This window comes from Rheinheimera sp. NSM (assembly GCF_052380015.1).
Classification (GTDB): Bacteria; Pseudomonadota; Gammaproteobacteria; order Enterobacterales; family Alteromonadaceae; genus Alishewanella.
In genome coordinates this window covers 1-115,343 of record NZ_JBQTCI010000001.1, presented here as the reverse complement: position 1 = coordinate 115,343, position 115,343 = coordinate 1, and the positions used below count along the sequence as shown (strand labels likewise).

General features: G+C 52.0%; 104 protein-coding genes (1 of these 104 running past the window's edge). 56 read left to right on the top strand and 48 right to left on the bottom strand.

Translation table 11 applies throughout. The features are described from left to right. A protein-coding gene (locus ACTZWV_RS00520; protein ID WP_444784650.1) for a DUF2909 domain-containing protein crosses the window boundary here: on the top strand, positions 1–150 show its 3' portion. It extends 60 nt beyond the left edge of the window; only the last 150 of its 210 coding nucleotides appear in the window; its start codon lies off the left edge, out of view; it ends in the stop codon at positions 148–150. 3 nt (positions 151–153) lie between these two features. Here the strand turns inward: ACTZWV_RS00520 and ACTZWV_RS00515 are convergent, their stop codons facing one another. The 5 genes from ACTZWV_RS00515 to lexA all read right to left on the bottom strand — a co-directional run bounded on the left by ACTZWV_RS00515 (position 154) and on the right by lexA (position 5,263). Next, complete coding sequence (locus ACTZWV_RS00515; protein WP_444784649.1) at positions 154–1,032, bottom strand: cytochrome c oxidase subunit 3; 879 nt, start codon at positions 1,030–1,032, stop codon at positions 154–156. A 1-nt stretch (position 1,033) separates the two neighbouring features. Beyond that, positions 1,034–1,594: a cytochrome c oxidase assembly protein gene (locus tag ACTZWV_RS00510; protein WP_444784648.1), complete on the bottom strand. Its 561-nt coding sequence runs from the start codon at positions 1,592–1,594 to the stop codon at positions 1,034–1,036. Positions 1,595–1,603: 9 nt separating this feature from the next. Further along, a complete protein-coding gene (gene ctaD / locus ACTZWV_RS00505) occupies positions 1,604–3,193 on the bottom strand; it encodes a cytochrome c oxidase subunit I (protein ID WP_305551814.1) in 1,590 nt (529 codons plus the stop codon). 3 nt (positions 3,194–3,196) lie between these two features. Beyond that, on the bottom strand, positions 3,197–4,339 hold the full coding sequence (gene coxB, locus ACTZWV_RS00500) for a cytochrome c oxidase subunit II (protein WP_444784647.1): 1,143 nt from the start codon (positions 4,337–4,339) through the stop codon (positions 3,197–3,199). Positions 4,340–4,645: 306 nt separating this feature from the next. After that, complete coding sequence (gene lexA, locus ACTZWV_RS00495) at positions 4,646–5,263, bottom strand: transcriptional repressor LexA (protein WP_305551812.1); 618 nt, start codon at positions 5,261–5,263, stop codon at positions 4,646–4,648. 98 nt (positions 5,264–5,361) lie between these two features. Between lexA and plsB the strand changes: the two genes are divergently transcribed. Next, positions 5,362–7,842 (top strand): glycerol-3-phosphate 1-O-acyltransferase PlsB, encoded by a 2,481-nt coding sequence (plsB, locus tag ACTZWV_RS00490; protein ID WP_444784646.1) that lies wholly within the window; start codon positions 5,362–5,364, stop codon positions 7,840–7,842. Here plsB and tesB read toward each other — a convergent pair. Beyond that, entirely contained in the window at positions 7,839–8,705 is an 867-nt protein-coding gene (gene tesB, locus ACTZWV_RS00485; protein ID WP_444784645.1) for an acyl-CoA thioesterase II, read from the bottom strand. The two genes, plsB and tesB, sit on opposite strands and share 4 nt — an antisense overlap. A gap of 70 nt (positions 8,706–8,775) precedes the next feature. On the opposite strand from tesB, the gene ACTZWV_RS00480 reads away from it, so the two are divergent. Together ACTZWV_RS00480 and ACTZWV_RS00475 are read left to right on the top strand one after the other, a co-directional pair. Then, on the top strand, positions 8,776–9,234 hold the full coding sequence (locus ACTZWV_RS00480) for an EVE domain-containing protein (protein ID WP_444784644.1): 459 nt from the start codon (positions 8,776–8,778) through the stop codon (positions 9,232–9,234). A 53-nt stretch (positions 9,235–9,287) separates the two neighbouring features. Further along, the gene (locus ACTZWV_RS00475) at positions 9,288–9,518 is read left to right on the top strand and encodes a hypothetical protein (protein WP_173501979.1); all 231 of its coding nucleotides are present in this window, start codon (positions 9,288–9,290) and stop codon (positions 9,516–9,518) included. Positions 9,519–9,525: 7 nt separating this feature from the next. Here the strand turns inward: ACTZWV_RS00475 and ACTZWV_RS00470 are convergent, their stop codons facing one another. Continuing rightward, entirely contained in the window at positions 9,526–10,020 is a 495-nt protein-coding gene (locus tag ACTZWV_RS00470; protein WP_444784643.1) for a hypothetical protein, read from the bottom strand. A gap of 54 nt (positions 10,021–10,074) precedes the next feature. Next, positions 10,075–11,835 (bottom strand): DUF885 domain-containing protein, encoded by a 1,761-nt coding sequence (locus ACTZWV_RS00465; RefSeq protein WP_444784642.1) that lies wholly within the window; start codon positions 11,833–11,835, stop codon positions 10,075–10,077. Positions 11,836–12,135: 300 nt separating this feature from the next. On the opposite strand from ACTZWV_RS00465, the gene ACTZWV_RS00460 reads away from it, so the two are divergent. The 11 genes from ACTZWV_RS00460 (at position 12,136) to hemB (ending at position 20,713) form a co-directional block, all read left to right on the top strand. Further along, positions 12,136–13,164 (top strand): GGDEF domain-containing protein, encoded by a 1,029-nt coding sequence (locus tag ACTZWV_RS00460; RefSeq protein ID WP_444784641.1) that lies wholly within the window; start codon positions 12,136–12,138, stop codon positions 13,162–13,164. A gap of 84 nt (positions 13,165–13,248) precedes the next feature. Beyond that, positions 13,249–14,004, top strand: coding sequence for a bifunctional demethylmenaquinone methyltransferase/2-methoxy-6-polyprenyl-1,4-benzoquinol methylase UbiE (gene ubiE, locus ACTZWV_RS00455; RefSeq protein WP_444784640.1), 756 nt, complete (start codon positions 13,249–13,251; stop codon positions 14,002–14,004). After that, on the top strand, positions 14,004–14,612 hold the full coding sequence (locus tag ACTZWV_RS00450; RefSeq protein WP_444784639.1) for a ubiquinone biosynthesis accessory factor UbiJ: 609 nt from the start codon (positions 14,004–14,006) through the stop codon (positions 14,610–14,612). The genes ubiE and ACTZWV_RS00450 overlap by 1 nt, the downstream gene beginning before the upstream one ends. Further along, a complete protein-coding gene (gene ubiB / locus ACTZWV_RS00445) occupies positions 14,612–16,240 on the top strand; it encodes a ubiquinone biosynthesis regulatory protein kinase UbiB (protein WP_444784638.1) in 1,629 nt (542 codons plus the stop codon). Before ACTZWV_RS00450 ends, ubiB begins: the two co-directional genes overlap by 1 nt. Positions 16,241–16,314: 74 nt before the next feature. Next, positions 16,315–16,560: a twin-arginine translocase TatA/TatE family subunit gene (gene tatA, locus ACTZWV_RS00440; RefSeq protein WP_444784637.1), complete on the top strand. Its 246-nt coding sequence runs from the start codon at positions 16,315–16,317 to the stop codon at positions 16,558–16,560. Between the two features lie 3 nt (positions 16,561–16,563). Beyond that, positions 16,564–16,878 carry a Sec-independent protein translocase protein TatB gene (gene tatB / locus ACTZWV_RS00435; protein ID WP_444784636.1) on the top strand — a complete coding sequence of 105 codons (315 nt, stop codon included), beginning with the start codon at positions 16,564–16,566 and terminating at the stop codon, positions 16,876–16,878. Beyond that, positions 16,868–17,626: a twin-arginine translocase subunit TatC gene (tatC, locus tag ACTZWV_RS00430; RefSeq protein ID WP_444784635.1), complete on the top strand. Its 759-nt coding sequence runs from the start codon at positions 16,868–16,870 to the stop codon at positions 17,624–17,626. Before tatB ends, tatC begins: the two co-directional genes overlap by 11 nt. Continuing rightward, complete coding sequence (locus ACTZWV_RS00425; protein ID WP_444784634.1) at positions 17,623–18,168, top strand: hypothetical protein; 546 nt, start codon at positions 17,623–17,625, stop codon at positions 18,166–18,168. Before tatC ends, ACTZWV_RS00425 begins: the two co-directional genes overlap by 4 nt. After that, the gene (locus ACTZWV_RS00420; RefSeq protein WP_444784633.1) at positions 18,165–18,980 is read left to right on the top strand and encodes a TatD family hydrolase; all 816 of its coding nucleotides are present in this window, start codon (positions 18,165–18,167) and stop codon (positions 18,978–18,980) included. Before ACTZWV_RS00425 ends, ACTZWV_RS00420 begins: the two co-directional genes overlap by 4 nt. Then, positions 18,973–19,719: a GGDEF domain-containing protein gene (locus ACTZWV_RS00415; RefSeq protein ID WP_444784632.1), complete on the top strand. Its 747-nt coding sequence runs from the start codon at positions 18,973–18,975 to the stop codon at positions 19,717–19,719. Before ACTZWV_RS00420 ends, ACTZWV_RS00415 begins: the two co-directional genes overlap by 8 nt. Further along, complete coding sequence (gene hemB / locus ACTZWV_RS00410; RefSeq protein ID WP_444784631.1) at positions 19,709–20,713, top strand: porphobilinogen synthase; 1,005 nt, start codon at positions 19,709–19,711, stop codon at positions 20,711–20,713. The genes ACTZWV_RS00415 and hemB overlap by 11 nt, the downstream gene beginning before the upstream one ends. On the opposite strand, the gene ACTZWV_RS00405 is transcribed toward hemB, so the two are convergent. From ACTZWV_RS00405 to ACTZWV_RS00380, 6 genes are all read right to left on the bottom strand, one after another. Next, a complete protein-coding gene (locus tag ACTZWV_RS00405) occupies positions 20,710–23,118 on the bottom strand; it encodes an endonuclease/exonuclease/phosphatase family protein (RefSeq protein ID WP_444784630.1) in 2,409 nt (802 codons plus the stop codon). The two genes, hemB and ACTZWV_RS00405, sit on opposite strands and share 4 nt — an antisense overlap. A gap of 45 nt (positions 23,119–23,163) precedes the next feature. Next, positions 23,164–24,447, bottom strand: a complete 1,284-nt coding sequence (locus tag ACTZWV_RS00400) for a glycosyltransferase (RefSeq protein WP_444784629.1) — start codon at positions 24,445–24,447, stop codon at positions 23,164–23,166. A gap of 3 nt (positions 24,448–24,450) precedes the next feature. Further along, positions 24,451–26,700, bottom strand: coding sequence for a hypothetical protein (locus tag ACTZWV_RS00395; protein ID WP_444784628.1), 2,250 nt, complete (start codon positions 26,698–26,700; stop codon positions 24,451–24,453). Then, complete coding sequence (locus ACTZWV_RS00390) at positions 26,697–27,404, bottom strand: TVP38/TMEM64 family protein (protein WP_444784627.1); 708 nt, start codon at positions 27,402–27,404, stop codon at positions 26,697–26,699. The genes ACTZWV_RS00395 and ACTZWV_RS00390 overlap by 4 nt, the downstream gene beginning before the upstream one ends. 100 nt (positions 27,405–27,504) lie before the next feature. Next, positions 27,505–28,413, bottom strand: coding sequence for a prolyl aminopeptidase (pip, locus tag ACTZWV_RS00385; protein ID WP_444784626.1), 909 nt, complete (start codon positions 28,411–28,413; stop codon positions 27,505–27,507). A 21-nt stretch (positions 28,414–28,434) separates the two neighbouring features. Continuing rightward, entirely contained in the window at positions 28,435–28,662 is a 228-nt protein-coding gene (locus ACTZWV_RS00380) for a ChaB family protein (protein WP_444784625.1), read from the bottom strand. A 134-nt stretch (positions 28,663–28,796) separates the two neighbouring features. Between ACTZWV_RS00380 and ACTZWV_RS00375 the strand changes: the two genes are divergently transcribed. Next, a complete protein-coding gene (locus ACTZWV_RS00375) occupies positions 28,797–29,384 on the top strand; it encodes a superoxide dismutase family protein (protein WP_444784624.1) in 588 nt (195 codons plus the stop codon). 113 nt (positions 29,385–29,497) lie between these two features. Here ACTZWV_RS00375 and gppA read toward each other — a convergent pair whose 3' ends face one another. Both gppA and rhlB read right to left on the bottom strand, forming a co-directional pair. Continuing rightward, entirely contained in the window at positions 29,498–31,039 is a 1,542-nt protein-coding gene (gene gppA, locus ACTZWV_RS00370) for a guanosine-5'-triphosphate,3'-diphosphate diphosphatase (protein ID WP_444784623.1), read from the bottom strand. Continuing rightward, positions 31,005–32,291 carry an ATP-dependent RNA helicase RhlB gene (rhlB, locus tag ACTZWV_RS00365; RefSeq protein WP_444784622.1) on the bottom strand — a complete coding sequence of 429 codons (1,287 nt, stop codon included), beginning with the start codon at positions 32,289–32,291 and terminating at the stop codon, positions 31,005–31,007. The genes gppA and rhlB overlap by 35 nt, the downstream gene beginning before the upstream one ends. A 102-nt stretch (positions 32,292–32,393) precedes the next feature. Between rhlB and trxA the strand changes: the two genes are divergently transcribed. From trxA to ACTZWV_RS00350, 3 genes are all read left to right on the top strand, one after another. Further along, the gene (gene trxA / locus ACTZWV_RS00360) at positions 32,394–32,720 is read left to right on the top strand and encodes a thioredoxin TrxA (RefSeq protein WP_173501963.1); all 327 of its coding nucleotides are present in this window, start codon (positions 32,394–32,396) and stop codon (positions 32,718–32,720) included. A gap of 193 nt (positions 32,721–32,913) precedes the next feature. Next, complete coding sequence (gene rho, locus ACTZWV_RS00355) at positions 32,914–34,179, top strand: transcription termination factor Rho (RefSeq protein ID WP_444784621.1); 1,266 nt, start codon at positions 32,914–32,916, stop codon at positions 34,177–34,179. Positions 34,180–34,272: 93 nt separating this feature from the next. Next, positions 34,273–35,568 carry an NAD(P)/FAD-dependent oxidoreductase gene (locus tag ACTZWV_RS00350; protein WP_444784620.1) on the top strand — a complete coding sequence of 432 codons (1,296 nt, stop codon included), beginning with the start codon at positions 34,273–34,275 and terminating at the stop codon, positions 35,566–35,568. On the opposite strand, the gene ACTZWV_RS00345 is transcribed toward ACTZWV_RS00350, so the two are convergent. From ACTZWV_RS00345 to ACTZWV_RS00335, 3 genes are all read right to left on the bottom strand, one after another. Further along, positions 35,518–36,399, bottom strand: a complete 882-nt coding sequence (locus tag ACTZWV_RS00345; protein ID WP_444784619.1) for a hypothetical protein — start codon at positions 36,397–36,399, stop codon at positions 35,518–35,520. The two genes, ACTZWV_RS00350 and ACTZWV_RS00345, sit on opposite strands and share 51 nt — an antisense overlap. Positions 36,400–36,480: 81 nt before the next feature. Continuing rightward, entirely contained in the window at positions 36,481–37,791 is a 1,311-nt protein-coding gene (deoA, locus tag ACTZWV_RS00340; RefSeq protein WP_444784618.1) for a thymidine phosphorylase, read from the bottom strand. 3 nt (positions 37,792–37,794) lie between these two features. Then, entirely contained in the window at positions 37,795–38,220 is a 426-nt protein-coding gene (locus ACTZWV_RS00335) for a cytidine deaminase (RefSeq protein ID WP_444784617.1), read from the bottom strand. A gap of 127 nt (positions 38,221–38,347) precedes the next feature. Here ACTZWV_RS00335 and ACTZWV_RS00330 point away from each other — a divergent pair, with 127 nt between their 5' ends. Then, positions 38,348–38,848 carry a YgjP-like metallopeptidase domain-containing protein gene (locus tag ACTZWV_RS00330; protein ID WP_444784616.1) on the top strand — a complete coding sequence of 167 codons (501 nt, stop codon included), beginning with the start codon at positions 38,348–38,350 and terminating at the stop codon, positions 38,846–38,848. Positions 38,849–38,887: 39 nt separating this feature from the next. Here the strand turns inward: ACTZWV_RS00330 and ACTZWV_RS00325 are convergent, their stop codons facing one another. The 3 genes from ACTZWV_RS00325 to ACTZWV_RS00315 are packed head-to-tail and all read right to left on the bottom strand — an operon-like array spanning position 38,888 to position 42,021. Beyond that, positions 38,888–40,060: an MFS transporter gene (locus ACTZWV_RS00325; RefSeq protein ID WP_444784615.1), complete on the bottom strand. Its 1,173-nt coding sequence runs from the start codon at positions 40,058–40,060 to the stop codon at positions 38,888–38,890. 51 nt (positions 40,061–40,111) lie between these two features. Then, a complete protein-coding gene (locus ACTZWV_RS00320; RefSeq protein ID WP_444784614.1) occupies positions 40,112–40,888 on the bottom strand; it encodes an amidohydrolase in 777 nt (258 codons plus the stop codon). Further along, a complete protein-coding gene (locus tag ACTZWV_RS00315; RefSeq protein WP_444784613.1) occupies positions 40,876–42,021 on the bottom strand; it encodes a methionine aminotransferase in 1,146 nt (381 codons plus the stop codon). Before ACTZWV_RS00315 ends, ACTZWV_RS00320 begins: the two co-directional genes overlap by 13 nt. Positions 42,022–42,127: 106 nt before the next feature. On the opposite strand from ACTZWV_RS00315, the gene ACTZWV_RS00310 reads away from it, so the two are divergent. The 4 genes from ACTZWV_RS00310 to ACTZWV_RS00295 all read left to right on the top strand — a co-directional run bounded on the left by ACTZWV_RS00310 (position 42,128) and on the right by ACTZWV_RS00295 (position 45,095). Further along, a complete protein-coding gene (locus ACTZWV_RS00310; protein WP_444784612.1) occupies positions 42,128–42,760 on the top strand; it encodes a methylthioribulose 1-phosphate dehydratase in 633 nt (210 codons plus the stop codon). A gap of 3 nt (positions 42,761–42,763) precedes the next feature. Beyond that, the gene (mtnC, locus tag ACTZWV_RS00305; RefSeq protein WP_444784611.1) at positions 42,764–43,447 is read left to right on the top strand and encodes an acireductone synthase; all 684 of its coding nucleotides are present in this window, start codon (positions 42,764–42,766) and stop codon (positions 43,445–43,447) included. Further along, the gene (locus ACTZWV_RS00300; protein WP_444784610.1) at positions 43,444–43,986 is read left to right on the top strand and encodes a 1,2-dihydroxy-3-keto-5-methylthiopentene dioxygenase; all 543 of its coding nucleotides are present in this window, start codon (positions 43,444–43,446) and stop codon (positions 43,984–43,986) included. Before mtnC ends, ACTZWV_RS00300 begins: the two co-directional genes overlap by 4 nt. A gap of 197 nt (positions 43,987–44,183) precedes the next feature. Beyond that, positions 44,184–45,095: a LysR family transcriptional regulator gene (locus tag ACTZWV_RS00295; RefSeq protein ID WP_444784609.1), complete on the top strand. Its 912-nt coding sequence runs from the start codon at positions 44,184–44,186 to the stop codon at positions 45,093–45,095. Positions 45,096–45,161: 66 nt separating this feature from the next. Here ACTZWV_RS00295 and ACTZWV_RS00290 read toward each other — a convergent pair whose 3' ends face one another. After that, positions 45,162–47,114 (bottom strand): alpha/beta hydrolase family protein, encoded by a 1,953-nt coding sequence (locus ACTZWV_RS00290; protein ID WP_444784608.1) that lies wholly within the window; start codon positions 47,112–47,114, stop codon positions 45,162–45,164. A 233-nt stretch (positions 47,115–47,347) separates the two neighbouring features. Here ACTZWV_RS00290 and ACTZWV_RS00285 point away from each other — a divergent pair, with 233 nt between their 5' ends. Continuing rightward, on the top strand, positions 47,348–47,875 hold the full coding sequence (locus ACTZWV_RS00285; protein WP_444784607.1) for a tetratricopeptide repeat protein: 528 nt from the start codon (positions 47,348–47,350) through the stop codon (positions 47,873–47,875). A 304-nt stretch (positions 47,876–48,179) separates the two neighbouring features. Here the strand turns inward: ACTZWV_RS00285 and mtnA are convergent, their stop codons facing one another. After that, on the bottom strand, positions 48,180–49,205 hold the full coding sequence (gene mtnA / locus ACTZWV_RS00280; RefSeq protein WP_444784606.1) for an S-methyl-5-thioribose-1-phosphate isomerase: 1,026 nt from the start codon (positions 49,203–49,205) through the stop codon (positions 48,180–48,182). Between the two features lie 88 nt (positions 49,206–49,293). On the opposite strand from mtnA, the gene mtnK reads away from it, so the two are divergent. Together mtnK and ACTZWV_RS00270 are read left to right on the top strand one after the other, a co-directional pair. Continuing rightward, a complete protein-coding gene (gene mtnK, locus ACTZWV_RS00275; protein ID WP_444784605.1) occupies positions 49,294–50,493 on the top strand; it encodes an S-methyl-5-thioribose kinase in 1,200 nt (399 codons plus the stop codon). Positions 50,494–50,674: 181 nt separating this feature from the next. Then, entirely contained in the window at positions 50,675–52,246 is a 1,572-nt protein-coding gene (locus ACTZWV_RS00270) for an EAL domain-containing protein (RefSeq protein WP_444784604.1), read from the top strand. Between the two features lie 52 nt (positions 52,247–52,298). Here the strand turns inward: ACTZWV_RS00270 and ACTZWV_RS00265 are convergent, their stop codons facing one another. Both ACTZWV_RS00265 and ACTZWV_RS00260 read right to left on the bottom strand, forming a co-directional pair. Continuing rightward, positions 52,299–52,898, bottom strand: coding sequence for a redoxin domain-containing protein (locus ACTZWV_RS00265; protein ID WP_444784603.1), 600 nt, complete (start codon positions 52,896–52,898; stop codon positions 52,299–52,301). Between the two features lie 42 nt (positions 52,899–52,940). Beyond that, a complete protein-coding gene (locus tag ACTZWV_RS00260; RefSeq protein ID WP_444784602.1) occupies positions 52,941–55,010 on the bottom strand; it encodes a protein-disulfide reductase DsbD family protein in 2,070 nt (689 codons plus the stop codon). Between the two features lie 225 nt (positions 55,011–55,235). On the opposite strand from ACTZWV_RS00260, the gene ACTZWV_RS00255 reads away from it, so the two are divergent. The 3 genes from ACTZWV_RS00255 (at position 55,236) to msrA (ending at position 60,331) form a co-directional block, all read left to right on the top strand. Beyond that, a complete protein-coding gene (locus ACTZWV_RS00255) occupies positions 55,236–57,461 on the top strand; it encodes a TonB-dependent receptor (protein ID WP_444784601.1) in 2,226 nt (741 codons plus the stop codon). Between the two features lie 251 nt (positions 57,462–57,712). Next, positions 57,713–58,798, top strand: a complete 1,086-nt coding sequence (gene ltaE / locus ACTZWV_RS00250; RefSeq protein WP_444784600.1) for a low-specificity L-threonine aldolase — start codon at positions 57,713–57,715, stop codon at positions 58,796–58,798. 249 nt (positions 58,799–59,047) lie between these two features. Continuing rightward, complete coding sequence (gene msrA, locus ACTZWV_RS00245) at positions 59,048–60,331, top strand: peptide-methionine (S)-S-oxide reductase MsrA (RefSeq protein WP_444784599.1); 1,284 nt, start codon at positions 59,048–59,050, stop codon at positions 60,329–60,331. Between the two features lie 11 nt (positions 60,332–60,342). Here the strand turns inward: msrA and ACTZWV_RS00240 are convergent, their stop codons facing one another. From ACTZWV_RS00240 to ACTZWV_RS00215, 6 genes are all read right to left on the bottom strand, one after another. Next, positions 60,343–62,448, bottom strand: a complete 2,106-nt coding sequence (locus ACTZWV_RS00240; RefSeq protein ID WP_444784598.1) for a TonB-dependent siderophore receptor — start codon at positions 62,446–62,448, stop codon at positions 60,343–60,345. 218 nt (positions 62,449–62,666) lie between these two features. Continuing rightward, positions 62,667–64,007 (bottom strand): mechanosensitive ion channel domain-containing protein, encoded by a 1,341-nt coding sequence (locus ACTZWV_RS00235; RefSeq protein WP_444784597.1) that lies wholly within the window; start codon positions 64,005–64,007, stop codon positions 62,667–62,669. A gap of 54 nt (positions 64,008–64,061) precedes the next feature. Further along, the gene (locus ACTZWV_RS00230; protein WP_444784596.1) at positions 64,062–64,991 is read right to left on the bottom strand and encodes a DMT family transporter; all 930 of its coding nucleotides are present in this window, start codon (positions 64,989–64,991) and stop codon (positions 64,062–64,064) included. A 209-nt stretch (positions 64,992–65,200) separates the two neighbouring features. Next, complete coding sequence (gene ppc / locus ACTZWV_RS00225; RefSeq protein ID WP_444785636.1) at positions 65,201–67,831, bottom strand: phosphoenolpyruvate carboxylase; 2,631 nt, start codon at positions 67,829–67,831, stop codon at positions 65,201–65,203. A gap of 171 nt (positions 67,832–68,002) precedes the next feature. Then, positions 68,003–70,528 carry a TonB-dependent receptor plug domain-containing protein gene (locus ACTZWV_RS00220; protein ID WP_444784595.1) on the bottom strand — a complete coding sequence of 842 codons (2,526 nt, stop codon included), beginning with the start codon at positions 70,526–70,528 and terminating at the stop codon, positions 68,003–68,005. A gap of 239 nt (positions 70,529–70,767) precedes the next feature. Further along, complete coding sequence (locus ACTZWV_RS00215) at positions 70,768–73,623, bottom strand: TonB-dependent receptor domain-containing protein (protein WP_444784594.1); 2,856 nt, start codon at positions 73,621–73,623, stop codon at positions 70,768–70,770. Positions 73,624–73,993: 370 nt separating this feature from the next. Here ACTZWV_RS00215 and ACTZWV_RS00210 point away from each other — a divergent pair, with 370 nt between their 5' ends. Next, on the top strand, positions 73,994–74,701 hold the full coding sequence (locus ACTZWV_RS00210) for a LytR/AlgR family response regulator transcription factor (RefSeq protein WP_444784593.1): 708 nt from the start codon (positions 73,994–73,996) through the stop codon (positions 74,699–74,701). A 111-nt stretch (positions 74,702–74,812) separates the two neighbouring features. Here the strand turns inward: ACTZWV_RS00210 and ACTZWV_RS00205 are convergent, their stop codons facing one another. Next, complete coding sequence (locus ACTZWV_RS00205; RefSeq protein ID WP_444784592.1) at positions 74,813–75,496, bottom strand: outer membrane beta-barrel protein; 684 nt, start codon at positions 75,494–75,496, stop codon at positions 74,813–74,815. A 31-nt stretch (positions 75,497–75,527) separates the two neighbouring features. Continuing rightward, positions 75,528–78,275, bottom strand: a complete 2,748-nt coding sequence (locus ACTZWV_RS00200; RefSeq protein WP_444784591.1) for an ice-binding family protein — start codon at positions 78,273–78,275, stop codon at positions 75,528–75,530. A gap of 171 nt (positions 78,276–78,446) precedes the next feature. On the opposite strand from ACTZWV_RS00200, the gene ACTZWV_RS00195 reads away from it, so the two are divergent. Beyond that, positions 78,447–79,154 carry a VC0807 family protein gene (locus tag ACTZWV_RS00195; protein WP_444784590.1) on the top strand — a complete coding sequence of 236 codons (708 nt, stop codon included), beginning with the start codon at positions 78,447–78,449 and terminating at the stop codon, positions 79,152–79,154. Here ACTZWV_RS00195 and ACTZWV_RS00190 read toward each other — a convergent pair. Beyond that, the gene (locus ACTZWV_RS00190) at positions 79,141–80,007 is read right to left on the bottom strand and encodes an ion transporter (RefSeq protein WP_444784589.1); all 867 of its coding nucleotides are present in this window, start codon (positions 80,005–80,007) and stop codon (positions 79,141–79,143) included. The two genes, ACTZWV_RS00195 and ACTZWV_RS00190, sit on opposite strands and share 14 nt — an antisense overlap. 275 nt (positions 80,008–80,282) lie before the next feature. Here ACTZWV_RS00190 and ACTZWV_RS00185 point away from each other — a divergent pair, with 275 nt between their 5' ends. From ACTZWV_RS00185 to ACTZWV_RS00150, 8 genes are all read left to right on the top strand, one after another. Then, positions 80,283–81,725, top strand: coding sequence for a pectate lyase family protein (locus ACTZWV_RS00185; RefSeq protein ID WP_444784588.1), 1,443 nt, complete (start codon positions 80,283–80,285; stop codon positions 81,723–81,725). 339 nt (positions 81,726–82,064) lie between these two features. Beyond that, positions 82,065–82,535, top strand: a complete 471-nt coding sequence (locus tag ACTZWV_RS00180; protein ID WP_444784587.1) for an energy transducer TonB — start codon at positions 82,065–82,067, stop codon at positions 82,533–82,535. Between the two features lie 161 nt (positions 82,536–82,696). Continuing rightward, on the top strand, positions 82,697–82,963 hold the full coding sequence (locus ACTZWV_RS00175; protein WP_444784586.1) for a hypothetical protein: 267 nt from the start codon (positions 82,697–82,699) through the stop codon (positions 82,961–82,963). A gap of 220 nt (positions 82,964–83,183) precedes the next feature. Beyond that, complete coding sequence (locus tag ACTZWV_RS00170; protein WP_444784585.1) at positions 83,184–83,543, top strand: hypothetical protein; 360 nt, start codon at positions 83,184–83,186, stop codon at positions 83,541–83,543. Then, on the top strand, positions 83,536–83,826 hold the full coding sequence (locus ACTZWV_RS00165; RefSeq protein WP_444784584.1) for an energy transducer TonB: 291 nt from the start codon (positions 83,536–83,538) through the stop codon (positions 83,824–83,826). Before ACTZWV_RS00170 ends, ACTZWV_RS00165 begins: the two co-directional genes overlap by 8 nt. 286 nt (positions 83,827–84,112) lie before the next feature. Beyond that, the gene (locus ACTZWV_RS00160) at positions 84,113–84,307 is read left to right on the top strand and encodes a hypothetical protein (RefSeq protein ID WP_444784583.1); all 195 of its coding nucleotides are present in this window, start codon (positions 84,113–84,115) and stop codon (positions 84,305–84,307) included. 76 nt (positions 84,308–84,383) lie between these two features. Further along, complete coding sequence (locus tag ACTZWV_RS00155; RefSeq protein ID WP_444784582.1) at positions 84,384–85,283, top strand: lipid kinase; 900 nt, start codon at positions 84,384–84,386, stop codon at positions 85,281–85,283. Next, the gene (locus ACTZWV_RS00150; protein ID WP_444785646.1) at positions 85,243–85,725 is read left to right on the top strand and encodes a hypothetical protein; all 483 of its coding nucleotides are present in this window, start codon (positions 85,243–85,245) and stop codon (positions 85,723–85,725) included. The genes ACTZWV_RS00155 and ACTZWV_RS00150 overlap by 41 nt, the downstream gene beginning before the upstream one ends. Positions 85,726–85,785: 60 nt before the next feature. On the opposite strand, the gene ACTZWV_RS00145 is transcribed toward ACTZWV_RS00150, so the two are convergent. Then, complete coding sequence (locus tag ACTZWV_RS00145) at positions 85,786–86,958, bottom strand: cystathionine beta-lyase (RefSeq protein ID WP_444784581.1); 1,173 nt, start codon at positions 86,956–86,958, stop codon at positions 85,786–85,788. A gap of 213 nt (positions 86,959–87,171) precedes the next feature. Here ACTZWV_RS00145 and ACTZWV_RS00140 point away from each other — a divergent pair, with 213 nt between their 5' ends. Further along, positions 87,172–89,682: a TonB-dependent receptor plug domain-containing protein gene (locus ACTZWV_RS00140; RefSeq protein ID WP_444784580.1), complete on the top strand. Its 2,511-nt coding sequence runs from the start codon at positions 87,172–87,174 to the stop codon at positions 89,680–89,682. A gap of 25 nt (positions 89,683–89,707) precedes the next feature. Here ACTZWV_RS00140 and ACTZWV_RS00135 read toward each other — a convergent pair whose 3' ends face one another. Beyond that, positions 89,708–90,478 (bottom strand): EAL domain-containing protein, encoded by a 771-nt coding sequence (locus tag ACTZWV_RS00135; RefSeq protein WP_444784579.1) that lies wholly within the window; start codon positions 90,476–90,478, stop codon positions 89,708–89,710. Between the two features lie 84 nt (positions 90,479–90,562). Next, on the bottom strand, positions 90,563–91,204 hold the full coding sequence (locus tag ACTZWV_RS00130; protein ID WP_444784578.1) for a class II aldolase/adducin family protein: 642 nt from the start codon (positions 91,202–91,204) through the stop codon (positions 90,563–90,565). Between the two features lie 141 nt (positions 91,205–91,345). Between ACTZWV_RS00130 and ubiD the strand changes: the two genes are divergently transcribed. From ubiD to ACTZWV_RS00110, 4 genes are all read left to right on the top strand, one after another. Further along, positions 91,346–92,836, top strand: a complete 1,491-nt coding sequence (gene ubiD, locus ACTZWV_RS00125) for a 4-hydroxy-3-polyprenylbenzoate decarboxylase (protein ID WP_444784577.1) — start codon at positions 91,346–91,348, stop codon at positions 92,834–92,836. After that, positions 92,833–93,111 (top strand): 2Fe-2S iron-sulfur cluster-binding protein, encoded by a 279-nt coding sequence (locus ACTZWV_RS00120; protein ID WP_444784576.1) that lies wholly within the window; start codon positions 92,833–92,835, stop codon positions 93,109–93,111. Before ubiD ends, ACTZWV_RS00120 begins: the two co-directional genes overlap by 4 nt. Before the next feature lie 26 nt (positions 93,112–93,137). Next, complete coding sequence (gene fre / locus ACTZWV_RS00115; RefSeq protein WP_444784575.1) at positions 93,138–93,845, top strand: NAD(P)H-flavin reductase; 708 nt, start codon at positions 93,138–93,140, stop codon at positions 93,843–93,845. 63 nt (positions 93,846–93,908) lie between these two features. After that, positions 93,909–94,319, top strand: a complete 411-nt coding sequence (locus ACTZWV_RS00110; RefSeq protein ID WP_444784574.1) for an acyl-CoA thioesterase — start codon at positions 93,909–93,911, stop codon at positions 94,317–94,319. Here ACTZWV_RS00110 and ACTZWV_RS00105 read toward each other — a convergent pair whose 3' ends face one another. From ACTZWV_RS00105 to cyaY, 9 genes are all read right to left on the bottom strand, one after another. Continuing rightward, on the bottom strand, positions 94,320–95,036 hold the full coding sequence (locus ACTZWV_RS00105; RefSeq protein ID WP_444784573.1) for a hypothetical protein: 717 nt from the start codon (positions 95,034–95,036) through the stop codon (positions 94,320–94,322). Positions 95,037–95,139: 103 nt separating this feature from the next. Next, complete coding sequence (locus tag ACTZWV_RS00100) at positions 95,140–96,528, bottom strand: Type 1 glutamine amidotransferase-like domain-containing protein (RefSeq protein ID WP_444784572.1); 1,389 nt, start codon at positions 96,526–96,528, stop codon at positions 95,140–95,142. Between the two features lie 343 nt (positions 96,529–96,871). Next, complete coding sequence (locus ACTZWV_RS00095; RefSeq protein WP_444784571.1) at positions 96,872–97,393, bottom strand: DNA-deoxyinosine glycosylase; 522 nt, start codon at positions 97,391–97,393, stop codon at positions 96,872–96,874. Beyond that, complete coding sequence (locus ACTZWV_RS00090; RefSeq protein ID WP_444784570.1) at positions 97,374–98,453, bottom strand: heme biosynthesis HemY N-terminal domain-containing protein; 1,080 nt, start codon at positions 98,451–98,453, stop codon at positions 97,374–97,376. The genes ACTZWV_RS00095 and ACTZWV_RS00090 overlap by 20 nt, the downstream gene beginning before the upstream one ends. Then, a complete protein-coding gene (locus tag ACTZWV_RS00085; protein ID WP_444784569.1) occupies positions 98,450–99,568 on the bottom strand; it encodes a uroporphyrinogen-III C-methyltransferase in 1,119 nt (372 codons plus the stop codon). The genes ACTZWV_RS00090 and ACTZWV_RS00085 overlap by 4 nt, the downstream gene beginning before the upstream one ends. Beyond that, positions 99,565–100,329 (bottom strand): uroporphyrinogen-III synthase, encoded by a 765-nt coding sequence (locus tag ACTZWV_RS00080; protein ID WP_444784568.1) that lies wholly within the window; start codon positions 100,327–100,329, stop codon positions 99,565–99,567. Before ACTZWV_RS00080 ends, ACTZWV_RS00085 begins: the two co-directional genes overlap by 4 nt. Then, the gene (hemC, locus tag ACTZWV_RS00075) at positions 100,326–101,255 is read right to left on the bottom strand and encodes a hydroxymethylbilane synthase (RefSeq protein ID WP_444784567.1); all 930 of its coding nucleotides are present in this window, start codon (positions 101,253–101,255) and stop codon (positions 100,326–100,328) included. The genes ACTZWV_RS00080 and hemC overlap by 4 nt, the downstream gene beginning before the upstream one ends. Before the next feature lies 1 nt (position 101,256). Then, positions 101,257–101,937, bottom strand: a complete 681-nt coding sequence (locus ACTZWV_RS00070) for an alpha/beta hydrolase (protein WP_305551724.1) — start codon at positions 101,935–101,937, stop codon at positions 101,257–101,259. A gap of 26 nt (positions 101,938–101,963) precedes the next feature. After that, positions 101,964–102,281, bottom strand: coding sequence for an iron donor protein CyaY (cyaY, locus tag ACTZWV_RS00065; RefSeq protein ID WP_444784566.1), 318 nt, complete (start codon positions 102,279–102,281; stop codon positions 101,964–101,966). Positions 102,282–102,352: 71 nt separating this feature from the next. On the opposite strand from cyaY, the gene lptM reads away from it, so the two are divergent. From lptM to xerC, 5 genes are read left to right on the top strand one after another with little or no spacing between them, the layout of a single operon-like run. Next, entirely contained in the window at positions 102,353–102,541 is a 189-nt protein-coding gene (lptM, locus tag ACTZWV_RS00060) for an LPS translocon maturation chaperone LptM (protein ID WP_371133444.1), read from the top strand. Beyond that, entirely contained in the window at positions 102,528–103,784 is a 1,257-nt protein-coding gene (gene lysA, locus ACTZWV_RS00055) for a diaminopimelate decarboxylase (protein WP_444784565.1), read from the top strand. The genes lptM and lysA overlap by 14 nt, the downstream gene beginning before the upstream one ends. A gap of 12 nt (positions 103,785–103,796) precedes the next feature. Next, positions 103,797–104,627, top strand: a complete 831-nt coding sequence (dapF, locus tag ACTZWV_RS00050) for a diaminopimelate epimerase (protein ID WP_444784564.1) — start codon at positions 103,797–103,799, stop codon at positions 104,625–104,627. After that, complete coding sequence (locus tag ACTZWV_RS00045; RefSeq protein WP_444784563.1) at positions 104,624–105,280, top strand: DUF484 family protein; 657 nt, start codon at positions 104,624–104,626, stop codon at positions 105,278–105,280. Before dapF ends, ACTZWV_RS00045 begins: the two co-directional genes overlap by 4 nt. Then, entirely contained in the window at positions 105,267–106,205 is a 939-nt protein-coding gene (gene xerC / locus ACTZWV_RS00040; RefSeq protein ID WP_444784562.1) for a tyrosine recombinase XerC, read from the top strand. Before ACTZWV_RS00045 ends, xerC begins: the two co-directional genes overlap by 14 nt. 40 nt (positions 106,206–106,245) lie before the next feature. On the opposite strand, the gene ACTZWV_RS00035 is transcribed toward xerC, so the two are convergent. Continuing rightward, positions 106,246–106,692, bottom strand: a complete 447-nt coding sequence (locus ACTZWV_RS00035; protein WP_444784561.1) for a DoxX family protein — start codon at positions 106,690–106,692, stop codon at positions 106,246–106,248. Between the two features lie 159 nt (positions 106,693–106,851). Here ACTZWV_RS00035 and ACTZWV_RS00030 point away from each other — a divergent pair, with 159 nt between their 5' ends. From ACTZWV_RS00030 to ACTZWV_RS00005, 6 genes are all read left to right on the top strand, one after another. Beyond that, the gene (locus tag ACTZWV_RS00030; RefSeq protein ID WP_305551718.1) at positions 106,852–107,766 is read left to right on the top strand and encodes a LysR family transcriptional regulator; all 915 of its coding nucleotides are present in this window, start codon (positions 106,852–106,854) and stop codon (positions 107,764–107,766) included. A gap of 5 nt (positions 107,767–107,771) precedes the next feature. Next, a complete protein-coding gene (locus tag ACTZWV_RS00025) occupies positions 107,772–108,470 on the top strand; it encodes an HAD-IA family hydrolase (RefSeq protein ID WP_444784560.1) in 699 nt (232 codons plus the stop codon). Positions 108,471–108,529: 59 nt separating this feature from the next. Then, positions 108,530–109,753: a multidrug effflux MFS transporter gene (locus ACTZWV_RS00020; RefSeq protein ID WP_444784559.1), complete on the top strand. Its 1,224-nt coding sequence runs from the start codon at positions 108,530–108,532 to the stop codon at positions 109,751–109,753. Positions 109,754–109,866: 113 nt separating this feature from the next. After that, on the top strand, positions 109,867–112,038 hold the full coding sequence (gene uvrD / locus ACTZWV_RS00015) for a DNA helicase II (protein WP_444784558.1): 2,172 nt from the start codon (positions 109,867–109,869) through the stop codon (positions 112,036–112,038). Further along, positions 112,039–114,114 (top strand): tRNA(Met) cytidine acetyltransferase TmcA, encoded by a 2,076-nt coding sequence (locus tag ACTZWV_RS00010; protein WP_444784557.1) that lies wholly within the window; start codon positions 112,039–112,041, stop codon positions 114,112–114,114. It abuts the gene before it with no gap. Positions 114,115–114,213: 99 nt separating this feature from the next. Further along, a complete protein-coding gene (locus tag ACTZWV_RS00005; protein WP_444784556.1) occupies positions 114,214–115,026 on the top strand; it encodes a hypothetical protein in 813 nt (270 codons plus the stop codon). Positions 115,027–115,343: the final 317 nt, after the last annotated feature.

Genomic DNA, 115,343 nt, shown 5'->3' with positions numbered 1-115,343 from the left:
GCCGGGCTGGTGATGGTAAGACAACCGCAGCCGGAGGTAAAAATGTCACGCTACCTTGGCCGACGGGTGCTGTTTTCTGCCATCGTATTAATACTGATCTTTATCGCTCAGGCGCTGGGGCTCATTGAACCGAACCCCAGGCCGTACTGAGCGTTAAATCACATAAACAAACACGTACAAACACAGCCACACTACATCAACAAAGTGCCAGTACCAGGCTGCAGCCTGAAAGGCGAAGTGTTTTTCCGGGGTAAAGTGCCCCTTTAACACGCGGAAGAACACAAACAGCAAAATAATGGCACCCAATGTCACGTGCATACCGTGGAAACCGGTAAGCAGGAAGAAAGTATTGCCATAAAAGCCGGACGCCAGGGTTAAGCCCAGGTCGCGGTAAGCATGAATATACTCATACACCTGCAAGCTGAGGAAAATTGCGCCCAGCAATAAGGTGATCAGTAACATCAGCTTTAGCTGGCCGCGTTTTTGCTGTTCCAGCCCGGTGTGAGCAAAGTGCAGGGTAATAGAGGAAATAACCAGAATCGCCGTGTTAATCAGCGGCAAACCGGTAGCCGGCATGGCTTGGGTTTCAATACCGCCCGGCGTTTTCAGCAAAGGCCACATGGCTTCAAAGCCGGGCCAGAGAATCTCAAAGGTCATGGCGTTGTTGCTGCCGCCACTGAGCCAGTTCAGCGCAATCACCCGGCCATAAAACAGCGCGCCGAAGAACGCCATAAAAAACATCACTTCCGACAGAATAAACCAACTCATGCCCTGGCGGAAAGAGCGGTCCATCTGGGCGCTGTATAAGCCGCTCATCGATTCATCAATAACGTTTTTAAACCAACCAAACAGCATAAAAATCAGCACCACAAAACCGGCTGCCAGCATATAGCCGCCAAAACCGGGTTGTTGCTTGGTTACTTCGTTGACATAGTTGCCTGCGCCAAAGGCAATTAAAAATAACGCCACCGCACCCACAATAGGCCATGGGCTTTGGGCGGGAACATAATATTTTTCATAGGTTTTATTCATGTTATTCCCCGGGTTGGGATGGCTCTGCACTGTCGCCGGTCCATGCGCTGGTCACGTCATATAAGGTGTACGACAGCGTAATGGTACTAAACTGGCTCGGCAGCGCCGGATCCACATAAAACTGTAACGGCATCAGCATATCTTTGCCACCGGCTAACTGCTGCTGGGTGAAGCAAAAACACTCTATTTTGTGAAAGTATAATGCAGCCTGGCCAGGTGATACCGACGGCACGGCCTGACCCACTATCATACGGCTGGTCGGGTTCTGTGCCAGATAATTCATGATATGAATTTCGCCCGGATGCACTGTCATACGGCGCACCTCAGGCTCAAACAGCCATGGCATTTGCTTGTTCGGCCTGGCAATAAACTCAATCACAATTTCACGGCTGATATCAATTTGTGCAGCCTCTGCCGAAGCGGCAGTTACTGCGGTTTTACCATTTAAACCGGTCAGGTCACAAAACACGTCATACAAGGGCACCAAAGCAAAACCAAAGCCAAACATCGCCAGTGCAATGACGGCTAATTTAACGGTTAACGGTTGATGTTTCAGTGCCATTGCCTGCTCCTACTTAATCACGGGGGGGGTTTCAAAGGTATGGTAAGGCGCCGGTGAAGGCACTTCCCATTCCAGACCTTCAGCCCCCTCCCACACCTGCGCTGTAGCTTTTTCACCGCCACGGGCGCATTTCACCAGCAGCCAAACAAATATCAACTGCGAGGCACCAAACAGGAAGCCGCCAATACTGATAAAGGCATTAAAGTCAGCAAACTGCAGTGCATAATCCGGGATCCGCCGTGGCATACCGGCCAGACCGACAAAGTGCATCGGGAAAAACAGCAGGTTGACAGAAATTAACGAGCACCAGAAATGCCATTGGCCCAGCTTCTCGTCGTACATATGCCCCGTCCACTTCGGCAGCCAGTAATAAGCTGCAGCAATAATGGAGAACACCGCCCCGGTCACCAGCACATAATGGAAATGCGCTACGACAAAATAGGTGTCGTGATACTGGAAATCGGCAGGGGTAATGGCCAGCATCAAGCCGGAGAAACCACCAATGGTAAACAACACAATAAAGGCCAGCGCAAACATCATCGGCACTTCAAAGGTCATCGCACCGCGCCACATGGTGGCCACCCAGTTAAACACTTTTACCCCGGTCGGCACGGCTATCAGCATGGTGCAGTACATAAAGAACAAGGCACCTGCTACCGGCATACCGGTGGTAAACATATGGTGCGCCCAGACCAGAAACGACAGCAAGGCAATACTGGAGGTGGCATACACCATAGAGGCATAACCAAACAACGGCTTACGGGCAAAGGTGGGCACTATGCTGGAAACAATACCAAAGGCCGGTAAAATCATGATGTACACTTCAGGGTGGCCAAAGAACCAGAAAATATGCTGAAACAGCACCGGGTCACCGCCGCCGGCAGCATCAAAGAAGCTGGTGCCGAAGTATTTGTCAGTCAGTACCATGGTCACCGCACCGGCTAACACCGGCATCACCATAATCAGCAAAAATGCCGTGATAAGCCAGGTCCAGACAAACAACGGCATTTTCATCCATGTCATACCCGGCGCGCGCAGGTTAAAGATGGTAACGATAACGTTGATCGCGCCCATAATCGACGAAATACCCATGATATGCACTGAAAACACAAACAATGCCGTGCTGTCGCCACTGTAGGTGGTGGATAGCGGTGCATAAAAGGTCCAGCCAAAACTTGGCCCGCCACCTGGCATAAACAGTGAAATCAGCAGAATCAGGAAAGCGAACGGCAGGATCCAGAAGCTCCAGTTGTTCATTCGCGGCAACGCCATATCCGGCGCACCAATCATCATCGGGATCATCCAGTTTGCCAGCCCGGTAAAGGCCGGCATTACCGCACCGAACACCATGATAAGGCCATGCACTGTGGTCATCTGGTTAAAAAAGTTCGGCTCAACAAACTGCATGCCCGGCTGAAACAGTTCAGCACGGATCACCATCGCCATGGCACCGCCGATAAAAAACATCACCAGCGCGAACACCAGGTACATGGTGCCGATATCTTTATGGTTAGTGGTATAGAACCAGCGCTTTATGCCGCTGGGCTTGTGGTCATGATGCTCGTGATCATGTTCATGATCGGTAACTACTGCGCTCATCCGTTATTCCCCTTTACCTTGCAGCACAGCATGCACATCTGCCGCCTGCACCAGTTCACCGGTACTATTGCCCCAGGCATTACGCTCATAGGTAATTACCGCAGCAATTTCTTTTAAACTCAGCTGTTTAGCATAGGCTTGCATCGAGGTTCCGGCTTTACCGTTTAGCACTATATTGATATGGCCAGGCATATCATTCAGCGCCATGCTACTGCCTTTAAGTGCCGGAAAAATGCCCGGTAAGCCTTCGCCATTAGGTTGATGGCAAGCGGCACAGTAGGCGGTGTAAGTGCGCTCACCGACGCTCATCAGCTCTTCCAGGCTCATATTCATTGCCAACAGCTCCTGCTCTTCTGCTTTAGCTTTGGCAATACGCTCAGCCTCACCGTTTACCCAGCTGTCAAAATCGGCAGGCGTTTTCGCAATAACCACTATCGGCATATAGCCATGATCTTTACCGCACAGCTCTGCGCACTGACCACGATAAGTACCCGGCTCGTCAACACGGGTCCAGGCTTCGTTAATAAAGCCCGGGTTAGCGTCTTTTTTCACCGCAAAAGCCGGCACCCACCAGGAATGGATAACATCGTCAGAGGTCATCAGAAAGCGTACTTTTTTGCCGGTGGGGATCACCAAAGGCCGGTCTACTTCAAGCAGATAGTTTTCACCTTTGGCAAACTTGTTAATGATCTGCTCTTTCGGTGTCGCCAGCAGCGAGTAAAACTCCACATCATGCTCAAGGTATTTGTAATGCCACTTCCATTGCGAACCGGTAACCAATACAGTGACGTCGGCCTCTGTGGTGTCTTCCATCGCAATCAGGGTTTTGGTAGCCGGAATGGCCATAATAATCAGAATGATTACCGGTATAGCAGTCCAGAGTATTTCTACTTTGGTACTTTCATGGAATTGGGCTGGCTGCACCCCACGCGCTTTTCGATGGCGAACGATGGACCAAAACATGATCCCGAACACCACTGCACCAATAGCACAACAGATCCAGAATATCGTCATATGCAGGTCGTATACCTGCTGACTGATCTCCGTTACCCCTTTGGTCATATTCAGGGGCATATCCGTTGCATTAGCTGTTGCAGCTAAAAGCAGGGTTGGCAGCGACCAACGAAGACTACGCGTTTTCGTCACTGGACTTCTCCTCTGTCATTTTGCGAAGCAAACTGCAGAAACCAAGTACACAGTACTACACGGTTCTTACACACCCACACCGAACCTATGTCTGAAGTTTCATCAGTTTATTATTGTTATTATTACCTGTGGTTTCGGGGCTAGCGCTGAAACCAAAACTGACCCTGTTGTTATTTTTTAATCAGTTTCAGCCTAAGAATCATCCAAATTGTGGTCAGTGTAAACCCCTAAATAGCAAAAGCGCCGGCAAACCTCAGTGGTCATACCAGCGCTCATTAACAATTAACCTATTGAGGTTAGTACAAATTATAACCAACTTCCGTTACGAATCACGCCCACAGCCAAGCCTTCAATGGCAAAATGTTGTGCCCGCAAGTCAACTTTGATCACATCAAAATCTTTATTTTCCGGTTGTAATAACACTGTATTACCATCGCGCTGGAAGCGTTTCACCGTAACATCTTCGTCTACCCGCGCCACCACCACTTGGCCCGGTTGCGCCTGGCTGGTTTTATGCACTGCCAGTAAGTCACCGTCCAAAATGCCGATGTCCTGCATACTCATGCCCTGCACCCGCAGCAGAAAGTCGGCATGCGGCTTAAACAGATTGGCATCTACCTGATAATGATCCTGCACATGCTCTGCCGCCAGTATCGGTTGGCCGGCAGCCACTTTGCCTATCAGCGGTAAACCCAGTTGCTCGGGCACATCGTTGTCCATCAGGCGAATACCGCGTGAGGTGCCGGGCATCATTTCAATGACGCCTTTTTTTGCCAGCGCTTTTAAATGCTCTTCCGCCGCATTGGCCGATTTAAACCCCAGTTGCTGCGCAATTTCAGCACGGGTCGGTGGCATGCCGGTGTCCAGCTGATAATCTTTAATCAGTTGTAAAATTTCTGCCTGTCGTGGCGTTAGTGGTCTCATAGTGCTGTTTACCTGTACAGTGAATACTGTGAGTATATACAGGCGTATTACAATTGCAAGTTTCTGTGTAATCAGGCAATTTTCCATGAGGTTTTGCCGTGTTATGCTTAGCACCTTTTTCAGTGGGGGTAGAGGCGATGTTGCGGCCGGTTAAATTGTTTGCAGCTTTATTAAAATGGCCGTTGTGGCCGTTACTGAAGTATAAAGTAGTGCCGGAACAACCGGTTGAAGAGCTGGCGCTGGATAAAAGCCGCCCGTTGTTTTATGTCTGCAGTACAGAGTCTGCCGCCGATTTAGCCGCAATACGCCGTGTCTGTGCAGCGTTGGACTTACCGGATCCGGCTGCCGACGTTAACCTGAACGGCACCGAACACCCGCGCACGCTATTTTTGGAAAAGCCGCACACCTTATTATTTAAGCGTGGCAAGACTACAGCGCTGGCACAAGGCCAGGCGTTGTTGCAGGCGCACCTGCAAGACCCTGCATTAAATGCCCAGTTGGTGCCGGTAGCGCTGCTGTGGGGCCGCGCACCGGGTAAAGAGAATAGTATTAAGTGGTTGCTGGGTGAAGCACATGCACCAAACTGGCTGGCAAAACTGCTAATTGTACTGATTTCCGGCCGTCACAGCTTAGTGCGTTTTAGCCGGGCAGTATCGCTGCAGCAAATGGCGGCCCAGTTTGGCGCCGAAGCGGCCACTGCCCGCAAGCTGCTACGCATGTCACGCTTTCATTTTTACCGCCAGCGTCTGGCGGCTACCGGGCCTAAGCTGGTCAATCGTGCGCAGTTATTTAACTCCTTGCTGGCGGCACCGGCGTTGAAAAAAGCCATTGACGATGAAGCTAAAAGTAAGCGCATTTCTGTAAAAGCGGCACGGCTGGAAGCGCGTAAATTACTGCTGGAGATAGCGGCCGATTACCGTGCCTCTACCCTGCGGGTCGGCGACCGCGTGCTGCGCTGGTTGTGGCATAAACTCTATACCGGCATCAAGGTTAACAATGCCGATATGCTGCGCGATTTAGCGCAAAAGGGCCATGAAATCGTTTATGTGCCTTGTCATCGCAGCCATATGGATTATCTGTTGTTAAGCTATGTTATTTACCAGCAAGGCTTGGCACCACCGCATATCGCTGCCGGGATAAATCTGAACTTCTGGCCGGCAGGGCCTATTTTCCGCCGTGGCGGCGCCTTTTTTATCCGCCGCAGTTTCAGTGGTAATAAGCTGTATTCTGCGGTGTTTCGCGAGTACCTGTGCCAACTGTTCAGTAAAGGCTATTCGATAAAATACTACAGCGAGGGCGGCCGCAGCCGCACCGGCCGTTTGTTGCAGCCGAAAACCGGTATGCTGGCGATGACGCTGCAATCTATGTTGCGCGGGATAGAACGTCCGGTAACCTTAGTGCCGGTATACCTTGGCTACGAACATGTAATGGAAGTGAACACTTACCTGCGCGAATTAAAGGGCTCGGGCAAACAAAAAGAATCAGTGTGGGGCGTGTTAAAAGCGATCCGTAACCTGCGGGATTATGGCTATGGCTATGTCAATTTCGGCGAGCCGGTTACGCTGAATAATTATTTAAGCCAGCAAGTGCCGGACTGGAAGCAGGACATTCATCCGCTGGAAGTGCAAAAACCGCAATGGCTTAACCCGGTGGTGGCGCAGCTGGCTGAACAGATGATGCAGCGAATTAACCAGGCGGCAGCATTAAACAGCATCAACCTGATTGCGCTGTGCTTACTGGCAACAGACAAACATACGTTAACCCGCGCCGAGCTGACAGAGCAAATCAGCTTTTATCTCGACTTACAGCGCACAGTGCCATACCACCACCAGGTAACGCTGCCGGAAGACAACGCTGAGCAGCTGATAGACCATGCGTTGAGCCTGCAAAAAGTACAGCAACATAACGACAGTTTCGGCAGTTTGATTAGCTTGAGTGATGACAACGCCATTTTACTCAGCTACTACCGCAATAATGTTCTGCATGTGTTTATGCTGCCGGCTATTGTCGCCAGTGCGATCTTGCATCAACGTAACCTTAGCCTGGCGCAATTGACCGCCATAGTGCAGCAGCTGTATCCGCTACTGCAACACGAACTGTTTCTGCAACTTAGCTCAGTGGAAACTTACTGCGCGGCGATATTACAGCAGCTTACTACCAGCGGCCTGGCTGAACAGCACGGCGACAGTTACCGCGCACCGGTACAACACAGTAAAGGCTACTTTATGCTGAGCCTGCTGGCACACAATGCCGAGCACACACTGCAGCGTTACGCCATGGTGCTGCAACTTATTACCAGCCAGGGCCCGCAAAGCCGCGGCGAGTTAGAAAAACACAGCCATGAGCTGGCACAGCGCCTGTTACATCTGCATGGTATTACGGCGCCGGAATATTACGACAAACAATTGTTTGCGACCCTGGTAAATGCGCTGAAAGACAACGGCTACACCCACACCGATCAGCAAAGCCGTGTCAGTGCCACTGCACAGTTACAGCAGTTGAATGACACGGTCAGTCAACTGCTGCGCAATGAAGTGGTGCAAAGCATTCACAGCATTTTACCTGCAGCCGCCTCTTAGCGGCTGGTGGGGTAAGCGCGAATCACGCCTTCCTGAATGGTAGACGCCACCAGCTTGCCGTCCCTGGTGTAAAACTGGCCCCGCACCAGGCCACGGCCACCGGAGGCGCTGGGGCTGTCTACCGCATACAGCAGCCAGTCGTCAAAGCGGAAGTCCTGGTGAAACCACATGGCATGGTCAATGGTTGCTACCTGCATATTCGGCGCCATAAACGACTTGCCATGCGGCTGCAACGCCGTAGGCAGGAAGTTAAAATCGGAGGCATAGGCCAGCAAATACTTGTGTACCCGCAGGTCGTCCGGCATAGCGCCGTTAGCTTTAAACCAGACATAACGTTTCGCTGCACTGACCTGGGGTTTAAACGGATTTTGAAAATCCACCGGGCGCATTTCAATCGGCTTTTCACAAATAAATTTACTGCGCAGGCTCTCGGGGATCAGCTCAGCATGTTGCTGATAAAACTCCAGATCTGACACCAACTGCTCAGGGCCCGGTACTTGTGGCATCACGTCCTGATGCTCAAAACCGGTTTCTTCAGCCTGAAACGACGCCGTTAAATAAAAAATCGGTTTACCAAACTGAATGGCGCTAACGCGGCGGGTGCTGAAGCTTTTCCCGTCACGGATATTCTCTACTTCATACACTATAGGTTTGGCGGCATCGCCGGGGCGTAAAAAGTACGAGTGAAACGAGTGCACCTTACGGTCTTCGGCAATGGTTTCTTTGGCCGCCGACAACGCCTGGCCCATAACCTGGCCACCAAATACCGCTTTAAAGCCTAAATCCTGGCTCTGACCGCGGTATAACCCCTGCTCTATGGTTTCCAGTTTTAATAACGCCAGTAAATTCTGTAGTACCTGCATTGCCGCGCCCTCTGTTTCGTTTGGCTGAATTATAATGGTATTCTGCCGCAAACTACGGAGATCAGCAAAGATGGCGTATTGGTTATTTAAAACAGAACCGTCTGAGTGCAGTATCGATGACTTTGCCCGCGCGCCGCATACGCCGGTGGTGTGGGAAGGGGTGCGCAATTATCAGGCGCGCAATATGCTGCGTGATAACGTAAAAGAACATGACTTGGTGTTTATTTATCACTCCAGCTGCAAACATATTGGCATCGCCGGTATCGCTAAAGTGGTACGCGAGGCATACCCGGATCCCAGCCAATTTGACAGCAACAGTGCTTATTTCGACGCTAAATCTACGGCGGATACACCGCGTTGGGTAGCCGTAGACCTGGTATTTGTCGAAAAACTGCCGGCGCTGTTGCCACTGGACAAACTTAAAAGCTCGACTAAGCTCAATGAGCTGCCTTTAGTACAAAAAGGCAGCAGACTTTCTGTTATGCCGGTAACCGAAACCCAGTGGCAAGTAGTATTGGCGCTGAGTTAACCGGCAAACCGATTGCGCCTGAAACCTGTTATCCCTGATGGTTGGAGCCTGTTATGACAAACGAAAGGCGCCAGATGGATAAGGATATACACTTTTTCTGGGACGATCTTAATCTGGCACAAAAATTTTCCGTCGCTGAACTGCAACGGTTCGGCTACGATTTGTTATTTGTTCGTCACATTTCCAATGGCAGCATTGCTGTGTTGGCGGCCGGCGCCAAAATGGCCGCCATAGATATGGAAGGTCAAATCGATATAGAGCCTGCCGTCGTGCTAAGGCACTGACAAATACCTACAGACTACTGACTTTGGCCGGCGGTTCGCCGGCCAAAGTCACTGCTACGCTACAAAGCTGCAGATAAGACATCAAGCTGTTGTTTTGCCACAACGGCGTTAACCGGCTGTGCTTTTTCATCATCAACTCAATCTGCGCCGGCTCTATGCCTTTTTGTCGCCGTAATTGGCTGTTCAGCACCTGTTGCGGTGTCACCGGTCGGCCGCAACACTCTTTTACCACCAGCGGTAAGTTTTGACACAGCAGGCGCACAGCTTCCAGCTCGGCCTTATTCAGTACAGACGAGGCCTCTGACTGCGGCAACTGCATCTCCAACATAGACTTTTGCTGCTCCGCCAACTGGAATGCTGCCTGCTGTAGCTTTAATAACTCCTGCTCCCGCAAGCGCAACTTCATTTGCAGCGCTTTGTTGGTTTTGCCAATTTGTTCCATCTGCCACAGGATGTACAACATGGCTACTACGATTAAGCCGATCAACAACATCCAGATCATGCTGTGTATATTCCTTTCTTGTTATCCGGAACACAACAACCGTAGCGCCATGTCCTATTTTGTTGCCTTATCTAACGTCTGCTGTTGCGCAATATAAGCCCGTACTTGTTGCTCCAGTACCGCTAACGGCAAACTGCCGTTGCCCAGCACCACATCGTGGAATTCACGAATATTAAAACGCTCACCCAGCGCCTGCTCAGCTTCGGCTCTTAAACGCTTAATGGTGATCTCGCCCAGCTTGTAAGACAACGCCTGGGCCGGCCAACTGATATAACGGTCAATTTCAGTGGTCACATTGTGCATCGACAACGCGGTATTAGCCGCAAGAAAATCTATCGCCTGCTGCCGGCTCCAGCCCATACTGTGCATGCCGGTGTCGACCACCAAACGTGCGGCGCGCCACATCTCATAAGTTAAGCGACCAAAATTACTGTACGGCTGTTGATAAAATCCCATTTCCAGACCTAAATATTCCGCATACAGGCCCCAGCCCTCGCCAAATGCCGAGGTATAGAAGCTGCGCCGGTAATCCGGCAGCTCACTGTGCTCGCGTGATAACGAAATTTGTAAATGGTGGCCAGGCACTGCCTCATGCAGGGTTAATGCTTCCATTTCATACAGCGGGCGCCGGTCCAGCGCGTAGGTGTTTACCCAATAAAACCCGGCCTGATCATCACGTGAAGCGCCGGAATAGCGGCCGGTGGTATATTTCGGCGCAATTTCTGCCGGCACCGGCACCACGCCATAGGGCGTGCGCGGCAAGGTTTTAAACAGTTTAGGCAGCTCTGCATCTGCCTTTTTCGATAAGTAAGCCGCATAGCGCATCAGCTCGTCCGGCGTTTTGGCATAAAACTGCGCATCGGTACGTAAAAACTGCACAAAGTCAGCAAAACTGCCGGTAAAACCCAGCTCGTCGATCACCTGCTGCATTTCTGCGCGGATACGCTTTACTTCGTTCAGGCCGATATCATGCACCTGCTGCGGCGTCAGCGCTAAGGTGGTGTAATGTTCCAGCCGGTTTTGGTACCAGGCTGCACCGTTGGGTAGCTCACTGGCAGCGATGCTGTCACGGGCGCCGGGTAGATACTGTTGTAGCATAAAGTCATAAAATGCCTGATACGCCGGGTTTACCGCGGTGCGAATTTGCGTTGCCGCCTGCGTACTCAGTTGCTGCCAATCTGCATCGCTGATAAAGGCCGGCTGGCGTAAAAACGGCCGGTAAAACACGCTTTGTGTCGGGTCGGCTACCACGTAAGAAATAATGCTTTGTTCAAAGCCTTTAAGCACCGCCTTGGGTTGGGTTATACCGCTGGCCAGGCCCTGCCGCATCCAATCCGTTTGCTGTTGCATATAGCGCGGAATCGCCGCCAGCTTTTGTATATAGTGGCGATAATCTTCTGCGCTGCGAAGCACACTGCGCTGCAGCAAAAAGCCCAGGTTAGTATGAAAGCCGGACTCTGCCGTTAACGGCATCAAATGCGCACCAAAGCGGTACTCATCAATAGCATCAGCCAAGCGATATTGCAAAATAGCGTAGTTAATGCGGTTTTGCTCCGACAGTGCGTTTACATCCAGTTGCTGTAACTTAGTCTGCCAACCCAGCCGCTGTTGTTGGCGCCTCTCCAATGCCGCGGCAGACATATCCTGCAACTCTCCGGGCCCTGCTTCAGCCAGCTGTTGTTCTGCTTGCCACAGCTGTTGCGCCAGTTCGGTAAAGTTCTGGTCGGCGTTGTGCCGGCTCAACGCGCAGCCGGATAACAGCAGCGCAAAAGCCAGGTTAATCAGCAATGTTTGTGTTGTGCGTGTGCTTTTCATTTTGGTTCTTTCCACGGTTAAACCTCAGTCGATTGTAACCGCTTTGCAAACAGAGTACAGCAGACTTAACCGGCCAACCTGGTCGTTGATCTTGTTTTTTTTCCAGTGCGCTTTCGCCCCCATATCAGCCGTGGTGCTGATAAAGCAAACGTTCTGCCGGCATTTTCGCCGCTTTAGCCGGCTACCGATACAGAGCTGTTGCCAGTAATAAATATTCGCGTAGTATGGCGTTGTCTATACAGCTTAACATCATGCCGACAGCAGCCTTGCTGCCCGGTAAGCGGAGTTATAAGTGGTCTTATGAAGTATCAGGATTCACTGCAACAAGCCGGCGAAAAAGCGCTGAAGGTAAAAGCGTTTTTACAACGTCTTGCACTGGCTGCTCACCCGGTCAACTATGCCGTTTGCTATGAATATGTCAGCGGCCACAACGTGGCGTTGTGTCAAACCATTGAGCAAAAACTGCAGGCAAAAGTACCGCTGGACGATTTTGTGATGGCGGATTTATACAGCCGCTTTCTAACGCCGGCCAATATGCAACAAGAGCAGCTACTGCACGATGCCGCGAGCATGGTCAGCCGCATGGCTGGTTACAGCGATGTCGCCGCTGAGCAATTAGAAGATTACCTGCAGCAATTAGATCACAGCACAGCACAGCTAAAACACTGCACCATACATGGCGAGCCCGCTTTGCCGGCCCTGGAGCAATTACAGCAGCTCACTACCGGGTTTCGCCTGAGCCAACAGCAGCTTTTACAACAGTTACAGCAAACTCACCAGCAAAGCCATCAACTACGACATGAGCTGGAACAGTTAAAACAACAACGCTTACTCGACCCGCTTACCGGTTTATATAACCGGCAGGCCATGCAAAACCAACTGGATATCTGGTTTAGTGAGCAACCACAACGGCGCATTGCCGCTATTGCGGTTGATTTAGACCATTTCAGCAACTTTAACCACGAATATGGCCATGCTATCGGCGACGTGATTCTGTCCAAAGTGGCGCGAAAAATCAGCAGTTACGTACAAAGCAGTGGTTTACCGGTACGCTCCGGTGGCGAAGAGTTTTTAATCCTGCTGCCCGACGTTGACCTGCGCAGCGCCGGCGAAATTGCCGAACAAGTGCGCCGCGGCGTAGAAAAACTGCGCTTTGTGTCGTCCCGCAGCAAAAAAACCTTACCTAAAGTGACCATTTCGCTTGGCGTATCACTGTATCAGCACAGCGAAAACTGGTATCAGTTTCTTGGCCGTACCGCCGAGGTATTGCAGCTGGCCAAGCAACTGGGGCGCAATCAGGTAACCAGTGAAGCCATGCTGACAAGCTAAACGCAGTAAAAGCCAACAGATAAGTTGGCGACTGCGCCGTTATCTTTTACACTAGCCGCATTTATTTGCCTACAGGCTAGTTGCATGACAGAGCAGAACAACAATACTACCCACTTTGGTTTTAAAACTATCGACGCAAAGCAAAAAGTGTCGATGGTGGCAGATGTATTTCACTCTGTTGCCGCCAGATATGATCTGATGAACGATCTGATGTCGCTGGGCATTCACCGCTTGTGGAAACGCTTTACTATCGACTGCAGCGGCGTACGGCCCGGCCATCAGGTGCTTGATCTGGCCGGCGGCACCGGCGATATCACGGCATTGTTTTCCAAACGGGTTGGGCCAACCGGTAAAGTAGTGCTGGCCGATATCAACGCCTCTATGCTGAACGTGGGCCGCGACAAACTGCGTGACTCAGGCTTGGTCAACAATATTGAGTACGTGCAGGCTAATGCCGAGGCGCTGCCGTTTGCTGATAACAGCTTTGACATTATCAGCATTGGCTTTGGCCTGCGTAATGTCACCGATAAAGACGCCGCCCTGCGCTCGATGTTTCGCGTGTTAAAACCGGGCGGCCGCTTATTGGTACTGGAGTTCTCCAAACCGGAACAACAGTGGCTGAGCAAAGTGTACGATCTGTATTCCTTTAAGCTGCTACCGGCCATGGGCCAGCTGGTGGCGAACGACAAAGAAAGTTATCAGTATCTGGCCGAGTCTATCCGCATGCATCCGGATCAAGAGACGTTAAAAGCCATGATGCAGGACGCCGGTTTTGCCGAAGTCAGTTATCATAACCTGACCGGAGGCATAGTAGCGCTGCACAGAGGTTATAAATTCTGATGTTGCCGCTGCTGCCTCAGCTGCTATGTGCCGTGGCAGAAAAAACGCTGGCGCGCCTGATCGCTATGGACCCCCAGGCCGCCTCCGGTTTGGCGCGGTTGCAGGGCAAGCAGCTATCTTTTCGCATCCGCGAATGGCCGCTGACATTGGTAATAAGCGCCACTGCCGACAGTATCTTGTTCAACCAGCATGACGACAGCGTCGACTGCGCCATTCAAACCGATCTGGCCAGCCTGCGATTGCTGCGCGAGCCAGCCCAGCTAACCCGGTTGATCAAAGCCGACGCATTGCAAATAGACGGCGATATTCAGGTAGCGCAGCAATACAGCCATTTTTTCCAACAGCTGGATCCGGATTGGCAACAAAGCTTGTCCGGTTATGTTGGCGATGCCGCCGCACATAAAATTGCCCTCAGCCTGCGCCAGTTGCAACAGTACCTGACCAGCAAAGGTAGCGCCTTGCAGCAGCTGGGCACCGAACTGGCCCAGGACGAGCTGAAGCTAAGCCCCACCCCTGTTGAAATGGCACAGTTTAGTACGCAAGTCAGTCAGTTAGCAGCACAAGTCGATGTGCTGCTGCAACGCTGGCAACAGCTTCAGGAGTTATAGTGCGTATCAGCCGCTTTTATCACATTCAGAAAACCTTGCTGCAGTATGGCCTGGACGAACTCATTCCGCCGCAGTGGCAGCCCTGGTATGGCAAAGTATTGCGCCACAGCCTGTTCTGGCTGCGTAACCGCCACAAGGATAAAACCGTAGGCGAGCGCCTGCGGCTGGCCTTACAAAGCCTGGGCCCGGTTTGGGTGAAGTTCGGCCAGATGCTATCTACCAGACGCGACTTATTCCCTGCCCATTTGGCCGATGAATTAGCCAAACTACAGGACAAAGTACCGCCGTTTGATGGCAAGCTGGCACAGCAGCTGATTGAACAAGCACTGGAATTGGACAGCATTGATCAGTTGTTTGTCGGTTTTGAACAAACGGCGCTGGCCTCTGCCTCTATTGCCCAGGTACATACAGCACAATTACCGCTGGCCGATGGCAGTTTGGCGGATGTGGTGATTAAGGTGATCCGGCCCGATATAGCACGGCAAATCCTCGCTGATTTAGCCTTGATGGAAACCCTGGCCGATGCAGCCGCGCGCTTTTTGCCGGACGGCAAACGGCTGCGACCACGTGAAGTGGTGCAAGAATATCGCAAAACCATTCTCGATGAGCTGGATTTACAACGCGAGGCCGCTAACGCCATTCAGCTGCGACGCAATTTTGAAGGCTCAGACTCATTGTATATTCCGTTTGTTTACAGCGATTACAGCCGCAGCAATGTGATGGTGATGGAGCGTATTTACGGCATTCCGGTGTCCGATATTGCCGCACTGCAAGCTCAGGGCACCGATATGGAGCTGCTGGCCAAACGGGGCGTCGAAGTGTTTTTTACCCAGGTATTTCGCGACAGTTTTTTTCATGCCGATATGCACCCGGGTAATATCTTCGTCTCGCGTGAAACCCCGGCCAACCCGAAGTACATCGGCATCGACTGTGGTATTGTCGGCACGCTGAACGCCGAAGATAAACGTTATCTGGCGGAGAATTTTGTCGCCTTTTTTAACCGTGATTATAAAAAAGTGGCGCAATTGCATGTCGACTCCGGCTGGGTGCCGGCGCATACCAAGGTTGAAGAGTTCGAAAGTGCTATCCGCACCGTTTGTGAGCCGATTTTCCAGAAACCACTGGCTGAGATTTCGTTTGGCAATGTATTGCTGAACCTGTTCAGCACCGCCAGACGGTTTGATATGCAGGTGCAGCCACAACTGGTGTTGCTGCAAAAAACCCTGCTGTACATTGAAGGCCTGGGCCGGCAGTTGTATCCGCAGTTGGATTTATGGAAAACGGCGAAACCCTTCCTGGAAAACTGGGTCAAACAGCAGGTAGGTTTACCGGCCGTATGGCGCCAGGTAAAAGAAAATTTACCGTTTTGGGCCGAAAAGTTGCCGCAAATGCCTAATCTGCTGCATCAGTATCTGGAACAAGGGCCGAAACAACAACGCCGGTTATTACTGCAGTTGCAGCAATTAACCCAGCAACAGCAACAGGCGAAAGCACAAATAGTTGCGGCAACTTTTGCTGCCGCCGGCCTGATCAGTGCTAGTATAGTGTTCATTCATGGCAGTCAACTTATTGCTGCCGCCTTGCTGTTGTTCAGTGTGGCCTGTGGCATTAAAGCTGCAGGAAAATAACCGGATTGTCACAATAAAGACATACAGTAGCAGCGGCGATTACGCCGTCATTTAGTATTCAATGAGGATAAACCATGTTCGGTAATATCAGTATTTGGCAGTTACTTATTGTGTTAGCCATTATCGTGCTGCTGTTCGGCACGAAAAAGCTACGCGGCATAGGCTCAGATCTTGGCTCAGCTATCAAAGGCTTTCGCAGCTCAGTCAAAGATGATACAGACAAAGACAGCGACGAACCTCCGGCGCAGTTATCTGAACAAGCCAAAACTGACGCCGATAAAGCCGCGGCCACGCACACCGCACCAAAAGATAAAGTGTAAGTTATGGGCTTCTGGGAGCTGGTCATTATTGGCGTAGTCGCCCTGTTAGTGCTGGGGCCTGAACGGCTGCCCGGTGCCATCCGTTCGGTGCATAAAACTGTACGCAGTGTGAAGCAATTCGGCCAGCAAATGCAGGCCGAGCTGAATTCTGATCTGCGCGCACATGAGCTGCACCAGAAACTGAAAGATGCAGAAGCTAAGGGTTTGCTTAATCTGACAGCGCAGGAACAAGCAGCACTGGATGAATTAAAGCAAGCCGCAGCCGATGTAAATGCACCTTTATCCACTAGCAGTAACGAAAAAAAGCATGAGTCTTAACGCCAGCCCCGACAGCCTGCTCGGGCACTTAATTGAGTTGCGTAATCGCTTACTACGCTGCGTAGTTGCGGTAATCATCGTATTTGCCGCCTTGGCCTCTTTTGCCCAGGAGCTTTACCATCTGCTGGCTCAGCCGCTGATGGCAGTATTGCCGGAAAACAGCAGCATGATAGCCACCGACGTTGCAGCACCGTTTTTCGCCCCCTTTAAACTGACCTTTATTGTCGCTATCTGTCTGGCCATTCCTTATGTGCTGTACCAGGTTTGGCAGTTTGTTGCCCCGGCGTTGTACAAACGCGAAAAACGCCTGATGGCGCCCCTGGTGATCAGCAGCACACTGCTGTTCTACAGCGGTATAGCCTTTGCTTACTTTGTGGTATTCCCGATTATTTTCGGCTTTTTTACCAGTGTGGCGCCCGAAGGCGTTACCGTTGCCACCGATATCAGCAACTATCTGGATTTTGTCCTCAAGCTGTTTTTTGCCTTTGGTTTATCGTTTGAAATTCCGGTCGCTATCCTGTTAATGGTTTGGACCGGAGTCACCACCCGCGATGCGCTGGCAGAAAAACGGCCTTATATCGTGGTCGGCGCTTTTGTTCTTGGCATGCTGTTAACACCACCGGATGTGCTGTCACAAACCTTGTTAGCAGTACCCATGTGGTTATTATTTGAACTGGGCTTAATGTTAAGCCGGTTTTACCAACCCCGTTCGACAGAAGAAACAGAAAAACAGGAAGAACAGTTATGAAGCGTTTTTTAGCCAGTTGCATTATTATTGCCATTCTGCCGCTAAGTGCCGGTGCTGCCATCCCGCTTGATCAAGCGCTGGAGCTATGTCGCGCCGAGCAAAATGCACTGCGCCGCCTTACCTGCTACGACGCCATTGCGGCCACCGAAGCTTCCCCCACAGCGGTAACCGGCACAACGGCAAGTGCTGAGCCGACCGCAGTACAGACACCGGCAGCTACACCGGCAAGGTCAGCGTCAAAGGCCGCCAAAGCTGAAGCAAGCACTACAGCGCCCGGTGAAAGCGACTTTGGTATGGAGCACCGTAAATCAGCTGAAGACGCACCGGAGCAAATTTATCTGCAGGTCAAAAGCGTACAGTATAGTCCGCGCAAAGAACTGATAGTTGAGTTTGATAACGGTCAGGTATGGCGTCAAAACGGCACTGATTACTACAAAATTGCCGTCGGGGAGCAGCACTATGTTAAACGTGGTGTATTGAATTCATTCTTCCTTGGCAACGACAACAATAACCGCACTATCCGCGTACGGCGCGAAAAATGATTTGGTGTGATATCGGTGTCAATTTGTTCAGCAACCAGTTCAAGCAGGATCGCGCTGCGGTAGTTGAACGGGCAGCGCAGGCGGGTATCGGCCAGTTGCTGTTAATTGGCAGCGATATTGACGAGAGCAGACAAAACATTATTTTTTGCCGCCAACACAGCGGCTGCTTCAGTAGCGCCGGCGTACATCCGCATCAGGCGGCTAAGGTTCAGCAAGACTGGCTGCTGCAGTTGTCCGCGTTGCTCAACGAAGATGAAGTGGTTGCCATTGGCGAGTGTGGGCTGGATTTTAACCGCGACTTTTCGCCGCGACCACAGCAACAAGCTGTGTTCGCAGAACAGTTACAGCTGGCCGGCCGCACCAATAAGCCGGTATATTTGCACGAGCGTGATGCCTTTGATACCCAGTTGGCGATGCTGCACGAACAGCCGCCGACGAAAGGTGTGGCGCATTGTTTTACCGGCAATACGACACAGTTAAAAGCCTGGCTCGACTTAGGCCTGTATATCGGCATTACCGGCTGGCTGTGCGACGAGCGTCGTGGCACGGCGCTGCGTGAGGCGGTGACGTATATTCCGCCCGATCGCCTGCTGCTGGAAACAGATGCACCCTATTTACTACCGCGTAATTTACACCCCAAGCCTGCCAGCCGGCGCAACGAGCCGGCCTTTTTGCCTGCCATCGCCGCCATGGTGGCGCAATTGCAACAAACCGATATTGCCTTACTGGCAGAGCAACAGTGGCAAAACTGCCAGCGTTTGTTTAGCACCCGGCCTGATAACCTGCTGCAAAGGAGCCTGAGCCATGGCTGATATATTGCCCTACTTTTTAGCGGGAATAGTGGCTGGCGCGGCGTTAACCGGTATAGCTGCTGCTATTAAACTGCTGCGCTGGCAAAAAACCGCTGCTGAATTGGAAAGCCAGCTGCGCTCACACAGTTTTGAGCTGCAAATTACGCTGGATGAGCTGGCAGAAAAGAATCTGCAGTTGGAACAGCAAAGCCTGACCGACGCCTTATCCGGCGTGTATAACCGTGCTTATTTCGACCGCCAGATGCGCGCAGAATTAAAACGCAGCCGGCGTGAATTACGCACTTTGGCTTTGGTACTGCTGGATATTGACCATTTTAAGCGGCTGAATGACAACTTCGGCCATCTGGTCGGCGATCAGGCCATTACCGCCGTGGCGCAGCTGATAAAACAACAGTTAAAACGCCCGGCAGATAAGTTATGCCGCTACGGTGGTGAAGAATTTGCTTTAATTTTACCCAATACCGGCGCGGAAGGCGCGTTACAGTTGGCAGAGCAGATCCGCCGGCAACTGGCTGCATCACCGCTGCTATGTAATCAGCAAGCCGTGACTATTACCCTCAGCGCCGGCTGTTACGCCGCCGTACCGGGTCCGGACAGCGACAACGACGAATATATTGGCTTTGCCGACAAAGCCCTTTACCGCGCCAAAGCAGCTGGTCGCAACCAGGTGCAAAGCTATCCACCGATCACTGTACCGCAGCGGCCGGAAGCAGTTACAGGAGATGTAAATGAACACTAACCGTTTTTTTCCCGCCAGCCGGTTACGCCGTATGCGCGAACACGATTTCAGCCGCCGCTTAATGGCAGAACATCAGCTGACGGTGAATGACTTAATTTACCCGATGTTTATTATCGAAGGTGATAGCAAGCGCGAAGCCATCGCCTCTATGCCGGGCATTGAACGCCTTAGTCTGGATTTATTATTAGCCGAAGCCAAAGAGCTGGTCGCCCTGGGTATTCCCGCCATTGCGCTGTTTCCGGTCACCGCCAGTGACAAAAAATCACTGCAGGCAGAAGAGGCTTGGAATCCGGATGCCTTAGCCCAACGCGCTGTTCGGCTGCTAAAACAACATCTGCCTGAACTTGGCATTATAACGGATGTAGCACTGGACCCGTTTACCACTCATGGCCAAGACGGCATTATTGACGATAACGGCTATGTATTAAATGACATCACTACTGCTGCACTGGTAAAGCAAGCATTGTCGCATGCGGCTGCCGGCGCCGATGTCGTCGCCCCTTCCGATATGATGGACGGTCGTATTGGCGCTATCCGCGAAGCGTTGGAAGAGGCCGGCTTTGTTAACACCCGTATTATGGCGTATTCGGCCAAGTATGCATCAAGCTACTATGGTCCGTTTCGCGATGCGGTAGGTTCGGCCGGCAATTTAAAAGGCGGCAATAAAAAAACCTACCAGATGGACCCGGCCAACAGCAATGAGGCGCTGCATGAAGTGGCACAAGATCTGGAAGAAGGCGCTGACATGGTAATGGTTAAACCCGGCATGCCATATTTAGATATAGTGCGGCGGGTAAAAGATGAATTCGGTGTGCCGACTTTTGCTTACCAGGTCAGCGGCGAATACGCGATGCATATGGCGGCGATTCAAAATGGTTGGCTGGCTGAGCAGCCGGTAATTATGGAATCCTTACTGGCTTTTAAACGCGCCGGTGCCGATGGCATTTTGACTTACTTTGCGAAAAAAGCGGCAATCTGGTTGCAGCAGCGTTAATCTGCCGGGCGCGAAATATGCAGCTGCGCCAGCAAAGGTAAATGATCCGACGCGACTTTCACCAACTGCGAGCTGGGAATTTCAATGGCGGTAACGGTGACTGCATGGCTGACAAAAATGTGATCAATACGCGCTGCTGCAAACCGGCTGGGAAAGGTGCCTCCGGGCCGGTGTTGCGCCACTGCTGTTTGCACATCCTGTAATTGAGCGCCAAGACGGCGACATACCGCTGAGGTTGGCTGCGCATTTAAATCACCACAAAATATCACCGGCGCCTTACAATCCGGGTGCGCCAACCAGTCTTGTCCCAACAAACAATTAATTTGTGCCAGCCGCTCACGACTATTTAACCCCAAATGGGTATTAATAATATGCACCTCCTGACCATGAAATTGCACTGCCGCCCAGATCGCGCCGCGCGGTTCCAGCTTCGGTTTGTCCGCCAGCCCGGGTAAAGGGCCCGCTTTAACTAACCGCAGCGGCAAATGGGTTAAAATGGCGTCGCCGTAGCGCTCCTCTTCCATATGCATCGCCGGATGAAAATGAAACTCCATTTCCAGATAGCGGGCTATCAGTTGAGCCTGATCCAGCCCCAAACTGCGGTCACGGCCCACATCCAGCTCTTGCAGCGCAACGACATCCGGATTGGCCAGCGCAATGACTCTGGCAATACGCTCTGCATCCACTTTACCATCCAAGCCTATGCAGCTATGCACGTTGTAGGTCATTACCCGTAAACTATCTGTTTTTGCTGCAGAGCGCCCGGCATACCTTGCTGCCGCCTGCCGCGGCGAACGTCCCAGATGCTGCAATGCCGCCTGATATAAATCGTACGGACGGATATAACTTTTGTCACCGGATGGCAAGGTTACGTCAGCTGGCAGCAGCGCAAAACCATTGGTTTCTTCCGGGGTGGCACCGGCATGGGCGCCGTTTTCAGCAGCAAAGGACAGTGGCGTAACGCCTTTGCGCCAGCCCATGACAACCAAATCGCCGGCATCGGCATGCTGACACAAGCGCAACAGGTCTTCACTGAGGCTATCCAGAAACGGATGCTCAGCACCAAATAACTGCGCAGCATCTTGCGGCAAATAAAAGTCGCCTTCATCGGTAGTTGCACGCAGCCGGTCTTCCGCTTCAACCTTCAGCACAATTGGCACTTTATGCTTAACTGCCAGCTCAGTGGCAACATATTGCAGCTCCGGCTCCGACAACGGCTGCACAGTATAGATATGGCCGACCGGTCCAAGAGCGGCAACCTGCAGCGAAGTAGCTGTGCCACTGTCATCACTGCGTTCCACCGCAAATAAGCGTTGTATCCGCTTACCACCAAGTAACCTGACACGCTGAGTCTGAATACCACCGGCTACCGGTTGCCGGGCGCTGACCGGCAGGGTTGTTAAGCTGTCAAAACATTGCTCTACCGCCTGCTGCAACGGGTAACCGAGTAATTGAGTATATTGGCTGACTTTTGCCTGGCCATGATCAGAATGGATCCATACTTCGTAATTACGCCACTCAGAGCGATGAGCGGCCCGCCACAGCCGGGCAATGCTGTCGTCAATGCCTTTCAGCGTCCAGTGCGCAAAACGCGATGAGGGCCCGCGACGATGTGACTGCTCGTCGTAACCGAGAAAATTAATATGCACTACCGGCATGCCACGGCTAAGGTCAATTTTACCGCCGATAACGCATAGCTCCCGCAGCACTATAGAAATAGCCACCCGGGTTGGCACGAATTTCAGTTCGCTGAGAAAATCATGCCCCTTTAATAAGCCACGGAAGAAATCGCGCAGCGCCAGCCCGACTTCAAGACAAAACAGGCCGAGAATACGTAGTACGCTGTAAAAATTGGTCACAATCAGCACCAGCAGCACCAGCGGATTGGCACTGCGCAGCGCCGGCCCCCAACCCAGAGCCGACGCACAAAAGTGCGACTCAGCAGCACCACCGGTGTACATATCGGCATAGGCACTGCCGTCTTTTAACAGCGCAGCCTTCGTTTGCCCGGCTAACCGCTGCTCTACCTGTGCCGCGATATCGGGTTCCAGCATCCGCACCACCCGGCCGCAGCGGTGATCACAAAAAGAAAACGCCGGTACCGCCCCGGAAATGCCGTAAAACAGCTCAGCCTGTACGGCTGGCGTAGTTGCCGGCAGGCCTGAGTACTGCGCTTGTAATTTGTAATGCTCGCGCTTAAGCAAACGGCGTAAAAAGGGCATTTCGCCGCGGTCCAGCGCCCGCTGTAACTCAATCTGCGACAAACCGTCTATTTGCAGCATAATCAACCCGGGCCGAACAGCAGACCCTTTCGATACCGGCAACTGCAACAACCGGGCCAGCCAGCGGCTGCGACTAACTGCACGCCGCAACCAGCGCAACCATACTGAAACACGGATAATCATACCCCTCCCGCTTCATTCCATGGCATTCACACCGGCAGCACGATATTACTCTTCGCTGCCGGCAAATAAGGTGCTGCCGACAGCGGCAGTACCTGCTACCGCAACGCTGCGCAGAATATCCCATTCCGCTTTAACCCAGGCCAGCACATCTTCCCAGTCACGCTCCGTCCCCGTGCCGGCTGGCTGGCTATCCAGCAAAATGCGAAAACACTGCAGGGCTTTAGCGGCCGAACGCGGCATGGAAAAAGCTTCAGCTGTCGCCCCGGCATGCTGTCGTAACGCCTGCAGTTGTTGCGCCGGAGCATCAATCAACTGTCGCAGCGCCGCGCTGAACGCCAGCGGGGTGTTGTCATACAGCAACAAGCCATTATCACCATGTTTTACCACTTCGCGCACGCCGGGCGCATCCAACGCCACCACCGGTAAGCCGGCAGCCATGGCTTCTGTCAGCACCATGCCCTGGGTTTCACTGCCTGAGGCAAAAGCAAATATATCCATCGCATGCAGCGCATCGGTTAACTGTTGTTGCTGCAAAATACCGGCCATATGCAATCTGTCAGTGACACCTGCCTGAGCAAATATAGCCCGTATCGCTTGCTCAGACGGGCCGGCGCCCACCACCAGAAAGTGCACGCCGGCGCGCTCAACTGCGACATTTGCCACGGCGTGTGCGAGAAACTCAAGGTTTTTCTCCGGTGCCAACCGTCCCATGTGGCCAATCACAAAGGCATCTGCCGGAATAGCCAACTGCCGGCGCACTGCACTACCCTCTCCGTGCGCAAAACGCTCCGGGTAAACCCCGGTTGGGATCACCTCAACCGGGGTGACAACGCCGCGCTGCGACAGCAGTTCAGCAATGCTTTGGCTGGGTGCAATAACCTGGTCGCATAAATTGGCATACCGGGTAGCTAGTTCAATGGCAAAGCGCTGCATGGTAGCCGAATCTCCCGGCACGTAATGCGTATACTGCTCATACAAAGTGTGGTGGGTAAACACCAACGGCAGTTGACGGTAACGCGCGGTGCGCAGTGCCGTCATCCCCAGCAGAAAGGGGTGCTGTGAATGAATAATGTCCGGCGCAAACGCATCCAGTATCTCACTAAGCTGATCATGGATCGGCAGGGCCACTGAGAAATCACTGGCATTGAAATTCTGGATCGCCGCAATACGCACCACATCGGTTTCATGCTGCGGCATGTCGGCAAACTCAGGTGCGACCACCAGCACCTTGTGGCCCAGCTTGCGATACTCAGCCACAAAGGCTTCAACCGAACGGGCAACCCCACCAACATGCGGGGTAAAGGTATTGGTGAAGATGGCAATATTCATAGCTTATGTCTCCAGTCTGTTTAAGGTGACAGAGCCCTGAGCAGCTTGTGCAGTAACCGCCTGATATCCCGGCAAGGCAATGTCCAACGCAGGGGGAGTGTCGTTATGCCAGTCTGCTTGCCAGTTCACCACAACACCATGTTCTGCATCAGTGATGATCTCGATACTGATACTGCCAAAGCTGGTTGGCGCCGGGCCAAACTGTATCGGGGTACGTTGCGCCAACCAGCGCTGCGGCACGCCGCTACCTAATACCAGGCGCTGGCCTTCCTCGCGCACAAAACAGTTTCTTAGCATCAGCAACCATTCTGCAGCTGCCCAGACGTGATGGCCATCGCCCATGCAACCGCCGCCGGTAGCCGGATGAATAGCCTCCGGCCACTGTCCGGTGGGCGACGCCAACGCGGCTACTGCGTCCATCAGCGTCAGATAGCGCGGGTCCTGCGCCCGCAGCAACACCTGTGCCACATGCAGCGTTAAATAGGCATTTAGGCCCGAATGGATCATGTCCTGATAAAAAGCGTCTTTAACAAAGCAGCGCTGCAGTAGAAACTCCACCGTATCCAGCAGCCGTGGATCGTCCTGCGCCCACAACTGCGTTGGATAACCGGCTGCCAGCGAGCCAATAGCGCCGGCATCCAGCCGCCGGTAGGGCGAAGCCGGCATACCGGGCCGCTTTAAGCGCGCAGCACAATGGGCCAGACTGTTATCTATCGCTGTACTAAAACTGCCGGCAGCATCGGCAAACTCCTGCTGCCGGTGCAAATCTGTGGCACCGAACAAGGCTGCAGCCGCTTCTAAACCGGCGACACCCCAAAAATCATCCCAGTAGTAATAATCATTCGGGCCAAGGTGCTCAGCGCTGAAGCCCGGCGGCAGCAAGCCGGCATGCGGCGCATCCAACTTATCTGACAGCCGTTTACGGATAATCCAACGGGCACCGCTCTGCACCGGACCTTGCCAGTCTGCCGGCAGTTGCCGGCCGGTCATGTCGAAATAGCGTTTGAGGATCCACAATACTTCACCGTTGGCATCCCACTCCCCTTCCTGTGAGCGAAAATAACCCAGTAACGTCTGCCGCGGCGGAAACTGATTCAGTGCCCGTTCGGCGCGTTCAGTCAGGCCGGCACAGAGCAAAGCATGAATAATAAAAGCCGCATCACGGAACCAAAAACGTTTATAGGTATAAGGACCAGGATAAACATCTTCCGGTGAGTGCAAAATGAGCGATGTAATGGCGGCTTCATATAAAAACTGATAGTGCTTATCAGGGCAAATCAGCTTGCAGGTTTTCTGTTGCTCCTGCGGCCAGGCGTCCGCTTGCAACTGTGCATTGCGCTCCGCCAGCAACGGCACCGAAACCTCCAGTTCCTGCCATTCATCAGCCGGCAGTGCAAACAGTGCTGCCGCAGTCACCATACCGACATCACATACACCTTCGGTCTGGTCCTGCGCATCGTTCAGATGAATATAGACATCGCCGCGGTGATAGGTAGAAACATGATGCCGCTGGGCCGCACGGCTGAACTGCACCCTTTTATTGTCATCCACCTGCCAACCAGTGTGCTGTGCATTGAGCTTTACGTGATGAATAAAGCTAACCCCTTCCGGGTTTTGCGGCCGCAGCGCCAGGATCAGATGACCTTCGCGGTCTGACTTTGCCCGTAATCGTAGCTTGCACACCGCGATGCCGTCTTCCAGCTCGACCGACGCCTGGCTTATCAGTGTCATACCCTGCAGCGAGGTTTCTGTACGGATGCTGACATTACCGGCCACGCATTGTTGCTGCTGGCACTGCAGTGCTCTGGAGGGTAGCAGACACTCACCCTGCTGCGGCATGATCCACGCATCCAGCGACCAGCCGTCCAAAAACGGCGTTAGCAAGCCTCTGGGATCGACTATCGGTAACTCCGCGCAGTCCGGTAAGCCAATCGCCGTCCAGTTGCGGTGCGTCAGATTAATATGGGTAATGGAAAATGCCCGCGGAATAAATGAGGCGTCGTAAGGGTCAAATTGCCGCTCAATCCAATACGGCCATACCCAGTCCAAATTATGCTGGATTACCCGGCTGTTAATCAGGCCGCGGGCATGAAACACCACTCCGGCGCGCAACAGCTCGATCGGTTCACCCACTTCTGACGGCTGGGCAAAGTTATGCAACCGTGCCAGTAACGCTATCGGGTCAATAAAGCCATGTTTGTGTGCGACATAACGCACCACATAGCGCCAGGGCAGCCATTTTAACCATGTCATTGCTCAGGCTCCTTATCGGTGTTTTGCCCGGTGTACCGGGCCAGCGCCCGGCTGGCCAGACGATTAAGATAGACAATGATTGCCACCGCTGCGATCAGGCCGCCGGCATATAAGCCCCATTCCCACCCTGAGCGCTGACCTGAGGTCAGATCAAAACTGGAGATATCAGCAATTAAAGAACCAAGATAGACGTTGTGCACACTGAACGGAATAAAACCCAGTAGCGAACCGGCCAGATAGCCGCGCAACGAGAACTGGGTTAAGCCAAAAAAATAGTTGGAAAGTTTGCCGGGGAAGAACGGGATCAACCGGGTTAACAGCACGATTTTCCAACCATTTGGCGTCAGCTCATCATTTACCAGGCGTAACTTCGCCCGGGCCAGCACAAACTCTCTGGCGCGCTGGCCGAAACAATAGCGGGCCAGTAAAAAGGCTACCCCTGCCCCTGCTGTTGTACCCAACACCACATAAACAGAACCTGGTATAACACCAAATACAAAACCGGCCCCCAGCGTAAACAAGGCGCCGGGCAGCAGTAACACTACAACAGCTGCCATTATCAGCATAAACAGCAATGGTGCCCAGGGCCCCATTTGTTTAAACCATTCCAGTAACTGCAACACGTATTCGTGCACATCAAAATACACCAGTACCGCCAGCAAGACGGCGACAAACAGCAGGCTGCCGGCCATGCTCAGTAGCATAGATTTGCGCCTGAACTGTGGTTTATCGTTGCTGGCGGCGCTTTTAGTGTGTTGTGCAGAAGTCACTATGCTTACCCTCTGTTGGTGGCGGCCGGTTGGCTCAGGTCACGGGCTCAAGCTTGCTCAGTACCGCGCGTAAAGCAGAAAAATTCTCTGATTCTGAAGCGGCGTGTGATGCCCGCGGCGAGATATACAGCCGGCATTGTGCCAACCGTTTCGCCAGTTGCCAGGCGGTACTGCAAGGACAAATGGTGTCAAAACGTCCTTGCACAATGTCCACCGGTATCGTCTGCAATTGCGGACAATGCCGCAGAATATAATCCGGTGATAAAAAGCCCTGATGCTTAAAATAGTAACTTTCCAGTAGCGCCATTGGCACGCCGGAATCGGCCTGAGCGAAGCGCTCAAGCGTAGCTTCATCAGCGTTTAAAAATGAGTTTACTGCCTCCCATCTGACCCAACTGGCCGCGGCCGCCCTCTGCTGCTCTTCGCTCCCCGCTGACAGCAGCTCAAAATATGCGGCAACAGGATCAGCAGCCTGATCTACCTGCCGGACAAACTTCTGATACTCCTCCGGGTACAGCTGATTAGCACCATGCTGATAGAACCAATCCAGTTCTTGCCGTCGGCACAGGAAAATGCCCCACAGCACCATTGATGCGACATTCTGCGGATAGCGCAGGGCATACAACAAACTTAAAGTGCTACCCCAACTGCCGCCGACTAAAATCAGTTGGGGCACCTCCAGAGCACAGCGCAGTGCTTCAATATCTTCAATCAACTGCTCTGTTGTGTTAGCCACTAAGCGTTGCTCAAATTGGCTGTTACCGCAACCGCGCTGGTCATAGTAAATAACTGGTCGTGTCAGGCCTGCAAACAGTGCTTTATCGGCTTCGCTGACGCCCGCCCCCGGTCCGCCATGCACAAACAACAGCGGAGCCGCGCTGCGGATATTACCTGCAAGCTGATAATGCAGCTGATGGCCTTCGCCTACGTTAAGATAAGGCATCTGAAATCTCCGGCAGGCCTGTCATTTTTTCACCCAGTTGCCAGATTCATTCTTGCTATAACTGTTTTTCACCGCCGCCCAAGCCACTTTATGCGCAACTTCTTCCCGGCTCTGTTCGCCACGCCGCTTAGCCGGCTCATCGTATTCATCCCAGGCGCTGTTAAATGCCGCCTGATAAATCTCCTGCGCATGCTTGGGCAAATTGTCTTTAACCGAATCCGGCAGTTCACTTAATTTGTCGTAGGGCATCAGCAATCTCCTGCAGCAAAGCCTGGTTAGAGACATGTAACGCAAAGCTCATGCCATCTTGGCAGCGGCAGTTCTGGCGCCGAACTTGCACTGGCTTAGCAGTTGTTTCACTGAGTTAAAACGGAGGAGGTATTATGAAACTGTATATATTGGCTATAGCCACTGCCGGCTTGCTGTCAGGCTGCGAGCCACAACCTAATCCGCCGGGCGTACCTAAGGGCGAAATCACCCCGGCCGCTGCGCCTGAACCGGCAGCTCAGCAGCGCGGTAACAGCATTACTGTGCAGATGAACAAAGTCAGCGCTGACGGTGTAGGCGACAGTGCCGGTAGCATTACCATCGCTGAAATGCCGGGCGGATTGGTGTTCAAGCCCGCGTTACAAGGGTTGGCGCAGGGTGAGCATGGCTTTCATCTGCATGAAAACCCCAGTTGTGAGCCAGCCATGAAAGAGGGTAAGCGTCAGGCTGCAGCAGGCGCCGGCAGTCATTTCGATCCGGCCAACACTGACCGGCATGCAGGTCCGGACGGGAATGGACATCTTGGTGATTTACCCAGGCTACGCATAACAGATAACGCTTTGCAGCAGGACGTTGTCGCCAAACAGCTCACCTTAGATGATATAAAAAACCGCGCGCTGGTGGTGCACGAGGGCGCCGATGATTACAGCACAGACCCGGCCGGCGACAGCGGTACACCAATTGCGTGTGGTGTGGTGCAGTAAACCGCTAGCGGCGTTATGCAGCACAGCCCGTTTTCACTACCCGGTGGCAGCGGGTTGCTGAGCAAAAATTACACAGCACGGCGGTAATATTTACCCGTTCCACAGCCGCCGCGTTACTTTATCGTCAGTTCCCAGCCGGCTTGTTGTTGGTACTGTACTTCCTGTTCCAGCTCAGCCCGCATCAACGGATGCTGCTCCAGCCAGCCGACCGGCATTTGTAACAGCAGCGCTTCGCCTTTGCTGCTGATAGTCACCTGCGGCAGCACTTCGTGCCGGCGGCGCATGGATAAAATCACTGCCAGCCGCAAAATACGCGTTAAACGCACCGTTAGCAGTACTGATGTCATAGTCTGGCGGGCAATAATCTCGCGGCTGATATCGGCACGATGGTTATGCACCAACGCCATCACAAGTTGCTGCTGAGCGCGGGTAAAACCGGGTAAATCAGAGTGGTTAATAATGTAAGCACCATGATGGTGATGATTTTTATATTCAATTAACAAGCCCAGCTCATGCAGCAAAGCACCGCTTTTCAGCATGCTGTGGCCTTCAAACCTGTGTAAATCCCAACGGCTTTGCAATTGTTCCGCCAGCTCACAGGCCATTTCTGCTACGCGCTCGGCGTGGCGCTGGTCAATAAAGTAGCGCACCATCAGGCTGTTTACTGTACGGTTGCGCACATCATTGTTTTGCAGTTGCGGCAGCATGCTGTACAGCACACCTTCGCGCAGCGCGCCACCGGACAAGGTCATACCGCTAATGTTTAAGCGCCGGAACAAGGCAATTAAAATCGCCAGCCCGGACGGGAACACCTGCTTACGCTCCTGGGCCAAGCCAACAATGTTCAGCTGCTCCATACGGCCGCACGCCAGCGCCTGCTGCATAATGTCTTCCAGCCGGCTTAGCGTAATTACTTCGTCTTTACCCTGGGCTACCAGAATTTCCTGCATCGCCTGCACAGTGCCGGACGCACCTACCGCCAGTTGCCAGCCGGTGTGCTGATATTGCTGTGCAATAGACTGAGTATGCTGCTCTGCTGCTGCTATAGCCTGGTTAAAATTGTCTTCGCTCAGCTCATCATCGCTGAAGTATTTTTCCAGATAGGTTACGCAGCCCATATTCAGGCTGGATAACAGCAAGGGGGTAAAACCGGCGCCAATCACTACTTCAGTACTGGCGCCGCCAATATCGATCACCAGCCGGTTACTGTCACTGTTTGAGGTATGGGCTACACCGAGATAAATAATACGGGCTTCATCTTCACCGCTTATCACGGTAACTTTTTGTCCCAGTATGGCTTCGGCTTCTTTGAGAAAGGTTTTAACGTTTTTCGCCAGCCGCAGCGTAGCGGTGCCGACAATACGGATATTTTGCGGTGGGATGTCCTGCAAGCGCTCAGCAAATAACGCTAAGCATTCCCAACCGCGTTTCATCGCTTTGCGGCTTAACACCAGATTTTCATTTAAACCGGCGGCCAGACGTACTTTGCGCTTTACGCGACCAATAACCTGTACCGAGCCACCCACCACTTTTACCATCAGCATATGGAAGCTGTTAGAGCCAAGATCAATCACCGCATAAATATCCTGATGCGGTGATTGACCGGCAGTAAGGGCCGGATTAACGAGGGCGGTTGCGAGGAGCTCTTGCGCCATTACTGCTACGTCCACCCGGGCCGCTACGGCTGCCGGTTCTGGCTTGACCAGCGCGACGGCGCACCCGCGGTTTGGGCGCTTTAATATCGTCCAGCAACACGCTGGCATCGTACTGGCTTACCGGTACCGGATGACGGATATAGTCTTCAATCGCCGTCAGGTTAAGCGCGTAGCGCTCGCAAGCAAAGCTAATGGCTTTACCGCTTTCGCCGGCGCGGCCGGTACGGCCAATACGGTGTACGTAGTCTTCGCAGTCGTCCGGTAAGTCATAGTTAAACACATGGCTTACTTTAGGGATGTGCAAACCACGGGCGGCAACATCAGTAGCCACCAGAATATCCAGTTTGCCGCTGGTGAAATCTTCCAGAATGCGCAGGCGCTTTTTCTGGATCACATCACCGGTTAGCAAACCAACACGGTGGCCGTCGGCTTCAAGCCAGGCATGCACTTCTTCACACCAGTGCTTGGTGTTGGCAAAAACGATGGCTTTATCCGGCCACTCTTCTTCCATCAACGTGAGCAGCAACGGTAGCTTATGCTCGTCTGACGGATAAAACAGCTCTTCACTGATGCGGCTGCCGGTCATTTCTTCCGGCGCAATATGGATATGCACCGGTTGGTTCATTTTCTCAAACGCCAGTTCCTGTACCTTATAAGACAAGGTAGCTGAGAACAACAAGCTTAAGCGCTCTGTCGCCGGCGGCATACGGTTAAACATAAAGCGGATGTCTTTAATAAAGCCCAAATCGAACATGCGATCAGCTTCGTCCAGCACCACCACCTGAATTTGTGATAAGTCGTACAAGCCTTGCTTTAAGTAATCTATTAAGCGGCCTGTGGTACCAATTAAAATATCTACGCCATTTTCCAGCAGCTGGCGTTGAGTATCGTACCCCTCGCCCCCATAAATTAAGCCAAGACGTAAACCGGCTTTATCGGCCAGTATTTTTGCGTCCTGATGGATCTGTACCGCCAGCTCACGCGTAGGTGCCATGATAATGGCACGCGGCTGACCAGAACCTTTGGGTTCATGGGTAAGCAAATGGTGGAAAGTGGCTGTTAAGAATGCCAGTGTTTTACCCGTACCCGTTTGGGCCTGGCCGGCAATATCTTTCCCGGCAAGTGCCAGTGGTAAACATTGGGCCTGAATGGGCGTACAATAGCCGTAACCTTGCGCGGTTAACGCGTCAAGAACCTGTGGCGCCAATGCGAAATCGGCGAATTTATGCGAAGTTAAGTGTGTTTTATTCATACGGCGCTAAGCATAACCGTTACGCTTGCAATAAGGAACAGCCACGTTTAAATTGATAACACTTTTTTGCAGCAAGGCTGCATAGCACTAGCGGAGACATAAATGAGCGAACAAATTTTACAGGTTTCTGACGACAGTTTTGAAACCGACGTACTGAAAGCCGACGCACCGGTACTGGTCGACTTCTGGGCGGAGTGGTGTGGTCCATGTAAAATGATCGCTCCTATTCTGGAAGACGTGGCAAAAGAATATGCCGGTAAAGTAACCGTGGCCAAGGTAAATATTGACCACAACCCGAACACGCCGCCCAAATTCGGCATTCGTGGTATTCCTACCCTGCTGTTATTTAAAAATGGCCAGGTTGCGGCAACTAAGGTTGGCGCTCTGTCTAAAACCCAGTTAAAAGAGTTTTTAGACGGTAACATCTGAATAAACAGAAAAAGGCGTATTTTTATACGCCTTTTTCTGTTTCATCGCTGGACGCACCTGTAGTCAACTGCTATTGTGTAGCCAATAAAACGTTCTAAACCACGCTTGTCTGTCGAAAAACCACTTCCAAACCTTATACTATCGAACCGATAAGCATTACCCTGTTTATATATCAACAAGAAACCCAATCAATATGCATTTAACAGAACTGAAACTGAAGCCAATTAGCGAGCTGGTTGAATTGGCTGAGTCTATGGGCCAAGAAAATATGGCCCGCCTGCGCAAACAAGACATTATTTTCGCCATTTTAAAATCCCACGCCAAGAACGGCGAAGAAATTTTCGGTGATGGTGTACTGGAAATCCTGCAGGACGGTTTCGGTTTTCTGCGCTCCAGCGACAGCTCTTATCTGGCAGGTCCGGACGACATTTACGTTTCGCCCAGCCAGATCCGCCGCTTTAACCTGCGCACCGGCGACAGCATTTCCGGTTTAATCCGCCCGCCTAAAGAAGGCGAGCGTTACTTTGCGCTGCTAAAGGTAAACGAAGTTAACTTCGGCCGGCCGGAGCAGGCACGTAACAAAATTTTGTTTGAAAACTTAACCCCGCTGCATGCCAACTCACGTTTGCGCATGGAGCGCGGTAACGGCAGCCGTGAAGATATCACCGCCCGGGTTCTGGATTTAGCCTCACCAATCGGTAAAGGCCAGCGCGGCTTAATCGTGGCGCCACCAAAAGCCGGTAAAACCATTTTGCTGCAAAATATTGCCCAGTCTATTGCCGCCAACCACCCGGATTGCGTGCTAATGGTATTGCTGATTGACGAGCGGCCGGAAGAAGTTACCGAAATGCAGCGTCTGGTTAAAGGCGAAGTGATTGCCTCTACCTTCGATGAACCGGCCAGCCGCCACGTCCAGGTGGCTGAAATGGTAATCGAAAAAGCCAAACGCCTGGTTGAGCACAAAAAAGACGTTATCATCCTGCTCGATTCTATTACCCGTTTAGCCCGTGCTTATAACACCGTGATCCCAAGCTCCGGCAAGGTATTAACCGGTGGTGTTGACGCCAACGCCCTGCATAAACCCAAGCGTTTCTTTGGTGCGGCGCGTAATGTTGAGGAAGGCGGCAGCTTAACCATTATTGCTACCGCGCTGGTGGATACCGGCTCGAAGATGGATGAAGTTATTTACGAAGAGTTTAAAGGTACAGGTAATATGGAACTGCACCTGTCGCGTAAAATTGCTGAACGTCGCGTATTCCCGGCCATTGAGTTTAACCGCTCCGGCACCCGGCGCGAAGAGTTGCTGGCCTCGGCAGAGGAACTGCAAAAAATGTGGATCCTGCGCAAAATTCTGCACCCGATGGATGAAACCGAGTGTATGGAATTCCTGATAGACCGTCTGTTGATGACCAAAACCAACGACGAGTTCTTCGATGCCATGAAACGGCAAAAAAGTTAACTGAACAAACCGGCCTTCGCGCCGGTTTTTTCTTGTCTGCGTTTTAGCAGCAAGACGTTGTACTGCTTTATTTTTTACAGAAGGAAGTAGCATATGACACGCCCGCGCATAGTGGTTATTGGCGGCGGCGCAGGAGGCCTTGAGCTGGCCACCCGCTTAGGCAATAAACTGGGCCGTAAAGGCAAAGCCCATATCACCCTGGTAGATCGCAACCATACCCATATCTGGAAACCCTTATTGCACGAAGTGGCCACCGGCACCCTCGACGTTGAAATAGACCAGCTCAGTTACCGCGCCCATGCCGCTACCCACGGCTTTGACTTTCAGCTGGGCAGCTTTTACGGCCTGAACCGGCAACAACAACAAGTTATTTTAGCCGCGATATATGCCGATGATGGTGAAGAAGTGCTGGCGGCGCGCGAGCTGACTTATGACTACCTGGTGCTGGCCATCGGCAGTGTGTCTAACCACTTTAATACGCCCGGGGTCGCCGAACATTGTATCTTTTTAGACAGCCCGGCTCAGGCGCAGCGCTTTCACCGCCATTTGCTGGATGCTTATTTAAAACTGAATTCGCCCGGCCACCCGAAAGATAAATTGAATATAGCGATAGTGGGTGCCGGTGCTACCGGGGTTGAGTTGGCAGCCGAGCTGTATCATGCTGCAGCCGAGCTTAACCTGTACGGCTTTGCTGATCTGCGCAAAGACCGGTTAAATATCAGCGTAATAGAAGCCGGTCCACGTATTCTGCCGGCACTGCCGGAACGTATCGCCAATGCGGCGTTAAAAGAGTTGCAAAAACTCGGCGTTAAGGTGCGTACCAGCACTAAAGTTACCGCTGCTGACGCCCTTGGTTTGCAACTGGGCGACGAACATCTGGATGCCGAGCTGATGGTATGGGCCGCCGGCATTAAAGCACCGGACTTTTTGCATCAGCTCGACGGCCTGGAAAATAACCGCATCAATCAGTTGCTGGTAAACAGCAAGCTGCAAACCACGCTGGATAGCCGCATTTATGCCATTGGTGATTGTGCCGGCTGCCCATTACCCGACAATAAATGGGTGCCGCCACGGGCGCAGTCGGCGCATCAGATGGCCAGCCTGGTCGCCACCAATATTATGGCGGAACTGAAGGGCAAAGCGCTGCGCGATTTTAATTATAAAGATCACGGCTCGTTAATTTCACTCAGCCGCTTTGGTACTGTCGGTAGCCTGATGGGTAACTTAATCGGCGGCGCCATGATGATAGAAGGCCGCATTGCGCGGCTGGCTTACATTTCGCTGTATCGTATGCATCAGGTGGCGCTGCACGGCTGGACAAAAATGCTGGTGATCAGTTTAGTTGCCCGTATCAACCGCATCGTCCGGCCGCGGCTTAAGCTGCATTAGTGCCTGTTGTTGCAGTTGCTGCAGATCAGTGCTCAGCCGTCGCCGGGCACTGTCATCCAGCCAACGCTGCATCGCCTGCACATACTCTGCTTGTTGCCACAACTTGGGTAACAGCTTATTCACTGCAGTTATTGCTGCCTGCCCCACCTCGTCTGTACTGCAGGTAATATAAGACACACTGGCAACATTAGCGCCTACTATCGCCCGATGTTCCAGCATTGCAGCTTGCGGCAACAGCAGATTGTAGTACTGCATCCGTTCCGGATACTCCACCACATAGTCCACCCTGTTACCGGCCAGCAAGCCGGCTGCATTAACTTCACTGGTAAAGGCATGGCTGGTGAGATTAGTGTCAGGGTGTTGCAGCAGCGGCTCGATAATATCAGGATACAAGCGGTTCGGCTGATACGCCCCTGTCAGGGCCCTGTCCAGCGCCAACTTGTGCATATCGGCGCCGTTGTCCTGCATCGCCGGATGTGCCGTCAGTTTACCGGCAATATAGCCCACCGCCAGCGCCGGTCCCACCGCCATAGGACCGGAAAACAGCCGGCTTTGGGCGCGCTGCTCTGAGTACAAGGTGCCCAGTGCACAAAGCGCCGGTTCCTGTTGTAAGAATGCCTGCTCCAGCCGCGCCAGATTAACTAACCGCGTTTGATGCTCAAACTGCGGCATAGCGGCGCTTAGTTGCTGTAACAACAAATCGAAGGTACCCTGGCCCTGAAACGGACCGCTGACAATCTGATGCGGCGGCCAGTCGGTTTGCAGCCAGGTAAGTTGTGGCTTGGCGTGCGCACTGCCGGCTAACAGCAGTAACAAACAACGTAATAGCATGGCTGTGCCCCGAAATGAATTGCTTTAACTGTAGCCAATAACGGGGCACAACGTCAATCAACCGCTTATTCAGCCACTCATTCAGCCAATTATATGATGCACCAGCGGATAAGGCTCTGCTGCGGCTGCCAGATGCAAAGCCGCCAGATACTCAGCAGCCGCTACCTGCGCGGCGTCTTTGCCGGCGGCATGCACTTTGGCAATCACATCGCCCTGCTGTATCTTGCTACCTGCGGGCAGAATATGGCTAAAGCCTACTGCAGGGTCAATTTGCTGGCTGGGGTGTGAACGGCCGCCACCTAACCGTACTACCGCCATGCCCAGACCAACAGTGTCGTGGTACTGCAGATAGCCGCTTTGCGGCGCGACAATATCCTGTACCAGCGGCGCAGCGGCCAGATACTGCTGCGGCCTTTCCATTAAATCGGCCGGGCCACCTAAAGCCGCCACCATTTTAGCGAAAATTTCCGCCGCTTTACCTGAGCTTAAACTTTGCTCCAGCGCAGCTACCGCACTGGCTTTGTCCGGATAAAGCCCGCCCAGTTGCAGCATATTGGCGCCCAGCTCCAGCGTAACCTGATGCAAGCGTGGCTCACGGTACTTGCCGGTTAAATAATCCAGCGTTTCCATCACTTCCAGCGCATTGCCGGCTGTGCTGCCTAAAATTTGGTTCATATCTGTCAGCAGTGCCCGTGTTGGCACGCCAGCGCCATTAGCTACGTTGACAATACTGCTGGCCAGCGCCGAGGCGTCATCAACAGTGCGCATAATGGCACCGTTACCAATTTTGACGTCCATTACCAGCGCATCTAAACCTTCAGATAGCTTTTTCGATAAAATAGAGGCAGTAATCAGCGGAATAGACTCCACCGTGGCAGTAACATCACGAATGGCATATAAACGCCGGTCGGCCGGTGCCAGCTGGCTGCTCTGGCCGACGATAACACAACCTAATTGCGGTAATAACTGCTGAATTTTCTCCAGGCTCTGGGTGCAGCTGTAACCGGGAATAGTTTCCAGCTTATCTACTGTGCCACCGGTATGGCCCAAACCGCGGCCGGCAATACTGGGCATAAAGGCACCGCAGGCCGCCACCATCGGCGCCAGCATTAAGGTGACTTTGTCACCGACGCCGCCGGTGCTGTGCTTATCCACCACCGGGCCATTTAACTTGCCCTGCCAGTTGAGCACCGTGCCGCTGTCGCGCATTGCCAACGTTAGCGCAACAATCTCATCAACACTCATGCCATTCAAGTAAATAGCCATCGCCAGCGCAGCCACCTGACCTTCACTGAAGCTGTCATCGGTTAAGCCGCGGACAAACTGCTGAATTTCGGCCTGGCTTAAGTTGCCACCGTTACGTTTGGTTTTAATAATTTCCTGCGGGATCATGTATTAAGCTCCAACTTTTGTGCTGTTGGCTAAATAGGTTGGCGTAAAGGCTGCCGGCAATAACTCGCCCAGCGTCCAATGTTGCTGTTGCTGCAAATGGTTACAACTGGCGATGGGAGCATCGGGCGTAAAAAACTCAGCAATGACCTGCCGGCAGATACCACATGGCGGCGTTAGCATCTCTTGCGGCGTATACACCAGCAGTGCGGTAAATTTTCGCTCTCCGGCCACTATGGCAGCGCCTATGGCATTGCGCTCGGCGCACACTGTGCCGCCGTATGAGGCGTTTTCCACATTGCAGCCGGTGTAAATGTGACCGCTGTCGGCCAGCACAGCCACACCGACGGGGAATTTGCTATAGGGCGCATAAGCCTGCGCGGCGGCTTGTTGTGCTGCCTGTTGCAGGGCAGCCCAGTTAATTTCGCTCACTGGTTAAACTCATGTTAGTAATGGGCATACAGTGTTACTGCGAAAACCGGCAGCGTCAAGCCTGTCGCGGCTGACGCCGGCTTTAATACGGCTTATAATGGCCGGGACATTAAACCGGGATAACATTTTGCACACTATTAATTATCTGGCCGGCTATCCGCAATCGATCCAGCAACAGGCAACCGAATTGCTCAACAGTGGTAAGCTGGCGCAGTATCTGGATAGCAAATACCCGCAACCGCATCAGATGCAAAGTGACAAAGCGCTGTATCACTACGTTAATGAGCTGAAAAACAGCTATATGCGCAATAGCCCGCCACTAAGCCAGGTGCGCTACGACAGCAAGCTTAATGTGTTAAAACAAGCGTTGGGCATGCATACCTTTGCCTCCCGGGTGCAGGGCAATAAGCTCAAAGCGCACAATAACATCAGCATAGCCGCACTGTTTAAAGATGCACCGGCCGAATTTCTGCGCATGATCGTAGTGCACGAGTTAGCCCACTTTAAAGAGAAAGACCACAATAAAGCCTTCTATAAACTGTGCCAACATATGGAACCGGCCTACCACCAGTTGGAACTGGACACCCGGCTTTGGCTATTATGCCGCGATCAGGCCGGTGCGGTGTAACAGCCGTTATTGCTTATGCCGTTACGCCAGCGTGTGCCGTTAAGCCAGCCGGCGCCGCTGCAGCATGCGGCTAAACAACCACAGCATGGCCAACAACCAACAGCACGCTAACGGCACCAACATAAAGGCCTGCGCTATACCGGCGTGCTGCGCCCAGACACCGGTGGCCACCCCGGCAAACTGAAACCCTATTGAAGTACCGATACTGGCCAGACCCGACAGCACCGGGCCATTATCGGCATCCAGATCCATAGCGGTAGATAACATTAGCGGAAACAAGCCACCAATACCTAAACCCAGGGCTAAATTACCCAGCGCCACCGGCAGATAACCCCGGGTCAGGATCAGCAGCACAGCGCCGCTCAGCGCGCAAGCGCCCAGTAACAGCATCAGTTGGCCCGGCTGCAGCCAGCGCAGCAACAACGCAAAGCCCAGCCGGCTTAACACCATGCCGCCGGTAAACCAGGCCAGCAACAAACGGGCACTTTCGGCCTGATAACCTATGCCATCTACGGCATAACTGACAAACCAGTTGCCCTGGCCCCACTCCGCCGCGCCATAACCTATCATCACCAATAACATAATAAAAAACAGCGGCTGGCGCAGCACTGCCAGATAAGACAAGCTCTGGCCGCTATTACTGCGGGCGGGCGCCAGCACCGGCTGTAGTTGCGCTACGCGCCAGCTGTACAAGCCCACCAGCAATAAGCACAAGGCGATAATACGCACCGGCCAGCGCCAGTCATCCAGCCACCAATACAGCATCACCACCCATAACGGCGCGGTTAAGGTACCCAGGCTAAACATAAAATCCATTAAGCCCATCATAGCGGCGCGTTTGTTGACAAACAGCCGCGCGATTAAGGTATGGCCAATAGTAAACATCACCGAGTATGTCAGGCCAACCAACAAAATCAGCGGCAGTAGCAGCTGCCAGCTGTGCACCAGCGACAGCAACAGCAGTAACAGCGTTTCACCGATGGCCAAAAATGCGAATAAGCGCAAAAAATGAAACTTCTGCACATATTTGCCGCCGATAACAGCACCGAGAATAGTGCCGACAGACATTAAGCTGAAAAACGCGCCGCTAATGGCCGGAGCCATCTGCAGGCTTTTCGCCATATCCGGCAGCAACATGCCCCAGAGAATAATCAGGTTACCTAATAAGAAAAAACCGCTGAAAATCACCGCGGTCGGGTGTAAGCGCGACATAGCCGCTCCTCGTTAATGCCGGTATGTTAACAATGCAGAAGTGAGAAAAGATTAGCCCGGTTGAAACGGATCAGCGTCCAGATGGGCCGGAAATTGTTGCCGGTACTGCACCAGCTGTGCATAGTCTAACGTAGCACACAGTACGCCGGCTTGCTGTGGGGCCAATTCTGCGACAGGCTGGCCGCAATAATCGACAATCAGGCTGTCACCGCTGTAAGCCACGCCATTGCCATCGCTGCCAACACGATTACAGCCCAGCACAAAGGCCAGGTTTTCTATCGCCCGTGCCTGCAATAAGGTGCGCCAGGCATGAGCCCGGGCAGCCGGCCAGTTAGCAACATAGAGCGCGATATCATAATCGTTACGGTTGCGGCTGAATACCGGAAAGCGCAGGTCATAACATACCTGCAATAACAAGCGCCAGCCGCGGTACTGCACGACCACCCGCTGCTCACCGGCAACATAAGCCTGATGCTCACCGGCCATACGGAACAAATGTTTTTTATCATAAACACTAACATCGCCGTCCGGCGTAACAAAATAACAGCGGTTAACACAGCCGTGCGGGGTGCGGGTAGCCACCGAGCCACACAACGCCGCCCCGCTTTGCACTGCCTGCAGTTTAAGCCAGGCAAGCGTTTCACCTTCCGGCTCGGCAATATCCCGGCTTTGCATCGAGAAACCGCTGCTAAACATTTCCGGCAGCACGATAAGATCGGCGTCAAGCTGTGCTATCTGCAGGGCTAGTTGCCGGCGGTTAGCCTGCGCATCCTGCCATACCAGCTCTGTTTGCAGCAACGCGACCTGAAGCGGCCTTACAGCTGACATAACGCCTCCGCCGCCGCTTGCAAGGTACTGTGTTGTTTGGCAAAGCAAAAACGGATAATGCGGCTTTGCGGCGCTGTCTGGTAAAACACCGATAGCGGGATCGCTGCTACTTTGTGCTCAATCGTTAACCAGCGGCAAAAAGCAACATCATCCAAATCGCTTATCGCACTGTAATCTGCCAATTGAAAATAAGTGCCCTGACAAGGCAACAGCGTAAAACGGCTGTTGGCCAGCAGCGTGGTGAAGCTATCGCGCTTTTGCTGATAAAATGCGGCTAAACCCTGCACCTGCCCGCTATGCAGCTTCAGCATATCGGCAATGGCATATTGTGCCGGGGTAAAGCTGGAAAAGGTGACATACTGATGAATTTTGCGAAACTCCACCGTCAACGTCGCCGGTGCGACGCAATAGCCCAGCTTCCAGCCGGTAACGTGAAACGTCTTACCAAAGGACGACACGATAAAGCTGCGCTGCGCCAGCTCAGCAAAGTTATTGGCGCTAAGCTGCGGCGCGCCGTCAAACACCATATGCTCGTACACTTCATCGCTGATGCAGTACAAATTATGCACCAACACCAGTTGCTGCAATGCCAGCCAGTCATGCCGGCTAAATACCATCCCGGTTGGGTTATGCGGGCTGTTCACTATAATCAGTTTGGTGCGCGCTGTGATGGCAGCGGCCACCTGTTGCCAGTCAACACGGTAATCCGGTGCAGTCAGGGCAATATGCACTGCGGTGCCTCCGTTTAATTGGATCGCCGGTGCGTAGCTGTCGTAGGCCGGGTCAAAAATAATCACTTCATCACCCGGGCTGACTATAGTGCTGATAGCAACAAACAACGCCTCAGTGGCACCACTGGTTACTGTTACTTCCTGCTGTGCGCCAACACTGCGGCCATAACAGCGCTGGATCAGCGCAGCAATTTGTTCACCCAGCGCCGCTATACCCGGCATAGGCGCATACTGATTCAGGCCCTGTGCGCTGTAATCTGCCAGTGCTGAAATCAGCACAGGGCTGGCAGCAAAATCAGGAAAACCCTGAGATAAATTAATTGCTTGCTGCTCAACTGCCAGTTGTGACATCTGGCTGAAGATAGTGGTGCCAAGCTGCGGCAGTTTGCTTTTGAGTGTCATAACGGCAAGAAAAAGTTGCTAAAACCGGCTTGAATGCTATCATTTAGCCCGTTTTATGTATAGACATCTAAACGTTCAAACGTATAGCAACCAGGTTTATCTTATTATGAATAATACTGCCCAACTGCATCAGCTTAATCCAAACGCCATCGCCTTATGCGCGCTGGGGCGCTGGATCGCCAACCGGCATTGGGTACCGGCCACCGGCGGCAATTTTTCTATCCGAAGCGGCGAGCACAGCGCCCTGGTTACTGCCTCCGGCAAAGATAAGGGCGAACTGAGCCCGCAAGATTTACTACCGGTAAGTTGGCAGGACGGCAGTTTAAGCTGCCCCGGTAAGCCTTCGGCCGAAACCGCACTGCATGCGCAGCTGTATCAGCTGGATCCGGCTATCAAGGCGGTGCTGCATACCCACTCGGTGCAGGCAACGGTGTTTTCCCGGCTGATCAGCGACGACAGCTACCTGTTCCACGGCTATGAGATGCAAAAAGCCATCAGCGGCAATAATACTCACGACGCGCCCTGTCCGCTGGCGATATTTGACAATACCCAAGATATACCGGCATTAGCGCAGCAGGTGGCACAGCGCTGGGCCCGGCAGGGCTTAAATTTTGGCTTGTTAGTCCGCGGCCATGGCCTCTATGTCTGGGGTTATAGTCCGGATGAGGCAAAAAGGCATTTAGAAGGCTGGGAGTTTCTTATAAACTGCGAGCTGGAAAGGTTAAAGCTAGCAAGGTAAGCCGTGAAGTACTCTGCCATTATTACCGACATTGAAGGCACCACCAGCCGTATCAGCTTTGTCACAGAAGTGTTATTTCCTTACGCCGCCCGCGAGTTGCCGGGCTTTATCCGTGCCAACGCCACCGAAGCGGCCGTTGCGGCAGAGCTGGATGCTTGCCGCTCCCTGATGCAGCAAGCCGACGCCACTGTTGACACCATTATCGCGCAGTTGCAGCAATGGATAGCGGAAGATCAGAAAATCACACCGTTAAAAACGCTGCAAGGTATGGTGTGGCAGTATGGCTATCAAAGTGGCGCCTTTAAAGGCCATGTGTATGCCGACGTGCATAGCGCGCTTACATGCTGGCAGCAGCAGGGTATAAAGCTGTATGTTTACAGCTCCGGCTCGGTACAGGCGCAACAGTTATTGTTTCAATACAGTGATTTTGGCGATCTGACACCGCTGTTCAGTGACTATTTTGATACCCGCATTGGCGCCAAACGCGACATATCCTCTTATGCCGCTATTTTGCAGCAATTACAGTTACCACCGAAACAAGTGCTGTTTTTATCAGATGTGGCGGCCGAACTGGATGCCGCTAAAGTACTGGGTATCGCTACAATTCAGATTGTCCGCGACGGCCAGGCGGCAGGCAACCACGCCATCGCGCATAACTTTAGCGACGTCGGGGAGCAAATCACATGAGCCAGCTAACGGTATTTACCAGCAATAACCCGGCGCAGCCGCTGCTGCACACGACAGACAGCACTGTTATCCAGCGCGAACTGGCCGGCGCCGGCGTGCGCTTTGAACAATGGCAGGCCGACGCACCGCTAACAGCGGACAGTAGTGCAGAGCAAATTTGTAGCGCCTATGCCGATGATATTGCCAAACTGCGGGCCGAAGGCGGTTATATTACCGTCGATGTAATCTCCCTTAGCACCAGCCATCCGGATAAAGCCGCGCTCAGGCAGAAATTTCTGGCTGAACATAGCCACAGCGAAGATGAAGTGCGATTTTTTGTCCGTGGTCAGGGTTTGTTTTGCCTGCATATCGCCGGCAAGGTATATCAGGTGTTGTGTCAACAGAATGATCTAATCAGCGTACCGGCCGGCACACCTCATTGGTTTGATATGGGCGCTGAACCGGAATTTACTGCCATACGTTTATTCAATAACCCCGACGGTTGGGTCGCTAACTTTAGTGGCAGTGATATTGCCACGCGTTTTCCGCTATTAACGTAAACAGCTGACGAAAACAACACGCCGGCTGCACACCGTTGGTGCAATACGCCATGGCGGCTGCAGAATTGCGTGATATAACAAGTTTATTTTCAATTAATTACCCGCAGCAGTTGCACTGGTGTAACTATTGCTTAAGCTTGTCATATTCAGCTGTAACACTACAGCTGCCACTTTTTAGCCAGTTAAGCGGATAATTTATGTTACCACTGCACACACCAATGCGCGGCCTGCGCTGTTTTTGTGTCGCTGCCGAATGTTTAAGTTTTAAAGAGACAGCAAAAAAGCTGTATTTAACACCATCTGCGGTTAGCCATCAGATTAAACAATTGGAAGACAACCTTAATTTAACCTTGTTTGAGCGCAAAACCCGCGCCATCGTGCTGACCGAAACCGGCAAACGCTTTTATCAGGCGATAGCACCGCTGATGCAACAATTGGCCACCACCATTGGCGAGTTCAGCCAGGCAGAGCGCATGCTGGAAGTCAGTATTTCAATGCCGGAGTTTTTCGCCAGTGAGCTGTTTGTGCCCAGGTTAATTGGCTGGTCAGAACAATATCCAAACATTAACCTGACACTGGAAACGGTAAAGTCGCGCCGTGACAGCCCCAAATACACCGACTTGTCGATCATACTGTCCGGTAAAAAGCCGGAAGAAGCTGTAGCTTACGATTTATTCCCTATCAGCTATGTGCCGGCCTGTAACACCGCGCAGTACAACAAATGGCACAGCAAAGGCTATCGCATTTTAGAACAGGTACCGCTGATACTGCACCAGGCCAGGCCGCATGCCTGGCATCAATGGGCAGAGCACGTTGGTTACCATAATTTTCAGCCGAAACAAATTATGCAGCTCGACAGCATGTTCAGTGTAGCCCGCGCAGCGCAGCAGGGTTTAGGTGTCGCACTAATTCCGCTGCCAATCAGCAGCAGTTGGTTCAGCAACGGCAGCCTGCAGCGTTTATTTGAGCAGGAATTACTCAGCCGCGACCGTTATTACCTGGTGCGGCACGACGATGATGCTAACCGCGAAGAAATTCAGCTGTTGATAGACTGGATACTGCAAAGCTTTCTGTTAAAGACCAACAGCCCCGTAGAGACTATTGCATGACACCTTGTAGTGCTTTTAAACGGCCAGAACCTAACCAAATGTTCGTTCTGGCCTGAAAGGCGGTCTTCAAATCGCCATATGTTTTTCCAGAAAAGCCAGCATACGCTGCCAACGCTCAATGTTGTTTTCCGGTTTATAAAAACCATGGCCTTCTTTCTCTTTTATCAGCCACTCATACGGATGACCGCGCTCGTCAAAGGCTTTTTTCAACACCTCTGCCTGCACCAACGGTACACGTTGATCTTCCTCACCGTGAATAATCAATACCGGAGCTTTCAATTTATCCAGATTGTGAATAGCAGACTGACCCTTTAACACCTCATCACTTCGACCAATATAGGTTTCCAAGGTGTCAATGCCCAAATTGTGCTCTGTTGTATCTCCCTCTTCGTACATCAGTGACAAATCTGACATGCCAACAAAGTTAATAGCACAACGATAAAGCTCAGGCTCACGGATAGCACTCATAAGCGACGCATAACCTCCATAGGAACCGCCGTAAACTGCTACTCTGCGCTCATCGGCAATTCCTTGCGCAATGACATGACGCACACCATCGGTCATATCATCGATCATTAATGTGCCCCACTTTTTATAGCCTGCTGTTAAAAATGCCTTACCAAAACCGTCTGAGCCACGAAAGTTAGGCTGTAGTACCGCATAACCATTTGCTGCCAGCACTTTGGCATCTTCGTCCATAGTAGCCATTGAGTCACGGACACCATGCGGCCCACCGTGCGGCATCAATATCAGCGGCAGGTTTTTGGCTTCACGACCCTGAGGCAACGTCAGCAGAGCAACAATTTCCTGCCCGTCACGTGTTTTGTAAGTAATACTCCGGGTTTGCGGTAATGCAGCGTTGTTCGCCAGCCACGGCGCTGCATTCAATAAAAAGCCAACCTGTCTTTTCTCTGTATCAAACAGGTAAAAGGTGCGGGGATCATTCACAGATGCAACTTCTAAAACCATCAGTCTGCCGTCCGCCGTCGCAGATGTCAGGCTCACCTTTTTGTTCGGGAACGCGGCTACCAGTCCCTGTATAGTGGAGCTTGCAGCCTTATCCTGCACATCGGCAATAAAATGGCTGTCTATCCTGTCGTACTCGAAAGCAGCCCCTATAAGTTCGGTAACACGGCCACCTTTAAAGCTGAAAATCGGGTTGATATCTACAGTTTCATTGACCATTAATAAGGTTTCTTTAGCTGTCGCTATATCGAGCTTTGCCAGTGCCATTGTATTTGTTGTCGTATCAGACAGGCCGTACACAGCAGTATCATCTTGCGAAAATACCAGTGGCGAAAAGCTACCAATCTTACGCTGATATGAAGCGATAGTGCGCCATTCACCGCTGCGCTCGGCGCGATACATAATCAATAATTTATCATTGTCTTGCGGATCCAACCCCGCCACCAGCTTAGGATAACCTTCAGAGTCAGTCAGTGCTGTCATCTGCCCGGCTACGGCACGGATAGGTGCATTACCAAGACCCTTTTTGCGGCCACTGCGGATATTCAGTTTATGAAAAGAGATATAAGGGTCTGTGCTACGCCAGTTAAATGCCGCAATAACAACGCTATCTTCTTCCTGCGGTAGCCAGTCGATCACTGTCGACACCGTAGTACTTTTGTCTTTAGAGCGCATTCCGGTAAGAAACACAGGTAGTTTACCATTCGCATCTACAGCAAAAAGCTCACCGGTCGGTACCGGTTTATCCAGTGTCCCCCCTTCACGCACCATAGTAATTAGCAGACGCTCATTGTTGGCCCAATCAAAACGGCCAATAGAATCTTTACCGGAAAAATGTCGTTGTGATACTACCTGCATTTTTTGACGGTCAATAACCACTAACTCAACCTGACCATCAGCACTGCGACGTGTTGCTGCCAAGTATTGACCGGATGGCGAAATCTTAACTTCGATAAACTGTTCATGCCGGGCAAAATCTTCCAGGCTAATCCCCTGCGCTTGCACCGACATACAGAATATGTACAGTACAGCTGCAATCCATCGTTTTAACATTGCTGGTCCTCTTTATTTCTTTTTGTATTTAACACCTTGAAACATCCTATCAAAAAGAACATGCCGGAAATAACACTTATTTACCCTGACGCTAATTTTCAGATATCTCACAGGTGAATATTTTTCACTTGTCGCATTTTTTTTTATCGTTTGTCAGATTTAGTGCTTTTGCTCAAACTTACACCTGCAGACCGATAGCGGCTGCCTGGATGGGAAATTGGGAGCAACACATTATGAAAGCGAGCGCAATTAAATTAGGCAGTTCTTTGGCGTTGATGCTGATGGCCTCAGGTTCATTCCTCGCATCAGCCACCACCAACGGCTATAAAATGGTACTGATTGAAGATACACCTGGCGTGGCCGCCTTACAGGCCGGTCAATTTGACCAGGGTATCAGTGAAACACTGGCCAGCAACAGCGCAGAAGTAGATAACTTCTCCCGCCAAATGAGCCTGTGCGTTGGTTTTACCAAAAGCGGCAAGCTGGAGCAGGCCACCGGTGCATGCGACAGCGCAGTATCTGCCGCCCAGCAGTTCCACCATGTCAGCAACAGCGACAAGCGCGAAATGCGTGCTTATGCCCTGACTAACCGCGGCGTACTGCGTTTACTGCAAAACAACAACCTGGCGGCATTGGCCGACTTTAAACGCGCGGCAGAATTAAACCGCAGCGATGTAAGTCAGCACAACCTGCAACGCTTAGAGCTGGCGTTAAACAACGCCAACAGCGGCCTGGATGTTGCTATGGTATCAGCAGAGTAAGCACCTGCGGATATAGCGTAAAGAGTATCAGCAGAGTAAGCGCCTGCTGTTACCTGAGTTACCCGGTGTGGAGTAAGCGCCCACGCCGGTTTAGTTAAGATTACACCTCCCCGTGTGTCTGCAGAGTTACTACTCCCCGGTGTAACTCTGCTTTTTTTTGTACTAACCCCGGTAATTCAACGGTTGCAACACTCGCTCTGGCTCGCCACAGCAACTCGCCTTTTACTGTCGTAACGGCTCAGACACTCTGTGGCGCCCATTTCGAGGTTCCAACCGTTTGCTATCGCATAAGGCAACTGTTAGCTCAACCAAACTGCTGTAGCACGCCTTTGGCTATATCAGCCTGTGAATATACGCCGCTGTCCAACACCCAACCGGTAACCAATGCTGCCGGGGTTACATCAAAAGCCGGGTTAAATACCGGCGCCTGCTCCGGTGCCCAAATGGCGTGGCCAAAACCGCCGCTAACACCGCGCACTTCATCGCCATGGCGCTGCTCTATCGGGATGGCGCTGCCATCACTGCAAGCTAAATCCACCGTAGTATGCGGCGCGACCACGTAAAACGGCACCTTATGGTAATGCGCCAGCACTGCCAGCGAGTAAGTGCCTACTTTATTGGCAAAATCGCCATTGGCGGCGATGCGGTCGGAGCCGACAAAAATACGATCGACCTGGCCGCGCGCCATTAACATCGCCGCCATATTGTCACAGATCAGCTGATACGGAATGCCCAGTTGTTGGCACTCCCACGCCGTTAAGCGCCCGCCCTGCAACAATGGCCGGGTTTCATCTACCCACAGGCGGATATTTTTGCCTTGCTGATGCGCCAGGTTAATCACACCCAGCGCCGTACCGACACCCGCGGTGGCCAGGCCGCCGGTATTGCAGTGGGTTAATAGTTGTTCGCCCTGTTGCACTAAGGCAGCGCCATGTGCCGCCATGTGCTGGCACAGTGCCACGTCTTCGGCAAACAGCTGTTCTGCACAAGCAATGGCCGCCGCTTTAAAATCTTGCTGTTGCAGCGCCGCTATCATGCTATCGAGGTTATTCATCAGGTTTACTGCGGTGGGTCTGGCGGCGCGCAGCACTTCGGCATCCAGTAACAATTGCTCGCGGCTGTCACCCACACCGGCGCGGTACGCCAGCAATAAACAGGCACCGATACCAATGGCAGGTGCACCGCGCAATTGCAGTGCTTTGATCATGCTAACCATCTGCGCTACCGTTTGGCAGGGTAACCACAATTGCTGCTGGGGCAACTGCGTCTGATCCAGCACATACAGCTCACCCTGTACGGTTTTCAGACTTAGGGCGGTTAAGTTTTTCATAGCTTATTCCTGTTTGGCGTTGCAGACGTCTATCAGGTTTGCGATTATGCAGCCCAGCTATTTTCAACACAAGTTAAGAGACCACACTATGGCCGGATACCACACCTTTACCACTGATGATGCAATGCGTTTTGCCGATGAACACAGCGGCTTATTTGGCGATCACAGTAAATTAAGCTGTGAGGAGTTTGGTGACGGTAATCTGAATCTGGTATTTCGGGTTGAAAATGATAAAGGCACCAGCCTGATTGTAAAACAAGCCCTGCCCTATGCCCGCTGCGTGGGAGAAAGCTGGCCGCTGACCATAGAGCGCGCGCGGATTGAGGCCGAAGTATTAATTGCCCACCGTAAGCTGTGCCAGCAGCATACAGTTGAGGTGCTGCATTACGACCCGGTGCAGGCGGCTATTTTAATGGAAGATTTAAAAGACTACCGCATTTTGCGCGCTGAATTGGTGGCGGGGCGGCAATATCCGCATCTGGCGCCGCAGTTGGCAACTTATCTGGCCAACACCCTATATTACACCAGCGATTTTGCGCTAACCGGGCCGAATAAAAAACAGCAAGTAGGCAGGTTTTTAAACCCAGAGCTGTGCCTGATCACTGAAGATTTGTTCTTTACCGACCCTTACTGCAACCACGAGCGCAATAATATCAACGGCGAAATACGCAACGATGCCCAGCAGCTATGGCATGATGAAGCCTTACAGGCCGAAGTGGCACAGCTCAAAGCTGACTTTTTATCCAAACCGCAGGCGCTGCTGCATGGTGATATGCACAGCGGTAGTATTTTTGTTAATGATGACAACTGTAAAGTAATAGACGCCGAGTTTGGCTTTTACGGCCCGATTGGCTTTGATGTCGGCAGTTTGCTCGGTAATTTACTGCTGAACTATCTTGGTCATTTTGGTTTAACCGCCGACAATACAAAACGGGAGCAACAGCAGAGCTATTTGCTTAACCAGATTGATATGCTGTGGCAGCAGTTTGCACAGCAGTTTAAGCAATTACTGAGCAATGAATGCCGTGAACCGGCACTGCAAAACAGCCTGTACCAACAACGCTTTATGCAGCAAATTCTTGCCGACAGCCTGGGTTACGCCGGTTGTGAACTGATCCGCCGCACTGTAGGTTTGGCACAGGTTGCCGATTTCACGCAGATAACTGACACCAGCACCCGCGCGCACAGTGAGCGCAAAGCGCTGCAATTGGGCCGCGAGTTGATTATGCAACGCCATGAGCTCAGCAGTATAAACCAGTTGCTAACCCTGCTGCGTTACCTGAAGTAACAACAAAATTAAAGCAAACACCGTAAGGTGTCGCTTGTTGGTAACAATGGTTGCACAGCTTCCAGAGACGTCAGCGCAAGTATTGTAGTGAACAGTTAGTTACATTTAAGCGCTGTACCCTAACGGCAGTAGCACGATAAGCTGCGGCAACTATGATTGCCGCTGGTGGTTTGAGGTAAGTTTGGCACACTGGGTATATCACAGGTACTTTGCCGGCATTGTTGCTCTGGCTGCGGCGTTATGCCTCAGTGGCTTACTGGCATTTGCCGTGAGCCGTGCGGTGCATTTCAGCCTGCAGCAAAGTGCCACCGGCTATCTGCTTAAAGTGGATGCCATTGCCCGCGAAAGCCAGCTCACGCTGGATCAGTTAAACCAACGGCCGCCGCACGACTGCAGTGCAGTAGATTTAGCCGCCATGCGCCGCTTGCTGATTAGCGCACGCTACATTCGCGACATTAGCTACTATGGTGATAACGGCGCTTTATGCTCTGCCAGCTCCGGCAAACTCGATTTAGCTCAACCGCACGGTAAACCCAGTTTTTATTCACTGCAAAACAGCAGCATCTGGCTGGATCAACCGCTGGGCGACTTCAGCCAACAAGTCAACGGCACTGTAGTGCGGCAAAAACACTACAGTGTCAGTATTGTCAGTGATATCGACCGCGCCCCGCCGCGCAATGATGTACGTTGGCAAACGGTGAATATTGCCGGTAGCACGCCAGCCCATATTGCCGGTGCAACAGGCTTATACATTGCCTCTGCCACGCAAACTACGCTGGCACAGCTGGCCTGGCCGCATTATTTTTATCAGCAGTGCAGTAGCTACTCGCGCTTTTGCCTGAGCCAACAGTTCAGCTTTTATACCTTGTTACAACGTTACCCGCTGCAAAGCGCTATTGTGCTGCTGGCCATACCCGCCCTTAGTGTGTTGGCCTGGTTTGGCTGGCGCCAACTGGCCGTGCGCCGCCACAGCTTGCGCTACCGCGTACGCAACGGCCTGCGCAAAGGCTATTTTTCGGTGGTATTTCAACCCATTATGGATTTGCAGCACAACCGTCTTATTGGCTGTGAAGTGCTGGCGCGTTACCGCGATCCACTGGGCACTTTATGCCCGCTGCAGTTTATTCCGGTGCTGAGCCAATTGGGCTTAAGCGGCCGGTTCACCTGCTTTATCGCCAAACAGGCGCTGACAGAGCTGAATCAGTTACATAATTTACCTGAGCAATTTCATCTATCACTGAACGTGTATCCGCGTGATATTGCCAGCGGCCAGATCCTGAATTTACTGCAGTTACCTGAGGTGCAGCAGCGCCGCATTAAGCTGGTGCTGGAAATTACCGAGCAACAAGAGCTCAGCTTCAGCAGCGCCACTAAGCATCTGGCCGAACTGAAAGCCGCCGGCCTGCAACTGTCGATAGACGATTTTGGTACCGGCTACTCCAATCTGACCAGCTTACGCTCGTTAAATGCCGATTACCTGAAAATTGATAAAAGCTTTATTCAGGACATGGAAGCAGACAGCATTAAATCGACGCTGATCCCAAAAATCCGCGATATCGCCAGGTTATTAAATTACAGCATAGTGGCAGAAGGTATTGAGAACTTGTCACAGGCCAGCCTGCTACGCGCTTTGGGGATTGAACTAGGCCAGGGTTGGCATTTTGCCAAAGCCATGCCGTTAGCCGAGTTTGACCGCTGGTTGCAACTTAATGCGCCGCAGCAACAAGGCGATATCAACCGCAAAAAAGCTTAGCCCTGCTGCCGGCCGGTTGGCCGTGACTGCAGGGCTGGCTCTGGCATGATGCTTAGTATTTTACGCTGCAGCCATAAGGCTTGGTTATTGCCGGGTCCGGCTTTTTACCCGACAGTACAGCCTTAGCGGCATTGGCAAAGTACGGTGTGGCTTTAGCAATATCGTCCACTTTAGCCGACGGAATACTGTCAATACCGCCCATATACTGCAGTACACCGGCTTTATCTATGACATACATATGCGGTGTGGTTTTGGCGTCATACGCTTTACCCACTGTACCGCTTTCATCAAATACTACGGCGGTAGGCATAGCACTGCGGCTGGCCGTTAAAGCATCAGCCTCAGCCCCACTAACATGGCCCTGCTTGCCGGGTGCTGATGAGATCACGCTAAGCCATACTACATCCTGTGCTTGCATTTCGGCCTGCAGCGCCTGCATATTGCCCTGATAATGCTTTTTCACAAACGGACAATCGTGATTGGTCCACTCCAACACTACATTTTTGCCGGCAAAATCGCTTAGCTTGTGGCTTGTTCCTTTGGAGTCGACCACGCTGAAGTCCGGCGCCGGCGCGCCTGGTTGCGGGGCGGCAGATAACCCCAGTGACAACAAGGCTGCTGAAGCAGCCAGTACCAGTTGACGTAATTTCATCTGTATTGCTCCTGTTGAGTATCGGTCATAGGACCGTTAATGTTAAGACTGCGGTTGCCGACTCAGCCGCGCCAGCGTTTGCGACAACGTATCGGGCGTTAGAATTTGCGGCAGCACTTCTGGCGGCTGCCCCGGCCAATACAACACATACAACGGAACACCATCGCGCTGATACAAACGCAGATACTCTGTTATAGCGGCATCACGCAGTGTCCAGTCACCTTTTAAATAGGTAACATCGTACAGCGCCAGCGCCGCCTTGCTGCTGTCGGTATTCAGCGCTACCCGCTCATTCACCAGGCAGGTAATGCACCAGTCGGCTGTCATATTCACCAGCACCGGCTTGCCTTCAGAACGCAACTTATGCAAAGTAGCCGCCGACCAGCTTTGCCAATGCGCTCCGGCCGTTTGCGTCTTTGCTTGGTCAACTGCCGGCTGCGGCGCCAGCGCCGGTAACACCAGTGCAATAATCAGCAGCAGTAAAACTGCGACCACACTTGCAACACCTTGCTGCGTCAGTTGCCTGCGGCCCCACAACCAACACGCCGCCGCGATACACACTACGCCAATTAACAACAGCGCCTGCGCATCCACCCCGGTTTGGCGGCCAAACACCCACAGCAGCCATACTGCACTTAGATATAACGGATACGCCAACCACTGTTTCAGTGTGTCCATCCAGGCGCCGGGCTTGGGCAGCACCTTTGCAATGCCGGGCACAAAAGCCAGCAGTAAAAACGGCAGCGCCATACCCAACCCTAATGCGGCAAACACCAGCAGCGCCACCAGGGCACTTTGGCTTACCGCATAGCCCAACGCTGAGCCCATAAAGGGCGCGGTACAGGGGCTGGCGACCACCACGGCCAGCACACCGGTAAAAAGCGAGCCTTTTCCACCCTTTGCCGTGGCCAGCGCACCACCGGTGTTCATCAGGCCAAGGCCAAACTGCACTACACCGGACAAACTCAGCCCCAGCGCAAACAGCAGATACACTAACAGTGCCACCAGGTAAGGGTTTTGCAACTGAAAGCCCCAACCCACCGCTTCACCGGCAGCGCGCAAGCCGATAAGCAGCAGCGCTAACAGCACAAAGCTCAGCACCACACCGGCACTGTAATACAGCGCATCGCGTTGTTGCTGTGCCTGTTGTGCGCTGTTAGCCGCAATACTCAGCGCTTTGAGCGACAATACCGGAAATACGCACGGCATTAAATTCAGGATCAGGCCACCGGCGCCGGCCATCAGCAGTATCAGCCATAAAGCGTTGTCGCGCTGCCTGCCCTGCGTCACCAGAATTTCAGCCGCCCCCGACCCTGCCTGTGTCAGTTGCACAGTGTAAGCTGCGTTGGCGGTTACCAGTACCAACTCAATTTGCGACGCGACGCCGGAAAAATACGTATTCAGCGGTTGTTGTAACAGCAGCTGGTTACTCTGCAGGTTGATTTGCTGCGCCGCCGCGTGATCGACCAACTCCGTTGCGGCGACAAAAAAGGCTTCTACCTGTAACGGTTGCGGCAAATCGACAGTGGCAGAAAAAGCGCCACCGGACGTATCAAAACGGCCGTAGGCCTGCAATGTCTGCGGCAATTGCTGCCGCGCCTGTTGAAACAGCGCCGCGTAATCTGCCGCCACTACGGCGCTGCTGCCAACCGGCAGGATCAGGCTAAACTGCGCTTCGGCCGGAATACACACTTCTTCACACACCAGCCAGTCGGCCTGCAACTGAATATCAATGCTGCTGGCTGCGTAATCCGGCGCAATGCTGAGCTCTGACAACAACACAGTGGCGCCTTCAAAACCATAATTCATCAACGGCGGTACCGCTATCGCTTGAGGTGCAGGCCATTGAATATCGCCCACTGTAACGCCGTCCGGCAATTGCCAGCTTAAGCTGGTAGCTAAACCGGAGTCGCCGGGGTTTTGCCAGTAGGTATGCCAGTGCGGGTCCGGCACAAAATGCAGCGCCAACTGCAGCTGCTGACCGGCACTAACCTGCTGATACTCGCTGATCAGCTCTGCCTGCAAATGCTTTGCACTTTGCCAGCCGCTGCTGGCAGCATGAGCAGGGATGAGCAAACTGCAGCACAGCAGTAAAAAAATCACACTACGCATAACACTCTCAACAGTTGGCGAATAAATACCCATACGAGACTACACGGCTTTAGCTCATCTTGCTGACAGAATGATGACAAAACTACGCCGGGTTGAGCATTTTGTGCGACAAACTGCTATATTAGCCCACGTTTGTCCAAACGATTCGCTGTGGTCACTCCAGCAAACTAATCGTTACATAACACACACAAATCATCGTAAATCATCAATATAAGGTTCACCTTAATGAAGCCATATACTAAGTCAGTGTTGTCAGCGGCCATTCAGGCCGGCCTGTTTAGTGCAGCTGTTGGCCTTTCTCCCGCGCTATTGGCGCAGGAAAGTGACAAAGGTCAAAATGCGAAACAACAGGAACTGGAAACCATCACCGTTACCGCGCAAAAGCGCAGCCAAAGCATTCAGGAAGTGCCGATTTCTATCGCTACCTTATCGGGCGAAAAGTTGGACGCGATTTTTTCCTCCGGTGATGACATTACCGCACTGGCGATCAAAGTGCCGGGCCTGTACGCCGAATCGTCTAACGGTCGGGTAGCCCCACGGTTTTATATCCGTGGTTTAGGCAACACCGATTTTGACTTAGCCGCTTCGCAGCCGGTATCCATTATTATGGATGAGGTGGTAATGGAAAACGTGATCTTAAAAAGCTTCCCGCTGTTTGATGTGCAGCAGGTAGAAGTGATCCGTGGCCCGCAAGGTACCTTATTTGGCCGTAATACTACGGCCGGTATCGTTAAATTTGACAGTGTAAAGCCACGCCAGGATTTCGATGCTTATGTTAAAACCACTGCCGGCACCTTAGGCATGTTTAACCTGGAAGGTGCTGTAGGCGGCGGTTTAACTGATGAATTATCCGCGCGTATTTCACTGCTATCACAAAACCGCAGCGACTGGATTGATAATGCTTACCTTGGCGAAAGCGATGCTATGGGTGGCTACCAGGAGCGCGCCGGCCGGATGCAGTTTTTATATGAAACAGCTGACTTTAACGCCTTATTAAATTTACACAGCCGCAATTATGAGGGCACCTCATCAATTTTTCGGGCTAACGTCTTCACTAAGGGCAGCAACAAGCTGAACGAAAACTATGACCGTGATACAGTGTACTACGACGCCACCAGCAATAACCCGCAAGAATACGACAGCTGGGGCGGTTCACTGAAACTTGATTTTATGCTGGACGGTATGACCTTAACCAGCATATCGGCTTATGAAACAGCGTCCGGCTTCTCACGTGGTGATATAGACGGCGGTTATGGTGGTTTGTTCGTTAACCCTGACCCCGATACCTATGGCCCCGGCGTTATTATGTTTCCGTCTAACACCATGGACGAGCTACGCAACTTAAAGCAGCACACTCAAGAAATTCGTTTAGCCAGTGACACCAGTAATGCTCTTAGCTGGCAGGTGGGCGGATTCTATTTCGATTCCACCTTCGGCGTAAATACGGTTGGCGGCGTGATTGATCCGGCCATGGTGTTTCACGGCAACAACAGCTGGGCGTTATTTGGTCAGGGTACTTACCAGATAGATAGCAAGTGGAACGTTACTGCGGGTATTCGTTATACCGATGATGTTAAAACTCTCAGCACTACAGTGCCAGGTAACGAATCGTTGAAGGTATCGGATGATCAGATCAGCTGGGAGCTTAGCACTAACTACCGCTTGACTGACAAGACCAGTCTGTTTGCCCGTATTGCAGATGGTTTCCGCGCCCAGTCAATTCAGGGTCGTAATATCGCTTTTGCGGAGCCCGCAACAGTAGCAGATGCAGAAACTATTATGTCCTACGAGTTTGGCGTAAAAAGCGACTTACTGGATAACACCCTGCGTCTGAATGCCGCTGTGTTCTATTACACCATTGATGATATGCAAATATCAGTAATTGGCGGTGAGCTGAACGGCAATACACTGGATAACGCAGACAAAGGTGTAGGTTACGGCTTCGAAACAGATTTTGATTACCGTGTTTTGCCAAACCTGAGCGTGGGCGGTGGTTTTAGCTACAACAAGACCGAATTTAAAGACAACAACACTGTAGTAGGTGGCTGTGGCTTCGGTAACTGCACCATTCTGGATCCGGTTAATAACGAAGGTCGGCCGTTTATTGACGGTAACCCTTTTGCCCAGGCACCGGAAACTATTTTGACGTTAAACGCCCGCTATGACTACCCGGTTGCCAGTGGTGAAGTCTATGTTTATACCGATTTCGCGCTGCAGGGTAAAACCAACCTTTTCTTGTATGAATCGGCTGAGTTCCGTACCAACAACCAGCACGAAGCTGGTTTACGTGTGGCTTACATTAACTATGACGGTAACTATGAAGTCGGTTTATTCGGCCGCAATATTACTGACCAGGACAATGTAAAAGGTGCTGTCGACTTCAACAACCTGACTGGTTTTGTTAACGAACCACGTACCTTTGGTGTCGACTTTAAAATCAGCTTTTATTAATCGCTGAGCCAGTACGAATAGACTTGCTCTAAGTCAACCGTTGAAGGCATGGATGCCTGAGTCGAGCCCCCATGGAAGGGTTTACGGCGCGTTGACGTGGGCAAGCCGGTTCGTACTGCCCTCCGACTCAGCCGCTTCTGCTTTTAGTTGCTTATTTCTTTCCGGCGACAAATCCGGTTATTTAACCCATTCTGATTGCGCAACCTTTCAGGCCGCCTTAGTCTGTCAGCAGCATAACTATGGAGTGCAACATGCCGGATTTTCGCAGCGATACCGTAACTCAACCTTCTGTTGCCATGAAAGAGCGCATGTTCAGCGCCGCTTTGGGCGATGATGTGTTTAACGACGACCCCACTACCCTGGAATTACAGCGCTATGCGGCAGAACTGCTCGGCTTTGAAGCCGCCTTGTTTGCCCCCAGCGGCACTCAAACTAACCTGATTGCGATGATGAGCCATTGCCAGCGCGGCGATGAGGCCATAGTCGGCCAACAGTGGCATACCTACAAATGGGAAGGTGGCGGCATGGCGGTATTAGGCTCAATACAGCCGCAACCGCTGGAACTGCAAAGCGACGGTACCCTGCTACTGAGTGATATCGCCGCGGCGATAAAGCCGGACGACCCGCATTTTGCCCGTACCCGGCTTATCGTGATTGAAAACAGCGTCGGCGGTAAAGTATTACCGTTGCAATATATGCGCGATGTTGCCGCTTTGGCGAAAAACAACAACCTGGCTTGCCATATAGACGGCGCGCGCTTAATGAACGCCGCGGTGGCATTGGCCCCCTTACATGGCTTAACGCCGCAGCAGATGGCGCGCGAGCTGTGCACGGGCTATGACTCGGTATCTCTGTGTTTATCTAAAGGCCTGGGTTGCCCGGTGGGGTCTTTACTGTTGGGTTCAGCCGGGTTTATCGCCCGCGCCAAACGCGTACGTAAAATGCTGGGTGGCGGTATGCGCCAGACCGGCATATTAGCCGCGGCTGGCTTGTATGCTCTGGAAAACAATATTAACCGCCTGGCCGATGATCACGCCAACTGCCGCCGCTTAGCCGACGGCCTAACGATATTGGCCGCGCAAATGCCGGCCCTGCAGGGGCAACTGAGCGTATTACCGGTGCAAACCAATATCTTGTTTACCGATATCAGCCTTGAGCTGGCTGAGCGCTTGTTAACTTATCTGGCCGATTGCGGTATCAAGCTTACTGCCAGCAATTATCAGAGCACAGACGGCTCGATAAAACGCGTGCGCTGGGTGTGTCACCTGAATATTAGCAGCGCCTATATTGAGCAAGCGCTACAAGCTGTGGCAGACTTTGCTCACAGAACATTATGACCCGTCTTACTCACACCAACACGCCGTAAACCCATCCCCGGGGGCTCGACTATGAACTTCGTCCATGAAGTTCACCCTTGCGGGCCAGCGGAGCTGTTCAAATTCGCTCCTGGCGAATTTGTCACGCATCCCTGCGTTCAACGGTTGGTTTAGAGTAAGTCGGCTCACCTTTTCAAGTATTGAAAGCAATTGCACCTTTTGCCTGTCTATTGCGTATATACAACCACGTGATAACAGGCAGAGGTAACTATGACCCTGGCTTCCGTTTTAAAACTGTACGCAGCCGCTCTGTTGCTCGGTGGCACTCTTGGTAACACACTGCAGGCAAAAGCCGATACTATGCCGGCCACCACACATCTGGATTCAATAGTAGTCGGTGCCGGTTGTTTCTGGGGCGTGGAAAAGCGCTTTGAAGCTATGGACGGCGTCGCCGATGCAGTCTCCGGCTATGCCGACGGCACCGGCGTAGAACCGACTTATCGTGTCATTACGCAGCGGCGCAATCAGCACAACCCCAACAACCATGCCGAAGTGGTAAAAGTAACCTTTAACCCGGCGGTGATTAGCCTGACCACCTTGTTACAGCGCTATTTTGAAATGCATGACCCTACGCAACTAAACCGTCAGGGCAATGATATCGGCACCCAGTACCGCTCAATTATTTTAACCAACAGCCAGACACAAGCCGATACCGCACAACAAGTGCTGGCAGCTTACCAACCGCTGCTGAGCCAGGCCGGCTATGGCGCCATTACAACGCAGATAAAACCGCTGCGCGAATTTTTCCCGGCCGAACAATATCATCAGGATTATATTGCGAAAAACCCCAACGGCTACTGCCCGGATCACAGCACTGGGGTGCGATTTAACCCGCAAGAGCAAGAGCAAACAGCCGCTGTCGACAACAGCGCGCTGCTGCAGGGTAAACATATATTGGTTATCGACTCTGAAAGCTACTGCCCGTACTGCGAGAAATTTAAAGCAGAGGTCGCTGACAGCTATAGCGGCGATATTCCGCTGCAGTTTCGTTATGCCAGCCAGCTTGCAGGGCTAACGCTGAAAACCGCCACCTGGGCCACACCGACCATTATTTTGCTTGAAAACGGCAAAGAAGTATTTGGCCGCCAGGGTTATTTAGGCCCGGACGAGTTTTATCTGTTACTGGGTAAATTTAAACTCGGCGACACTGAGGCTTTTGATGTCGCGTTTGATAAAGGCACCGACGGCCGCTTTTGCCAGCAATATGAAATTTTTAAAAACACCCCGGATGGTGTTTTTACCGATAAGTTAAGCGGTGCAGCGCTGTTTGACACCCGCGACCGCTTTGACTCCGGCACCGGCTGGTTGTCCTTTACCAAAGCCGTTAACGGCGCGGTAATTGAAAAGCCGGATAACCGCTATGGCATGCGCCGCACTGAAATCCGCGCCAAAGTATCCGGCATTCATTTAGGCCATGTGTTTAACGACGGCCCTAATGGCAGGCCGCGCTATTGCATTAACGCTACCGTGCTGGACTTTGTGCCGCGTGGTTAGCGCGGCAGTGTTTAGTAGCGCCAGGTAACCGAAGCTTGCCACTGACTTGGTGCACCATAGTAGGCCTGAGTCCAGTACAGGCTTTCGTAGTACTTTTTACCGGTAATATTGCTGCCATTTAACGTCAGCGACAGGTTGTCGCTAAACTGATAACGCACAAACAGATCTAACAGTGCATAGCTGCTCTGAGTAATGGTAATACCGGGCTCGGGGCTGGTATATACGCTGTCCTGCCAGTGAATGCTGGCTCCTACAGACAATGCAGGTGCCAAATCAGGGTAATAAACACCAGACAGTTTCAGCAGATTACGCGGCACATAGGTGCGTACTTGCTGGCCAGCATCACCCTCAACACTATTAAGCCAGGTGTAACCCATACTCAGATTTAGTTGATCAGTAACACTGCCTATCAGTTCCAGTTCAATCCCTTCTGAGCTGTAGTCCAACCCATTGTAGGTGTTTACACCATTTATCACGCCAGCAAACTCGCCAACATTATTTAAATCAGAGCGGAACAGCGCAACACTGGCAATGGCGCGGCCATCATTCAGTGACACTTTACTACCCAGCTCCATATGTTCACCGCGCGCTACGCCCAAAGCATTAAATTCAGCATCAACAAAAGACTGGGGCGTAAACACCTCACTGTAACTGCCATACACAGAAAAAATACTATTTAGCTGATACATGGCGCCAATATAAGGTACTGTTTCATCAGCATCGGTAGATGCATCGACGCCGTAGTTATAGCCGCCTTGTTTAACCGACATCATTCTGGCGCCTGCCAGCACCGTTAAGTCGTCTGTCAGGTGTAATCGGGTAGCCAGATACGCCGACTGATGAATCTGCTTATCTTTATGGCCAGCACTGTAGGGGTCGGTATCATCAAATACCCCTTTCACTGTGTTGCCCTGCCCCCAGTCGCTGCCCAGTACCGGGTAGCCGGTTTCATAGTCATAAAATGACTGACCAAACAGATCAATATGGGCGTAGTTCAACCCCAGCATCAGTTCATGCTGACGGCCCGCCAGGCTATATTGTCCAGTAAGGTACACATCAGCCATTTTTTGTGTTTCGTCCAGCGTATAGCCATAAGCTGACCCCAGCAAGCCCAGTTCAGAACCTCGTTCCGGAGTGCCGTATACATAAAAAAGTTCAGAGTCCATCTTGCTGTCGGTTTGCGTTAGCATCAGGTTCAGGCTCCAGTTGCCTGATAATTGCTGGCGAACCTGGGCAAAACTTTCTTTAGTCTCAACATCACGGTAAGCCCAGTCGGTCGCGGTGTTGGTAGCAACGTCATAATCGGTCGGACTGCCGTCGGTGTAATACAGCGGCAAAGCCCCGGACATACTGCCATCTACCTTATTTTTGTTTGCACTATGACCCAGCGTCAGTAAGGTATTACCGGTCAGATCATATTCTCCCACGAGATAAAGCAGACGGTTATCATCAGACTTACGATCCAGATAGGAATCGGCAGAATCTAACGCCACCACCGCACGGCCACGCAGACCGGCCGTCAGGCTACCGGAAATATCCCCCTCGGCCCGGCGCATACTGTTTGAGCCGGTATATAAGGTGCTATAAGCAGCTAAATCTTTCGTAGGCCGTTTGCGGATAAAATTGACAGTTGCTGAAGGATTCGCCAGGCCGGTTACTAAGCCGGCAGCACCTTTGATTACCTCAATTTGCTCATAAGCTGCAGTGTCAAACTGTCCGTTAGTTAATCCAGAGGAAAAGGGCACGCCTAAGCCGTCATACTGAAAGTTCACTACATCAAAACCCCGTGCAGTGTAGTAAGTACGATCCGTTTCAACACTTTCTACCGTCACGCCGGGTGTATAACTCAGCAGATCATTGATGGAATGCAACGAAAAATCGTCAATCTGCTGCCGGGATACCACTGTTATTGTCTGTGGTGTTTCATAAACGCTTAAGTCCAGCTTGGTTGCTGTGCGGCTGGCGCCCTGATCACCATATACTGCTATCACCTCTACGTCAGACTCTGACGCTATAGTATCTTGCGATACAGCACCAAAGCTCAGGCTACTTGCAGTAATAGCAAAACAAACACGCATTGCTTGGGTAAAAACCAGGCTACGGGCGGCATAATACATTTGGCATATCCCTTAATAAAAAGCGGCAATTAAATGGAAACTGCCGAATTTTACCGACGCAACAATGCAAATGCAAACAATTATCAATACTGATAAGGCGGGGAGAGGCCAGCCAGCCCAATTCAAATCCAGTTACTAATTTCAGGCCAGCTTACGCCCGTTAAAACCAGCAGTACACCGCGGTGCCGGACTTAGTGCCGCACACAAAGCTAATTAACTTAAGCGCTGCCGGCGCCGCTTTCTTTGGCCGCTGGCAGTAGGTTTTCCTCGTCTGACTGGCTTAATTCAGCATTAAGTTGCTGCTCAATACTGTTATCGGTACTTACATCTACCGTTGGATCAATACTGCCTGGCTCCCCGGGCCCGGCAGGAGCAGATACCACAAATTGCGCCGGTGTCTTGCCGCTCCCGGCGTCAGCGTCAGCCATATGGATGCGGTAAATCGGTTCCGGCATTTCAATACCAGCGTTATCAAAGGCGGCTTTAACCAGCCGGATAGCCTCGCTGCGGGCTTTTAAAAAGTCAGTTTCGCGCTGATCGATCCAGGCAAATACGCGCACGGTAACAGCACTGTCGCCTAACTCCTGCACCAGGACACGGGGCCTGGGCTCAGTTAAAATACCCGTCATCTGCTGCAAGGTGGCGATTGCCAACTGGCGTACCGTAGTCAAGTCCAGATCGACAGATACGCCAACGCTAAATTCAAACCGGCGCAGTGGGTTACGGCTGAAATTAGTCATCGGCGAGGTAATGATTTGGCTGTTAGGAATGCGTAAGTGGTTACCATCCTGCGTCATCAGCACCGTATCACGCGATGTTAAGCGCACCACGCTGCCGCTCATATTGTCGATCTGAATAAAATCGCCGATGGCAAACGGATTACGGGTACTAAGCAAAACACCGGCCAGATAGTTTTCCACAATATTGCGAAAAGCAAAGCCCAGCGCAATGCCAATTACCCCGGCCACCCCCAGCACAGCACTAACCAGGGCTGTGGCATCCAGTAGCTCCAGCGCTATCAGCACACCGATACCGCTGATCGCCACACGGACAAAACGCATACCTAAATTAGACGCCAGCTCTGTTAAACCAATATGACGTAACCAGGCCCCACGTTTTGCCGCCCAGCCCCCGAGCAGCCAAAAACTGACAAGGGCCACTAACGCAACTAACAGCAGCGGCAGCATTTGCACTGTGGTGGTCAGCATTTCGCTGAACTTTTCCGCTGCCGGCGCCAGCCGCGACCGAACCGCCAGCTGTTCCTGCAAGCGGTTTTGTACATACACCACCCCTTCCAACCGGCTGGCAATGGCGACAGCTTCACTTTTCAGCTGGGTATTGGCCACTTCTCCGCTCAGCGTCAGCACGCCGGCCTGCACACTGACTTCGACAAGCTCCATACCGGCTATCGCCCTGATGATAGCGTTTAGCCGTTCGGCAATCGCCTGATCTGTTGCAGCATTAACCACTTTAATTGGCGCTTCAGCATCGTCCTGCTGCATGGCCATGCCATAACCCGGCAGCCAAAGCAGCAGTACTGCCAGCAGCAGTGATTTCATCCGTTCTCCGTTTTTGCGTTAGTTAACCGTGATGTAACTATAGCAGCCGGCCAATTACAACTGAGCGCGCTCAGCCAATACAAGCACGGCAGGGGCCGGTTTATGCCGCAGCGCAAGCAGCAAGCCGGTAAGAATAATCAGCAGCACGCCACTAAGTTGCAGGAGGCTTAAGCTTTCGTTAAACAGCCACCAACCGGCAAGAATTACCGTTACCGGCTCCAGATAGGCCAGGGTGGCATACACGCGGGTGGGCAAATGCTGTAGCGCCACTATGGCGCAATAAATGGCAATAAAGCCCGGGAAAATGCCGGCCAGTGCTATCCAGATAATATCATCCGGTTCAGGTAAGCTGATGCCGGTTAAAAACGGCAGCACACAACAAGCACCGATGATCAGCTGATAAAAGGTGCGCTGCAATTGTGAATGCGCCGGCAGAGAACGGCGGTTTAGCAGTAAAAAGCTGCTGTAAGCACACAGCGACAATAAACCCAGCAGCAAGCCGGGCAGCTGCGCTGCATCTAACACCAAATCAAACTTAAATTGCTGCAACATAGCAAAGCCAAGGAACGACAGCACTATCAGGCTGCTGTCGGGCAAATCCAGCCGTTCCTGCAATAACCAGTGCGCAATAAAGGCCGACAGCGGCGGTGCCAGGTACACCAACATAATGGCGTTGGCCAGGCTGATATACTCAATGGCGCTTAAAAAGCTCAGCATAAAACCCGCCAGCAGTACGCCGTTTACCGCCATACGCCAGTCGGGTTTGCCTTTAAGTTGCCTGATACGGCCGGTTAAGCCGACAAACAGCAGTAAACACAGGCCACCAACCGCCAGCCGGTAAAAGGTTAACTCAGCCGCCGCCAGGCCACTAAAGCGGGCAATAATGCCACTGCTGGCCATCGCCACAGCCGAAACCAGTGCCAGTAACGCATAAGTGAGCATAATACCCGATTGTCCTGTGTCATCGGGATTCGGTTCACTCACACCGACACGCCGTAAATACGTCCCTGTAGGCTCGAATTATAAACTTCATCCCTGAAGTTTATCCTTACGGACCAGCAGAGCTGTTCAAATTCGCTCCGGACGAATTTGTCGGCACCCATGCCGTCAACGGTCGGCTTAGAGTAAACCCAATCCCTCGCCTTAATTCCGGCTCACATTATGCTGGTTCTGCATTTAATAAACGAGATGGCCTAGCCGGAATTTCGCATCCCGGCGGCAATACCGGCGATGGTTACCATTAAGGCGCGGCTAATCATCGGGTTTACCCGCTCCGGCTGGTGGCGCACGCGGTACAACAGCTCAGCCTGCAGTATATGCAGCGGGTCCACGTAAGTATTGCGCAGCATGATCGACTCTCTAATCCAGCTCTCTTTTGCCATTAACGTATCGCTGTGAATAAGCTTCAGCAGCAGCTCGCGGTCAGCGGCCAATTGGCTGCGCAGGCTCTGGCCTAAATGCTTCAGCTCGTCCGGCACCAGCACTTTGTCGTAGTAAGCGGCTATGTCGCTGTCGGCTTTTAAAAATACCATTTCCAGCATCGACATACGGGTGGCGAAAAACGGCCATTGCTGCTGCATTTCATCCAGCAGCGCGGCGTTGTCCTGCTCTGCCGCTTTAGCTAACGCCGAACCGGCACCCAGCCAGGCCGGTAACATTAAGCGGTTTTGCGACCAGGCAAAAATCCACGGAATCGCCCGCAGGCTTTCCACACCGCCGGTTGGGTTACGCTTGGCCGGCCGGCTGCCCAGCGGTAACTGGCCCAGTTCCTGCTCGGGCGTGGCCGCACGGAAATAGGCAACAAAGTCTTTATTGTGCCGCACTACAGCACGGTAGGCTTCGCAGGAGTCATCCGCCAGTTGCTGCATTAAACTGCGCCAGCTTTGTTTTGGTACCGGCGGCGGTAACAGCATGCCCTCTAATACCGCGCTGGCATACAGCGCCAGGCTGCGCTCGGCCAATTTGGGCAAGCCGAATTTAAAGCGGATCATCTCGCCCTGCTCGGTTACCCGTAAACCGCCGGCTAACGAGCCCGGAGGCTGCGACAAAATAGCAGCATGAGCCGGACCGCCGCCACGGCCGATAGTACCGCCGCGGCCATGGAACAAGGTAAGTTGCACTTTGGCCTGCTGACAAATCGCCACCAACGCCTCTTGCGCACTGTATTGCGCCCAGGCCGCCGCGAATACACCGGCGTCTTTGGCTGAATCAGAATAGCCAATCATCACTTCCTGTTTGCCGTTTATGTAACCGCGGTACCAGTCGATGCTAAGCAGCTTGCGCATACAATCCGGCGCATTTTGTAAGTCACTTAAGGTTTCAAACAGTGGCGCTACCGGCATGGCAAAGCTGATACCGGCTTCTTTTAACAGCAATTGCACTGCCAGCACATCAGACGGTTTACCGGCCATTGAGATAACATAGGTGCTTAGCGCCTCACTGCCGTGGCGCGCCACTATATCGCAGGTATCCAGCACTTCCTGCACATCGGCAGACGGCTGCCAGCTTTTCGGAAATAACGGCCGCCGGTTAGCCAGCTCGGCCAGTAAAAAGGCCTGGCGCGCGCCCTCGTCCCAGGCGCTGTAATCGCCCAGCCCCAGATGCTGCGTTAGCTCAGCAAATACCTGCGCATGGCGGCCGGCATCCTGGCGGATATCCAGCTTTAACAACGTAACGCCAAACGCATAGGCGCGGCGCAGAGTATCGAGCAATTTGCCGTTGGCAATCACCGCCATGCCGCAGTCGAGTAATGATTGATAACACAGCAACAAGGGCTCCAGTAACTGCTGGTTATGCCAGATTAAACCTTGCGGCCGTTGCAGCCGGTCGTGCTTTAACGCTTCGCTCAGCCAGTCGCGGGTGTGCAACAAGCCATTGCGCAGCTTGTTCAGCACCTGGCGGTATGGCTCACCGGCTTCGCCCGCCGCTTCGTGCAGCGCCGCATTGGCCTGATACATCGACAGCTCGCTGCTGAGTAAATCCAGATCCCGGGCAAATAAGTCAGCAGCTTTCCAGCGGCTGAGTAATAACACCTGACGGGTAACCTTAGCGGTAACAAAGGGGTTACCGTCACGATCGCCGCCCATCCAGGAAGAAAACTTTACCGGGGCCGCATCCAGCGCCAGGCCTTGGCCGGTGGCATCGATCAGCTTGCTGTCCAGCTCGCGCAGAAAATCCGGTATTGCCTGCCATAACGAGCTTTCAATTACGGCAAAGCCGGATTTGGCTTCATCTACCGGCGTAGGCCGTTGTTCGCGAATTTCATTAGTATGCCAGGCCTGGGCAATCAGCTCGCTTAAGCGCAAGCCAATTTGCTGTTGCTGCTGTGGGCTAAGTTGCTGCTCTAATTCGGTTAAGCAGGCGGCAATCTCGGTAAGTTTATGAATAAGGGTGCGGCGCGATACTTCAGTCGGGTGCGCTGTCAGCACCAGCTCTATCGATAAGTTGGCCACCGCCTGTTCTACCGCAGCAGCGTCTGACTTTTTTTGCGCCAGCAAGCTGAACAATTCTTGCAGCGGCTCCGGCTTTTCAATGCTGGCGTGACCAATGCGGCTGATGGTGTGATGTTGCTCGGCCAGGTTAGCCAAATTAAGAAACTGGGCAAAAGCACGGGCTACCGGCAGCAACTCATCGTCGCTTAAACTGCGCAGTACCTGCTTAAGTTTATCGGCTTGTAATTCTTCGCCCTGGCGCGCGGCTTTGGATAACAGCCGGATTTGCTCTACCCGCTCCAGCACGGCGTCGCCTAATTGGCTGCGAATGGTGTCACCCAGTTTAGTACCGAGCAAACCAACATTGGCTTTTAATGCTGCGTAATGGTCCATCTTCGTTGCCTCTTTAGCCATTTGTTGCCCCACCCTAGCGCGTTATGTAGTGGTACTCAACTATGATTGATTACAAAACGGGCAACACAATTGGTAATACCAAATAACCAGAAAGTTAAGCAACAAAAAAACCCGCCATTAAGGCGGGTTTTGCATGACAACAGAAGTTGGTTAGAACTTGTAGCTTACGCCGGCGAAGATCTGACGACCGATAGTGTCGAACACTTCCGGTACTGTGCCACCGTCGCTGCCATTGGCTACGCGTGATGGCTCTTCGTCAGTCAGGTTTTTCACACCCAGTGACACACTGAAACCATCAGTGATGAAGTAGTTAGCTGATACATTGTGGTACAACACAGCATCGATACGTGAACCGTCGGCTAAGTACTCTGTTTTACCGATATAACGGTTGAAGTAAGTTACGCTCCAATCGCCCTGGCCGGCCTGAATGCTGAAGTTGTTACGCAGTTCAGCATAGCCGCCGAAGTTACCGTCGATGGTGTTGGTGTAATCCAGGCCATCTTGTTTAAACTCCAGTAACCAGGTGGTGTCGTTGTTGATATTCCAGGTTAAACCCAGGCCTTCAAAACGGTACGCCACGTTTAAGTCGATACCGCTGGTATCCTGGTTACCGACGTTAGTCAGCGGGTTGGTGAAGTTGGTTAAATCACCGTCCGGTGTAATGCTGAAGGTTTCACAGGCAACAGCATCGCCGGCGAAACAGTTGTTTAAACCCGCCTGTGCATCTAAACGCGTAATAGCGTTAGATACTTTAAAGCGCCAGTAATCGATAGTCATCGACAAACCTTCGATGTCCGCCGGAGATAACACCACACCGGCAGTGAAAGATTCAGACTCTTCCGGCTGAATATTGGCATCTGAGGTGTAATTTACCAGGATTTGCGGGTCTTGCTCGTTGCCCCACGGATCGTCCAGGTAATCGTATGAACCAGTGTTACCACCATATAATTCGCTTACGTTAGGGGCACGGAAACCGGTAGCCGCAACAGCACGCAGCATTACTTCGTCAGTGGCTTCATAGGTTAAGCCGACCTTCCAGGTGCTGGCTTTACCGAAGGTAGAGTAGTCGTCAAAACGCAGCGCGAATTCACCGGTCAGCTTGTCGCTGAATGGCACGCTGACTTCCTGATAGAACGACACTACGCTGTAGCTGCCCTTGGTTGGGTCTTGCTGTGCGGCTGTACCTTCACCGGCCACAATCACCGGATCCGGGTTGTAGAAGCCGCTGTCGCGACGGTATTCCGCACCGATAGCAAAACCTACAGCACCGGCTTCCAGGTCAAATAAATCACCGCTTAACACGCCGGAAGCAATATGCTGCGCATTACCGCCGTCTGCTTTTTCCAGATAGCCGATGTCGTTAACAATGGCAGTTGTCAGTGGTGCACCACTAAACCAGGCGGCCTGATTGGCATACACTGAATTTTCCATTTTAACGGCGTTAATAGAATTGGCTACCGAGGTGTCCGCTTCGTTTTTACCGTAAGTGTACGACAGATCCCAGTTCATACCGGTGTGTACGTCAAGCGTACCGGCCAAACCGGCAGATAAGCGTAAAGTGTCAGTGTCCTGCTCATATACGCGCGGACCCACATCGTTGGTACGGCGGCGGTAGTTAATACGGCCGGTGTCATCAGCAGCCAGGCCGCCAGCGATCATTTGCGGTGTCAGCGTAATACAGCTAACCAGATCTGCGCCAGGTGCGCCGCATACGTCCAGCATAATATCGCCCGGTTGCGGTGCCAGTTGCTGATCAGATTTACGCTTGGTGTATAACACGTCTGCAGTAAAAATCAGGTCGTTGCCAAATTCCTGCGTAGCATTGGCAAACAAGCTGTAACGTTTGCTTGGTGTTTGGTACCAGCTGTCTTTGGTGTAATCGTAACCGGCGCCGCGGGCTACCCATTCACCGTCTGCGTTCTGTACCTTGCCACCCAGGGTACCGGTTGGAATAAACGAGCTGTCACCCGGCTCTGTCCAGTCACGGTCGGCTTGAATAACACCTTTACGGTCAGAATAAGCCGCACCAAAGGTATAATTACCACGGTCGGTGCTAAAGCCATATAAGGCACTTAATTCGCCGGTTTCACCGTCACCTTTGTCAGTGCTGCTACCGTTCAGGTCCAGTTGAAAGCCTTCAAAGTCTTTTTTGGTGATAATATTTACCACCCCGGCAATGGCATCTGAGCCATATACCGCTGAAGCGCCGTCTTTCAAAATTTCTACCCGCGCAATCATCGCCACCGGGATAGCGTTTAAATCTACTGCACTGTCGGCACCTGAACCGGAGTTCACCATACGGCGACCGTTTAACAACACCAGAGTACGCTGAGAGCCCATACCACGTAAATCTACCTGAGCAACACCGTCTGCACCGTTATTGGTGGTTGAACCTACTGCAGCGCCGGCCATAGAGGTTTGTGCCTGTAGCAGTTGGTCAACAGAGGTAAAGCCCTCTACGCGAATGGCCGCCGCATCGATAACCGTAATAGGTGAAGCCGTTTCCATATCCTGACGTTGAATACGTGAGCCGGTAATGGCAATACGTTCAACTTTCGCTACTTCTGCTTTTGCTACTTCTTCCTGCGCCAGCACAGCAGAACTGAAACCTGCAGCCGCTACCGGTGCTGCCAACATGGCAAAGCGTACCGCTTTACCTAATAAAGATTTTTGCATGTTATTCCCCCTGGACGCCTTCAATGAGACTGCCGTTGTTATAGTGGTGGTTTTTCCGGCGCTGACGCTACTGCTATTTTGTTGCCAATACCAGAACAAATACGCCGCGGGCATGCATTATGGGTTAAGCGGAGGATAAGCAGTTTTTGTCGGTAATAACTGTATTTATTTGTACCGTGCATTTAATAAAAAAGGCTTCCACAGGGAAGCCTTTTTATCCATTTTAACTAAAGCACTGCTCAGAACTGATAGTTGACACCTAAGGTGACACGCTGACCAATAACATCGAACGCTTCGCCGTAGCTGTAGGCAGTCGGCTTACGCGGAGGATTACGATCAAACATGTTTAATACTCCACCACGTACCTGCAACGCATCTGTCAGGTTGTACCGTGCCGTTAAATCAAACACTGTGTAAGACGGAATATCGTTATAATTGTTCGCTTTTGGCGACCAATCATTGCTGGTAACTGTAGCTGAGCGGTGGCTCATGCTCAGCACTGCAGAGAAATCATTGTAGCTATATTCCGTGGTAAAACGATGCTTCCATTCAGGCCGTTTCATTTCACCCAGTTCGTCAATCAAATCATCAGCAAAACCTGTTGGATTGGTATCATATTTGCCGGTGTAAGTACTAATTAGACGCAGGTTAAAATCGCCCACTTCTGTACCGAAACGGTATGAGGCCTCCAGGTCCACCCCTTCAACATTGCGTGAAGCAGAGTTAAAGGGTTTTTCAAAGTAATTAGTTATTTCGAATGTATCGGCATCACGCTGCAACAATGGGCAGAACTGGTTATCCAGTGATGATGACTGATAGCAGTATTTGATCACATCTGGCCCGTTAAAGCTGTTGATCACATCTGTCAGCTCAAACTTCCAGTAATCGACCGTTAAGCCAAAGCCATCCAGAAATGCCGGGGTGTAGACAAAGCCAATGGTAATGTCTTTGGCCACTTCATTTGTCAGATCAGGATTACCGACAACAAAACCAGGGCGGGTTGCGCCTTTCCACTCAGTTGACGGTTCAAAATCTGCCGGTACACCTGCAGCCGCGCAATTTGCCAAAATAGTCTCTTTATACTGCGGGTTTAAACCATCCCGCTGACTCACAGCACATGGATCAGTCATAGAGCGGAAAGTTTGACTTCTTGGGTTGTACAATTCGCCAATATTAGGCGCACGTACTGACTTTGCTGTGTTTAAACGAACACGCAGCTCGTCATTCACTTCCCAGTTTAAACCCAGTTTCCAGGCGCTATCATTACCGGAAGTGGAGTAATCCATAAAACGTACTGCCGTTTCAAAGGTCAACGTTTTGGCAAAAGCAACATCAGCAAGCAGCGGCACCGATAGCTCTGCAGAGACTTCAGCCACATCAAAGCTACCCTTCAGCGGTTGCGATTGGTTGTTAAACAGCAAGCCGGCACGCATCGCTGGATCCGGCAGGCTGTCAGCTGCCTCTTTGCGATACTCGGCACTGAATGCGGCCGCGATAAAACCTGCAGGCAATTCATATAGATCACCACTAAGGGTCGCCGAAGCTACAGATTGGGTAATGGAAGCGCGGCGTATGGCGTCGGTAGATACCCAATCATAAGCATCCTGGTCATAGATACCACGGCCATATATGTTTAAAGGCAAACAGCCGTTTGCACGGGCAATGTCATCACGGCAAACTATATCGCCATTCGTATCAACAACAGCGTCAATAGCGTCGTAGAAACGTTGTTCGAACATTTCGCCGTACCATTCAGTGTCAGCCTGCACGCGGCCGGTAGCAGCATAGACATCATATGCCCAGTTGTCCGTCAGATAGCCTTCAAAACCCAGAGAAATACGCGCCAGGGTTCTGTCCTGGCTGTATTGACGATTACCAAAATCAGATGCCAGATAGCCCATTACGGGGTTCACCGTCTCACCTTGTGCATTTACAGTTGTGGCTGCCTGCACCAGTTGTTGTGCTTGTGGCGATAACAATGCGTTATCTGCCCGGACCCTATACTGCATAAACGCCGGAGAACTCTCACCGTAAGCCTGTGAGCGTGATAAATTCAGCTCCATCGACATACTGTGGTTGTCATTAATTTCATAATTCATATTGGTTACGAAGTTAATGCGCTCTAACGGCGTTCGCATAAAAGAGTTTTCAGCAAAGCTGTAGCCTTCTCCACCCAGATAGTCTACCCGACCACCTACCAGCGGAGGCAAGGCTTCGCCCAGTTGCATTGGCCGCACAGTGCCGTCATCTGCAAAAGAATAACGTGTTCCACCTGAGACAAAAGTACCGGTTTTACTATAGGCCGCCAGAACTTGCTCACCATAACCCCATATCACACGCTGTGGGCTGTTTGGATCATCTGCCACAAAATCAGGGTTTTGCACAGCAATAGGTGCATCGCGCAAGTAGTCGCGATCCATGTATGAGATCTGGCCTTGTTTAGAAAAACTCAAATTAGATATGAAGGTGGCTTTACCCACATCAGAACCAAATGTTAACGATGCATATTCTTCCTCACCGCCACTCTGAGTTGGCCGCGTTGTTGAAACATCGATAGAAATACCGTCAAATGTCTTTTTGGTAATAATGTTAACTACGCCCGCCACTGCGTCAGAACCATAAACCGCAGAAGCTCCGCCGGTGGTAATTTCAATGCGTTCGACCATGGCAGTAGGAATGTTATTTAAATCAACCGCACTGCTGCCCGGCGCGCCCGACACAAAGCGACGACCGTTAACCAGTACTAAAGTACGACTGGATCCCAAGCCGCGTAAATCAGTGTTATTTAAACCACTGGCAAACACATTGTTGTTTGTTGTTTCCGGCGACAACCCCACTAAAGTGTTAGGCATTTTATGCAGTAAATCTGCAACGTTCACCACACCGGCGCTTACCAGATTATCACCGCTGATTACCGTAACCGGTGTTGGCGCCATTTCACCAATCCGTTTAATGCGCGAACCGGTTACCTCAATACGTTCAACCTTTTGTACTGCTTCCACCTCAGCAGCTGCTGTACCCGGAATTGCGCATAACAGCAGTGGCGATGTCATTAGCGTGACGCGCACAGCGTTTGTCAGTTTATTCGTTCTCATTTTGTCCCTCTGGATGCTTGTAAAGCAACATTTACGTAATTTATTGTTATTAATATGGAACTTTTTTAGTCCCTCGATGACGCTAGCTTTAACATGTTCCCAACTCAACAACAATTACACCAAAGCGGGAATTTACGTGACAGAAAGGGCCATTGGCACCACAAGAAAATGCTTTGTATAAAAATGTTAACTTTTTTGCGGTGAAACACCGGTTTTGCACTGCCAACACAGTGCAACCGGCGGCGTTGTTTTGCTACACTGCGCGCCCTTTTAGCCCCACACAGCAGGGAACTGATACTCTTCATCCCGGTCAGAGCTGCTGTGCGTTGCATTATTCTTCGAGTCGGATATGAAACTAAGCTGTTTAATAGTGGACGACGAACCTTTAGCCAGGGCTGGCATAAGACACCTGCTGAGTCAGCAGCAGCAATTTGAAATTACCGCAGAGGCCGATAACGGCACTGAGGCATTACGCCTGGCACAGCTGCATCAGCCGGACATTATTTTTCTTGATATTCAGATGCCTGGCCTCGACGGCCTGAGTGTATTACGACAGCTAGCCAATAAACCGGCGGTTATTTTTTGCAGTGCCTATGCCGAGCATGCCGTTACCGCCTTTGAACTGAGCGCGGTAGACTACCTGCTTAAGCCCTTTAGTGCCGAGCGCTTTCAGCAAGCCTTATTTAAAGCCTGTGGCAAAATTATTCACGGCCTTAGCCGCCAGCCTGAACCGGCAGCAGAGTATATTGACCGTATCACCATCCGTGATCCCGGCCGCTTACGGATTGTTGATGTCAGTGATATCAGTTGGATTGAAAGTGCAGGTAACTACGTCGATATTCATGTGTATTCACAGCAAAAAAGCTATCTGCTGCGCGATACCATGGCCGCGATAGAAAGTAAGCTGGACCCGGCGCTGTTTGCCCGCATTCACCGCTCATCGATAGTGCGTAAAAGTGACATTGTGGAACTAAGGCCCGGCGATAAAGGCGATGCCGAAGTAGTGTTAAAATGCGGCGCCAGCTTAACCATGTCGCGTCGCCATCGTACAGCGTTGGCCGGATTATTTGGCCTGTAACAGCCGCCACTTTTGCGCCGGCAAAAAAAAGCAGCATAATTTATGCTGCTTTTGCTGTAACGCCCTGCCGGCTACTCCACAATTATTGCAAATAAACCGCGCATATTGGCGCTAACGTAACTGATTCTCGCCAAAACGATACACCAGGCCCAGTGAATACAGGTCAATGTCGCCATCGTTACCTACTAAATCATCCATACGGTAGCGCTCGGCTTCCAGCCGCAGCGTAAAAGCCGCAGAGATATCGTATTGCAAACCCAGGCCGTATTTGTGTTTGCTGTAATCGTCACTGTAACGTGCAGTGTTGATTAAGCCATTGCTGCTAAACCGCGTTTCCGACTCATTTCGCGTTACACCCAGCCGGGCAAAAGCGGATAAGCGGGCGGTTAACGGCAAGGTACCGACCAAATCCAGATTCCAACCCTTTAGTTTGGTGTAGCCGCCATAATTCGTTACCGGCACGGTATCGGCCATAAAACGAAAATCGCCCAGATCAAAGTAACCGCCTTCCAACCCAATATAACGGCCGAACTGATAGCCAAGGTAAACTTTGTAGCCTTCATTACGGCTGTCTTTATCAATTGACGTCACGGCAAAGCCATTATTTTCCAGCGCGGTTCTGATAGCTGCACTGTCAATATTGGCGCTGGATTTACCGATACTCATCCCGGCAGACCAGCCATTTTCTGTGTACCCGGCATCATCTGCAGCCTGGCTGCTAAACGACAGTACAGGCAAACAACCGGCGGCGAACAAGGCGACTGTCGCCCGGGTTAACGCTGTAGTATTTTTCATATCTTTATCCTTTTTATCGACGTGTCACAGCCTATTCAGGCTTGGTCACGGTATTGGCATCCAGGGTGACCTGCTCAGTCACTGAGAACAAGCGGCCTGTTACATCAGCCCCTGTACTCAGGTTAATTTGTGGCCAGGCCAATACATTGCCGGCAAAGCTGGTATTGCTGCCAAGCATCGTTGCGCCGCCGGTGCGCCAATACACATTGTCAGCTTTTGCACCACCGCTTAGTACCACGTTGCCGCCCGGAGCCCCGGTGGTAAAGGTACCTGCGATAACAAAGATAAAGACAGAATCCGGATCACCTTGTGCATCCAGCGTCAGGTTGCCTTGTTGAATAATGACATTACCGGCATTGCGGTACACGCCGCGGGTCAGCACCAGGCCGCCCAGTTCTGCCGGCAGCGCCTGCGTCGCTACGGCGGGGTTAGGATCGGCAGCCAGAAAGGTCGCGGCTACGCCCAGGTCTGTGCGTACCTGGTTGATAAAGGCCACCATGGATGCATAAGGCGCCGGCACCACATAAGGCGGAGTGCTGTCATCCGGTGCAAAAGACACACCGTTAGTCAGCTCGGTAAATTGGCCGGCTGCAGCACCGGCGGTAAAACCGGCATAAGATGAGCGTGCCAGATCCAGAATTGCCAGATCGCCATCCGCTATCGCCGAACCGGCGGTGGTGGTAATTGCCTGGCTGGCGATAATGATAAAACGCTGTAACTCACCCATAACCGGCGCTTGAGGATTGTCAGCTAAGGCAGGGTTAACGCTCAGCTCTGCACTGCCCTGTACCGCGCCCAAGGTGGCGCTGATGTCCGTCGTGCCGGCGGCGATAGCGGTTACCAGGCCACTGTTGAACTGACCGCTGGCGTTCAGCACGGCCACCGCGGTATCGGCAGATGCCCATACCACAGTGTTGCTGATATTCGCTGTGCTGCCATCACTGTAGCTGCCTGTTGCGCTAAATTGCTCAGTCTCATTCACCAGCGCAGCAGCATTAGCCGGGCTTACTGCAATAGACAGCAAAGTGCCGGCTGTCACTGTCAGCGTGGTGCTGGCTTGAACTGCAGCGTAGCTGGCCTGAATCTGCGCCGTACCGGCCGCCAGCCCTGTGGCCATGCCACTGTTTGCTGCCTGACTGGCATTCATAGTGGCAACAGCAACATTATCTGAGGTCCAGCTGGCCAGCGTGGTTAAATCCGCGGTACTGCCATCACTGTAACTGCCAATAGCATTAAACTGTCGCGTTAACCCTGCTACTACCGCAGGGTTCTGTGGCATAACACTGATACCGGTTAAGCCGGCATTAGTAATGGTAAGCGTTGCTGCGGCTGACATGTTGTCAAGCGTAGCGCTGATTTGCACCACACCCGGCGCTAAGCCTGTCGCTAAGCCACTGTCAGTACTGCCGTTTGCGTTCAGCGTGGCCGTTTGGCTATCTGCCGACGCCCAGACTACCGTATCGCTGATGTCGACAGTGGAACCATCGGAGTAGATGCCGGTGGCGGTAAACTGCCTGGTTAAACCCAGCGCTATTGAGGAAGTCAGCGGGGTGACACTGACAGAACTTAAGCTTGCCGTGGTTACGCTCAGCGTGGCTTCTGCAGTTACGCCCGCCATGGCGGCACCTATTTGCACCGTGCCGGCACTAAGCGCGGCGATTAAACCGCTGCTGGCGGTCATATCGGCGCCGGGTAACGCCACGGCATTGTCTGACGAGGTCCAGCTGACTAAAGCGGTCAGATTTTCTGACGAGCCATCGGAGTAAATACCTGTGGCCGTATACTGTTTATTTTGGCCGGCAGCAAGGCTGCTGTTTAGCGGGCTTATTACCAGGCTATCCAGGGTGGCATCGGTAATAGTGAGCTCAGCACTACCGGAAACAGCCGCCAAAGTGGCGATAATTTGCGTTGTGCCCATAGCGTTACCTGTGGCAAGGCCGCTGTTTGCCGCGCCACTTTCGTTTACTGACGCAACCTGGCTGTCGCCGGAGGTCCAAACCACAGAGCGGCTGACATCAATAGCACTGCCATCGGCATAGTTGGCCGTTGCAACAAACCGGCGCGATACGCCAACTACGGTAGTGGCATTAAAAGGCTGCACCACAATGCTGCTTAAACTGCTATTGCTAACCGTTACTGTGGTTTGCGCAGAAATACTGCCCAGGCTGGCGCTGATTTGGCTGCTACCTGCTGCCTGGCCAGTCGCAACGCCATAGGCGGCATCCGGGGAGCTGGCAATAGTGGCTACAGCAACACTGCCGGACAGCCAACTGACTGCCGCACTGATATCGCTTGAGGTACCATCTGCATATACGCCAATGGCGCTGTATTGCCAACTGACACCGGGATATAAGGTGGCATCAACCGGTGCCAACTGGATCGACACTAACGCCACATCACTTACCGTTAACAACGTATCGGCCGATACACCACCAAAAGACGCGGTAATAACCGAGCTACCGGGCTCTAATGCCTGCGCCAGCCCCTGCTCACTGATGCTGGCTACCGCTGTAGTGGCGGAGCTCCAGCTTACTTCGTTGCTGATATCCAGCGCGGTACCATTGGCGTAAATACCGGTTGCACTGAACTGTTGGCTTAAATCCAGCGCGATAGTGGCGTTAAGCGGCGATATTACAATAGACACCAGGCCTTCTACCGGCTCCGGGCTAAGCACAGGGTCTTTTTTATCGCCGTTACAGGCGGCCAATAGCGTGAGCATCAACAGGCCAAATAGCCACCTGCCACTTGCGCCCAACAACCTTGTTTGATATCTGAACATGATATTTATCCTTTGTATGTTTGGCGCCCCTGCGCAAAACATCTTTCAGTTGCCACGCTTGTACCATGCGGTTGGAAGGGAGTCTGTGTGATGGCGCTCTTATAGGTTTTTATAAGCAGAACGGCGATAGCTTGGTATACTGTGGCCACACTAACGCGCGGATAAACATTAATGACAACGCCACAAAACCCTCAGCCAAAGCAGAAAAAATCAGGTTTTCTCAGTAACTTGCTGATTAACGTCGTGCTGCCTGCAGTGATTCTCAGCCGCTTTAGCGGTGACGATGCGCTGGGACCGGTGTGGGCGGTAGTGATAGCGCTGGCGTTTCCACTGCTGTTTGGTTTGTGGGAGTTAAAACGGTCCGGTAAGGTAAATTTTTTCTCGGTACTGGGTATCATCAGTGTGCTGCTTACCGGCGGTATCAGCCTGCTGCAGCTGGACCCGGCTTATATCGCCATTAAAGAAGCACTGATCCCGGGTTTAATCGGCATTATTGTGCTGGTAAGCCAATATACGCCTTATCCCCTGGTAAAAAAGTTGCTGATCAATCCTGAATTACTGGATATAGCCAAGTTACAACAAGCCTTAGCCGAGCAAAACAATACCTCACTGTTTGACCAACGCATGGCACGGGCCGGTTATATCGTCGCCGCTGCTTTTTTTATGTCATCTGTGCTGAATTACCTGCTGGCTAAAGCCATCGTGGTCAGCCAGCCCGGCACCACAGCCTATGCGGAAGAACTGGGCCGGATGACCTGGCTTAGCTATCCGGTAATAGTGTTACCCAGTATGGTTATGTTGTTTGGCGCCATTATTTATATGTTTCGCCAAATCGGCCGGCTGACCGGCCGCACGCTGGACGATTTTATTCTGCAGTAGAGGATTTTACAGTAACGGATTCTGCAGCAGGCGCTGACAATTGCGAGCGCAGCAGGCTCAGTTCCTGCTGCAATTGCTGCATCTGTTGCAACAACTGCTGCTGCGTCGCCTGCTCAGCATCATGTTCGGCCTGATGTTCCTCGTCGTGCATGCTTTGTACTGCGTTTACTATTACAGCAATAAACAGGTTTAACATGGTAAAAGTAGCGATCAGAATAAAGGGCACAAAAAACAGCCAGGCATACGGAAATTGCTCCATCACCGGCCGCGCTATACCCATAGACCAGCTCTCCAGCGTCATCACCTGAAACAGCGTATATAAGGACGCACCCAAACTGCCGAACCAGTGCGGGAAGGCCTCACCAAACAGCTTGGTTACCATTACCGCCGCCACGTAGTACACCAGCCCCAGCACCATAGCAATCGACAACATACCGTTGAGAGACTGCATCAGCGCACCAACAATTTTGCGCATCGACGGCACAAAAGTCAGCACCCGCAGTACCCGCAACACGCGTAGTGCCCGCAGTACCGAGAACGGCCCGCTGGCCGGCAGTAGCGCAATAGATACCACCACAAAATCAAATACACTCCAGGCATCTTTAAAAAATGCCAACCGGTGCGCATACAGCCGCAGCAGTATCTCCAGCACAAATATCGTTAAAATGGCTTTATCCAACAAATGGATAGCCTGCCCGGCCACAGCCATCAGCGCCGGCATGGTTTCCATACCTAAGGTAACGGCATTAATTAAAATAAGCGCCAATAAAATGCGCTGCACCATACTGTGCTCAACAAAGGCTTTAATCCGCTGCTGCATTGACGGCAGCTGCGCTACGACTTCACTACTCATGTTGCACCTCAAAACCCACTGCATCCGCTAATTAATCCGCCGCTATTGTATGTCAGGCGGAAAAAACAGTGTTGATAAATTTATTACACGGAAAAATATTACAAATAATTTACCTATACAGATCAATATATTGCATTAAACCCTAAGCCGGAATTCTGATATCCGCCGGCTGTTCCAGATATGGAATAGCCAGGCAAGCCGCGCTGTTGCAGGCTTAGCCGGCCCCGGCTGTAACGGCAAGGGCAATAACAAGAAATCAACAGAGGATAAGACAGATGCAATATGGCAAATCAATACGCTTGTCAGTGCTGGCTACTGCACTGGCATTTTGCGCTGCAGCGCACGCCAACAACCTGGCCATTACCGGCCCGGGTGCTGGTGCCGACGGTTCAAGTAAAGCCAGTGGCACCAGCTACGGCGATATAAAAGATGCCAATTTACAGACCTACTGGCAGCCATCCGGCAATAATGGCCAGCGGGTATCGGTAAAATGGAGCAGCGCTGTCAGCGCTAATCAGGTTGTACTGCGTGAGCAAGGTAATAATATTACCGGTTGGCGGCTGGTTAATAATGACAACGGCGCTGTACTGGCCAGCGGCAGCAGCATTGGCAGCAGCAAAACGGTTAACTTCAACGCCGTTAGCACAAAAAAACTTAACCTGGATATACTCAGCGCCAGCGCTGCGCCACGGATTGCCGAGTTTGAAGTGTATCTGAACACCGACGGTGGCAACCCGACAGACCCTACCGAGCCGGGTCCGGTAACGTCCTGTGCAGCATCACCCCAGGGCTACGCCTCGCTTAATGGTGGCACTACCGGCGGCAGCGGCAGCAATGCGGTAACCGTAACGGTAAGCACCGGCGCCCAGCTGGTGGCGGCACTGCAAGACCGTGATCTAAACCGGCCACTGACTATCCGCGTTAACGGCACTATTACGCCGGGTAATTCCGGCGGCGTCAGTAAGTTTGATATTAAAGATATGGATAATGTCAGCATTATCGGCGTGGGCAACAATGCGCTGTTTGACGGTATCGGCATTAAAATCTGGCGGGCGAATAACATTATTATCCGCAACCTGAAAATCCGCTACGTTAACATCGGCGATAAAGACGCCATTTCCATTGAAGGCCCGGCACGCAATATCTGGATTGACCACAACGAAGTGTACAACCGCTTAAATGTTGACAAAGACTTCTATGACGAGCTGATTAGCGGTAAAAAAGATATTGATAATGTCACCACCTCTTACAACTACCTGCACGACAGCTGGAAAACCTCGCTGTGGGGCAGCAGTGATTCCGACAACTACAACCGCCGTATTACCTTTCACCACAACCACTGGCATAAGGTAAATTCACGCCTGCCGCTGTTCCGCTTTGGTCAGGGCCATATTTATAATAACTATTACAACGACATGCAGGAAACCGGTATTAACAGCCGGATGGGCGCGGTAATTCGCATTGAAAACAATGTGTTTGAAAACGCGAAAAACCCGATAGTGTCGTTTTACTCCAACGCCATTGGTTACTGGGATACCCGCGGTAACAGTTTCACTGATGTGACCTGGCAGGAAAACCCCGGCAGCGGCATTATCGCCGGCCCCAACGTCCAGGCCACAGCCGTGCTGAACCTGCCCTACAGCTTTAACCTGTTACCCACCAACCAGGTAAAAGCCCACGTACTGGCCAACGCCGGCGTAAATAAATGTAGTTTCTAACCAAAACAGCAGGCGGCAATGCTGCCTGCTTACCAATACCACTCCAACCTTAGCGGTTAAAATCCTGTTGATTAACGTGGTGTTATTCGATAGCTTGATTTTATTTACATAGATTAGCAGGGAACATTCTTTGCGGAAGCGTGTATGGTCCCTCGATGCTAAGACGTTCCGATTAACGGTATGGCGTTTAAAATTACAGCTATTCTGGGTGCCGTACTTGTGGGGCTATTTGGGTTATTGTTCTTTACCCGTTTGCATGGTTTATAAATGCACTTTAGCAATCACCTTCGAAAATTCGCCCGGCGAGCCGAGTGTTATAAATATAGGGAAATTTCTGTTATGAAAAATTATGTAGGTTGTCTAATCATCACTCTTATTACAACTGGCTGCGCATCTACAAAAGTAGAAAATGAACATGAATATGCAGATTTACCTGTAACTCAGAACGAATTACAGTCTTCCAAGTGGAGTGAACTAGTCAGATTTCCTGCCCGGTATCCAATAAACGCAGCCATCAACTCTCTTGAGGGATGCGCAACGATCGAATACGTAGTAACACCACAAAATGAAATTAAAGATATAAAGATGATTGCTACAACGGACAAGCAATTTGGAATAACCGCAGCAAAAGCGGTTCAAAGCTGGAAGTGGTCAGATGTACCCAAAGACATCATTACGCAGCCGGTAAAAACGCAAACCAGATTTGATTTCTGCCTGGACAAACCAGATCAACCTTGTACTACAAGTACACCAAATTATTCATGTCCAAGTGACGACATTCTCTATTCTACTGGCGTGCGCGTCAGGTAATTGCGAGATCAATACTGCGCGACAGCACATTAAAAACAATGAGATATAACAATTGCCATCAAAAACGCGCCGTTGGGCGCCCGGCTTACAACAAGTTGTTCGCGTTTGTACCCGGCGTTATTCCTACCCTGTTACATGTTAATTAAGAGTTTAGTATTCAAATGAAAGAAAAAGAGTTATTACGTTGGTCTGAGCAACGCCGGAAAGGGCTCCGGAAATTTATTCTGCTTAACGGCGTTTTATCTTGGGGCCTGCCCATGCTAATCGCAATGGCTTTTATTGGTAAGCCATTTGAGCAGGGATTTACAGCTAAAGCCATCACTATTCATTGCCTTGTTTGGGTATTTGGCGGCGTACTTTTTGGTATTGTATTGTGGTTTATCAACGAATGGCGTTACAAAAAACAAATGAGTAAAAATGCAGCTTAACGCGCCCCAGCAACTCATTGAGAAAAACCCAAGAACAGAGCAAGAGACAACGCAGCAAAAAGCTATTGCCGCGGAACTGCATCAGCAGGGATACATACGCAACGTCAGCAAGCTCAAGAGAATAAACGGGGGCTGGTAAAAATTAAACAACTGAAAAATATACGTTTAATTTCAATATAACCCCAATTATCTTAACCTATGTAGTAGAGCAAAAAACACTATGAAAATTTTGAACGTCTTAATTCTTTTATTCATGCCATCGTTAGGATTTTCTGATCCTTTGGCGAGATTTATGCCTGAAACTGTGGTTGGCTCTGTTGCGCTAAAAAACAAGCTTGTTGGTACTACCTGGGTTTATAAATGGCGGGGCAGAGAATATCTTTTTAGCTTTGATGCTGATGGCTCCATCTCTAAGCTGAAAAGTTGGTCAATGGTCAACTGGGTGGTAACAGCACCAAACGAAGTGGTATTGGAAGGGGTATCTGACCGTATGGTGCTGTTATTTAATGATCAAGCTACGGGCTTTACATCAATAGACTGGGACGGCCAAAAAACCAGCGGTGAAATTGCTTTTGAATAAAACATATCTGTTTGTAGTTTCGGCAATCTTTGCATTAAGTGCTTGCTCGACAGTAAAACCACCAGAAGTAACAGAATATGTGGATTTAGTTGGCAATAAAGAGGCTGTAGCTGATTATTGGGCGGTTAAACGCAAAGCTGTTCCTGAGTATCCGCCTATGGCAGGGCAAAACGGAATATCGGGCTGTGTTGAGTTTTCACTTTTAATCGGCACGGATGGAAAGCCGCAGAATATGACAGTAATTAAAAGCTTTCCGGGTGAGATGTTTAACAAAAAGCGTTGAGACAATGGCAATGGCTTCCCGCCGCCGCCAATAAGCAAAAGCAACCGGTTTTAACCACGATACAATTGGACTTTACTACTCAAAAGTCAGTAAACCACGAAGAAGCATACAAAGCGTGCAAAATTTAAACTGCTCTAACAAACACATATAAGCCTTTGCGGCGTCAGTAGGTTCTGGCCGCTTTTCAGTTATGTTTAATGCCGGCGATGTCGGGAAAATCCTTTTGCGCCCCCAAGCAATGAGCCTGGTGCTATTGTTAATCTTACGAACCACGGGGAAGACATTTATGGACTTAGAACAATCAAGTTTTGCTGTTGCATTCTTGTCCCTTCTTATTGCTTTAGTTGCATTAATAAGAGAACGAAGAGCTAATAAGCGGGTGCCTGTTCTTGAGGCAATTGCAAAACAACAAGAACTAAGAAACAGGCGGGTTGTGAGCAAGCAGATGATATCCATTTTGTTAACAAGATTGGCCTGGTGACAGATTCCGCTTTGGCGAACTTTGCCAAAAGTCTGGCGTCTCATTTCGTATCGGCCCGGGTCGCAGGGATAAGTTATTGCAGCACGCGTTACTGGTAGTAAATCCGCACAGCCGGAATGGCCGGGCGGAAGAGTTAGACGAAGCCGTTAAATTGCTTGAGGCATCCGGCATTGCGGTGTGCGTTCGCTTATCACAAAGTGCTGCGGCCATGGTGGCAGAAATTGAGGATTACCAGCGTAAAGATGGTATCGTTATTGTTGCTGGCGGCGATGGCACCATTAGTGCTGCTCTGTCGTCTGTTTATAAGCACCAACACACGCTGGCGATTCTGCCGCTTGGCACAGCTAATGACTTTGCCCGTTCTGTTGGCGTGCCGCAGGATATTTCAGAAGCAGCCAGGGTAATTATTGCCGGCAAGCGCGAACGGATAAATTTAGCACAGGTCAATAATAAGTACTTCGTCAACGTCGCTCATATAGGCTTAGGGGTGGATGTAACTCATGAACTGACCCCTGAAACGAAAAAATACTTTGGCGTATTTGCTTATTTGGGGGCGTTTATCAGAGCAATTAAGCGTAACCGCAGTTTCAGAGTTCATATGAAAGCTGATGGTTGGCAGTGCTCAGTGAAAGCCATTCATCTGGCAGTCGGCAATGGCCGCTATTATGGTGGCGGCAATATTGTGGATGAACACTCAACGGTACTGGATGGCCAACTGAATTTATTCTGCATTAAACCGCAACGCTGGTGGCAGCTGCTGTTGCTGGGGCCCGGCTTACGTAGCGGCAACTTGCAAACGGCAGACCGGGTTATTTGCAGAACGGCTAAAGAAATCAGTGTCAGAACGACCAGACCAAAAGAACTTGAAGCTGATGGTGAATTTAAAACGAAAACGCCGGCAAAGTTTACTGTGCTCCCACAGGCGATAGAGTTGATTGCAGGCACTATACCGCGGCCAGATACTAACAAGGTTTAATATGTCCATTATACGCACCGATAATCAGGCTGATGGCCTGGAAATTCTGAAATTGGTTATCGAAACAGCTGACTACTATCGTGAAATGGCTGAGCTGCTGGAGGAAGATAATCTTGATAACAGCCTGACTAAGCTGGCTCGTGAACGGGAAACCTTTAAAGCACCGTTTCGGAAAGTGGTTGAGCAGTTAGATGAATTGCCAGCCAGGCCAGATCCCGATAAAGAACTGATGCAAAAGCTCGGCGGCAAGATAACCAAATTACTCTCTGCTGATGCAAGAAATGCTATTTTGGACAAATGCCTGCGCGAAGATGACAAACTGGCAGATCTTGTCAGACATACCACTTTGGGGGAGAAATCTGCAGCATTTCAAAAACTGCTCGATGCGTTGGCTGACAACCTTAATGACGCAAAAAAAATAATTCAGTCTTTAAAAAATTAATCTGCCCCTGCAGAGAGCTTTTGGCCGCGCTAGCGGCCAGTTTGTGGTGCAACCTCCGTCTCAGCTTGCCTGATTAAACCGGCTAAACGCTGCTTCTAAATCTGCCAGCAAATCCTCTACATCTTCCAGGCCGATATGCAAGCGGATTAACGGGCCGCTGTAGGGCCATTTGGTCGCTGTACGCAGGTTTTGTACTTTCATGGTAGCGGTAATTAAGCTCTCATAACCGCCCCAGGAAAAGCCCATTTTAAAATGCGCCATGCCCTCGATAAAAGCCTCTACCTGTTGCTGGCTGCCCTGCTTTAACACAAAGGAGAACAAGCCGTTGCTGCCGCTGAAATCGCGCTGGAAAATGCTGTGGCCGGAGTGTGATGGCAGTGCCGGGTGCAGCACAGTTTCAACTTCCGGCCGCTGCGCCAGCCAGTTGGCTACCTTAAGCGCACTTTGCTCATGCTGTTTTAACCGCACCGACAAAGTGCGTAAACCACGCAGTGCGGTGTAGGCGTCGTCGGCCGAGGCGCAATAGCCCATTAAGTAACTGTGCTCGCGCAATTGCGGCCAGTGTTTTTCATTAGCGCTGGCGGTGCCCAGCATGACATCGGAATGGCCGACAATATACTTAGTGGCCGATTGCACCGACACATCTACTCCCAGCTCAAATGGCCGGCACAAAATGGGTGAAGCCCAGGTATTATCTAACATAGTGACAATATTGTGCTGTTGCGCCACAGCGGTAATGGCCGGAATATCCTGCATTTCAAAGGTCAGTGAGCCTGGTGATTCGAGAAAAATCACCCTGGTATTGGGTTTGATTAAGCCGGCAATAGCGGCGCCAATTTGCGGGTCATAATAGGTAGTTTCTACTCCCAGCCCGGCCAGTAGCTTGTCGCACAGCGCGCGGGTGGGCTCATAGGCGCTGTCTACCATTAGCAGGTGATCACCACTTTGTAAAAACGCCAGCAAGGCGCCGCTTACCGCTGCCGCACCGCACGGGTACAGCGCGCAGCCGGCGCCGCCCTCCAGCTCACAAATCGCCTCTTGCAGAGCAAAATGGGTGTCGGTGCCACGCCGACCGTAAAACGGCACGCGGTTACCGCGGTTTTGCGTGGCGTGTTTTAACTCAGCAAAAGTATCAAACACTATGGTGGACGCCCGCACCAGCGGTGGATTTACCACACTGCCGGTATAACTTTTACGGCGGCCGGCATGAATAAGCCGGGTATCTTTTTTCATTCGCTGCCCTTACTGAGTAAACCATTACGACTTAAGTCGGGTATGTAAGACATCTGGATGTCTATACTATAGCCGTATAGTGCCACAATGTTAAACGCTTGTCGTCGGCTGCAGTATCTGTCTGAAGCGTACCAAACCCCTGCCGGCCGCAAGCCCCGTTTGACAAAGGGTAGCGCGGCGACCAGGCTTTATGCAACAACAAGGAGAACACAGATGCGCAACTTTAGCCTTACGCCATTAACACTTGCCATAGCCGCCGCTTTAATTAGCCCCGGTTTAGCTGCCCAGCAAAGCAATACCGACACAGCCAGTGACGACGCCAAAATTGAACAAATTGTGGTTACCGGTACCCGTGTGGCCGGCCGCTCGGTGTCCGATACCGCAGTACCTATTGATATTGTCGGCGCGGCCGCGCTGGAACGCTCCGGCAATACCGAGCTAAACCAGGCGCTGTCTATTGCGCTGCCGTCTTTTAATTTCCCGCGGCCGGGCCTGGCCGATGGTACCGACACTGTGCGCCCGGCAACGTTACGCGGCTTAAGCCCGGATCAATCGCTGGTCCTGGTAAACTCTAAACGGCGCCATTCCGCGTCCTTAGTGAATGTAAACGGTACCGTAGGTCGCGGTGCTTCGGCGGTGGATTTAAATACCATTCCGATGGCGGCGGTCAATGCAATAGAAGTGCTGCGCGACGGTGCCTCAGCGCAGTATGGCTCTGATGCCATTGCCGGGGTATTAAATGTGCGCTTACGTGAAGCCAGCGAAGGCGGCAATGTTACCGCTTCCTATGCTTATCGCGACAGCAACTACAGCACCCCCACCACCACACCGCCTGCCGGCGCCACCTGGAGTGCACCGGGCCAGATTGAACGTGCTGTCAGTGACGGCGAAACGGTTAACCTAAGCGGCTGGAAGGGCTTTGCGCTGGGAAATGATGGCTATGTCACGGTATCGGCAGAATATAAAGACGCCGAACGTACCGAGCGCGGTGGCTACGATTACCGCCAGCAGTACCCGTTAGTGGATGGCGAATTTGATCCGCGCGAGCAAACCATCAACCGCTTTAATGCCTGGTACGGTGAACCGGAAATGCAGCAGTTTACCCTGTTTGTTAACGCTGGCTTAAATGTCGGCCCGGGCAAGCTGTACAGCTGGCTCAGCTACCAGGACAGAGCAGCAAAATCCGGCGGCTTTTACCGCCGTGCCATAGATGACCGCAACGTGATTGAAGTGCACCCGGATGGTTTTTTGCCGATTATTGCCCCGGATGTCACCGATACCAGCTCGGCGGTGGGTTATGAATGGGACAGCGGTGACTGGAGCTTCGATGCTTCTGTGGTATACGGCTTTAACGAAATGGAATTTACCATTGAGAACACCGTTAACCGCTCGATTGGCCCGGCCAGTAAAACGGTGTTTGATGCCGGTGGTTTTAACTACGACCAGATAGTCGGTAACTTTTCTGCCGTTACCTCTTTTGATGTTGCTGCGCTGGCCTCACCGGTAAATATTGCCACCGGGGTTGAGCTGCGCCGCGAAAGTTACACTATTTTTGCCGGTGAGCCGGACTCTTACCGCAATGGCGGCGTGTTATTGCCCAATGGCAACCCAACCCAATCCGGTGCTCAGGTGTTCCCCGGCTTTCGCCCTTCTAACCAAACCAACGAAAGCCGCCGCTCTGTCGGTGTTTTTGTTGACCTGGAAGCTAACCTGACCGACGACGTACTGGGCTCTGTCGCCATGCGCGCCGAGGACTACTCCGACTTTGGCAGCAACCTTACCGGTAAACTGGCGCTGCGCTATGATATCAGCGACAGTTTCGCGTTGCGCGGCTCGCTGCAAAATGGCTTTCGGGCGCCGTCTTTGCAGCAGCAGTACTTTACCACCACTTCGACTAACTTTGTTGGCGGTGTACCCTTTGATATTACCACCTTCCCGGTAGACGACCCGGTGGCGATAGCCCTGGGCGCCAAACCGCTGGATGCGGAGGAATCGGTAAACCTGTCACTGGGTGCGGTAATGCGCTTTGGCACTGTGTCTGTCACCCTGGATGGCTATCAGATTAATATTGATGACCGCATTGTGTTGTCAGAAAACCTCGGCACTACCGCCAGCCAGGCCAATGTTGGTGAGTATCTGGCAGAGCAAGGCTTTATCGGTGTTGCCGGCGGCCGGTTCTTTATCAACGGTGTTGATACCGAAACTAAAGGTGTAGATTTGGTGGTGAACTGGTCACTGCCTACCGATGCCATCGGCGATTTTGACCTGACCTTTGTGGCGAACTACAACGAAACAGAAGTGACCAGGGTGCCGCAAACTGCCGAACTGGCCGCACTGGACCCGGCACCGACACTGTTTGGCCGGCTTAATATACTGGCACTGGAAAAAGGCACGCCGAAAGACAAACTGGGCGCCATTGTAAACTGGAACCTGGACCGCGTAAGCGCAACCTTGCGTGCCACCCGCTACGGTGAAGTGTTAACGCCGGATAATAACCCCGACCGCGATTTTACCTTAGGCGCCAAAACCCTGGTTGATATTGAAGGCCGCGTTGAAGTGACCGATAACTGGCGCCTGGCGCTGGGCATGGATAATATCTTTGACCAGTACCCGGAAGCGTTTCCGGTGAATTTAAACTCGACCGGTAATACACCGTTTTCTAACTACTCGCCTTATGGCCGCTCCGGCCGGCTGGTTTACGCCAAGCTAAGCTATAACTTCTGAGTAACAGGCGCCGCAAGGCGCCTTTTTAATTCAGATTGCTGATTTGTGATATATCAACCAGGTTTTCCAACTCTGGTTTGGCAAAATAGTAACCCTGAAAGTAGCGAATACCCACAGCGCATAAATAATCCAGCTCGGCTTTGCTTTCCACACCTTCGGCCAGCACCTTAGTGCCCTGCAACAGGCACTGGGCCAGGGTTTTTTCCACAATGCTTTGCTTAGCCGCATTCTGGTCGATATTCCGGATCAGTTGCATATCCAACTTTAAGATATCGGGTTTCAGTTCTATCAACCAATCTAATTTGGCAAAGCCGGAACCATAATCGTCAATCGCGGTATAAAAGCCCCGTTTGGAGTAACTACGGAAAATACGGTTTAAATGCTCTTTATCAGGAATTTGCTCGCCTTCAGTCACCTCAAACACCAGCTTGCGTAGATCAAAACCGTATAAATCTGCCGCTTCAATAGTGGCCTTAATACAGGTTTCCGGGTTATATACCGCATTAGGTAAAAAGTTAATGCTGAGCAAGGTGTTACAACCCAGCCTGGCCGCTGTTTCAATGGCTTTTACCCTGCAGGCCTGATCAAAATAATATTTATTGCTGTCATTGATATGCTCAAACACCCAGGCCGCGCCCTGACCTTCAGGCCCGCGCACCAGGGCTTCATAGGCAATAATGGTTTTACTTTGCCAGTCAATAATCGGCTGAAAGGCCATACGAATTTGAAACCCCAGCGATTGGCCGCTTAAACAGTCACTGCAGGTTTGTTGTTTAATACTGGCAGGAAATTGCATAAATAATCATTGATATCAAGACACTGGTGGTATGACTTTAGCGCGCGATCTGCCGGGTTGCCAGCACTGTTACGCAGTTTTGCGCTAGCTTGGCTCAGCACCACGTTTGAGTGCCGCAGCATAAGCCCTGATTAAGCGCTGTGCGGCCTGCTCTGCGCAACTACCAAAGGCCACTACGCCATCTTCATGCCCGGCCATGGTAAAAATACCCTGCGGCAATACGTTAGTAGTACCAAATAACCGCGCCACTTCTGCCGCCATCGCTACTGTGCCGTACGGCACTTCTGCGCGGGTTTGCGCCAGCCCCAAAGCACCGGCCTGCTGCCAGATCTGCGGGCAATGGGCATGAATAATAAAGTTTATGCCGGCACTTAGCTGATACAGTTGGCCATGCGTCATCGCTTCCGACGACGGTTTGGTTTCACCCACAGCCACAATGCGGTTTTGCTCTGGCTGACACTGGCTTACCAGCGCATAGTCGGCCGCGCACATCTGCGCGATACCGCCGGTTTGGGTGCCACTGATAATAAACTGGTTTTGCGCGCCAAAACGCTGGCTGATATTACCAAAGCCATAGTTGTCGTAGCGCGATGGCGTTTGGCCCAGCATGCCCAGCTGCAGCATAATAGTGCGCCAGCTGTTGATCTCCGCCACATCAGCCGCCTTTAGTGCAGCTTGTTGGCTAAAATCCAGCTGAAATTTTATCACCCCTTCCTGTTCTGTCATCGTATTGCCCGCTGTAATGAAAACCACTGTATTATAAAACGCGATAGCCACCTGCCCCAGCCGCTTAGCAGGCCAAAACTGGTAAGGGCGGCACAGAGCTGTATAATAGCCGGCATTGATTGACAGGGCCTGATGGCAAGCATGAAATATAAAGACCTACGCGATTTTATTGCCCAGCTGGAGCAGCGCGGCGAGCTGGTACGGGTAACAGCTGAAGTAGACCCGGTGCTGGAAATTACCGAAATTGCCGACCGTACCCTGCGTGCTGCCGGCCCGGCGCTGTTGTTTGAAAATGTTAAAGGCCACAGCATGCCGGTACTGGCCAACCTGTTTGGCACCCCGCAGCGGGTTGCGCTGGGTATGGGCCAGGAAGACGTATCGGCGCTGCGCGAAGTAGGCAAGTTACTGGCGTTTTTAAAAGAGCCCGAGCCACCAAAAGGCTTAAAAGACGCTTTCAGTAAACTGCCGCTGTTTAAGCAAGTACTGAATATGTCACCAAAGCAGGTGAAAAAAGCGCCCTGCCAGGACATAGTCCTCAGCGGCGATGATGTCGACTTAAACCAACTGCCGATTATGACCTGCTGGCCGGGCGATGCTGCGCCGCTGATCACCTGGGGTTTAACCGTCACCAAAGGCCCGCATAAAGAGCGGCAGAATTTAGGCATTTACCGCCAGCAACTACTGGGCAAAAACAAACTGATTATGCGCTGGTTGTCGCACCGCGGCGGCGCGCTGGATTTTTACGAGTTCCAAAAAGCTAACCCCGGGCAAAACTACCCGGTATCGGTAGCCCTGGGCGCAGACCCGGCCACCATTTTAGGCGCAGTCACCCCGGTGCCGGATACGCTGTCAGAATACGGCTTTGCCGGCTTGCTGCGCGGCGATAATACCGAAGTAGTAAAATGTATCAGTAATGATTTACAGGTACCGGCCAGTGCCGAAATTGTGCTGGAAGGTTATATTGCGCCCGGTGAAATGGCGCCGGAAGGCCCGTACGGCGACCATACCGGTTACTACAACGAGGTAGATAACTTCCCGGTGTTTACCGTTACGCATATTACTATGCGCAAAGATCCCATTTACCACAGCACTTACACCGGCCGGCCGCCGGATGAACCGGCAATACTGGGCGTGGCGCTGAATGAAGTGTTTGTGCCGATACTGCAAAAGCAGTTTCCGGAAATTACCGACTTTTATCTGCCGCCGGAAGGTTGCTCCTACCGCTTAGCGGTAGTGACGATGAAAAAGCAGTACCCCGGCCACGCCAAGCGGGTGATGATGGGCGTTTGGTCATTCTTGCGCCAGTTTATGTACACCAAGTTTGTTATTGTCTGCGATGACGATATTAACGCCCGCGACTGGCAAGACGTAATTTGGGCCATTACCACGCGAATGGACCCGGCGCGCGACACTACCTTAATTGAAAACACGCCGATAGATTATCTGGACTTCGCCTCGCCGGTATCCGGCCTTGGCTCAAAAATGGGTATGGACGCCACCAACAAATGGCCGGGTGAAACCAGCCGCGAATGGGGCGAACCTATCGTTATGGACGAAGCGGTTAAACAGCGAGTGGATAGCATCTGGGATAGCCTGGGTATACCGCTGCCGGCTAAGGATGCCAGGCTGTGAGCTATCTGGTAACCATAGCCCCGGCGCAACTGAGCTTTACCGTGCAGGAAGGCGAAACCATCCTGGACGCGGCGCTACGCCAGGGTATCGATTTCCCTAACCGTTGTCGCCAAGGCGTTTGCACCAGCTGTGTTTGCAAGCTAAAAAGTGGTGAGGTGCGCTATAACGCACCGCAGCCACTGACCGAACTGGACAAACAACAGCAGTTTACCTACTGTTGTTTAGCCTACCCCAATACTGATCTGGTATTACACCACCCTTTTATCCGTGGCTAAGCCGTAAGGCCATTGCTGAGAGCACTATGACGACTATTGCCTGTAACGTAGATTTAATTGAAGCCCTTACACCCACCGTAAACCGCGTGGTGTTAACCCCGACACAGCCCTGCAGTTTTGTCAGTGGCCAGTATTTACAGCTGTGTTTAAGCGACAGCGATAAACGGCCGTTTTCGATTGCCAGCACGCCGGCGCAGCCGCAGTTGGAGTTGCATATCGGTGGCAGCGTGGCAGACCAGTACGCCAGCCAGGCGTTAGCGCACCTGCTGCAGCAACATCAGCTACAGCAACCGGTACAAGCTGAAATAGGCCTGGGTAATGCGCAGTTTCGCGCCGACAGTGAGCGACCACTGATCTTGGTCGCCGGCGGCACCGGTTTCTCTTATATCTACAGCATTGCGCAAACCATTGCTGCTGCCAAACTGGACCGGCCGGTTTTTGTATATTGGGGCGTGCGTGAGCACAGCGCGTTGTATCACCACACGGTAATGCAGCAGTGGGCGGCACAAAACAGCAAGTACCGCTTTATTCCGGTAGTACAGCAGCCGGATGACAGCTGGCAGGGCAGAACAGGCATGGTACATCATGCCGTGCTGGAGGATTTTGTCTCGCTGGAAGCCTACGATATTTATGTCGCCGGCCCCTTTGCCATGGCCGGCGTAGTACGCGACGCCTTTATAGAACAAGGTGCACATCGCGAGCATATGTTCGCCGATGCGTTTGCCTATATCTAAACTGGTTTGGCCAGTAAAGTTATGCCACAATCGCTGCACCTGAAAGATGCACGGAGCCCGGATATGACACATAAAACCTTAATTAAAGTACGCGGTTATCACTTAGATATTTACCAACACGTAAACAATGCCCGTTACCTGGAGTTTCTCGAAGAAGCGCGCTGGGGTTATCTGGAAGACAGCGGCGATATTGACTGGTTTGCCAAACATAATCTGGCGTGGGTGATTGTAAATATCAATATTAACTACCGTGTTGCCGCTACCATGGGTGATCAGCTGGAAGTGTTTACCCGCTTTAGCAAAGTAGGCGGTAAAAGCGCCGTGGTAACCCAGGAGGTGCGTATTGCCGGCAAAGATGCCATAGCAGCCGATGCTCAGGTAACCTTTGTCTGCCTGGACCAGAAAACCGGTAAGGCAGTGGCGATTGAAGGCGAGCTGAAAGCGCGTTTAGAGCAGCATATTGCTGAGGCCTGATTAACGCTTACTGTGTTTTTCCAGCGCCTGTTTCAATAAGGCGCTGCTATCCTCCTCGTCGCCGCAGGGCACTACCGCGCTAGAGGTCATCAATGCTTCAAAACCTTCTTTAGCCGGGTCAGCGAAGCGACATCCCCCTTTGGTGCGGATCAGCTGCAAGCCATTATCCAGCCGTGCAAATACCTGCTGCGCCGGATCAGTGCTTAGCTGCTGATGGCGCTTGTTTACCGTCATTTTTGGCTGTCGTTGCAACTGTAGAAATTGCTGATAACTTGCTGCCGCGGCCTGCTCCATAGCTGCAGGAGTTGTGGTTGCCGCCCGTTCCAGGCTGCGCTGTGCAAGGCCGGATTGCGGGACAGCCACAGGCTGACGGACCGACTGCGTTGTCGGCGCAGGCGGAGTATCCGCTGGAGCTTGCTCAACCTTTTTGCTATCTGCAGTGCGCAGTGATCTTGAAGATGGCTTTGCAATAACGGGTTCTGCGTTCGGGGTAACCGGTTCTGGTCCTGTGTCAGCTTCCGGCTGTGCTTGCTGTGTGCTTACAGGCGGCTGATATAAATAAGATACTACCGACTCAACGTCCGGTGGTTTAACTGCCGGCGTAAACCGCACTTGCAGCAAAGCTGCCAGCAGTACCGCATGCAGCAACAGCGCAGGCAGTGCCACGCGACCATAGGTCTGCAGCAGGCGCTTTAACGTAGTAGTAACACCAGACAAAGAATGGCTGTCCCTGCATCTGCTGTGGTTAAGTCAGCATCAGACCAGCGGGACAGCAATAAATTCCGCTATCGCAGCAACTTAGCAGCGATAGCGTTTAAGCTCAGTACGGATTGGTCGGGCTATAAAAGCTGCCGCTGCGGCCATCTATGCTTAACCGGGTTGGGCTTACTGCCGTGCTGTTATTCAACAGGTTATAACTTTGGCCCGGCAACAGCTTATAACGCAGCAGGTTATTAATAATCACCGGCTGGCCACAGCTGATTTGCTGGTAGTGCGTTTGGCTGTCGGCGCGTAATACATAAACTTCATGGCTGCCATCTACCACAGCGTTGCCGTTGGCGGTGACAAATAACGAGGTTGCTTCAGATACTGCCACTACGCGGCCACTGCTGCCAAGCTTAGCCTGAAACACTGCCGAGCGGCCCATGCGGTCGCGCTGTTTAAAGTGAGTATCGGTAATAATGCCGTCTAACAGCGGCAATGCGAGAAAGTTGCTGCTGATATTCACCGTCTGATGGCAAAAATCGGTTACCGCTTCTGAGCTAATCGCACCCGGCACACCATCCGGGTCGTAAATAAACTCGCCCAGTACATGATTACCGGCAGAAGTGCCGCCCACGGCCCCACCTTTGTTATACACATGCATTAACGCATCCTGTACTTTAGTGCCCTGCCACTGGTTCAGGTAGTCTGATTGATCGCCGCCGGCAATAAAGACAAACTCGGCACTGCGGATGGCCCAATCGACATAATCGCTGTTGGCCTTGGTGCGGGTGTTAACGATCAGCGTTTCAACCGAAGCCGCATTTGTCAAACCTTGCAGGTAATCGTTATAGGCTGCCGTGCCGGAGGTACGCAGCACCACTATATTGCCGCCCCGGATATGCGGCGCAATGCGGTTAGCAAAAGCGGCATCAACATCAGCACCACCGCCCATCAGTAACAGCGCCGGCGAGGTTAAGCTGACGCAAACATCGCTGCTACCACCCAGCAAGGTTGCTGACAGACCGCCCGGTTTAGCCGGCCGTGGGCCATAGTTACAGTTCTCCGGCTCTGGCTCCGGGTCGGTACCGCCACCGCTACCACCGGCGAAATTTACCGTCAGTTGATAGTTGCCGGTACCGCTATAACGGGTGACTTTAATAAAATGCCGCCCGGCCGGTGAGGCAACATAGGTACCGGTTTCCGGATTAGCGCTGCTTTGACCAGAGGCAATGTAGCTGCCACTGGCCCGGTATAAAAACCAGTCAAAGTCGGCATTGTTGCCATGGCTTAAACTGACGCTGATATCGCCGCTGGCGGCGGTATCAAAATAGAACCAGTCCTGGTCGGTGCGGCTGCCAATGGCTGCCTGTACCGTTGTGCCGCTACACAGCGGGCCATCGGCCGCGCTTTCGTTATTGTTACTTTCGCTTTCTTGTTGCAAACAGGCCTGCGCATTGCCACATAGCAATAGCGCAACTACGCCTAACAGACTTAGTGCTTTCATTTTTAACTTCCTGCTTATTGTGTTGTTTTAGGAAATGGCCAATTGGCCGCAGTATTTCGCGCAGCAAAATGCCGTGCGAAAAATTCTGGTATTAGCTGAAGGGGAAATTGCTACTCGTCAAACCACTCTGACAGGTGGTAGTCCGTTGAACAGTCGTGCAGGTTTGCGGGCCGGGCGACCCACTGCTGATAGCTTACAGCGCTGCATAACATTATTGGCATAACACAGCCGGTTGACAGTTCAATTACTAATCAATATTGTTTGCTGCGCCGGATCTGTCAAGCTAATAACCGGCTTTATGTAAAAAAAGCCGACACGTACCGAAATCAACCAAACACAACAGCTAACGCAAATAAGCGCTAAGTTGGTGCCACTGTTGCAGTTTGTCGTTAAAGCTCAACGCCGCATGCGCCGGGCTGGTAGAGGGTAAGCTAAGCAACTGCAACTGTGGCGGCACTATATGTAATGGCAGCACATGGCGTTTAAAACTCTGCAAGGCTTTAGCACCGTTAAAACCAATGGCCGCCAACTGTGGCTGAGCGGCAAAAAAGCCGGCGAAGTCATTTACCTGCTCATCGCGAATGGCACTGTCTAAACTGCCGGCACGGCGGCAACTGCCAATTACATCCCACAAGGCAACGCCGGCGCCGGTCAACGCCTGTACTTTTTCGTCATAGGGTAAGGCAGCAGAGAAGCCGGCCAGCTCTGCCATAACCGGCCAGAACAAATTACGCGGATGGGCATAATATTGCTGTTGTGCCAGCGAAGCGGCGCCCGGCATGCTGCCAAGTACCAATACGCGGGCGCCCGGCTGGCTTAGGGGCGCCATGCCGGTTAGCACATTGTCAGCCAAGCTTTGGCTCATACTGCCGCGCTTTTTGCAGCGCCAGTTCCGCCTGCTCCGGCTCACCTTCCTGCTCGGCAAGGTAGGCCAGCAATGCATAAACATAGCCATTGCTATGATGATCGCGCAGCCAGCTTTGTGCTTGTTTGCGTAGTTTTAATACCGATTTACCCAGCGGGATCTGGCGTAAAAAGGTTAGTGTCAGCGGTAATTCTTCTAAATGCAGGTTACTTAACAACAGTTTTTCTGCCGCCTCACTCTGGCCATTTTGCGCCTGCGCCCAGGCAAGGCCGATATTGGCAGCAGTAGACTTACGCTCTTTTGCCGGCAGGTTTTGCCAATAGGCCGCTGCTTCATCAAAGCGTTGCTGCTGGCTGAGCTGGCTAACCGCAGCAGGGTAAATATTAAAGCGTTGCCGGCGCCATTTATCTTTGTCAAACCACTGTTGTTTCAGTGCTGCCGGCACCATTTGCAATAACTGCTGCCATTGGCCGGCTTGCTGCAAGGCGTATAAATACAGCTGGCCTAAGCCTTTATCTTCAGTGTCTGCGTTAACCTGCTCAGCTAACAATACGCAAGCCTGTGCCGCCTGGCCTTGTTGCAACAGTAAGTCGGCCTGCACAAAGCAGCTGCTGTTGTCTGCTGCCGGTAAAGCCGCAACATGGCGGTTGGCCTGGTCAGTATTGCCGGCATAAAACGCCGCATAAGCCGCCAGCAGGTGTTTTTCGTTGTGCATAAAATCGTCGGCAGCGGCTTTGGCTAAATGCGCACTTGCCAGTTGCCATTGCTGCTTGGCATAGGCCTGTAACCCCAGCTCAAAGGCTTGCTGCGCTTTACGTTGGCGGCGCCAGCGCAAAAAATTAAACGATACATGCTGTAAACGCAGTAATTTTCGCAGTAGCACACTGACCAGCCACAGCGCCACCGCAGACAACACCAGCATCACCACCAAGCCCAATGCGGTGAATTCAAACACGCGGCCGGCCAGAATAACTTTAATATAACCCGGGTTATTCACCAACGCGGGCCCCAGTACCATGGCAGCGGCCAGCACCAGGACTAACAACAGCCAACGGATCATAGGCTGCTCTCCGTCAACTGCTGCTGATACTGTTGCAACTGCGGCAATGCAGTTAACGGCGCAGGCGTAGCTACTGCTACCTCAACCGCAGCCAATGCAGCCAGATCTGTGCTTAGCTGTAAAACGCCGGCATCATCGCTGTTAAAATAGCGCTGCAGCTGATCAGATGCTTGTTGCAATGCCGAGGCATATACCTGTGGCTGATGCTGCATAGCGGCCAATTCGGCCAGCAGCAATTGCTGGTTTAAGCTAACCCGCAGCATTAACTGCTGCTCAGTGGTTAAACTAAAATAATCTTCCGGCACAGCACTGCGTACCCGCACCAACTTGCTCCAGCTTTGCTGCCAATAATAACTTAAGGTAGCGCGCCAGTTACTCAGCTCTGTGCCGGGGGCCGGCTCAAGCTGTTCAGGCTGCTCCTGCTGTTTCAGTGGTAACAGCATGCTGTGCTTGCGCATTTGTTGCAGTTGAATATGCACAGCCGTTAAATCGGGTTGATGTAACCGGCTTAACTGCTCCAGATCTGTGGCCAGGGCCTGACGCACCGGCAGTAAGGACGGGTCGTCCAGCTTAAGCAATTTTTCATCGGCGCTGGCCAGTAAGGCACGTGCGGTGGCAAAATCCTGCTCCAGCCAGACTTTTTGTGCCGCCAGTTGCAGTAAATACTCAATCTCGGCCAGCAGCCAGTGTCGTGGCGGCGCACTGTCGCGCTCCTGCACTAACTGACGTAATGCCTGAATTTGCGCCTGGTTTTGCGCGGCCAATTGCTGCTGTTGCTGCTGCAGGTTTTGCTCCAGCTGCGCCAACCGCTGTTGTTGCTCTGCCAACAATTGCTGTTGTAATTGTTTGCTGCTGTCCAGTTGCTGCGTGCTTTGCTCGGTTAAGCGCTGCTGATTTTGCTGCAGGCTGGCGGTTTGCTGTTGCAGGTTTTGCCATTGCGGCCACAGCCAATAGCCGCCGGCACCAATAGCGCTGCCCAGTGCCAGCACCAGTAACAAACTTAAACCACCGCTAAAGCCGCCGCCCTTACGCGGTGCCGGCTCGGCGTCAATTTTCTGCTTTAGTTGCTGCAACGGCGCGTCCATTTCGGTAGCGCGCTCTAAGCTGTCACTCATTGATATTTCCTCTTAAGCTGGCTGATGGCAGCCAGTAATGCGCTGTCGTTGGCATTGTCGGCAAGGGTAATGCGCTCTGCCGCTATGCCCAGCGCTACAGCACTATCCTGCATGCGCGGGCTAACCAAAATCCAATCGCATTGTTGCAGCCAATGGTGATGGGCACTACTTACCAGGCTGAACAATTGCTGTAAAATTTCATTGCTGGTGGCCACAATACAACGAATACCGGCCAGCTGCCACTGCTGACACAGCAAGGCGCCGTCCAGCGGCAACGGCAAGCGCTTGTAACTTTGCACGTAACGCACTACCGCACCACGCGCCACCAGGCTTTGTTTAATCAGTTCGCGCCCGGCATTACCGCGCACCACCACAACCTGCTTACCGGCTACCTGTTGCAATTGCGGCAATTGCAGCAAGCCTTCGCTGCGCTGATCAAGCGGTACTGTTACCTCCCGCGCCAGCCAGCGTTGCAACGCGAGGGCTGTGGTTTGCCCCACGGCAAACAGCGGTGCCTGCAATATAGCTGCGTCACACTGGCTTTGCAGGCTGTTTACCGCACTGACGCTGACAAAAATCAGCATATCGGCCTGCTGTAACAGCTGTTGATCCTGGGCTTTTAAACTGACTTGTGCCGTGGTGATCAATGGCTGATACAAATAGGCAATACCGCTTTCATCCAGCGTGGCCAGCAGGTTATCAGCCTTACCGGCCGGCCGGGTAATTAAAAACGGGATGCCCTGCGGCGCAAACTCTGTCATGGCGCAGCCTGATATACCGCCTGTAAAATACGGCCCGCGCCCTGCGCCAGCAAGTACTCTGCCAGCGCAGTGCCTAACTGCTCTGCCTCGGCAACCGGGCCACGCAACTCATGGCGGATAATTTCACTGCCATCCACCGCGCCAACCAGGCCGCGCAGCCACAGGCTGTCACCGCTGATTTCGGCATAGGCGCCAATAGGTACCTGGCAGCCGCCTTGCAATTTACGGTTCATCGCCCGCTCGGCCAGCACGCAGCTACGGGTAGGTGCATGCTCCAGTGGCGACAACAGTTGCTGCACGGCGATATCGTCGCTGCGGCATTCAATGCCCACGGCACCCTGGCCATTGGCCGGCAGGCTGGTTGCCACCGGCATTAAACCGGCGATGCGCTGTGCAAAGCCCAGCCGGATCAAACCGGCAGCAGCCAGAATAATAGCGGCAAATTCACCGTTATCCAGTTTGGCCAAACGAGTGTTTACATTACCGCGCAGGTCGCGCACGGTTAAATCGGGCCTTAAGGCTTTTAACTGGCACTGGCGGCGCAGGCTGGAAGTACCCACTACCGCACCCGGTGGTAATTCATCTAATGATTTGAATTGATTGGAAACAAAAGCATCCTGCGGGTTTTCCCGCGGGCAAATGATATGCAGCATTAAGCCGGCCGGAAATTCCACCGGCACATCTTTCATACTGTGCACAGCAATATCGGCGCGGCCATCCAGCATGGCTTGCTCCAGTTCTTTAACGAACAAGCCTTTGCCGCCGATTTTTGCCAGCGGGGTATCAAGAATTTTATCGCCTTGGGTCGACATCGGTACCAGCTCGACACTTAGCTGCGGGTGATGCCGCTGCAGTTCAGCTTTAACATATTCGGCCTGCCACAGTGCCAGCGCACTTTTACGCGTTGCAATACGGATTAGGTTCATCTTAGTTGGTTACCTGAGTCAATAAACGCCGCTGGATAAAGCTGCTGATATCGGCCACTTCCTGGGCGCAAACACTGTGCTGCATGCGGTAGTCGTGCCAGCTGACATTAAAACCGGCATTTTTCAGTGTATGGTACGCTTGTTGCCCTGCCGCCATCGGCACCACCGGATCCTGGCTGCCGTGCGCTACCAACACCGGCGTGGCCTTATTAATATTGTTACTTTCGTCTTTTAACTTATCCGGTGCACACATATAGGTAGACAACGCCATTACCCCGGCCAGTTTATACGGCAAACGCGGCAGTAAATGCAGCGCTATAACGCCGCCCTGGCTAAAGCCGGCCAGAATAATGCGCTCGCTGCTAATACCGTCGCTAATCAGTTTATCCAACAGCTGTTGCACTGCCGCGGCAGATTCCCGCACCCCGGCTTCGTCGGCACGATTGGTTAAATCCATGGTTTTAATATCGTACCAGGCCCGCATCCGCATGCCGCCATTTACCGTTACCGGCCGCTCGGGCGCGTGCGGAAATAAAAACCGGATGCCGGCGTCTGCCGGTAAGCGCAGTTCAGGTACTATAGGGGCAAAACCGTGGCCGGAGTCGCCAAGGCCATGCAACCACACCACGGCGGCGCGGCTGTCGCCTTGCGCCTTAACATCAACAAAAGGAAGTAACGCCATTACAGATCCTAAAAAAACAGCAGCGCCTAAGGCGCTAAATTAAGCGCTTTACCCGCCTGCCTGGCGGCAGCATCGTTCAGCAGTTGCCAGAATTCGGCGCCACTGCGGTTATCTATCCACTTGTCGCCACGCAACTCAAAATGGTGACCGTTAAATTTGGTGGCCAACCATAACTGCTGCAGCGGCGGCTGCTTATTAATAATGATTTTGCTGCCATCAGCAAAACTGATGCTGAGCAAACTGCCGTGTGACTCATAATCCAGGTCGGCATCGGCATTTTCTACTGCCAGCTCTACCGCCAGCATAATACTGTCGGTTAATTCTTCATATTCCAGATCATTCATCTGCTTCACCTGTTTGCTTTTATCGCTAAGGATGCGATTATAGAACGCAACCACCATAAAAAAATAACATCATGCACGCTTTTACAACCCGAGGTCCGCTGTTAACTGTTACTGCCGTCATTTTGCTGTGCAGCTTACTGAGTGCGTGTGGTCAAAAAGGCCCGCTTACCTTACCACAACCGGCACCGGAAGTGGCAGAGCCACAGCAAAACAACGCTAATCCAACCCAACAACCGGATGAACAACGTGGACCATTTTAATTATCAGCACAACCGCCTGTTTGCGGAACAACAACCACTTAGCGACATTGCCAACCAATTCGGCACCCCTTGCTATGTTTACTCGCGCGCTACCGTAGAGCGGCATTATCAGGCCTTTGCCAGCGCAGCAGCAAAACACCCGCACAGTCTGGTGTGTTATGCGGTAAAAGCCAACAGTAACCTGGCGATACTCAACCTGCTGGCGAAACTGGGCAGTGGCTTTGACATTGTTTCCGGCGGAGAGTTGCGCCGTGTTATTGCTGCCGGTGGCGACGCGAAAAAAGTGGTGTTCTCCGGCGTAGCAAAAACGGCAGATGATATGCGCTTTGCGCTGCAGCTGGGTATTAAATGCTTTAATGTCGAATCTATTGCTGAGTTGGAGCGCTTGCAGCAGGTTGCCAGCAGCCTGGATAAAAAAGCTCCGGTATCGATTCGGGTAAACCCGGATATCGACGCCAAAACCCATCCGTATATTTCTACCGGCTTAAAAGCGAATAAATTTGGCATTGATATTCTGCAGGCGCGCGATATTTACCGGCTGGCTGCCAGCTATAGTCACCTGGATGTAGTGGGTGTGGACTGCCATATCGGCTCACAACTTACTGAAACCCAGCCGTTTTTAGATGCACTGGAAAAGCTGCTTAAGCTGATTGACGAGCTGGCAGCCGACGGCATCAAGCTAAGCCATATCGATATCGGCGGTGGCTTGGGTGTAACCTACGATAAAGAAATCCCGCCCTCGCCGGCCGATTACATCAGCAAGGTCGTAGAGCGGCTGCAAAGTTATCCGCAGTTGGAACTGATTATGGAACCGGGCCGTGCCATTATGGCCAATGCCGGCGTGCTGCTCACCAAAGTAGAATTTTTAAAGCCGGGCCAGGAGAAAAACTTCGCCATTGTCGATGCCGCCATGAACGACTTAATCCGCCCTGCACTTTACAGCGCCTGGCAGGCCATAGTGCCGGTAGACATTAATACCACGGCCACCGCTGCGGTATATGACATTGTCGGCCCGGTATGCGAAACCGGCGACTTTCTCGGTAAAGACCGCGAACTGGCGATAGCTCAGGGCGATTTACTGGCGGTGCGCTCAGCCGGCGCCTATGGTTTTACCATGAGTTCAAACTACAACAGCCGCCCGCGCGCTGCCGAAGTACTGGTAGATGGCGATAAAGTGCATTTAATCCGCGCCCGTGAACAGTGGCAGGATTTATGGCGTGGTGAACAGGTTGTCACCGATTAATTAAGGGCGCTGATGTTGTTACATTTCACAAAAATGCATGGCCTGGGCAACGACTTTATGCTGGTCGATGCGGTAAGCCAAAATGTGTTTCTGACCAAAGAGCAGATTAAAGCCCTGGCGAACCGCCATACCGGTATTGGCTTTGATCAGCTGCTGATGGTAGAACCGCCCTATGATCCTGAACTGGATTTTCATTACCGCATTTTTAACGCCGATGGCTCTGAAGTAGAGCAATGCGGCAATGGCGCGCGCTGCTTTGCTAAATTTGTCCGCGCCCGCGGCTTAACCAACAAACATAAAATTGGCGTTAGCACCAAATCCGGCAAAATTACCTTATACGTTGAAACCGACGGCCAGGTAACGGTGAATATGGGGGTGCCGCAACTGGACCCGGCGCGGGTGCCGTTTAAAGCGCAGAAGCAGGAAATTACCTATATTCTGCGCGCCGAAGAGCACACTATACTCTGCGGGGTAGTATCAATGGGCAACCCGCATGCAGTAGTGGAAGTGGACGACCTCGACAACGCCCCGGTGCAGTTACAAGGCCCGCTGTTTGAACAGCACGAACGCTTTCCGGAGCGCGCCAATATCGGCTTTATGCAGGTATTAAACCCGGGCCATATTAAGCTGCGGGTGTGGGAGCGTGGCGCCGGCGAAACCCAAGCCTGCGGCACCGGCGCTTGTGCGGCTGTGGTAGTAGGCCAGTTACAGAAGAAATTACAACAGCAGGTACGGGTAGATTTACCCGGTGGCAGCCTGCACATTCGCTGGAATGGCCCGGGCCAGCCGCTGAAAATGACCGGCCCGGCAGAACATGTTTACGACGGACAAATATTGCTATGAACGATAGCCTGAGCAAGGACAAAGACCTGCTGGCCGCCCATGTGGTGTACGACTATTTGCAGGACCACCCGGAATTTTTTCAACAGTATCCGCAATTGCTGGCCAATCTGCGCTTGCCGCACCAGCAGCGCGGCAGTGTGTCGCTGGTAGAGCGCCAGCTGGAGCTGCAGCGCGAGAAAATTCAGGCGCTGGAAGACGACATTACGCGGTTAATGTCGGTAGCACGGCAAAACGAGCAAATTTTTCTGGCGTTTAATCAGCTGCAAGCCCAACTGTACCAGGCCGGCAGCTTGCAGGATGCGCAACACAGCCTGCAGCAATTTACCGCAGCCATGCCAAATGTGCAGGAATGCCGCTTGTTGCGCTTTGACGATGCCCAAAGCAGCAGCCCGTTTCAGCTGTTGCTGTCGCGCCGGCTGAATCAGCATGGCGTGTACTTAGGCCGGCTTAACAAAGAAGAGCAGCAAGGTTTGTTTGCCGGCCATATTCACTCTGTGGCGCTGGTGTTAATCAGCGACAAACAGCAACCACTGGCACTGCTGGCCTTTGGCAGCGAGCAGGATGATCACTTCCAGCCGGCGATGGACAAGCTGTTTATCAGCCATTTAGCCAGCATTTTAGCTCAGTTGTTACCGGGTTATGACGCTGCCTGACACCCCGTTAGCGCCGCAGTGGCAACAACCGCTGCAGGCGTTTTTGCAGTATTTGCAGTTTGAGCGCGGCTACAGCAGCAAAACCTTAGACAGCTATCAGCGCCAGTTGCGACAACTGGCGCTGGGCGTAGCGGAAACTGATGCTGACAGTCACTGGCTTAACGTTACAGAAGAGCAATTAAAACAGCATATTATCGGCCTGCGCCGCAGCGGCGCCAAACCGCGCACCATAGCGTTAAAAGTAGCGGCGCTGCGCAGCTTTTTCCGCTATCTGCAAGCACAGGCTAAGCGCACAGACAACCCGGCGCAGTATTTATCTGTCCCCAAGGCAGCGCGCAGCCTGCCAAAAAACCTTAATGTTGATCAGCTGAATCATCTGCTGAGCTTTGACAGCAACGACGATATTCTTGCCTGCCGCGATAAAGCTATGCTGGAGCTGTTTTACTCATCCGGCCTGCGCTTAGAAGAACTGGTAAATGCCAATATCCACGATATTAAATGGCATGAGCAGTTAATCGAGGTAACGGGTAAGGGCAGCAAACAACGTATAGTGCCGGTAGGAAAAATCGCGCTGACAGCATTACAAGACTGGTTAAAACAGCGGCCGGCTTTTACGGCAAAGCTGCCGCAAGAAGATGCCAATGCGTTGTTTATCAGCAAACAGCATAAACGCATAAGTAGCCGCCATGTGCGCGAGCGGGTGCAACTGTGGGCGAAACAGCAGGGCTTAAACCAGCATGTACACCCGCATATGCTGCGCCATTCCTTCGCCAGCCATATGCTCGAATCCAGCCAGGATTTACGCGCCGTGCAGGAACTGCTCGGCCACGCCAACCTTAGCACCACCCAGGTCTATACTCATCTGGATTTCGCCCACCTGGCTAAGGTATACGATAGCGCCCATCCAAGGGCAAAGAAAAAATAAACGCCCGGCAGAACCGGGCGTTTTTCTTTGTTACTTAGCCTTAGCTAAAACGCTTGGCCAACAGGTTATCGATTGAGACTTTACCGGCACCGCTAAACAGCAGCGATACGCTGGCAGCTAACAGGGCTAAACCAAATTCGTAGCCGTTGTTACTCATAAACATGCCGTTTGGCAGGTGCACGGCAACAATCGCCACTACCATGGCCATGCTTAGTGCCAGTGCGGCCGGCCGGGTTAACAGGCCCAGCACCAGCGCGATACCGCCGAAAAATTCTGCCGCACCGGCTAAAAACGCCATGACAATACCCGGCGATAAACCTATGCTGTCCATCCAGCCACCGGTACCTTCCAGGCCGTAGCCGCCAAACCAGCCAAACAGCTTTTGCGCACCGTGGGCGGCAAAGATAATACCAACCGGAACCCGCAATGCTAAAGCGGCGAAGCCGGCGTTTGAGCTTAAAATTTTGCTTACGATTGAAGTAGCCATAATATCACCTGTCAAATTGTTTAAAGTTAAGTTTACTGCCGCTCGACAGCACACTTTGCGTCGATGTAGTCACTATAGCCGGATAATTTTTGCGGTAAAAGCGCAATGTTTTGACTACACTATTCAAAATATTTGAATTTAGCCTTAAACGAGCCTGCTATGCATAACGTACTGAGTTTAGACGCTTTAAGAGCACTGGATGCGATAGAGCGCAAAGGCAGTTTTGCCGCCGCCGCTGAAGCGTTGTACAAGGTGCCTTCAGCGCTGAGCTACACCATTGCCAAGCTGGAGTCTGATTTAGGCGTAGCCTTGTTTGACCGCAGTAAACAGCGGGCGCAGTTAACCCCGGCCGGGCAGTTGCTGCTGGAGCAGGGCCGTACCTTGCTACATGCCGCTAACCAGCTGCAAAATGCGGTAAAGCAGCTGGATACCGGCTGGGAAACCCAACTGATGATTGCCAAAGACAGCATAATTCCGAATGCTCCGCTGTTGGATGTAATTGGTCAGTTTTTGCAGCTGGGCAAAATTACCCAAGTGTTGGTAAAAGAGGAAGTGATGGCCGGCGGCTGGGAGGCATTGCAAACCGGTCGGGCCGATATTGCCGTTGGTGTATCCGGCGATTTACCCAAGGGCCAGTTTAATTTGCTGCCGCTGGGTGAAGCGGAATTTGTGTTTGCCGTAGCGCCGCATCACCAATTGGCAGCGTTAGATCGCATTGTTGGCATCGAAGATGTGCAACAGTTTGCCGCCATTGTTGTAGCCGACTCGGCACTGGACGCGCCCAAGCGCTCGTCCGGCTTGTTCGACACGCGGCAGCGCGTGATAGTCAGTAATATGCAGGCAAAAATAGACGCGCAAAAACAAGGCCTGGGTATTGGCTTTGTACCACGCCATCTGATCAGCGAAGAGCTGGCGCGTGGTGAACTGGTCGCCAAAGCCAGCAGTATTCCCAGAGATAAAGTTCCGCTGTATATGGCGTGGCAAAAGCACAGCCAAGGCCAGGCGTTAAGCTGGTTTAGTCAGCAACTGGCGGCGGTAAGCTGGCAGCAGGTGTTTCAGCCAACAACATGGTAGCAACTATGCAATTATTTAAAGCCCTAAGCCCGGTTAGCGTATTGTCGTTTGATTTAGACGATACTTTGTATGATAACAAACCGATTATCGACGCAGCCGAACAGGCCATGCTGAGCGCTTTGGCGCAACAGGCTCCGGCAAGTAAAGCCACAGACAGTGAGTTTTGGTGGCAACAGCGGTTAAAGCTGGCCAGTATTGAGCCTGAGATACGTCATGATATTGGTCGCTGGCGTCTGCTGGGAATTGAAGCCGGTCTGATTGAATTGGGTCTACCCCGTCCTGAAGCGCGGCGCGCGGCGGAACATGGTTATGCTGCTTTTCTTGATGCCCGCACCAGGATCACCGTATCACCTGAAGTAACGCAGCTACTCTCTGCGCTGGCAAAACAGTATCGTTTAATCGCCATTACCAATGGTAATGCCTGTATTAATAAAATGGGTATCGGCGGGTTATTCGAATTCAGCTTGCAAGCCGGGCCGGATGGCCGGATGAAACCCTATGCCGATTTATTTCTTAGCGCCGCTGCACGCCTGCAGGTAGCGCCTGCGCAAATACTGCATATTGGCGACAGCCACCGCGCCGATGTAATGGGCGCGCTAAGCGCCGGTTGTCAGGCCGCCTGGCTGGATCATTATCAAACTGACATTGCGGTATTGCCACATATCCGGCTGACTGATGTGCAGCAATTATCTGCGCTGTTGTGATTTAACAAGCCAAACTATCCCCGCCTTCTGCAGGCAGCTTTAAACAAGGAATGCTGTGAATGTCTGATTATTCTACCCACGCGCCGCAGTCGCGTATCTCCACCGGTGAATTTACCTTACTGGTGGCGCTTATGATGTCTATTGTTGCCATCTCTATTGATGCCTTATTGCCGGCACTGGATGCTATTCGTGCTGATATTGCGATGAGCCATCCGAATCAGGCGCAGTTGGTGGTCAGTGCTTTGTTTTTCGGGATGGCGATAGGCCAGCTGATTTGCGGCCCTTTGTCAGACGCTACCGGCCGCAAAAAGGTACTGAACGGCGGCATAGCGCTGTTTTTAGTGGGGACAGTGATATGTTATTTCGCTAATGATATCAATATCTTGCTATTGGGTCGTTTTGTTCAGGGTTTAGGCGTTTCCGGCCCTTATGTTTCGGCTATTTCTATAGTGCGGGATAAATACTCCGGTAATGATATGGCGCGTATTATGTCGCTGGTGATGATGATTTTCGTCATGGTGCCGGCTTTGGCGCCAAGCCTGGGGCAGGCCGTGTTATGGGTTGGCTCATGGCGTGATATTTTTCTGCTTTATGTCGGCTATGCGCTGTTAATCGTAGTATGGATTTTTTGCCGCTTAGAAGAAACTTTGCCCAAACCGCATCGTATCCCGATGAGCAAAACAGGCTTTGCCGAAGGCTTTAAAGAAGTTATCCGTAATGTACCTACCGTATGCTACATGATTTGTATGGGATTGTTTTTCGGCAGCTTTATTGGCTACCTGAATTCGTCGCAACAAATTTTTCAGGATTTATTTAAAACAGGCGAGCTGTTCACGCTGTACTTTGGCTTGCTGGCGATTGTATTTGGCGCAGCCTCACTGGTGAATTCACGCCTGGTACAAAAATGGGGCATGCAGCGATTATCTGATAGTGCTGTCTGGGGCATCATTGCAAGCTCAGCCCTGTTTTTAGTGCTGCATTTAGTTATTGAAATACAGCTGTGGATGTTTTTACTCTACGCTGCGGTGCTGTTTTTTTGTTTTGGTCTGGTGTTTGGCAATATCAATGCGATGGCGATGGAACCTATGGGGCATGTGGCAGGCATAGCTGCCGCTATTATAGGTGCTACGTCATCCATTATGTCGATGTGTATAGGCACAGTAATAGGCCAGATGTATAACGGCAGCCTTATTCCGGTGACTGCAGGTTTCTTTATTTTTGGCTGTATCAGTATGGCAATTTTAACCTTTGCCAATACCTATAAAGCAAAACATCAACAGTAGCAACAGAATGCAGAGGCCTCATTTGACTAACTGGTTATATATCCACTAACTGCGCTTGGCGTGCACAGCCAGGCTGCTATAATGGCCGCCATTGTGCTTAGCGAGACTTTCTGATGGATGTATCTTACCTGCTGGACGGGCTGAACGATAAACAACGCGATGCGGTGGCAGCATCACCGCAACATATGCTGGTACTGGCCGGAGCCGGTAGTGGCAAAACCCGCGTGCTGGTGCATCGCTTAGCCTGGTTAATGCAGGTAGAACGGGTCGCGCCTTACAGCTTGCTGGCGGTAACTTTCACCAATAAAGCCTCGCAGGAAATGCGCAGCCGGATTGAAAGCACCATAGGCGTCAGCTTAAACAACTTGTGGATGGGTACCTTTCATGGTTTGTCGCACCGCATGCTGCGGGCGCATTACCAGGAAGCCGGTTTACCGCAGGGCTTTCAAATCATCGACAGCGACGATCAGTACCGGCTGGTAAAGCGGGTATTAAAAGCACTGAACCTGGATGAAAAACACTGGCCGCCAAAGCAAATTCAGTGGTTTATTAATGCCCGCAAAGATGACGGCCTGCGCCCTGGCATGATCGACGCCGCCGGCGATTTCAGTCTGCAGCAGATGGTAAAAATTTATGCTGCTTATCAGGATATGTGCGACCGCGCCGGTTTGGTCGACTTTGCCGAAATACTGCTGCGCAGCTTTGAGCTGTTAAAACAGAACAGCGACGTACGCGGCCATTATCAGCAGCGTTTTCGCCATATCCTGGTAGACGAGTTTCAGGATACCAACGCCATTCAATACCAGTGGCTGCGGCTGTTAGCCGGCAGCAGTGCCAAAGTGATGATTGTGGGTGACGATGACCAGTCTATTTATGGCTGGCGCGGCGCCCGGGTAGAGAATATCCAAACCTTCTTAAAAGATTTCCCCGACGTTGAAACCGTGCGGCTGGAGCAAAACTACCGCTCTACCGAAACCATTTTAAAAGCCGCTAATGCGGTAATTGCCAATAACACCGATCGGCTGGGTAAGGATTTATGGACCGACGGCGCTCAGGGCGAAGTGATCTCACAGTACACCGCCTTTAACGAGCTGGATGAAGCGCGTTTTATTGTTGGCCGCATCCGCGATTGGCACAAGCAGGGCGATCGCTTAAGCGAAGCAGCAATTTTGTACCGTAATAACGCCCAGTCGCGGGTACTGGAAGAAGCGTTAATTCAGGAAGGTTTGCACTACCGTATTTACGGCGGCCTGCGCTTTTATGAACGCCAGGAAATTAAAGATGCCCTTGCTTACCTGCGCCTGTTGCATAACCGCCAGGATGACGCCGCACTGGAACGTGTTATTAATACCCCGGTGCGTGGCATTGGCGATACCACCTTAAATAAAGTACGTGAACACTCCCGCGCCCAGCAGCAAACACTGTGGCAAAGCCTGCAGCAGATGCTGGCGCAAAAGCTGCTTACCGGCCGCGCCGCCTCTGCCATCGATAACTTTATGCAGTTAATTGAGCAGTTAGATACTCAGGTGAAAGAGTTACCGCTGCATGAGCAAGCCGAACATGCGATTAAGCAGTCTGGTTTATATGCCATGTATCAGGCAGAAAAGGGCGAAAAAGCCGAAACGCGGATAGAAAACTTAAACGAGCTGATCACCGCTTGTCAGAACTTTGATGAGCGCCGCGCCGAGGATATGACACCGCTGGCAGCGTTTTTATCACAAGCCGCGCTGGAAGCCGGTGAGTACCAGGCCGAAGAGCACTCGGATGCAGTGCAGTTGATGACATTGCACAGCGCCAAAGGCCTGGAGTTTCCGCTGGTGTTTATCTGCGGCCTGGAAGAAGGTATGTTCCCCAGCCAGCAAAGCGGCGACGATCCGACCCGGTTAGAGGAAGAACGCCGGCTGTGTTATGTCGGCATGACACGGGCAATGAAAAAGCTGTATTTAACCCATGCCGAAAGCCGTCGTTTGTATGGCCAGGAGCAATACCATAAGCCGTCACGCTTTATCCGTGAAATTCCGGCAGAATATGTAGAAGAAATCCGTCTGACCACTCAGGTTAGCCGGCCCACCCAATTTAACCGCTTTGGTAGTGCCGCCTCGCATGGCGCCTTTGAAAATACCGGCTTTAAGCTGGGCCAGCGCGTGTTGCACGATAAATTCGGCGAAGGCACAGTACTTAACTATGAAGGCACCGGCAGCCAATCGCGTATTCAGGTTAATTTTGACAATCTGGGCAGCAAGTGGCTGGTCACGGCTTATGCCCGGTTACAGGCGGTTGGCTAAATGCCGTTAACTGCGCTGCTGGCTCAGCTACAACAGTGGCAGCAACAGGCCGCGCAGTTGCATATCCGTTTGCCGGTTATTTGGCAGGGCACAGCAGATGCCCTGCTGTCGCACACTACGGCATTACTCAGCACTATTAGCTACGATAAGCTGTATTGGCTTGGCGCTGAGGCGCCTGCCGATGCCGTTAACTTAACCGGCAAACAAAATTATCAGCTGCTGGGCAGTGAATGCGATATTTTAGTGATCAATGCGTTCAGCGGCTTTAATGCCGATCTGGTGGCAGCTTCAGCCGGTTGCGTTAAAGCCGGTGGCATCTGGTTGCTGCTCTGCCCGCCGTTTGCAAAGTGGCAACAGGAAGCGAACCCGGCACACAAAAGCCTGTTACCTTACCCGCTGGATGCCGCCAGCCACCAGGGCCATTTTGTCGCCTTCTGGCAAACGCAATTAGCGCAACAAAACAGCGTGATTATCGACGACGAACAAATAAGCCGCCAGCTTAACTGGCCAGCCGCTGCGCCGCTTACCTTTGTTGCCGCACCTTATATCAGCACTGAGCAGCAAACAGCAGTTGAGAGCATCTTGCATGTGGTCAGCGGCCACCGGCGCAGACCGTTAGTACTGGCTGCCGACCGTGGCCGTGGCAAATCTGCCGCCCTGGGTATTGCTGCTGCACAGCTGGCAACCACAGGTAAGCAAATTATACTTACCGCGCCTTCACCACAGGCAGCGCAAACCGCTTTGCAACATTTTCGGCAACTGACAGAGGCCGCACTGCATAACCGCCTGCAGTTTGTGCCTTTTGATCAACTGTTACGCGCCGATAGCAACGCCGATTTGCTGCTGGTAGATGAAGCCGCCGCTATACCAACACCGGTGCTGCAGCAGCTGCTGCAACGTTTCAGCCGTATTGTGTTTGCCAGCACAGAGCATGGTTATGAAGGCACAGGCCGCGGCTTTCAGCTGCGGTTTCAACAGCATCTTAGTACACAGTGCCCGGGCTGGAAAAAGCTGCAACTGCAACAACCGGTACGCTACCAGACAGGCGATCCGCTGGAACAGCTGATCTTTGCCGCTTTTCTGTTACAGCAACCGGCAGATGAAGCGCTATATGATGCTAATGCGGCTGTTCATTTCGGCCATTACCACAGCGCAGACTGGCTGAGCTCAGCAGCAAAACTGCAGCAGGTATTTCATCTGCTAAGCCAGGCGCATTACCAAACTCAGGTTAAAGATTTAGCTGCATTGCTGGATAACCCACAGCTGCAGGTTATGACGCTGGAACAACACGAACAGGTACTGGCCTGCGCACTGATCAGCAGTGAAGGTCAGCTGCCGGCCGCACTTGCGACAGCCATTTATCACGGAGAGCGCCGTGTTCAGGGGCACTTGCTGGCACAAAGCCTGGCCTTTCATTCAGCGCGGCCGGAACTGGCCGCTTTACCACTATGGCGGGTAATGCGTATCAGCGTGCAACCGGGGTTGCAACGCCGGCAGCTGGGCAATCAATTACTCAGTCATATCAAACAGGCGGCACAGCAGGCCGATATCAGTTATTTGGGCAGCAGCTTTGGCGTAACAGCCGGCTTATTGCAATTTTGGCAGCAAGCCGGCTACGTAACAGTGCGCTTAGGCAGCAGCAGCGATAAAGCCAGCGCCGAATACTCCATACTGATGCTGCAAGCCGTTACAGCATCTGCGGAGATATGCCATCAGCTGCAGCAACAATTCAGTACAGCTTTGTACAGCAACTTAGCGCTGCTGTATCCGCAGTTAAGCGCTGAATTGGCCTTAGCTTTGGCAGCACCTCCGCAGCCGGCAGCGCTCAGCACTACAGAGTTGGAACAACTAAAATTATTTAGCGAAGGTAAGCGACCGTTCGAGTTAATCAGTCATCTGCTGTTAAGCTGGTTTAACTTACATTACCGCCGGTTGCCAGCAGAGTTTAAACAAACACTTTGTGCGCTGTTATGGCAGCGACGCAGTTGGCCGGAAATACTGCAACAAACCGGCCTGCACAGTAAAAAAAGCTGTCTCGATTGGATTGCTGCACAGCTGGCTGTAAACGGGCTTTAACGCAGCTGGCCGCGGCTTTAACTGTTCACACCAGTATTCACTTTCCTTTTTTGCTCAGTCAGGCTAAGGTGCCGGCAACATTTTCCGGATGCAATTTATATGTTAACTGTTCTCCCGCTTCTTAGCGCACTTTCGGCCGTACCGGCCATAGCCAACAGCTATTCAACATCGGAAAAGCGCACGCTGCAATCGGCTATCAGCAGTGCTTTGCATTCGGCAGAGGTCCGTAAGTATTACCTGCAATGTAAGGAGCTGCCGGCTGAAGGCGAGCCATCAGTTTTAGTCACAGATAAGCAATATCATCGCCTGCAGGCTTTGTTACAAGAAAAGGTACATAGTAGTGATGTAGAAAAGCTACTGCAGGCAGATGCAAAATTAACGCACAACGTAAGACGAGGCATTACTGCGCCAACAGATTGTAGTGACAGTAAAGCCTACCTCGCCCTGCTGGATAATTACGAGTTGGCGTTGTTTTCGTTAGAGATCGCCATGCCGTTATCGAAGCCGATAGCAAATGCCGCAGCAGCAAGAAGCCGTCAGGCATCAGCACAACGCAATGAATTAAATCAGCTGATTGCACGCAGTAATAGTATTGCTCTGGTCAGTGTCAGTGATAAACAACTGCTAAGCCCGGTGCAACAAGCCAATTTTTTGCATCCGGATTATCAGGGTCGTTACATCTTCAAAGTAGAGCAAGGCTGGAATAACAGCCTGCCAAACTATATGGGGATGCATGTCTTTATTGCTGAAGCCGAGCTAAGTAAAACTGCTAAGCAATGGCTGGTTTTTCTGGATAAGAACAATCACTTTATTAAAGCTATTGCACTGGATAGTGCAGGTGCTTATTTAACCGCGCTGCAAGAACCGCATTGGCGCTTTGATGTGCATGGGAACCTGCACCGCAATAAGTAAGAGTTACGGCAAAACCAGCCCGCTTAATGCGGGCTTTTTATTGTCGGTTATTTACATAAATCGAGAGATGTTTGGCGGTGGAGTACTGGCGGTGAACTACATTGCTCACCCCGTCCATGGGGTTCGCCGCTTCGAGGCCAGCCGTTGGCTGTCCCAGTTCGTTCCGGACGAACTGGTCGCATAGCTTTTCGCTCGCTCGGGCAGGTAACCAACCGGCAATACCAATAAAAAAACCCTTCGTTTTCACGAAGGGTCTGTTTATTTGGGAGCCTGGCGGTGAACTACTCTCGCATAGCGAATGCTACACTACCATCGTC

What these genes read in the sequence shown, in the direction of transcription:
- ACTZWV_RS00515 (WP_444784649.1), bottom strand. Translation starts at nt 1,032, where the DNA reads ATGAATAAAACCTATGAAAAATATTATGTTCCCGCCCAAAGCCCATGG.
- ACTZWV_RS00510 (WP_444784648.1), bottom strand. Translation starts at nt 1,594, where the DNA reads ATGGCACTGAAACATCAACCGTTAACCGTTAAATTAGCCGTCATTGCA.
- ctaD (WP_305551814.1), bottom strand. Translation starts at nt 3,193, where the DNA reads ATGAGCGCAGTAGTTACCGATCATGAACATGATCACGAGCATCATGAC.
- lexA (WP_305551812.1), bottom strand. Translation starts at nt 5,263, where the DNA reads ATGAGACCACTAACGCCACGACAGGCAGAAATTTTACAACTGATTAAA.
- tesB (WP_444784645.1), bottom strand. Translation starts at nt 8,705, where the DNA reads ATGCAGGTACTACAGAATTTACTGGCGTTATTAAAACTGGAAACCATA.
- ACTZWV_RS00480 (WP_444784644.1), top strand. Translation starts at nt 8,776, where the DNA reads ATGGCGTATTGGTTATTTAAAACAGAACCGTCTGAGTGCAGTATCGAT.
- ACTZWV_RS00475 (WP_173501979.1), top strand. Translation starts at nt 9,288, where the DNA reads ATGACAAACGAAAGGCGCCAGATGGATAAGGATATACACTTTTTCTGG.
- ACTZWV_RS00470 (WP_444784643.1), bottom strand. Translation starts at nt 10,020, where the DNA reads ATGATCTGGATGTTGTTGATCGGCTTAATCGTAGTAGCCATGTTGTAC.
- ACTZWV_RS00465 (WP_444784642.1), bottom strand. Translation starts at nt 11,835, where the DNA reads ATGAAAAGCACACGCACAACACAAACATTGCTGATTAACCTGGCTTTT.
- ACTZWV_RS00460 (WP_444784641.1), top strand. Translation starts at nt 12,136, where the DNA reads ATGAAGTATCAGGATTCACTGCAACAAGCCGGCGAAAAAGCGCTGAAG.
- ubiE (WP_444784640.1), top strand. Translation starts at nt 13,249, where the DNA reads ATGACAGAGCAGAACAACAATACTACCCACTTTGGTTTTAAAACTATC.
- ACTZWV_RS00450 (WP_444784639.1), top strand. Translation starts at nt 14,004, where the DNA reads ATGTTGCCGCTGCTGCCTCAGCTGCTATGTGCCGTGGCAGAAAAAACG.
- tatA (WP_444784637.1), top strand. Translation starts at nt 16,315, where the DNA reads ATGTTCGGTAATATCAGTATTTGGCAGTTACTTATTGTGTTAGCCATT.
- tatB (WP_444784636.1), top strand. Translation starts at nt 16,564, where the DNA reads ATGGGCTTCTGGGAGCTGGTCATTATTGGCGTAGTCGCCCTGTTAGTG.
- tatC (WP_444784635.1), top strand. Translation starts at nt 16,868, where the DNA reads ATGAGTCTTAACGCCAGCCCCGACAGCCTGCTCGGGCACTTAATTGAG.
- ACTZWV_RS00425 (WP_444784634.1), top strand. Translation starts at nt 17,623, where the DNA reads ATGAAGCGTTTTTTAGCCAGTTGCATTATTATTGCCATTCTGCCGCTA.
- ACTZWV_RS00420 (WP_444784633.1), top strand. Translation starts at nt 18,165, where the DNA reads ATGATTTGGTGTGATATCGGTGTCAATTTGTTCAGCAACCAGTTCAAG.
- ACTZWV_RS00415 (WP_444784632.1), top strand. Translation starts at nt 18,973, where the DNA reads ATGGCTGATATATTGCCCTACTTTTTAGCGGGAATAGTGGCTGGCGCG.
- hemB (WP_444784631.1), top strand. Translation starts at nt 19,709, where the DNA reads ATGAACACTAACCGTTTTTTTCCCGCCAGCCGGTTACGCCGTATGCGC.
- ACTZWV_RS00405 (WP_444784630.1), bottom strand. Translation starts at nt 23,118, where the DNA reads ATGATTATCCGTGTTTCAGTATGGTTGCGCTGGTTGCGGCGTGCAGTT.
- ACTZWV_RS00400 (WP_444784629.1), bottom strand. Translation starts at nt 24,447, where the DNA reads ATGAATATTGCCATCTTCACCAATACCTTTACCCCGCATGTTGGTGGG.
- ACTZWV_RS00395 (WP_444784628.1), bottom strand. Translation starts at nt 26,700, where the DNA reads ATGACATGGTTAAAATGGCTGCCCTGGCGCTATGTGGTGCGTTATGTC.
- ACTZWV_RS00390 (WP_444784627.1), bottom strand. Translation starts at nt 27,404, where the DNA reads ATGCTACTGAGCATGGCCGGCAGCCTGCTGTTTGTCGCCGTCTTGCTG.
- pip (WP_444784626.1), bottom strand. Translation starts at nt 28,413, where the DNA reads ATGCCTTATCTTAACGTAGGCGAAGGCCATCAGCTGCATTATCAGCTT.
- ACTZWV_RS00380 (WP_444784625.1), bottom strand. Translation starts at nt 28,662, where the DNA reads ATGCCCTACGACAAATTAAGTGAACTGCCGGATTCGGTTAAAGACAAT.
- ACTZWV_RS00375 (WP_444784624.1), top strand. Translation starts at nt 28,797, where the DNA reads ATGAAACTGTATATATTGGCTATAGCCACTGCCGGCTTGCTGTCAGGC.
- gppA (WP_444784623.1), bottom strand. Translation starts at nt 31,039, where the DNA reads ATGGCGCAAGAGCTCCTCGCAACCGCCCTCGTTAATCCGGCCCTTACT.
- rhlB (WP_444784622.1), bottom strand. Translation starts at nt 32,291, where the DNA reads ATGAATAAAACACACTTAACTTCGCATAAATTCGCCGATTTCGCATTG.
- trxA (WP_173501963.1), top strand. Translation starts at nt 32,394, where the DNA reads ATGAGCGAACAAATTTTACAGGTTTCTGACGACAGTTTTGAAACCGAC.
- rho (WP_444784621.1), top strand. Translation starts at nt 32,914, where the DNA reads ATGCATTTAACAGAACTGAAACTGAAGCCAATTAGCGAGCTGGTTGAA.
- ACTZWV_RS00350 (WP_444784620.1), top strand. Translation starts at nt 34,273, where the DNA reads ATGACACGCCCGCGCATAGTGGTTATTGGCGGCGGCGCAGGAGGCCTT.
- ACTZWV_RS00345 (WP_444784619.1), bottom strand. Translation starts at nt 36,399, where the DNA reads ATGCTATTACGTTGTTTGTTACTGCTGTTAGCCGGCAGTGCGCACGCC.
- deoA (WP_444784618.1), bottom strand. Translation starts at nt 37,791, where the DNA reads ATGATCCCGCAGGAAATTATTAAAACCAAACGTAACGGTGGCAACTTA.
- ACTZWV_RS00325 (WP_444784615.1), bottom strand. Translation starts at nt 40,060, where the DNA reads ATGTCGCGCTTACACCCGACCGCGGTGATTTTCAGCGGTTTTTTCTTA.
- ACTZWV_RS00320 (WP_444784614.1), bottom strand. Translation starts at nt 40,888, where the DNA reads ATGTCAGCTGTAAGGCCGCTTCAGGTCGCGTTGCTGCAAACAGAGCTG.
- ACTZWV_RS00315 (WP_444784613.1), bottom strand. Translation starts at nt 42,021, where the DNA reads ATGACACTCAAAAGCAAACTGCCGCAGCTTGGCACCACTATCTTCAGC.
- ACTZWV_RS00310 (WP_444784612.1), top strand. Translation starts at nt 42,128, where the DNA reads ATGAATAATACTGCCCAACTGCATCAGCTTAATCCAAACGCCATCGCC.
- ACTZWV_RS00300 (WP_444784610.1), top strand. Translation starts at nt 43,444, where the DNA reads ATGAGCCAGCTAACGGTATTTACCAGCAATAACCCGGCGCAGCCGCTG.
- ACTZWV_RS00295 (WP_444784609.1), top strand. Translation starts at nt 44,184, where the DNA reads ATGTTACCACTGCACACACCAATGCGCGGCCTGCGCTGTTTTTGTGTC.
- ACTZWV_RS00290 (WP_444784608.1), bottom strand. Translation starts at nt 47,114, where the DNA reads ATGTTAAAACGATGGATTGCAGCTGTACTGTACATATTCTGTATGTCG.
- ACTZWV_RS00285 (WP_444784607.1), top strand. Translation starts at nt 47,348, where the DNA reads ATGAAAGCGAGCGCAATTAAATTAGGCAGTTCTTTGGCGTTGATGCTG.
- mtnA (WP_444784606.1), bottom strand. Translation starts at nt 49,205, where the DNA reads ATGAAAAACTTAACCGCCCTAAGTCTGAAAACCGTACAGGGTGAGCTG.
- mtnK (WP_444784605.1), top strand. Translation starts at nt 49,294, where the DNA reads ATGGCCGGATACCACACCTTTACCACTGATGATGCAATGCGTTTTGCC.
- ACTZWV_RS00265 (WP_444784603.1), bottom strand. Translation starts at nt 52,898, where the DNA reads ATGAAATTACGTCAACTGGTACTGGCTGCTTCAGCAGCCTTGTTGTCA.
- ACTZWV_RS00260 (WP_444784602.1), bottom strand. Translation starts at nt 55,010, where the DNA reads ATGCGTAGTGTGATTTTTTTACTGCTGTGCTGCAGTTTGCTCATCCCT.
- ACTZWV_RS00255 (WP_444784601.1), top strand. Translation starts at nt 55,236, where the DNA reads ATGAAGCCATATACTAAGTCAGTGTTGTCAGCGGCCATTCAGGCCGGC.
- ltaE (WP_444784600.1), top strand. Translation starts at nt 57,713, where the DNA reads ATGCCGGATTTTCGCAGCGATACCGTAACTCAACCTTCTGTTGCCATG.
- msrA (WP_444784599.1), top strand. Translation starts at nt 59,048, where the DNA reads ATGACCCTGGCTTCCGTTTTAAAACTGTACGCAGCCGCTCTGTTGCTC.
- ACTZWV_RS00240 (WP_444784598.1), bottom strand. Translation starts at nt 62,448, where the DNA reads ATGTATTATGCCGCCCGTAGCCTGGTTTTTACCCAAGCAATGCGTGTT.
- ACTZWV_RS00235 (WP_444784597.1), bottom strand. Translation starts at nt 64,007, where the DNA reads ATGAAATCACTGCTGCTGGCAGTACTGCTGCTTTGGCTGCCGGGTTAT.
- ppc (WP_444785636.1), bottom strand. Translation starts at nt 67,831, where the DNA reads ATGGACCATTACGCAGCATTAAAAGCCAATGTTGGTTTGCTCGGTACT.
- ACTZWV_RS00220 (WP_444784595.1), bottom strand. Translation starts at nt 70,528, where the DNA reads ATGCAAAAATCTTTATTAGGTAAAGCGGTACGCTTTGCCATGTTGGCA.
- ACTZWV_RS00215 (WP_444784594.1), bottom strand. Translation starts at nt 73,623, where the DNA reads ATGAGAACGAATAAACTGACAAACGCTGTGCGCGTCACGCTAATGACA.
- ACTZWV_RS00205 (WP_444784592.1), bottom strand. Translation starts at nt 75,496, where the DNA reads ATGAAAAATACTACAGCGTTAACCCGGGCGACAGTCGCCTTGTTCGCC.
- ACTZWV_RS00200 (WP_444784591.1), bottom strand. Translation starts at nt 78,275, where the DNA reads ATGTTCAGATATCAAACAAGGTTGTTGGGCGCAAGTGGCAGGTGGCTA.
- ACTZWV_RS00195 (WP_444784590.1), top strand. Translation starts at nt 78,447, where the DNA reads ATGACAACGCCACAAAACCCTCAGCCAAAGCAGAAAAAATCAGGTTTT.
- ACTZWV_RS00190 (WP_444784589.1), bottom strand. Translation starts at nt 80,007, where the DNA reads ATGAGTAGTGAAGTCGTAGCGCAGCTGCCGTCAATGCAGCAGCGGATT.
- ACTZWV_RS00185 (WP_444784588.1), top strand. Translation starts at nt 80,283, where the DNA reads ATGCAATATGGCAAATCAATACGCTTGTCAGTGCTGGCTACTGCACTG.
- ACTZWV_RS00180 (WP_444784587.1), top strand. Translation starts at nt 82,065, where the DNA reads ATGAAAAATTATGTAGGTTGTCTAATCATCACTCTTATTACAACTGGC.
- ACTZWV_RS00175 (WP_444784586.1), top strand. Translation starts at nt 82,697, where the DNA reads ATGAAAGAAAAAGAGTTATTACGTTGGTCTGAGCAACGCCGGAAAGGG.
- ACTZWV_RS00170 (WP_444784585.1), top strand. Translation starts at nt 83,184, where the DNA reads ATGAAAATTTTGAACGTCTTAATTCTTTTATTCATGCCATCGTTAGGA.
- ACTZWV_RS00160 (WP_444784583.1), top strand. Translation starts at nt 84,113, where the DNA reads ATGGACTTAGAACAATCAAGTTTTGCTGTTGCATTCTTGTCCCTTCTT.
- ACTZWV_RS00145 (WP_444784581.1), bottom strand. Translation starts at nt 86,958, where the DNA reads ATGAAAAAAGATACCCGGCTTATTCATGCCGGCCGCCGTAAAAGTTAT.
- ACTZWV_RS00140 (WP_444784580.1), top strand. Translation starts at nt 87,172, where the DNA reads ATGCGCAACTTTAGCCTTACGCCATTAACACTTGCCATAGCCGCCGCT.
- ACTZWV_RS00135 (WP_444784579.1), bottom strand. Translation starts at nt 90,478, where the DNA reads ATGCAATTTCCTGCCAGTATTAAACAACAAACCTGCAGTGACTGTTTA.
- ACTZWV_RS00130 (WP_444784578.1), bottom strand. Translation starts at nt 91,204, where the DNA reads ATGACAGAACAGGAAGGGGTGATAAAATTTCAGCTGGATTTTAGCCAA.
- ubiD (WP_444784577.1), top strand. Translation starts at nt 91,346, where the DNA reads ATGAAATATAAAGACCTACGCGATTTTATTGCCCAGCTGGAGCAGCGC.
- fre (WP_444784575.1), top strand. Translation starts at nt 93,138, where the DNA reads ATGACGACTATTGCCTGTAACGTAGATTTAATTGAAGCCCTTACACCC.
- ACTZWV_RS00110 (WP_444784574.1), top strand. Translation starts at nt 93,909, where the DNA reads ATGACACATAAAACCTTAATTAAAGTACGCGGTTATCACTTAGATATT.
- ACTZWV_RS00100 (WP_444784572.1), bottom strand. Translation starts at nt 96,528, where the DNA reads ATGAAAGCACTAAGTCTGTTAGGCGTAGTTGCGCTATTGCTATGTGGC.
- ACTZWV_RS00095 (WP_444784571.1), bottom strand. Translation starts at nt 97,393, where the DNA reads ATGAGCCAAAGCTTGGCTGACAATGTGCTAACCGGCATGGCGCCCCTA.
- ACTZWV_RS00090 (WP_444784570.1), bottom strand. Translation starts at nt 98,453, where the DNA reads ATGATCCGTTGGCTGTTGTTAGTCCTGGTGCTGGCCGCTGCCATGGTA.
- ACTZWV_RS00085 (WP_444784569.1), bottom strand. Translation starts at nt 99,568, where the DNA reads ATGAGTGACAGCTTAGAGCGCGCTACCGAAATGGACGCGCCGTTGCAG.
- ACTZWV_RS00080 (WP_444784568.1), bottom strand. Translation starts at nt 100,329, where the DNA reads ATGACAGAGTTTGCGCCGCAGGGCATCCCGTTTTTAATTACCCGGCCG.
- hemC (WP_444784567.1), bottom strand. Translation starts at nt 101,255, where the DNA reads ATGAACCTAATCCGTATTGCAACGCGTAAAAGTGCGCTGGCACTGTGG.
- ACTZWV_RS00070 (WP_305551724.1), bottom strand. Translation starts at nt 101,937, where the DNA reads ATGGCGTTACTTCCTTTTGTTGATGTTAAGGCGCAAGGCGACAGCCGC.
- cyaY (WP_444784566.1), bottom strand. Translation starts at nt 102,281, where the DNA reads ATGAATGATCTGGAATATGAAGAATTAACCGACAGTATTATGCTGGCG.
- lptM (WP_371133444.1), top strand. Translation starts at nt 102,353, where the DNA reads ATGCACGCTTTTACAACCCGAGGTCCGCTGTTAACTGTTACTGCCGTC.
- dapF (WP_444784564.1), top strand. Translation starts at nt 103,797, where the DNA reads ATGTTGTTACATTTCACAAAAATGCATGGCCTGGGCAACGACTTTATG.
- ACTZWV_RS00045 (WP_444784563.1), top strand. Translation starts at nt 104,624, where the DNA reads ATGAACGATAGCCTGAGCAAGGACAAAGACCTGCTGGCCGCCCATGTG.
- xerC (WP_444784562.1), top strand. Translation starts at nt 105,267, where the DNA reads ATGACGCTGCCTGACACCCCGTTAGCGCCGCAGTGGCAACAACCGCTG.
- ACTZWV_RS00035 (WP_444784561.1), bottom strand. Translation starts at nt 106,692, where the DNA reads ATGGCTACTTCAATCGTAAGCAAAATTTTAAGCTCAAACGCCGGCTTC.
- ACTZWV_RS00030 (WP_305551718.1), top strand. Translation starts at nt 106,852, where the DNA reads ATGCATAACGTACTGAGTTTAGACGCTTTAAGAGCACTGGATGCGATA.
- ACTZWV_RS00025 (WP_444784560.1), top strand. Translation starts at nt 107,772, where the DNA reads ATGCAATTATTTAAAGCCCTAAGCCCGGTTAGCGTATTGTCGTTTGAT.
- ACTZWV_RS00020 (WP_444784559.1), top strand. Translation starts at nt 108,530, where the DNA reads ATGTCTGATTATTCTACCCACGCGCCGCAGTCGCGTATCTCCACCGGT.
- uvrD (WP_444784558.1), top strand. Translation starts at nt 109,867, where the DNA reads ATGGATGTATCTTACCTGCTGGACGGGCTGAACGATAAACAACGCGAT.
- ACTZWV_RS00010 (WP_444784557.1), top strand. Translation starts at nt 112,039, where the DNA reads ATGCCGTTAACTGCGCTGCTGGCTCAGCTACAACAGTGGCAGCAACAG.
- ACTZWV_RS00005 (WP_444784556.1), top strand. Translation starts at nt 114,214, where the DNA reads ATGTTAACTGTTCTCCCGCTTCTTAGCGCACTTTCGGCCGTACCGGCC.